Annotated in this window: 102 protein-coding genes and 2 pseudogenes (2 of these 104 cut by a window edge); 49 read left to right on the top strand and 55 right to left on the bottom strand. The window is 61.1% G+C overall.

The genetic code is table 11. From position 1 onward, the window contains the following. The 5 genes from CRN80_RS26545 to CRN80_RS26525 form a co-directional block, all read left to right on the top strand. Nucleotides 1–972, top strand: partial view of an ATP-binding protein gene (locus tag CRN80_RS26545; RefSeq protein WP_098951995.1) — the 3' portion only. It extends 1,371 nt beyond the left edge of the window; only the last 972 of its 2,343 coding nucleotides appear in the window; the start codon falls outside the window, past its left edge; the stop codon is at nt 970–972. A gap of 923 nt (nt 973–1,895) precedes the next feature. Further along, on the top strand, nt 1,896–2,444 hold the full coding sequence (locus CRN80_RS26540) for a fimbrial protein (protein WP_003190448.1): 549 nt from the start codon (nt 1,896–1,898) through the stop codon (nt 2,442–2,444). Between the two features lie 71 nt (nt 2,445–2,515). Continuing rightward, nucleotides 2,516–3,262, top strand: a complete 747-nt coding sequence (locus tag CRN80_RS26535) for a molecular chaperone (protein ID WP_032892349.1) — start codon at nt 2,516–2,518, stop codon at nt 3,260–3,262. Between the two features lie 87 nt (nt 3,263–3,349). Next, entirely contained in the window at nt 3,350–5,893 is a 2,544-nt protein-coding gene (locus CRN80_RS26530) for a fimbria/pilus outer membrane usher protein (RefSeq protein ID WP_371861783.1), read from the top strand. 2 nt (nt 5,894–5,895) lie between these two features. Continuing rightward, nucleotides 5,896–7,014: a fimbrial protein gene (locus tag CRN80_RS26525; protein ID WP_229999502.1), complete on the top strand. Its 1,119-nt coding sequence runs from the start codon at nt 5,896–5,898 to the stop codon at nt 7,012–7,014. Between the two features lie 68 nt (nt 7,015–7,082). Here CRN80_RS26525 and CRN80_RS26520 read toward each other — a convergent pair whose 3' ends face one another. Beyond that, nucleotides 7,083–7,265: a general stress protein gene (locus CRN80_RS26520; RefSeq protein WP_003190457.1), complete on the bottom strand. Its 183-nt coding sequence runs from the start codon at nt 7,263–7,265 to the stop codon at nt 7,083–7,085. Nucleotides 7,266–7,584: 319 nt separating this feature from the next. On the opposite strand from CRN80_RS26520, the gene CRN80_RS26515 reads away from it, so the two are divergent. The 3 genes from CRN80_RS26515 to CRN80_RS26505 all read left to right on the top strand — a co-directional run bounded on the left by CRN80_RS26515 (nt 7,585) and on the right by CRN80_RS26505 (nt 10,572). Then, nucleotides 7,585–7,815, top strand: a complete 231-nt coding sequence (locus CRN80_RS26515; RefSeq protein ID WP_032892347.1) for a hypothetical protein — start codon at nt 7,585–7,587, stop codon at nt 7,813–7,815. Nucleotides 7,816–7,980: 165 nt separating this feature from the next. Beyond that, complete coding sequence (locus CRN80_RS26510; RefSeq protein ID WP_098951993.1) at nt 7,981–8,865, top strand: manganese catalase family protein; 885 nt, start codon at nt 7,981–7,983, stop codon at nt 8,863–8,865. Between the two features lie 156 nt (nt 8,866–9,021). Continuing rightward, the gene (locus CRN80_RS26505) at nt 9,022–10,572 is read left to right on the top strand and encodes a histidine kinase famiy protein (RefSeq protein ID WP_238344586.1); all 1,551 of its coding nucleotides are present in this window, start codon (nt 9,022–9,024) and stop codon (nt 10,570–10,572) included. Nucleotides 10,573–10,702: 130 nt separating this feature from the next. On the opposite strand, the gene cyoE is transcribed toward CRN80_RS26505, so the two are convergent. The 5 genes from cyoE to cyoA are packed head-to-tail and all read right to left on the bottom strand — an operon-like array spanning nt 10,703 to nt 15,414. Then, nucleotides 10,703–11,542 (bottom strand): heme o synthase, encoded by an 840-nt coding sequence (gene cyoE / locus CRN80_RS26500; protein WP_256588573.1) that lies wholly within the window; start codon nt 11,540–11,542, stop codon nt 10,703–10,705. A gap of 14 nt (nt 11,543–11,556) precedes the next feature. Next, the gene (gene cyoD / locus CRN80_RS26495) at nt 11,557–11,895 is read right to left on the bottom strand and encodes a cytochrome o ubiquinol oxidase subunit IV (protein ID WP_098951989.1); all 339 of its coding nucleotides are present in this window, start codon (nt 11,893–11,895) and stop codon (nt 11,557–11,559) included. Nucleotide 11,896: 1 nt separating this feature from the next. Then, complete coding sequence (gene cyoC, locus CRN80_RS26490; RefSeq protein ID WP_020303216.1) at nt 11,897–12,511, bottom strand: cytochrome o ubiquinol oxidase subunit III; 615 nt, start codon at nt 12,509–12,511, stop codon at nt 11,897–11,899. Between the two features lie 3 nt (nt 12,512–12,514). After that, nucleotides 12,515–14,488, bottom strand: a complete 1,974-nt coding sequence (gene cyoB / locus CRN80_RS26485; protein WP_098951988.1) for a cytochrome o ubiquinol oxidase subunit I — start codon at nt 14,486–14,488, stop codon at nt 12,515–12,517. A gap of 2 nt (nt 14,489–14,490) precedes the next feature. Beyond that, nucleotides 14,491–15,414, bottom strand: coding sequence for a ubiquinol oxidase subunit II (cyoA, locus tag CRN80_RS26480; RefSeq protein ID WP_003190470.1), 924 nt, complete (start codon nt 15,412–15,414; stop codon nt 14,491–14,493). Between the two features lie 399 nt (nt 15,415–15,813). Between cyoA and CRN80_RS26475 the strand changes: the two genes are divergently transcribed. Beyond that, nucleotides 15,814–16,128, top strand: a complete 315-nt coding sequence (locus CRN80_RS26475) for a hypothetical protein (protein ID WP_098951986.1) — start codon at nt 15,814–15,816, stop codon at nt 16,126–16,128. Nucleotides 16,129–16,904: 776 nt separating this feature from the next. Then, nucleotides 16,905–17,174 (top strand): DUF6555 family protein, encoded by a 270-nt coding sequence (locus CRN80_RS26460; RefSeq protein WP_003190473.1) that lies wholly within the window; start codon nt 16,905–16,907, stop codon nt 17,172–17,174. 55 nt (nt 17,175–17,229) lie between these two features. Here CRN80_RS26460 and CRN80_RS31320 read toward each other — a convergent pair whose 3' ends face one another. The 4 genes from CRN80_RS31320 to CRN80_RS26440 all read right to left on the bottom strand — a co-directional run bounded on the left by CRN80_RS31320 (nt 17,230) and on the right by CRN80_RS26440 (nt 18,988). Next, a complete protein-coding gene (locus tag CRN80_RS31320; protein ID WP_169918618.1) occupies nt 17,230–17,619 on the bottom strand; it encodes a hypothetical protein in 390 nt (129 codons plus the stop codon). 40 nt (nt 17,620–17,659) lie between these two features. Continuing rightward, nucleotides 17,660–18,211, bottom strand: a complete 552-nt coding sequence (locus CRN80_RS26450; RefSeq protein ID WP_019821492.1) for an ATP-dependent Clp protease proteolytic subunit — start codon at nt 18,209–18,211, stop codon at nt 17,660–17,662. Nucleotides 18,212–18,264: 53 nt separating this feature from the next. After that, nucleotides 18,265–18,483 (bottom strand): general stress protein, encoded by a 219-nt coding sequence (locus CRN80_RS26445; RefSeq protein WP_098951982.1) that lies wholly within the window; start codon nt 18,481–18,483, stop codon nt 18,265–18,267. Between the two features lie 328 nt (nt 18,484–18,811). Next, nucleotides 18,812–18,988, bottom strand: coding sequence for a general stress protein (locus tag CRN80_RS26440; protein ID WP_003190478.1), 177 nt, complete (start codon nt 18,986–18,988; stop codon nt 18,812–18,814). Between the two features lie 418 nt (nt 18,989–19,406). Between CRN80_RS26440 and CRN80_RS26435 the strand changes: the two genes are divergently transcribed. Then, nucleotides 19,407–20,942, top strand: a complete 1,536-nt coding sequence (locus CRN80_RS26435; protein WP_098951981.1) for a sensor domain-containing diguanylate cyclase — start codon at nt 19,407–19,409, stop codon at nt 20,940–20,942. Here CRN80_RS26435 and CRN80_RS31050 read toward each other — a convergent pair. The 3 genes from CRN80_RS31050 to CRN80_RS26425 form a co-directional block, all read right to left on the bottom strand. Beyond that, nucleotides 20,917–21,117 carry a hypothetical protein gene (locus tag CRN80_RS31050; RefSeq protein ID WP_138183580.1) on the bottom strand — a complete coding sequence of 67 codons (201 nt, stop codon included), beginning with the start codon at nt 21,115–21,117 and terminating at the stop codon, nt 20,917–20,919. The two genes, CRN80_RS26435 and CRN80_RS31050, sit on opposite strands and share 26 nt — an antisense overlap. Before the next feature lie 156 nt (nt 21,118–21,273). Continuing rightward, nucleotides 21,274–21,729, bottom strand: coding sequence for a GNAT family N-acetyltransferase (locus tag CRN80_RS26430; protein ID WP_032892337.1), 456 nt, complete (start codon nt 21,727–21,729; stop codon nt 21,274–21,276). A 59-nt stretch (nt 21,730–21,788) separates the two neighbouring features. Continuing rightward, nucleotides 21,789–22,481 carry an alpha/beta hydrolase gene (locus tag CRN80_RS26425; protein WP_056784109.1) on the bottom strand — a complete coding sequence of 231 codons (693 nt, stop codon included), beginning with the start codon at nt 22,479–22,481 and terminating at the stop codon, nt 21,789–21,791. A gap of 232 nt (nt 22,482–22,713) precedes the next feature. On the opposite strand from CRN80_RS26425, the gene CRN80_RS26420 reads away from it, so the two are divergent. Further along, entirely contained in the window at nt 22,714–23,553 is an 840-nt protein-coding gene (locus CRN80_RS26420; RefSeq protein WP_098951979.1) for a DNA/RNA non-specific endonuclease, read from the top strand. A gap of 3 nt (nt 23,554–23,556) precedes the next feature. Here CRN80_RS26420 and CRN80_RS26415 read toward each other — a convergent pair whose 3' ends face one another. Further along, on the bottom strand, nt 23,557–23,775 hold the full coding sequence (locus tag CRN80_RS26415) for a hypothetical protein (protein ID WP_032892334.1): 219 nt from the start codon (nt 23,773–23,775) through the stop codon (nt 23,557–23,559). Between the two features lie 235 nt (nt 23,776–24,010). On the opposite strand from CRN80_RS26415, the gene CRN80_RS26410 reads away from it, so the two are divergent. After that, on the top strand, nt 24,011–24,454 hold the full coding sequence (locus CRN80_RS26410; protein WP_014718042.1) for a DUF421 domain-containing protein: 444 nt from the start codon (nt 24,011–24,013) through the stop codon (nt 24,452–24,454). 134 nt (nt 24,455–24,588) lie between these two features. Continuing rightward, complete coding sequence (locus tag CRN80_RS31315) at nt 24,589–24,738, top strand: hypothetical protein (RefSeq protein WP_003190489.1); 150 nt, start codon at nt 24,589–24,591, stop codon at nt 24,736–24,738. A 274-nt stretch (nt 24,739–25,012) separates the two neighbouring features. Here CRN80_RS31315 and CRN80_RS26405 read toward each other — a convergent pair whose 3' ends face one another. The 12 genes from CRN80_RS26405 to CRN80_RS26340 all read right to left on the bottom strand — a co-directional run bounded on the left by CRN80_RS26405 (nt 25,013) and on the right by CRN80_RS26340 (nt 40,792). Further along, nucleotides 25,013–26,884 carry a D-arabinono-1,4-lactone oxidase gene (locus CRN80_RS26405; protein ID WP_098951977.1) on the bottom strand — a complete coding sequence of 624 codons (1,872 nt, stop codon included), beginning with the start codon at nt 26,882–26,884 and terminating at the stop codon, nt 25,013–25,015. 125 nt (nt 26,885–27,009) lie between these two features. Further along, complete coding sequence (locus CRN80_RS26400) at nt 27,010–27,336, bottom strand: hypothetical protein (RefSeq protein ID WP_044272568.1); 327 nt, start codon at nt 27,334–27,336, stop codon at nt 27,010–27,012. 467 nt (nt 27,337–27,803) lie between these two features. Then, on the bottom strand, nt 27,804–29,144 hold the full coding sequence (locus CRN80_RS26395) for a cytochrome c (RefSeq protein WP_098951976.1): 1,341 nt from the start codon (nt 29,142–29,144) through the stop codon (nt 27,804–27,806). 16 nt (nt 29,145–29,160) lie between these two features. Then, entirely contained in the window at nt 29,161–31,398 is a 2,238-nt protein-coding gene (locus CRN80_RS26390; protein ID WP_098951974.1) for a molybdopterin cofactor-binding domain-containing protein, read from the bottom strand. Then, nucleotides 31,398–31,856, bottom strand: coding sequence for a (2Fe-2S)-binding protein (locus CRN80_RS26385; RefSeq protein WP_014718046.1), 459 nt, complete (start codon nt 31,854–31,856; stop codon nt 31,398–31,400). The genes CRN80_RS26390 and CRN80_RS26385 overlap by 1 nt, the downstream gene beginning before the upstream one ends. A gap of 838 nt (nt 31,857–32,694) precedes the next feature. Then, on the bottom strand, nt 32,695–33,450 hold the full coding sequence (locus CRN80_RS26370; RefSeq protein WP_098951970.1) for an ABC transporter ATP-binding protein: 756 nt from the start codon (nt 33,448–33,450) through the stop codon (nt 32,695–32,697). Then, complete coding sequence (locus tag CRN80_RS26365; protein ID WP_098951968.1) at nt 33,444–34,478, bottom strand: iron ABC transporter permease; 1,035 nt, start codon at nt 34,476–34,478, stop codon at nt 33,444–33,446. The genes CRN80_RS26370 and CRN80_RS26365 overlap by 7 nt, the downstream gene beginning before the upstream one ends. Further along, complete coding sequence (locus tag CRN80_RS26360) at nt 34,475–35,614, bottom strand: ABC transporter substrate-binding protein (RefSeq protein WP_098951967.1); 1,140 nt, start codon at nt 35,612–35,614, stop codon at nt 34,475–34,477. The genes CRN80_RS26365 and CRN80_RS26360 overlap by 4 nt, the downstream gene beginning before the upstream one ends. A 20-nt stretch (nt 35,615–35,634) precedes the next feature. Then, the gene (locus CRN80_RS26355) at nt 35,635–37,998 is read right to left on the bottom strand and encodes a TonB-dependent receptor (RefSeq protein WP_032892327.1); all 2,364 of its coding nucleotides are present in this window, start codon (nt 37,996–37,998) and stop codon (nt 35,635–35,637) included. A 100-nt stretch (nt 37,999–38,098) separates the two neighbouring features. Then, nucleotides 38,099–39,067, bottom strand: coding sequence for a FecR domain-containing protein (locus CRN80_RS26350; RefSeq protein ID WP_032892326.1), 969 nt, complete (start codon nt 39,065–39,067; stop codon nt 38,099–38,101). Then, entirely contained in the window at nt 39,068–39,583 is a 516-nt protein-coding gene (locus CRN80_RS26345; RefSeq protein ID WP_032892325.1) for a sigma-70 family RNA polymerase sigma factor, read from the bottom strand. A 36-nt stretch (nt 39,584–39,619) separates the two neighbouring features. Further along, a complete protein-coding gene (locus CRN80_RS26340; RefSeq protein ID WP_098951965.1) occupies nt 39,620–40,792 on the bottom strand; it encodes an MFS transporter in 1,173 nt (390 codons plus the stop codon). A 109-nt stretch (nt 40,793–40,901) separates the two neighbouring features. Between CRN80_RS26340 and CRN80_RS26335 the strand changes: the two genes are divergently transcribed. Continuing rightward, the gene (locus CRN80_RS26335) at nt 40,902–43,067 is read left to right on the top strand and encodes a TonB-dependent siderophore receptor (protein WP_098951963.1); all 2,166 of its coding nucleotides are present in this window, start codon (nt 40,902–40,904) and stop codon (nt 43,065–43,067) included. 9 nt (nt 43,068–43,076) lie between these two features. On the opposite strand, the gene CRN80_RS26330 is transcribed toward CRN80_RS26335, so the two are convergent. Continuing rightward, entirely contained in the window at nt 43,077–44,006 is a 930-nt protein-coding gene (locus CRN80_RS26330; RefSeq protein WP_098951962.1) for a LysR family transcriptional regulator, read from the bottom strand. A gap of 108 nt (nt 44,007–44,114) precedes the next feature. Between CRN80_RS26330 and CRN80_RS26325 the strand changes: the two genes are divergently transcribed. Continuing rightward, nucleotides 44,115–45,614 carry a CoA-acylating methylmalonate-semialdehyde dehydrogenase gene (locus CRN80_RS26325; RefSeq protein ID WP_098951960.1) on the top strand — a complete coding sequence of 500 codons (1,500 nt, stop codon included), beginning with the start codon at nt 44,115–44,117 and terminating at the stop codon, nt 45,612–45,614. A gap of 175 nt (nt 45,615–45,789) precedes the next feature. Continuing rightward, nucleotides 45,790–46,566 carry an ABC transporter substrate-binding protein gene (locus CRN80_RS26320; RefSeq protein ID WP_098951958.1) on the top strand — a complete coding sequence of 259 codons (777 nt, stop codon included), beginning with the start codon at nt 45,790–45,792 and terminating at the stop codon, nt 46,564–46,566. A gap of 124 nt (nt 46,567–46,690) precedes the next feature. Here the strand turns inward: CRN80_RS26320 and CRN80_RS26315 are convergent, their stop codons facing one another. From CRN80_RS26315 to xylA, 8 genes are all read right to left on the bottom strand, one after another. After that, nucleotides 46,691–47,317 carry a transcriptional regulator gene (locus tag CRN80_RS26315; protein WP_098951957.1) on the bottom strand — a complete coding sequence of 209 codons (627 nt, stop codon included), beginning with the start codon at nt 47,315–47,317 and terminating at the stop codon, nt 46,691–46,693. Continuing rightward, complete coding sequence (locus tag CRN80_RS26310) at nt 47,317–48,450, bottom strand: FAD-binding oxidoreductase (RefSeq protein WP_098951955.1); 1,134 nt, start codon at nt 48,448–48,450, stop codon at nt 47,317–47,319. Before CRN80_RS26310 ends, CRN80_RS26315 begins: the two co-directional genes overlap by 1 nt. A 117-nt stretch (nt 48,451–48,567) precedes the next feature. Continuing rightward, entirely contained in the window at nt 48,568–49,503 is a 936-nt protein-coding gene (locus tag CRN80_RS26305) for an ornithine cyclodeaminase family protein (protein ID WP_098951953.1), read from the bottom strand. Between the two features lie 132 nt (nt 49,504–49,635). Continuing rightward, a complete protein-coding gene (locus CRN80_RS26300; protein WP_098951952.1) occupies nt 49,636–49,944 on the bottom strand; it encodes a DUF6124 family protein in 309 nt (102 codons plus the stop codon). A gap of 844 nt (nt 49,945–50,788) precedes the next feature. Beyond that, nucleotides 50,789–51,925, bottom strand: coding sequence for a sugar ABC transporter permease (locus tag CRN80_RS26295; RefSeq protein WP_032892316.1), 1,137 nt, complete (start codon nt 51,923–51,925; stop codon nt 50,789–50,791). Further along, nucleotides 51,926–53,479, bottom strand: a complete 1,554-nt coding sequence (gene xylG / locus CRN80_RS26290; RefSeq protein ID WP_098951950.1) for a D-xylose ABC transporter ATP-binding protein — start codon at nt 53,477–53,479, stop codon at nt 51,926–51,928. Further along, nucleotides 53,476–54,477, bottom strand: coding sequence for a D-xylose ABC transporter substrate-binding protein (xylF, locus tag CRN80_RS26285; RefSeq protein WP_078802911.1), 1,002 nt, complete (start codon nt 54,475–54,477; stop codon nt 53,476–53,478). Before xylF ends, xylG begins: the two co-directional genes overlap by 4 nt. A gap of 101 nt (nt 54,478–54,578) precedes the next feature. Next, complete coding sequence (xylA, locus tag CRN80_RS26280) at nt 54,579–55,895, bottom strand: xylose isomerase (RefSeq protein ID WP_032892313.1); 1,317 nt, start codon at nt 55,893–55,895, stop codon at nt 54,579–54,581. 292 nt (nt 55,896–56,187) lie between these two features. Here xylA and CRN80_RS26275 point away from each other — a divergent pair, with 292 nt between their 5' ends. The 3 genes from CRN80_RS26275 (at nt 56,188) to CRN80_RS26265 (ending at nt 59,258) form a co-directional block, all read left to right on the top strand. Continuing rightward, entirely contained in the window at nt 56,188–57,606 is a 1,419-nt protein-coding gene (locus CRN80_RS26275) for a PAAR domain-containing protein (RefSeq protein WP_098951948.1), read from the top strand. Continuing rightward, complete coding sequence (locus tag CRN80_RS26270) at nt 57,603–57,992, top strand: hypothetical protein (RefSeq protein ID WP_034127135.1); 390 nt, start codon at nt 57,603–57,605, stop codon at nt 57,990–57,992. Before CRN80_RS26275 ends, CRN80_RS26270 begins: the two co-directional genes overlap by 4 nt. Before the next feature lie 90 nt (nt 57,993–58,082). Next, nucleotides 58,083–59,258, top strand: coding sequence for a XylR family transcriptional regulator (locus CRN80_RS26265; RefSeq protein ID WP_098951946.1), 1,176 nt, complete (start codon nt 58,083–58,085; stop codon nt 59,256–59,258). Here the strand turns inward: CRN80_RS26265 and CRN80_RS26260 are convergent. The 5 genes and pseudogenes from CRN80_RS26260 to CRN80_RS26245 form a co-directional block, all read right to left on the bottom strand. Then, on the bottom strand, nt 59,255–60,517 hold the full coding sequence (locus tag CRN80_RS26260) for a carbohydrate porin (RefSeq protein WP_098951944.1): 1,263 nt from the start codon (nt 60,515–60,517) through the stop codon (nt 59,255–59,257). The two genes, CRN80_RS26265 and CRN80_RS26260, sit on opposite strands and share 4 nt — an antisense overlap. Nucleotides 60,518–60,574: 57 nt before the next feature. Continuing rightward, on the bottom strand, nt 60,575–62,983 hold the full coding sequence (locus CRN80_RS26255; RefSeq protein ID WP_098951943.1) for a glucose/quinate/shikimate family membrane-bound PQQ-dependent dehydrogenase: 2,409 nt from the start codon (nt 62,981–62,983) through the stop codon (nt 60,575–60,577). Nucleotides 62,984–63,218: 235 nt separating this feature from the next. Then, nucleotides 63,219–63,755 (bottom strand): annotated as a pseudogene (locus CRN80_RS32205) (methyl-accepting chemotaxis protein); the annotation flags it as partial. A 375-nt stretch (nt 63,756–64,130) separates the two neighbouring features. Then, a pseudogene (locus CRN80_RS32200) lies at nt 64,131–65,006 on the bottom strand (cache domain-containing protein); the annotation flags it as partial. A gap of 294 nt (nt 65,007–65,300) precedes the next feature. After that, nucleotides 65,301–66,191, bottom strand: coding sequence for a bestrophin family protein (locus CRN80_RS26245; RefSeq protein WP_003190542.1), 891 nt, complete (start codon nt 66,189–66,191; stop codon nt 65,301–65,303). Between the two features lie 328 nt (nt 66,192–66,519). On the opposite strand from CRN80_RS26245, the gene CRN80_RS26240 reads away from it, so the two are divergent. Both CRN80_RS26240 and CRN80_RS26235 read left to right on the top strand, forming a co-directional pair. Continuing rightward, complete coding sequence (locus CRN80_RS26240) at nt 66,520–67,371, top strand: hypothetical protein (RefSeq protein WP_169918629.1); 852 nt, start codon at nt 66,520–66,522, stop codon at nt 67,369–67,371. Between the two features lie 2 nt (nt 67,372–67,373). Next, nucleotides 67,374–68,402, top strand: a complete 1,029-nt coding sequence (locus CRN80_RS26235) for a GGDEF domain-containing protein (protein ID WP_169918630.1) — start codon at nt 67,374–67,376, stop codon at nt 68,400–68,402. 647 nt (nt 68,403–69,049) lie between these two features. Here the strand turns inward: CRN80_RS26235 and CRN80_RS26225 are convergent. Continuing rightward, entirely contained in the window at nt 69,050–69,349 is a 300-nt protein-coding gene (locus tag CRN80_RS26225) for a helix-turn-helix transcriptional regulator (RefSeq protein WP_050516211.1), read from the bottom strand. A gap of 90 nt (nt 69,350–69,439) precedes the next feature. Between CRN80_RS26225 and CRN80_RS26220 the strand changes: the two genes are divergently transcribed. The 3 genes from CRN80_RS26220 to CRN80_RS26205 all read left to right on the top strand — a co-directional run bounded on the left by CRN80_RS26220 (nt 69,440) and on the right by CRN80_RS26205 (nt 74,121). Then, complete coding sequence (locus CRN80_RS26220) at nt 69,440–70,531, top strand: NADH:flavin oxidoreductase/NADH oxidase (RefSeq protein WP_032892303.1); 1,092 nt, start codon at nt 69,440–69,442, stop codon at nt 70,529–70,531. 189 nt (nt 70,532–70,720) lie between these two features. Beyond that, nucleotides 70,721–72,850, top strand: coding sequence for a TonB-dependent siderophore receptor (locus CRN80_RS26215; RefSeq protein ID WP_098951937.1), 2,130 nt, complete (start codon nt 70,721–70,723; stop codon nt 72,848–72,850). A 671-nt stretch (nt 72,851–73,521) separates the two neighbouring features. Next, nucleotides 73,522–74,121 carry a hypothetical protein gene (locus tag CRN80_RS26205; RefSeq protein WP_032892300.1) on the top strand — a complete coding sequence of 200 codons (600 nt, stop codon included), beginning with the start codon at nt 73,522–73,524 and terminating at the stop codon, nt 74,119–74,121. A 7-nt stretch (nt 74,122–74,128) separates the two neighbouring features. Here the strand turns inward: CRN80_RS26205 and CRN80_RS26200 are convergent, their stop codons facing one another. Beyond that, complete coding sequence (locus tag CRN80_RS26200) at nt 74,129–74,851, bottom strand: FadR/GntR family transcriptional regulator (protein WP_003190551.1); 723 nt, start codon at nt 74,849–74,851, stop codon at nt 74,129–74,131. 48 nt (nt 74,852–74,899) lie between these two features. Beyond that, nucleotides 74,900–76,636 (bottom strand): IlvD/Edd family dehydratase, encoded by a 1,737-nt coding sequence (locus tag CRN80_RS26195; RefSeq protein ID WP_019817288.1) that lies wholly within the window; start codon nt 76,634–76,636, stop codon nt 74,900–74,902. A gap of 192 nt (nt 76,637–76,828) precedes the next feature. On the opposite strand from CRN80_RS26195, the gene CRN80_RS26190 reads away from it, so the two are divergent. From CRN80_RS26190 to araH, 7 genes are all read left to right on the top strand, one after another. Next, nucleotides 76,829–78,151 carry an MFS transporter gene (locus CRN80_RS26190; protein WP_098951935.1) on the top strand — a complete coding sequence of 441 codons (1,323 nt, stop codon included), beginning with the start codon at nt 76,829–76,831 and terminating at the stop codon, nt 78,149–78,151. Nucleotides 78,152–78,167: 16 nt separating this feature from the next. Then, nucleotides 78,168–79,160 (top strand): AraD1 family protein, encoded by a 993-nt coding sequence (gene araD1 / locus CRN80_RS26185; RefSeq protein WP_098951934.1) that lies wholly within the window; start codon nt 78,168–78,170, stop codon nt 79,158–79,160. A 10-nt stretch (nt 79,161–79,170) separates the two neighbouring features. Continuing rightward, nucleotides 79,171–80,751, top strand: a complete 1,581-nt coding sequence (locus CRN80_RS26180; RefSeq protein WP_098951932.1) for an aldehyde dehydrogenase (NADP(+)) — start codon at nt 79,171–79,173, stop codon at nt 80,749–80,751. A gap of 16 nt (nt 80,752–80,767) precedes the next feature. Further along, nucleotides 80,768–81,631, top strand: a complete 864-nt coding sequence (locus tag CRN80_RS26175) for an SMP-30/gluconolactonase/LRE family protein (RefSeq protein ID WP_098951931.1) — start codon at nt 80,768–80,770, stop codon at nt 81,629–81,631. A 139-nt stretch (nt 81,632–81,770) separates the two neighbouring features. Further along, on the top strand, nt 81,771–82,775 hold the full coding sequence (locus CRN80_RS26170; protein WP_032892294.1) for a substrate-binding domain-containing protein: 1,005 nt from the start codon (nt 81,771–81,773) through the stop codon (nt 82,773–82,775). Beyond that, on the top strand, nt 82,772–84,274 hold the full coding sequence (araG, locus tag CRN80_RS26165) for an L-arabinose ABC transporter ATP-binding protein AraG (protein ID WP_098951929.1): 1,503 nt from the start codon (nt 82,772–82,774) through the stop codon (nt 84,272–84,274). The genes CRN80_RS26170 and araG overlap by 4 nt, the downstream gene beginning before the upstream one ends. Before the next feature lie 9 nt (nt 84,275–84,283). Beyond that, the gene (araH, locus tag CRN80_RS26160) at nt 84,284–85,252 is read left to right on the top strand and encodes an L-arabinose ABC transporter permease AraH (protein WP_098951927.1); all 969 of its coding nucleotides are present in this window, start codon (nt 84,284–84,286) and stop codon (nt 85,250–85,252) included. Between the two features lie 122 nt (nt 85,253–85,374). On the opposite strand, the gene CRN80_RS26155 is transcribed toward araH, so the two are convergent. Continuing rightward, complete coding sequence (locus tag CRN80_RS26155; protein ID WP_032892291.1) at nt 85,375–86,523, bottom strand: aldose epimerase family protein; 1,149 nt, start codon at nt 86,521–86,523, stop codon at nt 85,375–85,377. Nucleotides 86,524–86,661: 138 nt separating this feature from the next. Here CRN80_RS26155 and CRN80_RS26150 point away from each other — a divergent pair, with 138 nt between their 5' ends. Continuing rightward, the gene (locus CRN80_RS26150; protein WP_098951925.1) at nt 86,662–87,429 is read left to right on the top strand and encodes an SDR family NAD(P)-dependent oxidoreductase; all 768 of its coding nucleotides are present in this window, start codon (nt 86,662–86,664) and stop codon (nt 87,427–87,429) included. A gap of 134 nt (nt 87,430–87,563) precedes the next feature. Here CRN80_RS26150 and CRN80_RS26145 read toward each other — a convergent pair whose 3' ends face one another. Genes CRN80_RS26145 through CRN80_RS26135 form a run of 3 tightly spaced genes read right to left on the bottom strand, consistent with a single transcriptional unit; the run spans nt 87,564 to nt 89,587 of the window. Next, nucleotides 87,564–88,160, bottom strand: a complete 597-nt coding sequence (locus CRN80_RS26145) for a glutathione S-transferase family protein (protein WP_014718078.1) — start codon at nt 88,158–88,160, stop codon at nt 87,564–87,566. A 30-nt stretch (nt 88,161–88,190) separates the two neighbouring features. Beyond that, a complete protein-coding gene (gene mug, locus CRN80_RS26140) occupies nt 88,191–88,724 on the bottom strand; it encodes a G/U mismatch-specific DNA glycosylase (protein WP_098951923.1) in 534 nt (177 codons plus the stop codon). Next, nucleotides 88,721–89,587: a LysR substrate-binding domain-containing protein gene (locus CRN80_RS26135; protein WP_098951921.1), complete on the bottom strand. Its 867-nt coding sequence runs from the start codon at nt 89,585–89,587 to the stop codon at nt 88,721–88,723. Before CRN80_RS26135 ends, mug begins: the two co-directional genes overlap by 4 nt. Before the next feature lie 134 nt (nt 89,588–89,721). On the opposite strand from CRN80_RS26135, the gene CRN80_RS26130 reads away from it, so the two are divergent. From CRN80_RS26130 to yghU, 5 genes are read left to right on the top strand one after another with little or no spacing between them, the layout of a single operon-like run. Continuing rightward, nucleotides 89,722–90,774 carry an agmatine/peptidylarginine deiminase gene (locus tag CRN80_RS26130; RefSeq protein ID WP_098951920.1) on the top strand — a complete coding sequence of 351 codons (1,053 nt, stop codon included), beginning with the start codon at nt 89,722–89,724 and terminating at the stop codon, nt 90,772–90,774. Nucleotides 90,775–90,778: 4 nt separating this feature from the next. Beyond that, nucleotides 90,779–91,660 (top strand): N-carbamoylputrescine amidase, encoded by an 882-nt coding sequence (aguB, locus tag CRN80_RS26125; protein ID WP_098951918.1) that lies wholly within the window; start codon nt 90,779–90,781, stop codon nt 91,658–91,660. Further along, the gene (locus tag CRN80_RS26120; RefSeq protein WP_098951916.1) at nt 91,657–92,739 is read left to right on the top strand and encodes an extracellular solute-binding protein; all 1,083 of its coding nucleotides are present in this window, start codon (nt 91,657–91,659) and stop codon (nt 92,737–92,739) included. The genes aguB and CRN80_RS26120 overlap by 4 nt, the downstream gene beginning before the upstream one ends. An 8-nt stretch (nt 92,740–92,747) precedes the next feature. Continuing rightward, nucleotides 92,748–93,848: an agmatine/peptidylarginine deiminase gene (locus CRN80_RS26115; RefSeq protein ID WP_098951914.1), complete on the top strand. Its 1,101-nt coding sequence runs from the start codon at nt 92,748–92,750 to the stop codon at nt 93,846–93,848. A gap of 44 nt (nt 93,849–93,892) precedes the next feature. After that, on the top strand, nt 93,893–94,720 hold the full coding sequence (gene yghU, locus CRN80_RS26110; protein WP_032892288.1) for a glutathione-dependent disulfide-bond oxidoreductase: 828 nt from the start codon (nt 93,893–93,895) through the stop codon (nt 94,718–94,720). 119 nt (nt 94,721–94,839) lie between these two features. Here yghU and CRN80_RS26105 read toward each other — a convergent pair whose 3' ends face one another. The 3 genes from CRN80_RS26105 to CRN80_RS26095 are packed head-to-tail and all read right to left on the bottom strand — an operon-like array spanning nt 94,840 to nt 97,581. Continuing rightward, on the bottom strand, nt 94,840–95,766 hold the full coding sequence (locus CRN80_RS26105) for a sugar ABC transporter substrate-binding protein (RefSeq protein WP_098951912.1): 927 nt from the start codon (nt 95,764–95,766) through the stop codon (nt 94,840–94,842). 19 nt (nt 95,767–95,785) lie between these two features. Continuing rightward, nucleotides 95,786–96,565 (bottom strand): TIM barrel protein, encoded by a 780-nt coding sequence (locus tag CRN80_RS26100; protein WP_032892286.1) that lies wholly within the window; start codon nt 96,563–96,565, stop codon nt 95,786–95,788. Beyond that, a complete protein-coding gene (locus CRN80_RS26095) occupies nt 96,562–97,581 on the bottom strand; it encodes a Gfo/Idh/MocA family oxidoreductase (RefSeq protein WP_098951911.1) in 1,020 nt (339 codons plus the stop codon). Before CRN80_RS26095 ends, CRN80_RS26100 begins: the two co-directional genes overlap by 4 nt. 187 nt (nt 97,582–97,768) lie before the next feature. On the opposite strand from CRN80_RS26095, the gene CRN80_RS26090 reads away from it, so the two are divergent. Continuing rightward, complete coding sequence (locus tag CRN80_RS26090) at nt 97,769–99,730, top strand: sigma-54-dependent Fis family transcriptional regulator (RefSeq protein WP_098951909.1); 1,962 nt, start codon at nt 97,769–97,771, stop codon at nt 99,728–99,730. Nucleotides 99,731–99,748: 18 nt separating this feature from the next. Here the strand turns inward: CRN80_RS26090 and CRN80_RS26085 are convergent, their stop codons facing one another. Next, a complete protein-coding gene (locus CRN80_RS26085; RefSeq protein ID WP_098951907.1) occupies nt 99,749–100,798 on the bottom strand; it encodes a LacI family DNA-binding transcriptional regulator in 1,050 nt (349 codons plus the stop codon). Between the two features lie 161 nt (nt 100,799–100,959). Between CRN80_RS26085 and CRN80_RS26080 the strand changes: the two genes are divergently transcribed. Genes CRN80_RS26080 through CRN80_RS26060 form a run of 5 tightly spaced genes read left to right on the top strand, consistent with a single transcriptional unit; the run spans nt 100,960 to nt 105,398 of the window. Beyond that, nucleotides 100,960–102,054 (top strand): fatty acid desaturase family protein, encoded by a 1,095-nt coding sequence (locus CRN80_RS26080; protein WP_098951905.1) that lies wholly within the window; start codon nt 100,960–100,962, stop codon nt 102,052–102,054. After that, a complete protein-coding gene (locus CRN80_RS26075) occupies nt 102,051–102,377 on the top strand; it encodes a MocE family 2Fe-2S type ferredoxin (RefSeq protein ID WP_098951903.1) in 327 nt (108 codons plus the stop codon). Before CRN80_RS26080 ends, CRN80_RS26075 begins: the two co-directional genes overlap by 4 nt. Continuing rightward, complete coding sequence (locus tag CRN80_RS26070; RefSeq protein ID WP_098951901.1) at nt 102,374–103,573, top strand: NAD(P)/FAD-dependent oxidoreductase; 1,200 nt, start codon at nt 102,374–102,376, stop codon at nt 103,571–103,573. Before CRN80_RS26075 ends, CRN80_RS26070 begins: the two co-directional genes overlap by 4 nt. A 2-nt stretch (nt 103,574–103,575) precedes the next feature. Then, nucleotides 103,576–104,394, top strand: a complete 819-nt coding sequence (locus CRN80_RS26065; RefSeq protein ID WP_098951899.1) for a sugar phosphate isomerase/epimerase — start codon at nt 103,576–103,578, stop codon at nt 104,392–104,394. Between the two features lie 50 nt (nt 104,395–104,444). Further along, nucleotides 104,445–105,398, top strand: coding sequence for a Dyp-type peroxidase (locus CRN80_RS26060; protein WP_032892276.1), 954 nt, complete (start codon nt 104,445–104,447; stop codon nt 105,396–105,398). A gap of 106 nt (nt 105,399–105,504) precedes the next feature. On the opposite strand, the gene CRN80_RS26055 is transcribed toward CRN80_RS26060, so the two are convergent. Next, nucleotides 105,505–106,377: an undecaprenyl-diphosphate phosphatase gene (locus tag CRN80_RS26055; RefSeq protein ID WP_032892275.1), complete on the bottom strand. Its 873-nt coding sequence runs from the start codon at nt 106,375–106,377 to the stop codon at nt 105,505–105,507. Nucleotides 106,378–106,425: 48 nt separating this feature from the next. On the opposite strand from CRN80_RS26055, the gene CRN80_RS26050 reads away from it, so the two are divergent. Next, on the top strand, nt 106,426–107,064 hold the full coding sequence (locus tag CRN80_RS26050) for a GNAT family N-acetyltransferase (protein ID WP_098951898.1): 639 nt from the start codon (nt 106,426–106,428) through the stop codon (nt 107,062–107,064). Nucleotides 107,065–107,599: 535 nt separating this feature from the next. On the opposite strand, the gene CRN80_RS26040 is transcribed toward CRN80_RS26050, so the two are convergent. Then, nucleotides 107,600–108,538, bottom strand: a complete 939-nt coding sequence (locus CRN80_RS26040) for a GlxA family transcriptional regulator (protein ID WP_056784267.1) — start codon at nt 108,536–108,538, stop codon at nt 107,600–107,602. A 173-nt stretch (nt 108,539–108,711) separates the two neighbouring features. On the opposite strand from CRN80_RS26040, the gene CRN80_RS26035 reads away from it, so the two are divergent. From CRN80_RS26035 to CRN80_RS26025, 3 genes are all read left to right on the top strand, one after another. Next, on the top strand, nt 108,712–109,341 hold the full coding sequence (locus CRN80_RS26035) for a TetR/AcrR family transcriptional regulator (RefSeq protein ID WP_098951894.1): 630 nt from the start codon (nt 108,712–108,714) through the stop codon (nt 109,339–109,341). Further along, nucleotides 109,338–110,015, top strand: coding sequence for a type 1 glutamine amidotransferase domain-containing protein (locus CRN80_RS26030; protein ID WP_098951893.1), 678 nt, complete (start codon nt 109,338–109,340; stop codon nt 110,013–110,015). The genes CRN80_RS26035 and CRN80_RS26030 overlap by 4 nt, the downstream gene beginning before the upstream one ends. 78 nt (nt 110,016–110,093) lie before the next feature. Further along, nucleotides 110,094–111,221 (top strand): alkene reductase, encoded by a 1,128-nt coding sequence (locus tag CRN80_RS26025; RefSeq protein ID WP_098952696.1) that lies wholly within the window; start codon nt 110,094–110,096, stop codon nt 111,219–111,221. 124 nt (nt 111,222–111,345) lie between these two features. On the opposite strand, the gene CRN80_RS26020 is transcribed toward CRN80_RS26025, so the two are convergent. Further along, complete coding sequence (locus CRN80_RS26020; RefSeq protein ID WP_098951891.1) at nt 111,346–112,344, bottom strand: NAD(P)H-quinone oxidoreductase; 999 nt, start codon at nt 112,342–112,344, stop codon at nt 111,346–111,348. A gap of 183 nt (nt 112,345–112,527) precedes the next feature. Between CRN80_RS26020 and CRN80_RS26015 the strand changes: the two genes are divergently transcribed. After that, nucleotides 112,528–112,914: a DoxX family protein gene (locus tag CRN80_RS26015; protein WP_056784285.1), complete on the top strand. Its 387-nt coding sequence runs from the start codon at nt 112,528–112,530 to the stop codon at nt 112,912–112,914. Between the two features lie 147 nt (nt 112,915–113,061). Here CRN80_RS26015 and CRN80_RS26010 read toward each other — a convergent pair whose 3' ends face one another. Further along, nucleotides 113,062–113,708, bottom strand: partial view of an alpha/beta fold hydrolase gene (locus tag CRN80_RS26010; RefSeq protein ID WP_098951889.1) — the 3' portion only. It continues 172 nt past the right edge of the window; only the last 647 of its 819 coding nucleotides appear in the window; its start codon lies beyond the right edge, outside the window; the stop codon is at nt 113,062–113,064.

Here is a 113,708-nt window from a genome sequence, read left to right as displayed (position 1 = left end):
GTTGAATGGCCAGAGGTTCCTGTGCCGCACGTGCTGATCCGCATCATCGACAGCGGCATTGGCTTGTCACAGCAGGCGCAGGCCAGCCTGTTTCGACCCTACGCACGGGCCAAGCATTCTTACAAACGTACCGGTGGTAGCGGGCTTGGCCTGGTGATTTGCCGTCGCCTCGTGAGGCTGATGTCGGGTGAGCTGACCCTCAACAGCACCCAAGGCGTGGGTACTGAGGTTGAAGTCAAACTGTCCGTCGAGTGGGCCAAGACCCTGGATATACCCCAGGCTGAAGCGGCGCCGGCCCAAGTGGAGGGTAACGGTGCACACGTGTTGGTGGTGCAGGCGCCTGTGACCGGCCAACAGATACTGCCTGCACACCTGCAAGCGCTGGGTTGTAGGGTGTTGCTGGCGGTTGATGGCGCCCAAGGGTTGACGCTATTCAATGTGCGACGGGTCGATATGGTATTGATCGATTGCGACTTGCCAAACAGTGAAATCGAGCCGCTGGCGGGCGCCTTTCGTGAGTTGGAGCAGGTGCTGCAGCGTGCCCATTGTCCGCTTGTAGCTGTCGCGGGCTTCAGCGATAACGAGCACCTAGAGCGTTGTTTTGATGCGGGGCTCGACGGGGTGCTGGTCAAGCCGGTTACCCCGGCCAAGTTGCAGCAGATGATCGAGCTTTGGTGTGACATGCCGCAAGGTCCGCTGCCGGCTATGCCCAAGGAAGAGCCAGAGGAGGAGTCGCATATCCTGCGCACGGCCTTTAACGACTTGATCGAGGCACTGGCCTTGCGCGAGCGAAGCCAAGCGTTGCAGGCAGTTCAGCGTCTGCACGAGGCGGCGCTGGGGCTGGAGCGGGACGACCTGGTGGGCACTGTCGAAAGCCTGGAACGGCTATTGCGCGATGAGCGTGACTGGCCAGCGCAGCAGATAGCCGAGCGTCTCAGCGTGCTGCTTGGTCAAAGGCCTGCGCCAGCATAGCCTCGTTGCTGTACCCGCTCGTTCTCACAGGTGGGGCTTGCCTTAATGCCGTTCAGTTAAGCGTATATCGCCCTCTGTAGGAGCGAGCTTGCTCGCGAAAAACGTCAACGATAATGTGTGCTTCCTGAATGAACGCGGCGCCTGTGAGTTTTTCGCGAGCAAGCTCGCTCCTACAAAATGCCTTAACTGAACGGCATTAGAGCTTGCCTGCGATAGCCATGGGTATCTATACAACTCTGTAGCGCTCAATGGTAACCACGATGCGAAGCGAGCCGTTCAGGCGGCCCCCAAATCACTGGCGGATTACGGGCACACCGCGCCTGGGCGAGGTGCCGAGTGGTGGGGCAAGAGCGTTTTGCTTACTTTTGCGCTTTTCAAAAGTGAGCCGCCGTCAGGGCGGAACCCTAGGTGGCCGTTACCGCAGGAACGGATATGTACCCAATCCAACTGTGTTGACTGTCAGGTCGCCTTCGCGAGCAAGCCCGCTCCCACAGTTGGATCGCGGGGCGCCAGGTAAATAAGCGTCGGCTGTCAGGCCGCCACGGGTCCAGCCTAACCTCGAAGTTGTGTAGATGCTTAGGCTGCGATAACGGTGGGTCAATCAACATCTGATGATCAGAATAACGATGACCCATTATATAAGCTGGATTTAAATATACCGTTCAGGCGCGCTTTTAGGACCACTCCTATAGACGCTTTGTCTGTTGGCTTATTAAAGCCAGCCCACTATGGTGGGGGGCTTTGTTTGTTGCTTTTAATCGCCTGTTTATAAGGTAATTTGCCCGGGTTATTTGTTTTTCAGAGCACTCCTATTTTGAAAATTAAGTGCGCTGCTTACACTTCACTTCGCAACAACGCAGAAGTATTTCCCGTCCAGGGAACTTCAAAACTTAATCAAGTCTATCGTGCTCTCGGAGTTACTCATGAATTACAAAGCTCGCGCCCTCGCTGTACTGGTCGCTGCCACCGTCTCTTCTGCTGCCATGGCTTCGGACGGCAAAATTGATTTCAACGGTGAGCTGAAAGCCGAAACCTGCCAAGTGGCCGTCAATGGTGCAGCAGCTTCCGGCGCGACCACCGTCACCTTGCCAACCATCTCCACCGCTTCCTTGGCTTCCGCCGGGCAAGTAGCTGGCCAGACCGGTTTCAACATCGAACTGAGCAAGTGCTCTGCTGCGATCAAAACCGCGGCGGCGTTCTTTGAGTCGGGCGGTGGCGTGGATCCGGCCAGCGGTAATGTGAAGAACATCAGCGGTTCAGCCACCAAGGTCCAACTGCAGTTGGTGGATGCCACCAATGGCAACGCGATCAAGGCCGGCAACACGTCTCAGGTTACCTCCACCAGCCGCGTAACTGTTGACCCAACTGCCCTGACCGCTGTGCTGCCGTACGCCGTTCAGTACTACGCCCAGTCGGCTACCACGCCGGGCACCGTTGTGGGCTCCGTGACTTACTCCATCAATTATCAGTAAGTCGCAGGCTTTGGACACACGCCCTGCTCGGTATTGAAGGGCGTGCATCCAGACGGTAAAGGGATTGCTCTATGTCGTGCACACGTGCATTCAAACCACTGCTGCTGATCGGCCTGGCCACACTGATGTGTTCCCATGCATTCGCTGCAGTGGTGATTACCGGTACGCGCCTGGTCTATCCGGCGGACCAGAAAGAAATCACCGTAAAACTGAACAATAACGGCACGTTGCCCGCACTGGTCCAATCATGGATCGACACCGGCAGCGTCGAATCGACACCCACCAGCTCCAAGGCGCCGTTCCTGCTGTCGCCCCCGGTGGCGCGCATTGACCCGACCAAGGGCCAAAGCTTGCGAGTGCTCTTTACCGGCGCGCCTTTGGCGCAGGACAAAGAGTCGGTGTTCTGGCTCAACGTTCTCGAAATCCCGCCCAAACCCGAGGCGGGTGCAGACCTCAATACGCTGCAAATGGCTTTCCGTTCGCGCATCAAGCTGTTCTATCGCCCGGTTGGCTTGCCTGGAAATCCCAATGAGGCGGTTGAGCAGGTGCAGTGGCAATTGGTTACGGCACGCGATGGCCAAGGCCTGGCGCTGAAGGCGTACAACCCGTCGGCGTTCCACGTCTCGCTGATCGAGTTGGACCTGGTGGCGGGTAACCAACGCTATCGCAGTGAGGACGGCATGGTCGGCCCTGGAGAAACCCGGCAGTTCGCGCTGCCCACGCTCAAGGCCATGCCGTCGAGCCAGGCACAAGTGGAGTTCAGCGCCATCAACGATTACGGCGCGCTGGTCCCGACCCGCAACACGCTGCAGCCCTGATCCATTCCTGACGTTTTTACCCGCGAGTCATCTATGTCGACCTTTTCTTGCTCCAGGCTTTTTCTGCGGGCGCGGCCTCGCTTCGTCTTGAATCCGCTCACAGCCCTGATCCTCAAGGCATTGGCCATTGCTCCAGGCGCGTGGAGCATGCAAGGCGCGTTGGCGCAAGAAGTGCAGTTCAATGACGCCTTCCTGCCCGAAGACTCGCGCAATCTTGACCTGAGTGCCTACCAGGCCGGCAACCCGGTGATGCCCGGTCAATACCGAGCCGACATCATCCTCAACGGGCAACTGAACAACCGGCAGGATATTCGCATTGACGCCCAGGCCGACGGCAGCAAGCCGGTGGTGTGTATGAATCGTGGCTTGCTTGAGCGCCAGGGGGTGCAAATGGCCAGCCTTACGCCCGAGGCCAGCACGATGCTCGACAGTCAGGCGTGCCCGGCAGTGTGGCAGGTAATCCCTGGCGCTACCGCGAACTTCTCCCCAGAGAACCAGGCGCTGGACCTGAGCATTCCCCAGGTGGCGCTCAAGCGTAATGCGCGGGGTTACGTCAGCCCGCAGTTGTGGGACCGTGGCGTGACGGCCGCCATGCTCAGCTACAACTTCAACGCCAATCGTAACCGCACCCGCAGTGGCAACTCCGATTCGGCGTTCATGGGCCTCAACGCGGGCCTGAACCTGGGGGACTGGCGCCTGCGCCACAACGCGTCCATGAGCTGGCAGTCACGTTTGGGCAGCCGGTATCAGGCTCTGGACACATACGCTCAGCGTGATATCACCGCGTTGAAAAGCCAACTGACGGTGGGTGAGTCCAACACCACCGGCGAGATCTTCGACACCTTGTCCTACCGTGGCGTGCAACTGTCCACTGACGACCGCATGCTGCCTGATTCGATGCGCGGGTATGCGCCGGTCATCCGGGGTATTGCCCGCACCAATGCGCGGGTAACCATTCGCCAAGCCGGCAATATCTTGCTGGAAACCACCGTGGCGCCCGGCGCGTTTGTGATCGATGACCTGTACTCCACCGGCTATGGTGGCGACCTCAGCGTGAGCGTGGCCGAAGCCGACGGCACTGAGCAGAACTTTATCGTGCCCTACGCCTCGGTCAGCCAGTTGCTACGCCCCGGCACCTCGCGGTTCAGCCTCACCGCGGGTGAAACCCGCAACAACTTCGTCGACGATCAGGCGCGCCTGCTGCAAGGGACTGTGCAGTACGGCTTGAACAATACCTTCACCGGTTTTGCCGGTCTGCAATCGAGCGATGACTACACGGCGGTGCTCACCGGCCTGGCGTTCGGCACACCCATCGGTGCGATGGCCGTGGACATCACGCACGCCCAGACCGACCTGGCCGGCGGCGCTGCCAAGGGCCAGAGCATGCGGGTGTCGTACAGCAAGAATGTGCTCAGTACCGGCAGTAACTTCTCGCTGGCGGCCTATCGGTTTTCCACTCAGGACTACCTGGATTTCAGCAGCGCCATCCAACTGCTGGATGCCGAGAAAAATGGCTGGGATTCGAGCATGTTCGGTCGCCCGCGCAGTCGTTTTTCGGTGACCGCCGACCAGAACCTTGGGGCTTGGGGGCAAGTCTCTATCAGCGGTTACGCGCAAAACTACTGGAATCAGCCGGGCAGTGATGTGCAGTACCAGTTCAGCTACAGCAAGCAGTTCAACCGCGTCAGCTTCAGTGTGAATGCCAACCGCAGCCGCATGGGGCTGGGCGACATGGAGAACAGCTTTTTGCTGACCATGAGCATGCCCCTGGATTTCGGCGCGTCGGGTAACACTCCGCAAATAACCGCGCAGGTGGGCCGCGATACCCAAGGCAATTACAGTGAGCAGGCCGGTATCAGCGGCACCGCCGGCCAAGACCGTCAATATGGCTATAGCGCCAATTTCGGCCATGACGGCGCCAACCACAGCAAGAGCGCCGCGCTTAACGGTCAGTACACGGGTGGGCGAGCCATGCTCAGTGCGGCACTGGGGCGTGGCGATGGCTATACCAGCGCCTCGATGGGCGCCAGCGGCACCGTGGTGGCCCACGCCGAGGGTGTGACCATGACGCCGTACCGCGGCGAAACCATGGCGGTGGTCAGTGCGCCGGGTGCCGCGGGCGCCAAGGTTTCGGGATACCCCGGCCTCACGCTCGACAGTCGCGGCAATGCCGTGGTGCCGTACCTACGGCCTTATGAGCTGAACGAGGTGGCCATCGACCCGATTGGCAGTTCGCTGGATGTCGAACTCAACGAGACCAGCCAACAAGTCGCCCCACGCGCCGGTGCCGTGGTGCATCTTAAATACACCACTAATCAGGGCCGTGCGGTGCTGCTCAATGTGCGCCTGGACGATGGCAGCAGCTTGCCATTTGGCGCAGGCGTGACCGACGGCGAAGGCGCCTCGGTGGGGATGGTCGGGCAGGGCGGTCTGCTCTATGCCCGGATCAAGCCAGAAACTCGCCAGTTGTTGATCAACTGGGGCAGCAAGACCCATCAACAGTGTGCCCTGATGATTCCTCCCGGCCCCGGCGAGGGCCAGCAATTGCAGCAGGTGGACGCTATTTGCGCCGCCGGCAAACAGGTCGCGGGCAGCACGCCGCCCAACAACATGCAAAAGGTACCGTTATGAACATGGGCGCTTTGATCAAACCCAGCCTAGCGCTGGCGGCACTTTGGGCGATGGCCGATACGGCCATGGCAGTGACCTGTACATATAACAACGGTATCCAGGCCGCAGTGGGCAACATGCCATTGCAGGTCTCGGCGATTACCGTCGGACGTGATGTGCCGGTGGGCGCCGAAGTCTATCGACAGCGCTTCAGCATGGCCTTGGGCCAGGCACCCGAGCTGGACTGCCGGTTTGCTCCGTTTCAACAGTGGACCGAGTTGACGGTCGAGGCGACTTCTGGCTTAGCCAATTGGTCCAGCGGCCCCTATGCCAACAAGGTCTACAGAACCCGAATTCCAGGGCTGGGGGTGGTTATCAATAGTCTCGGCGGCGTGCTGCCCAGGCAAACCAACAAATCCTGGACTGCCTGCACATCGGGCTCTCGCTGCCTGATTCCGTTTGATGGACCTTCGAACTTCGAATTGATACTGATCAAACTAGGGGAAGTAACGCCAGGTGTATTGGCGGGCAGCTCATTGCCGGTCGTGAGCCTGTTTGGCAACTTCGGCGATGCCAGGATGCAGGGTTTCAGGATGGGCATCTCCGGCAGTATCCAGATTGTCTCGCGCACATGCAGTACGCCGGATGTTTCAGTGCCGATGGGGACGCACTTGACCAATAAGTTCACCGGGCTTAACAGCGCCACAGGGTGGACAGATTTTTCCATCAACTTGAATGATTGCCCGGCGTTCCATGGCACCTATTCCACCACCGGACCTGGCTGGCTTTCGCAAAGTGGTAATTCACCCACCGGCGTTGGCTCCGGCGGAACCCTAGCGGGTAACACCCTGCAATTTCGCATCGACTCCTCGCGCCCGGCGATCAATGCCAGTACGGGCGTGCTGAGCATTGATCCCACAGGCACAGGTAATTCGCCTGCCGCAAGCGGAGTCGGCATCCAAGTAGCGACACTAGACAGTACCCCGGTACCCCTGGGGATGAATCGGGCCAGCGGTATTAACCCACTGTCCTTCGAGTCCAGCTACAACATCCGCTTGCGTGCCCGTTATCTGCAAACCGCCAACCGAGTCACGCCAGGCCCGGCCAATGCGTCGGCGACGTTTACGATTATTTATCAGTGATGAATATGTCACTTATGTTCTGTGCGTTTGGTTTGAAGGGGCAGCCAGGCTGCCCCTCCCACCGTTACTCAAGAACCCGACTTCCGACCGCCGCCATGGCTGTGCTGCCCACCTTTACGGCCGGCTTCCGAGGCTTTTTCACGGTCGTTGGCGAAGTTGCCGCCCGACGCCTGGCCGCCTTTTTTACCGGCTTCGGAGGCTTTTTCGCGATCATTGGCAAAGTTGCCCGGGTTTTTATTACCTGTAGTCATGATAGTTCTCCAATCGCTAATTTAGCGTTTCGTTAGTTGGCCGTTTCGCAACGGACACTTATTCCGATATTGGCTGTTTGGGAAATGTTTTGCCGATTTTTCTAACCGGCGACGAACGGTAATTTCGCTGAAAAAGTTATACAGGAATTTGGTTGATACGCCGCTTCGTATAACTTTTATTGCCGGTCAGCGCTTCGGTATTAATAAGATCGAAACTGCCGGCTTAGTTTAGGGTCCTGCCATTCGTCTTTTTCGTCGCACTCCAAAAAAAGGCGTCGTTCCAACGAGTTCCTAACCTGTGAACGGGAGCATTTCAGCCATGAAGCCCAACCCATCCAACCCACAGTACCGGCCGCTTGAGCAACCAGACGCACCCAATGAAGACGGTTGCGTGATTGGCACTGCCGGGCGCGACGAAGACCCCAACGCGACCACCGATTGGGACCATCCCGACAGCGCCGCGACACCCGCTGACGCCAGCATCAAACCCGCCAGCGGTACGCCCGGCATCGACGTCGTGCCCGAGTCGGAAAACCACGGTGCCGATTGAGAGAGCTGCGCTACAAGCGCCGTTTCGCTTGGCCTGCAGCGTATTACCGCTGGTCGTGAGGCGCCGGTTTATTTTGAAATTTTCCATGCGCAGGCCACTTCCCATGCAAGGTAGGCGCGCATTCCAGCAGGGCGCCTTTTTCCGTAAGCCTGAGGAGATTTGTTCATGTTTCTACATAACAAGCGACTTCAATACACCGTCCGTGTCGCCGAGCCCAACCCGGGCCTGGCCAACCTTTTGCTCGAGCAGTTTGGCGGCGCTCAAGGTGAGTTGGCCGCCGCGTCCCGTTACTTCACCCAAGCCTTGGCGGAAGACGACCCGGGGCGCAAAGATTTGCTGATGGACATCGCCACCGAAGAACTCAGCCATCTGGAGATCGTCGGCTCCATCATCGTGATGCTCAACAAGGGCGCCAAGGGGCGGATGGCCGAAGGCGTGGAAGAGGAGGGCGAGTTGTATCGTGCCCTCAATGGCGCCGGCAATGACTCGCACATCACCAGCCTGCTGTACGGGGCGGGCTCGCCGCTGACCAACTCTGCCGGTGTGCCGTGGACTGCCGCCTACATTGACACCATCGGTGAACCCACCGCAGACATGCGTTCGAACATCGCCGCCGAAGCCCGGGCCAAAATCGTCTATGAGCGGCTGATGAACGTCACCGATGACCCGGGAGTAAAAGATGCGCTGGGGTTTTTGATGACGCGGGAAATCGCTCACCAGATATCCTTCGAAAAAGCGCTGCATGCCATTCAACCGAATTTCCCCCAAGGCAAGTTGCCGGGCAAGCCGGAGTTCACGCAGGTGTACTTCAACATGTCCCAAGGTGCGGAAAACCTGCGCGGGCCCTGGAACCAGGGTGATGGTTGGGAGTTCGTGGAAAACCCACAACCGGCAGTCGATGGCGGTGACGGCACCGCCAGCGTGCAGTTGGACGCCGACGAGGAAGCGGCGCTGAGCGCGATGAAGATCCGCACGCTCTCGGACCCCACCAGCGACCCCACCACCGGCGCTGACCTGGGCAGGGGGCTGCAGCCAAAACCTGAGCCATGACCCAGGCTGTACGGTCGCGCGGCGCCCAATCACGGGCGCCGCGCCCTTTGATGGCACTGCGCAGCATTTTCACGGTCCATGGAACACATACCACGTATCTGGAGGTGAACCTTGGCGACAAAGAAGAAGCCTGTGGTCGAGGGTATGGAATTGGCGATGCTGTCTGCCAGCCGCAAAGACCTGTTCTTTGCGGCCATGCAAGCCAGCCACAGCGCAATGATCGTGACCGACCCCGCCGAGCCGGATAACCCGATCATCTTTGCCAACCAGGCGTTCCTGACCCTGACAGGCTTTGAACTGGACGAAGTGATCGGACGCAATTGCCGGTTCCTGCAGGGGCCCCAAACCGACAAAAACGCGCTGCACCAGGTGCAACGCGCAGTTGAGCGGCACCATGAGGCCTGTGTCGAGGTGCTCAATTACCGCAAGGACGGCTCGACCTTCTGGAACGAGCTGTTCATTTCGCCGTTGTTCAACGAACGTGGGCAACTGGTGTATTTTTTCGCCTCGCAGCTGGACGTGAGCCGGCGCCACGACGCTGAGCAGCGCGTGCGTCGCGCACAAGATTTGGAAGCGCTGGGGCAACTGACCGGTGGCATCGCCCATGACTTCAATAACCTGCTGCAAGTGATGATGGGCTATCTCGACTTGATCCAGCAGAGCGCCAAGCGCCCCGGCAGCGATCCGCAGCGCATCGTCAGCAGCGCCAGCCGTGCCAGGGCGGCGGCGGAAAAAGCGCAAACCCTGACTCAGCAGTTGCTGGCGTTTTCGCGCAAGCAACGGCTCGACAGCCGGGTGATCAACTTGAACAGCTTGCTCGGCCGCCCGGACTTCATGGCCCCTGCGCTGCGGGGCGTCGCGTTGCAGGTGGAGCTTGCCGACGAGCTGTGGAATTGCCGCATCGACCCGGTCCAGGCGGAGCTGGCGGTGCAGCATCTGTTGTCGAACGCCCAAGATGCTTTGCACGGGCGTGCTGATCCGTCGGTCACCGTCAAGACCTGCAACGTCCAAGTGCCCGGCGATATCGATGCCGAGCGTGAGGGGTTGGCCGAGGGCTGTTACGTGAGCATTTCGGTCTCGGATAACGGCAACGGCATCGACGCAGGTATTCAGGACAAAGTCATGCAACCGTTCTTCACCACCAAGGAAGAAGGCCAGGGCTCGGGCCTGGGGTTGTCGATGGTGTACGGCTTCGTCAAGCAATCGGGCGGCACGGCGCGGATTCATTCCGACCCGGGTATCGGTACGACGATACGCTTGTACTTTCCGGCCGATGACAGCCAGCTGTGGGTTGAGCAGACACCCACGGCCACCTCACCGCAAGGTAGCGAGCGCATCCTGATCGTGGAGGACCGGCCCGAGGTGGCTGAGTTGGCGCAAGTGATCCTGTCTGACTACGGTTACCACACGGCCATCGCCCACAACGCCGCCGAGGCTTTGGGCATGCTCAAGCAGGCGACGTATGACCTGGTGTTCAGTGACTTGATCATGCCCGGTGCGATGAATGGCGCAGCGTTGGCGCGGGAGGTGTCGCGCTTGTATCCGCACATCAGGATCTTGCTGACCACTGGCTATGCGAAAGATTCGCTGGCCCGCGCGGATATACAGGTGCATGAGTTCGAGTTGATTCCCAAGCCGTATCAGCCTGCTGACCTGCCCCGGAAAATCCGTGCGGTACTGGATGCCAGACATCCAGCGACTATATGACCCTCTCTCTGTAGGAGCGAGCTTGCTCGCGAAAAACTCACAGGCGCCACGTTTATTCAGGCAACCCGCGTTATCGTTGACGTTTTTCGCGAGCAAGCTCGCTCCTACAGGGAGGGCGCAGCCTGCCGAGCTACCTCAGCACTGCCAACGCCAGGTTAAGCGCCAGCACCAGCACTATCGAAAACCCGAATAGCCTGCGCGCCCAGCCGGTCGGATCAGTCAGCCGTGTACTGTTGGCCGCGAGGGCGAGCCAATATCCCCCAAGCCCTAGCATCACCACAAAATACAACGCCGCCATCTGCGCCACCGCGCCCAGCATCAGGGCGCTGGCGAGGAAGGCCAGCATGTACGCCTGTATCTGCCGATGGGCTTGGGCCAGGCTCAGCAGCGGCAGGCCTGCGGCGCGGAAATCCTCGCGGCGCATCACGGTGATGGCGTGTGAGTGCGGCATCTGCCAACAGCAGAACACCATAATCAGCAGCAACGCCGTGAGGTCAAACCGCCCGGTGACCGCGCAATAGCCGATCACCGGCGGCATCGCCCCGGAAAGGCTGCCGATCAAGGTGGCCCAGTGGGAGCGCCGCTTGAGCCAGTAGGTGTAGACCCCCGCATAGATCACCAGCCCGACCATCGCCAGCATGCACGCCAGCGCATTGCTGCCGGCCCACAACAAGCCAAAACCGCAGGCGCCCAGGACGATCCCATAGCCTGCGGCAGTGGACACCTTGATGGTGCGCAGTGCCAGTGGACGGTGACAGGTGCGCACCATGCGCCGGTCGATGTCGCGGTCAATGCAGTTGTTGATGACACACCCGCACCCGATCACCAGGGCCGTGCCGAGCAGGGTGGCCAGCCCGTGCGTCACCGAGGCCACATGCCCGCTGGCGGCGAGCAGGTAACCGCCCAGCACCGAGGCCAGGTTGCCGACAATAATGCCCGGCTTGGTGAGCTCGATAGCGGTATTGAACAACCCCCGCCAGTGTTTCAGTGCGCCAGCATGTTGTGATGAATACTGTCCATGATCCATAACGAAAGCCCCACCAACAGAAGAATGATGACCACCGAGAAAATCAGCGCAATCAGGTTCCAGCGTTGTTCTTCGGCCGTGTCCAAGTGCAGGAAGAACTTGAGGTGGACCACGATTTGTATCGCGCCCAGCGCCACCACCAGCCAGGCGGTGAAGGTGCGCGGCAGTGACGGGAACATCACCAGGCCGAACGGGATCAGGGTGAGCAGGACCGACACCAGGAACCCCACTAGGTAGGAGCGACTGCTGCCATGGCTCGTACCGGCACTGCTGTGAAGCGAGCTTTGCTTGTACATGTCACACCACCCCCAACAGATAGACCACGGTAAAGACGCAGATCCACACCACGTCCAAAAAGTGCCAGAACAGGCTCAGGCAGCTGAGCCGGGTGGCGTTGGTGCTGGTCAGGCCGCGTTGCTTGACCTGGACCATCAGTACCGCCATCCAGATCAGCCCGGTTAACACGTGCGCGCCGTGGGTGCCGACGAGGGTGAAGAAAGCGGTCAGGAAGGCACTGCGGTCCGGCCCGTAGCCCTCTGCGATCAAGTGGTGGAATTCGTTGATCTCCATGGCGATAAAGCCCGCGCCCAGTACGAACGTGAGCCCCAGCCAGCGCAACACATCGCGTTGCTTGCCGTGGTTCATGGCGAGCATGGCGTAGCCGTAGGTGATACTGCTCAACAGCAGCAGCATGGTTTCGGCCAGCACATAGGGCAGTTCGAAAATATCCATGCTCGACGGCCCGCCCGCCACGCTGTCGCGCAATACGGCGTAGCCGGCGAACAAGGTCGCGAACAGGATGCAGTCGGTCATCAGGTAGATCCAGAACCCGAACAGGCTCAGGGAACCGGCGTCTTCATGCCCTTGTTCGTGGGTGTGAGCGATGTCTTTTTCCATAACGATATTGGACATGGGTCAAGCCTCTGCCAGGTCTTTGAGACGTGCCGTTTCGATGCGCGCGACTTCCTGCGCGGGCACGAAGTAATCGGTGTCTTCGTCGTAGCTGCGCACCACGAACGCCACCACCGAGGCCACCAGGCCGAACGCCGCCATCCACCAGATGTGCCACACGAGCGCAAAGCTGCAGACCAGCGCGAACAGGCTGATGACCAGGCCCGACGCGGTATTGCGCGGCATGTGGATGCTGCGATAGTCGGTGTGGCTGAGGGTGCTGACGCCGCGCTCCTTCATGCCCCAGTACGCGTCCAGGTCATTGACCTTGGGCTGCTCGGCGAAGTTGTATAGCGGCGGCGGGGACGCGGTGGCCCATTCCAGGGTGCGCCCGTCCCATGGGTCGCCGGTGAGGTCGCGGTATTGATGACGGTTGCGGATGCTCACCAACAGTTGCAGGGCCTGCGTCGCCACACCGCAGAGGATGATTGCCACCCCCACCAACTCCAGCAGCAGCCAGGGCCGCCACTCCGGGTTGTCGAAATGATTGAGGCGACGCGTCATGCCCATGAAGCCCAGCACGTAAGAGGGCATGAACGCGAAATAAAAGCCCACCAGCCAGCACCAGAAGGCGATGCGCCCCAGCTTGTCGTTCAAGCGGAAACCGAACGCCTTGGGGAACCAATACGTCAGGCCGGCCATGTAGCCGAACACCGCGCCGCCGATGATCACGTTGTGAAAGTGCGCGATCAGGAACAGGCTGTTGTGCAGCAGGAAGTCGGCCCCCGGCACCGCCAGCAGCACCCCGGTCATGCCGCCGATGCTGAAGGTCACGATAAAGCCCAGGGTCCATAGCATGGGCGTTTCGAAACGCACGCGGCCGCGGTACATGGTGAACAACCAGGTGAAGATTTTCACCCCGGTGGGCACTGCGATGATCATCGTCATGATGCCGAAAAACGCATTGACGTTGCCGCCGGCCCCCATGGTGAAAAAGTGATGCAGCCACACGATGAACGACAACACGGTGATCGCAATGGTCGCCCACACCAGTGACACGTAGCCGAACAACCGCTTGCTGCTGAAGGTGGCTGCGATTTCGGAAAACACCCCGAACGCCGGCAGGATCAAGATGTACACCTCCGGATGCCCCCAGGCCCAGATGAGGTTCACATACATCATTGGGTTGCCGCCGGCCTCGTTGGTGAAGAAATGCATGCCCAGGTAACGGTCCAGGGTCAGCATCAGCAGGGTGGCGGTGAGGATCGGGAAGGCCGCCAGAATCAGCACCGAGGTGCACAGCGCGTTCCAGGTGAACACCGGCATCTTGAACAGCGTCATGCCTTCGGTGCGCATCTTCAGGATGGTGACGAAGAAATTCACCCCCGTGAGCAGCGTGCCGATGCCGGATATCTGCAATGACCAGATGTAGTAATCCACGCCGACGCCGGGGCTGTACCCCAGCTCGGATAACGGCGGATAAGCCACCCAACCGGTGCGCGCGAACTCACCCACCCCCAGCGAAATGTTCACCAGCGCCGCACCCACCACGAACAGCCAGAAACTCAGGGCGTTGAGAAACGGATAGGCCACATCGCGAGCGCCGATCTGCAACGGCACGACGATGTTCATCAAGCCGACCACGAAGGGCATGGCCATGAAGAAGATCATGATCACACCGTGGGCGGTGAAGATCTGGTCGTAATGTTCCGGCGGCAGGTAACCCGGCCCGCCGCTGGCGGCCATGGCTTGCTGGGTGCGCATCATGATCGCATCGGAGAACCCGCGCAGCAGCATCACCAGGGCGACGATGATGTACATGCAACCGATCTTCTTGTGGTCCACCGAGGTGAACCACTCGCGCCATAAATAGCCCCACTTGCGTTTCCAGGTGATCGAGCCCACCAGCGCCACCCCGATCAGGCCGAGGACGGCCAGGGTGTACATCACAATGGGTTCAGTGGTTGGGATCGCATCCCACGACAGTTTTCCGAACATGGTTACCGCTCCTCAGCCAGCAGACTTGGGTGTTGATCGGTGCGTTGTGCAGCGTCGCTCAATGGCGAGCGCCGGGGTTTATTGGCCTTGTTCATGCCTTCGTATTTATCGACGATGTCCAGGAACAGGCGCTCCTGTACCGCCGAGTAATAGGTCACGGGGTGCTTGAGGGTGGGCTTGGCCAATTGCGCGTAGGTGCTGTGGTCCAGAGGCGTGGCCGCGCCCTTGACCTTTGTCACCCAGCTTTGGAAGTCGGCAGCGCTCAGGGACAGCGTGGTGAAATGCATGTCGGAAAAACCGGGGCCGTTGTAGTTGGCGGCAATCCCTCTGAATTCACCGGTCTCGTTGGCGATCAGGTGCAGCTTGGTCTGCATGCCGGCCATGGCGTAGATCTGCCCGCCGAGTGCCGGAATAAAAAACGAGGTCATGGCCGCGTCGGAGGTGACGGTGAAACTCACCGGCGTGTGCACCGGCAGGGCCAGCTCGTTGACGCTGGCGATGCCCAGGTCAGGGTAGATAAACAGCCACTTCCAGTCGGTGGCCACCACCTGCACATTGATGGGCGGGGTGTCTGATTCCAGCGGGCGATAGGGATCGAGTGCGTGGGTGGTCTCCCAGGTCACCCATCCCAGGACGATGATGATCAGCAGGGGAACGCCCCACACCACCGCCTCGATTTTGTGCGAGCTGGCCCAGCGGGGGGAGTAGCGGGCTTTTTTATTGGTGGCGCGGTAGCGGTAGGCGAAGACGAACATCATCACGATCACCGGGACGACCACCAGCAGCATCAGGCCGGTGGCGAGAATGATCAGGTCGCGCTCATCGGTTGCTACTTGCCCCTTGGGGTTGAAGACCACCAGGTTGCAACTGGTGAGTAAGAAGAGGCTGGTGATAGTGACCAGGCAATAACCCATCGCTCGTTTCATGCCGTGCTCCTGTGTTGGAAACTTGCGTTTTGCTGTGCCGAATCTGGGCTCGGGCGTTAACTAAGCGAAGCGCTTATTAACACCAGGAACCATCAGGTGATAAACATTCGGCAATAAGATGCCGTCAGTAGATAAAGTGCTTCTACTGTTAGGTTCTACTGGCTTTTGCTGCCGCTCTACAGGGCGTATTTCGCCGCGCTCCCGAACATTTTGAATAGAGCCCCGTGGGTTGGTTTAACAATTTGTTTCCTCGCCTGACGAACGGTTTAACAGGCGAAGCGGTAAAGGGTTTTTATCGGTGCATGATGGAGGTGGCCTTGGAAAAAAAGTCTGAATTCTGGTGAACAAGTTCAGTCGTTAGTTGATGGCCAACCCCACTAATGGTTTTGGAGAAGAGCTATGTTTATCCGTGGCAAAATCTATGAAGCCTGGGCCGCCAAGGCACTCGACGAAGAGTGCTTTACCCAGGAGGTTGAAAACGGCTGCCATATCGAAGTCAGGGCCCGGGAGCGGGAAGATGGCGATATTGAAGTGCTGCTGTGCGTCTACACCGCGACGGGGCAATGCGTGGTTGAACGTACCAGGCAATTGCCGGGTGCCGAATGGACGGTGCGCGATGCGCTCAAACGCGGTATTGATCAGGCGGAACGGATTGCTGGGGGGGAGTCCGGCCGACTGCCCTGTGCTGATGCTCACTTGCACGACGACGATTGAAGGGCGCGGCCGATAGTCGAGACCTACCTGAGGCCCCGCGCTGCAAATGTGGGGGCTGGCTTGCCTGCGATGGCGGCCTGCCAGCCGACGCCTCTGCACCTGGCACCCCGCGATCCAAATGTGGGAGCTGGCTTGCCTGCGATGGCGGCCTAACAGTCAACACAGTTGGTTTGTGTACATATCCATTGCTGCGGTAACGGCCACTTAGGGGGCCGCCCTGACGGCGGGTCACTTTGGAAAAGCCCCAAAGTAACCAAAGGGCTCTTGCCCCACCACTCGGCACCTCGCCTAGGCTCGGTGTGCCCGAACGCAGGCTTGAATCCGTGGGCCGCCGCCACGCGCCATCCATGGCGCGGGGCGGCTAACCCGGCGTCCTGCCGGGTTACCCACGAATTCAAGCCTGCGTTCGGCCAGCGTGGTTTAACGGGGCGCCTGAGATCAAGATCACAAGCAGATCAAGATCAAGAGCGACTCGCTTCGCATCGTGGTTACCGTCGGTCGCTACGTCGCGGGAGCAAGCTCCCTCGCCACAGGGTGTAGCGCCGCCGCAAATAAAAAAGCCCGCACGGAGTGCGGGCAAGACAGGAGTTTTTACCAAGAGCCTGGAGTGAGCAGACTCACTATTAAGAAACAAAAGAAGCATGAACCGTTTTATTTTTTTAATGCGAGGCCGACGAGCGGTAGTGCAACGGCAAGTGCATGTTTGTCGTCACTCAAACATTAAAAATTCTGAACCTTCGTTCTGAGCAAATAACAAAAAATCAGAAGGAGAGGTTATGAAAAATTCTTTATATGTCATCGAATACGAATACCACCACGAGCCTAAGTCTTTCATTATAAGAGCGGAGGTAATGAATAATGCAGAGGCCTGGCATTGGGCCTGTTGCGATGCAGGTATAGGCATTATTCCTAGATCGCGTAATGAAAAGATCAAGCGCATCAGTAAGCCGCTGGCCGAACGCTACGGTCTTGAGAATGTAAGGTGGCGTCCGTCTGGGAGTATTCCCTTTATTGCGAAACCTTATGTGCCACCGCCACCCGAATGAATGTGTTTTTGATAGATGATGTGCATTCGGGTAGCGTTAGGAGCGAGGCAAGTGCCTACTGTTTTTTGCGTCGCTCCTGCAACATGCACAATTTTTGCACGCTGCGTTGCAGCGCCTCTTTCATGATGTCGGCTGCATACTGTTGCTTGCACGCCGGGCACAGCATGTCTGACGCTGGCGACATCAGGTAGTCCGGGTCATCCAGCGTTGACTCGAAAGGTTGTTTGCAGTGCAGGCAACGTCGGTTCGCTTGTAGATGCGTCACATCGATTCCTCCCTGAATGAAGCGGCCACTCTCAATTAAGAAGTGGACGTTTTCAACTGCTAAAAAGGAAGAATTCAAACAAGCGCTTAGTTGATGTTTTATTGCCAGTATTTTGTGGTGATAGCTGGGTAGTTGCGGGCGCGTGCGCCCGCTCGGTTCGGGGGTTGAGGTTTTTGCCATTCTGCTGCGTACTTTTTGTGCAGTTTTTGCCTGATACGCCCTAGGAATGAATGAAGCTGCTCACGAATTCCGCCTTGATTACCGGAAGTTCGATCCCATGGATCAAGCCGGCGGTGAGCGCTTGTTGCGGGTCGAGAATGCGTGGCGCGGCGATCAAGTATTTTTCGGTCTCCAGTTTTTCGACGGCATCGGCGGTGCGCTCGGCCACGATGCGTGCATACAACTGCAAGTCGTAATCCAGACTCATCGCGTATTCAGACATGCGCGAGTGGTCAACCGCGCCTTGCACATGCCAATGAAAGGGGTGGAACAGAAATTTACTGTGCTTGCAGGCGGTCCTGCGCTCGCCGGCCAGGAAGATGATATTGCCCATGGATTCCACGGTGCCGAGGTTATGGGTATGCACCGGAATCGGCAGGGACAATAAAAAGTTGTACATCGTAAAGCCGTAGCTGCATTCACCGCCCATGGTGGCGATATTCAGTACCAGGCCCTGGGCATCTTGTTGTACGGCCAACGAGGCTTTTTCGATCAGTTGGCTGCACGTGGAGGCGGTGACCGGTGCGGTGAAGTTGATAATGTGTAAAGGCATGGTGTCCCTCATCAATGAAAGCAGGGGAGCATTGCTCCCCTGCATCAAGCACATCAGCTTTTGCGCCCGCCGCCGTGGCTGTGTTCGCCACCTTTACGCCCGGCTTCGGAAGCTTTTTCGCGGTCGTTGGCGAAATTGCCGCCACTGTTCTGGCCGCCTTTGCTGCCGATCTCCTGGTAGAACTCTTTGTCATGGGACGCAGAAGTGGCTTCGCCGCCTTTTTTACCGGCTTCGCTGACGCTCATTTGGCCTTGCTTGTCTTGAGTAGTCATGTTCAGTTACCTCGTCGTTATGTCGGGAATGTAACGTTCACTTTGATTGTGCTGGAACCTTGCACTTAGTTGCGTCCGTTAAGCTGCACGGTTATAAGTGCCTTTCACACAAGGGTGGCGTTTTAGATGCGCTTATCGTTGCTTCGGCTTGTTCGGCAAGTTGCTGATGTTCGTAACACGCAGACGTATTGGAACGCAGGCCAGTCCTTGCTTGAGTTTGCACTTCTACAATCGGCCTGCGAGCTGGCTCGCCGCGCTGATTATCAATTGACGCACGCATGATGAATGCCCTTTGTTAACTAACGGAACAGCGGTACTGCCCGCGTCGTCAGGATTTACGCCCACCACCATGGCTGTTCTGGCCGCCTTTACGCCCTGCTTCCGAGGCTTTTTCGCGGTCGTTGGCGAAGTTGCCGCCAGAGGCCTGCCCACCTTTCTTACCCGCCTGCGATGCTTTTTCGCGATCATTGGCAAAGTTTCCAGGGTTTTTATTGCTCGTCGTCATAACAATACTCCCAGTTTTGAAATGTCGTTTCGCTAGTTGCCCATTTATGCAACGGACATCTTTTCTGATAAGGGCAGGTGCGCAGATGTTTTGAAATTTTTTTAAAAGGGCGATGAACGGTAGAGGGGCAGGCGAAACTTGTACAAGTAGGCCCCCATAGTGCCGCTTCGTATAAGTTTTGCTGCCTCGATTGATATTGAATTAGTGGCGACCTTAACGGTTCGTTTAGCATTCAATACGCTGCTTGATAGTGGTCATTAAAGCCGCTTGCTCCTCTGGCCGGCGCTCAGCCGCACACTCTGTTGCTGCAGCCTGCACGGACTGCTTGTATGCTGGCACTCTGGAACCGGTTTCCCCTGTGAGTACCGACGTTCGAATGATGGCTGGAATGGAAACCGGACTTCCTTAAGGTGCTGACGTGAAGCGTGATACCCGTCTTGTGATGCTGTTGCTGTTGGTGATCGGCTGTTCCCTGACTTCGTTGACGATTTGGAAAGTCCTGTCTTCCCGCGACCGTGCGCTGGCGGAAGTGGATGTGCATGGCTTGAACCTGACGCAGGCGCTTACCACCTATACCGAAGGCATCGTGCGGCAAAGCTCGTTGTTGTTGCTGGGGCTGGTTGAGCGTTTGGAAACCGAAGGCAGTGGCCCGGTGCAAATCCAGCGAATCAGTACGCTGATCAACCGCCAGCAGCCGCTGATGCCGCAGCTCAGCGGCATCACCATTTATGATCATCAGGGCCGGTGGTTGCTGTCTTCCAATCGCGCGATCCCAGAGGGCGCCAATAGCAGTGATCGGGCCTATTTCATCCACCATCGCGACGATCCGAGTGCTGAACCTTTTATTGGCCCGCCGATTCAGAGCCGTGCCAACCATGAATGGGTGGTGACCATCAGCCGCCGTTTCAACGACGCGGCGGGCAACTTCGCTGGCGTGGTCGCTGTGACCCTGGGGGTGGAAAACTTTCTGCGGGTATTCGGCAAACTCGATGTAGGCCAGGAGGGTGCCATCGGCCTGTCCTACGCCGACGGCACGTTGCTGGTGCGCTACCCCTTCCGCGAGCAGGACATGGGCCGCAACTTTTCCTCCTCGCCTATTTATTCCAAGTACCTGGTCGACCAACCGGTGGGCACTGCGGCCTATACCTCCAGCCTGGACGGGGTAGAGCGGCTCTATGCCTTTCGCAAAAGCGAAACCCTGCCGCTGATCACCACCGTCGCGTTGGGCAAGCACGAAGCCCTCGCGGCGTGGCGCATCGAGGCGGCGCTGTCAGCGGTCGTGGTGGCGGGGCTGTTGGGGCTGACAGGTCTGATCGGCTGGTTCCTGATCTTGGATATTCGCAGGCGTACGGCGGCGGAAGAGGCGTTACGCGTCGCCCAGCAGCAGTTGCTCGACTCCAATCGGCAGTTGGCACTCTTGGCGAAGAAGGACGCGCTGACCGGCCTGGCCAACCGCCGCTGTTTTGATGAAACGCTGGCCGTGGAAGCGCGTCGGGCGCAGCGCGAAGGTACGTCGCTGGCATTGCTGATGCTCGATATCGACCATTTCAAACGCTTTAACGATGCCTTTGGTCACGTCGCGGGAGATGCGTGCTTGCAGGCGGTCAGCACGTTGTTGGAAACGTGCGTGCGGCGACCGTCGGACCTGGTGGCGCGCTATGGCGGAGAAGAAATGGCGATTATCCTGCCCGCGACTGACAACGCAGGGGCTGCGGTGGTCGCGCAACGCATTCTTTCGCGTCTGCAGCAGGAGAACATCACACACCCAGGCAGCCCCTTCGGGCACGTGAGTGTGAGTATCGGTATCGCGACGAGCGTGGGCTCACGGCTGGAGCCGGTGTTGGGTCTGGTGGAGGCTGCGGATACAGCGCTTTACGGCGCGAAGGCGGCTGGGCGCAATGGGTTCAACGTGCATCCCGCGGACCGACTCACATCCCCAGCGTCGGGATCATGAGTTCCCCGCACTCCATTAATTGGCCAGCGGTGACTTGCAGCTGCGGGGTGGGTTTTGCCGCATAGCCTGCGATAAAGCCCGCACTTAGCAGTGCAAGGCAGAGGACGGCTTTTTTCACAAGCATGCGCAGGGTCTCATTCGGTTCAAAAGGGTGAACCACAGATTGCCCATTCAAGAAAAGGTTCCTGCCCGCGCAGAAGGCTTTCTGCTTTCTGTAGGAGCGAGCTTGCTCGCGAAAAACCTCAACGATAACGCGTGCTCCCTGAAGAAGTGCAGTGCCTGGGAGTTTTTCGCGAGCAAGCTCGCTCCTACAAAAGGCATTGCCTGAGGGTCAGCGAATGAACTTGACGTACACACGTTCAGGGTCGTTATCGTCCAGATTCTCGATCTGTCCGCTGGGAATAAAGCCGGCTTTCGTCAGCAGGGCCTGCGCCGCGCCGTTGGAGGCATTGGTCGACGCGAACAGCTTGGGCGTTTTGCAGGCCGCTTCGGCCGCTGCCAGAAGACGAAGGCCGACGCCCTGGCGCTGGTACAGCGGTGAAACCACCACCAGGGCAATAAACCCATGGTTGAAAAAATCGTGGGTGAGCACCAGGTAGCCGGCGCACACGTTAGCGTCAGCGGCTACCAGGCATTGCTGGCGAACCACGGCGTCATAGATAAACACACGACGGCTGGCATGCTCGGTTGCGTAGGCATCCAGTGCGACCAAAGCATGCACATCGTCGGGGGTGGCTTGGCGGATCAGCCAGTGTGGGGCAGCGGGGGGCAGAAGGTATTCAGTCATGGTCGTTGAGCATCCTCTGTTTAAACACTTCATTACCCCCCCCGAGCTTGATTACATCATCACGACAGCGAACACGCCGCCTTATCGATAAACGCAGCGACTTCTGCCGGTCTGGACGCCAGGGAGGCGTGGCTGGCATCCAGTGTGAGGGTTTCCCGAGTGCCCAGGCGTTTGGCCATGCGTGCCTGGTTGTCGGGATGGATCATGCGGTCCTGGCTCGAAATCTGATACCACGACGGTTTGTTCTTCCACGCCGGGTTGCTGACCACATCGCCAAAGGTGCTGGCCAGCGGGGCCTTTTGGGTAACCCCCATGACTTGGCCTTCTTGCCGGGGCAGGTCCTGGCAGAAGCTGTCGTGGAACCGTTCAGGCTTGACCCACAGATAACCGTCGCTATCAGGCGCCAGGTTAGGGGCGGCTTCGGGCAGATGTTCCTGGGTGATGCCGCCAGGGCTTTCGCCGTCATCCGGGGCGAATGCCGCGATGTACACCAGGCCTGCGACATTTGGTTCGTTGCCCGCTTGAGTGATGACGGCGCCGCCATAGGAATGCCCCACCAACAACACCGGGCCCTTGATTTGCGCAACCATCTTGCGGGTACGTTCTGCATCGTCGGCCAGCGAGGTCAGCGGCATCTCCACCGCATGCAAATCGGTATAGCCCTTGTTGTGCAGTTCGATAATCACCCGATTCCAGTGCGCCGCACCGCCCCAAAAACCATGGACCAAGACAATTGCCGGTTTCTCACTCATGTGTAAGTTCCTTGTGCATTGATAAGGTGGTGCTATCGCTCGCCTAAGGGCGGCGTTATGGATAGCACAGTTATGGCTGCGATGGCGCGCGCGGGAGTTACGTTCGTCGGCCTGATTGCTGTCGTTGTTTAGAAATGTTTATGTGATTCAATGGTCATCTCGGCTTGCGCAGGACGCGCATCGGCCGAGGCCATTTTGATCTTTCAAGAGATTCATCCCAAGGAGTAACACCATGCAAGGAAGCACATCGTTCAAGTACCTGGCGTTTTCGTTGATCCCGTTGATGGCCGCCTGTACCACACCCACACGCCAGTCCGTCGTCGTCCCGGCGCCACCCTTGTCGTTCGATAACTGCGCGGTTGGTTGCCCCACAGGCGGCAGCCCAGTGACGTTGAACCGCCTGGCCTACACCTTGAACAACAACGGCTCGACCAAGTTTGCCAATTGGGTCTCCTACAAAATCACCAAAGCCACGGCGGCCAGCGGGCGTTCCCGTGACTGGCGCACCGACCCGGATATTCCAGCCGGGGAAACCCTGGACCCGGTGGATTACAACGGCGCCAACGTCGCGCTCAAAATCGACCGTGGGCATCAGGCCAACCTGGCGTCAATGGCTGGGGTGGCCGACTGGCAAACGCTTAACTACCTGTCGAACATCACCCCGCAAAAAGCCGAACTCAACCAGGGGCCGTGGGCGCGCCTGGAAGACCAGGAGCGCAACCTCAGCAAGGAGCCAGGCGTCGATCAGGTGTATGTGGCTACCGGGCCGCTGTATGAGCATTTTGTCGGCTCGTTGCCGGGCACGAACAAAGTGCACACCATCCCCAGTGGCTACTGGAAAATCATCGTGGTCGGCAGCTCGCCGCAAACGGGCCTGTACGCCTCGTTCGTGATGAACCAGGAAACCCCCAAGGGCGCAGACTTCTGTGATTACCAGGTCACCGTGGATCACGTCGAAGAGCGCTCGGGGCTGACGTTCTGGAGCACCTTGCCGCAAGCGATGCAAGCCGCGCTGAAGGCCAGGCAGGGCCAGTTGCCGAGTCGGATCGGCTGTAACCGCACCCAAGCCTGACGCCTAGTCGGCACACACCAATGAGGGCCTGCGGCTGCTGTTCTTGCCCAGGCGCTCATGTGTGGCGGCGTCTGTGGCCTGTTCACGCAGTGCTTCTTCCAGTGCTTGCAAATGCTTGGACAGGATCTTCACCGACCCGCTCGGGTTGGCGGGGTCAAAGGGGATCCGGCCATTGGCAATCAGCACCATGGCCAATTCCCAGGCGCGTTGTGAGTCGTTCATGACAGGGGTTTCCTTCTTCAGCGTGATCGATATAGAGGTGTGACCCGCTTCAAACACCTCTATATCAACTGGGTTGCTGTCGAAATTTCGATCACTTCAACGCTTCAGTTGCGCCGAAACCATCATCTTTTTAGATGGTGGCCGGGGCGCGTCGAAAGAATGAACCTGAGCGGTGGGGTGGTCACCTAATCCGTATGAATCGGTCGTTTCCCATTCACTGTTGCGAGGGTCAACCATGGACTCTGTACTGCGGGCTGTGGCGATTTACCTGGTGCTGCTGGTGCTGTTCAAGGTCGCCGGCAGGCGCACACTGGCCGAGCTCACCACCTTTGACCTGGTGCTGTTGATGGTCATCGGCGAAGCCACCCAACAGGCGTTGCTGGGCGAGGATTTCTCGATGACCAACGCCGTGCTGGTCATCGCCACCCTGATTGCCATCGACATCGGCTTCTCGCTGGCCAAGCAGCGTTCAGCCTGGTTCGCACGGGTGCTTGATGGGGGGCCGACCGTGCTGGTCGAGCAAGGCCAGGTGCTGCATAAACGCCTCAAGCATGCGCGGCTGGACGAGGGCGATATCCTCGAGGCGGCCCGGTCCACCCAAGGGCTTGTCGAGCTCAAGCAGATCCGCTTCGCGATTCTTGAGCGCAACGGCAAGATCTCGGTGATCCCGTTTGAATAACACGCGGCCCCATTCGTCAGCCAAGGGGCTTTTTTTTGAACGCCAGCGCTTCTGTTCCAGACAGATAGGGTATGGGCGGACGGGTCGTGCTTTCGTCACGCCGATATCACTCACTCGCCAATAGGTGAACGATCATGAAGAAGCTCTATATGTGCCTGGGCCTGTGCAGCGCGTTCATGCTGCACGGCTGTTTTGACAACGCCGATAACGCCACCAAAGACAACAACAGTGGCACCCAGTCGTCAGTGCAGATGCAGGAGGGCAAGGCGGACGAGAGCAAATAGAGCGGCCTGCCAGCCGCCGCCTATATCATTGATGCTCATTGCTGAATGTGGGAGCTGGCTTGCCTGCGATAGCGGTGGTTCAGTTAACGATGCAGTGACTGACACACCAACTTCGCGGGCAAGCCCGCTCCCACAGGGGCCCTGTGCCAGGCGTTGATCCTGTGGGCGCCACATAACCAATGTGGGGCTTGCCTGCGATGCAAACACCTCGGTACATCAGACAAACCGAGTCGATGCGTTCACAGGCAAGCGCGGGGCATCTTATAGATCCCTGCTACGGAGCGTCTCCCAGCAGCGTCGCGACAAAGTGGTTGTGGAACACTCCCTCTGGGTCACAGGCCTTGCGAAAGGCGTTGAAGGCCGCAGTTCTCTCGCTGCGGCGCTGTGCGAGGTCCTTCAGGAAGTCCGGGTTGAACGGCTCAGAGTAAGTTCCCGAGGGTTGAGCCGGGTTGTAAAAACCGAACATTTTGCCGGTGTGCGGCATGCCACCCAGGGCAACCCAGTCTCGTTCGATATCCGCAAAAAAGTGCAGGAGGCGATCCGGGTAGTCAGACGCCGCCACAGCGGGTACGTAACCGATAAGATCCAGGTTCACGAAGGTAGCGTCTGGGGTCTGCGTGTACGTCCCGGCCAATGCTGTGTCCCCGCCACGCACGAAGCGAAACTCCAGCGGGGCAACCACCAGGAAGTCGCTGGTACTCTTGATCCGTGCCTTTACGGCGTCGAGCCCTTGCCAGGCTTTACTGAGGCCTTCGTCATCCAGAGCCGGCAGCTCGATAAAGTACGACATGAAAATAACGCGTGAGGCCTTGGTCAGCCACAAGTCTGAATAAACCGCCGCGGCTTGATCAAAGAGCGTTTCGATCGTCAGGAACCCTGCGTCAATGATCGCACTCGTCGTTGTCGTGTTATTGCCATACTGGGCGGCGATGAGGGGCGGCTCGATGATGGGCTCAAACGGTATCAGGTAGGGCGCCCCGAATACATTCTCTCCCGCCAGGGCACAGGCATTCGGTACGCTTGTCTTCAGGTTGGGAACCTGGGTGGCAGGGGAAGCAACCACGTCCCACCACAAGATCAGGAAATTGTCGGTGTAGGGATTGAGGAAGGATTCGACGCGGTCATGGTCCGTAAGCAGCGCCTTGAACCGGGCGATGAAGGTTGACTCGTCAGCGCAGACAACGTTGGTGTCTTTACCTGGGTTCAAGGTGGTGGCCCATGGGCGGGGCAATACATCCAGGGTCACTGACGTGACGATGCCCAACGCACCGAGGGAGACGCGTGCAAATTGCAAAGGCGACCATCCGTCGACTGCAGGCGTCTGTGCGTCAATGGTCCGCACCTGGCCGTCCGGCCCCATGAGGGTGAACGCCGAAGCGGTTTCGGCAAAAATCGGTGCGCGGATGGTTGCGCCATGGACATCGACAGCGGTCATGCCCCCCAGGCTGAAGAAGCCACCGGCGGTCGCGGTCTTGAGCATCAAGTCATGGGCGGTCAGGAAGGCATCCAACTCATCCTCGCGCACACCCGTGTTTACGGTGATCGTATTCGGGGTGCTGCCCAGCACAATAGAGTCATCCCCGTTCGGGCCCAAGTCTGCGTAACAGGCGAGGTCGATGAGCCAGCGGTGGGGGTTTGGGGCGATGCGATTGTCTTCGGCAACCAAGGCCGGTTGCGCATGTCGTTGGCCCGATACGCGTACTGTCGCGCCTGCCGCGCCGGTTTGGCGAACGATGTCTTGAAGCTCTGCGAGATGGGTTGGGGAGAAGTAGTATTGACCGTCGATTTCCAGGGTGTCGACGATGTTCTGAGCCCAGTTTTTCCATGGGAGTGGCTGGACCTTGAAATTCAAGGTTGTTCCCGTGACTTCATAGGCGGCCAGCCTGCCATTATTCGCTGACTTGACTAAAGGTTCTCCTTGATTCTGGATGCCTGCGACGGCGGACACATAAGGCGCGACGCCAATTGCATCCGCGGGAATACCGAGCAATGCAAGTGAAGGGCTGACCTTGTACAAACCATTTTCGAAGTTGCCACTGTTCCAATCGGAGGTATGCCATTGGCCGGCCGAATCAAGCCATTGGATCGAAAAATTCATGACAAAAATGCCGCTGTTAAGGCAACCAATGCGTTCGACTTTTTTCATGTTGGTTTCCTGTTACGTGGTTTTTAACGTCAGGTGAGTTGAGAGTAAAAAAGAAAGCCGGCGCCAACTTCCAACGGCAAGTAACGAAAAGTGGGGGCCGGATACCCCGTGGTAAAGAACTTGATTTATTCGATCAAGTTAATCGCAAAGCCGATGAGGGTTGTTCCTACCGCATCGTAGGTCGCGATCTGGCCGTTTGCGGCAAACCCCACAAACGGCGTGCCTTGGCCTGATGACCCGGCCAGTGCATGCCCATACACCGTGACGGCCAGCGCGTCTGAAGGCACGCCGATGGTTTCCAGATTCGGCGTGGTCCGAGATTGCGCCACCGGATAGTCACCGCTACTCCATTGGGACGTGTACCACTTGCCGTCACTATTGAGCCATTGAACCTTGAAGTTAAACACGTAACCGCCTTTGTTATTGACGGTGATTTTTTGAACTTGTCTCATGGTTATCTCCTGCTGAAGCAATAATTTTATATGAGCACGCCTGCGCCTTTTTGCGTGGCGATAAGACGTGTTTATTAAGGGCGCGAATTGCACTGCTTAGAGGCAATGGGAGACGCAGAAATCAAATAGGTCGCCTCGCGCCCTATTTACTGATTACTGTCAAGTGAGTGAGCCTGTTTTCGCGCACTGACCTACAACAACGAGTAGATTGGATAATCCATTTATAACGTTCGATAACGTGGGCAGTTGGATCATATTTAGCGGGGGTTAGCCTCCGTGGCTGCTGGGTGATTCCTTTCTGATACTGAGGGGGAGGTTAGTCGCGGTACCGATTGCTCGCCAGTGGGGCAGAAAACTATTTGGCTATATGCTCCATTTCGGAAATACCAGTCGTTTCGCTGCCTGTGCTCAGAGGCAGTGCAACCCTTGGGCCTATCAACGGCCACAAGCGCTGCACTGCCTGGTCCTCAACGCATATGCAAAATAATCGGGCTGCTGCTCGCCGGGTCCGTATGCCCGCGCAACTTGCTTACGGCCTTCGCATCGACCGCGCCGCCGTGGTTACCCCAGGTACCGCGCACGTAGCTCAGCACGTCGGCGATTTCCTGGTCGGACAATTGCTCGCGAAACGCTGGCATGCGGTAGGCGTCCGGCAGGCCGGCGGTGACCACGCGTTGCGAGCCGTTAAGGGTGATGTTGATTGCGGACGCATTTTCCTTGGCCAAGGCCGAGGTGGCGCCGGCCAGGGGCGGCATCCAGTCGGGTTGGCCTTTGCCGTCGAGGCCGTGGCAGGAGGCACAGCGGGTGGCGTACGTGTGGGCGCCGGGGGCCTCCGAGCGCGCCGTGACTGCTTGATACTGCCAGGGGCTGCCGTCACGCTGCGGGTCGCCGGGCAGTGACTTGAGATAGCGAGCGATCGCGGCCAGGTCATCGTCCTGCATGAACTGCGTGGAGTTGTTGAAGGCTTCGGTCATCGAGCCATAGACCACGGCATGCTGGTTGCGACCGGTCTTGAGGAACTGCACGATCTGTTCCTCACTCCAGCGGCCCAGGCCGGTGTTGTGGTCCTGACGCAGGCTGGGGGCGTACCAGCCGTCGAGCAGGGCACCGGCCAGGAATGGCGCGCCGGATTCGTCCAGGGCTTTCTCGTTGAACGCTAGCCCGCGTGGCGTGTGGCAACTGCCGCAGTGGCCGGGGCCTTGCACGATATACGCGCCACGGTTCCACAGCGCATCCTGGCCTGGCTTGGCAGCATAGGTCGCGGTCGGTGCGAACACGCCGTTCCACAGGGCGATGGGCCAACGCAGGTTGAGCGGCCAGGGAATGCCGCTGGGCAGGTTGGGCTCATTGGCCGGTTGCACGCCTTTCATGAAAAATGCGTACAGGGCCTGGATGTCGTCATCGCTGAGTTTGACGTAAGACGGGTAGGGCATGGCCGGGTAGAGCCGTCGCCCACCCGGCGCCACGCCGTGGCGCACCGCGCGGTCGAAGTCGGCCAGGCTATAGGTGCCGATGCCATGCTCGCGGTCGGGGGTGATGTTGGTGGCGTGGATCGCTCCCAGCGGCGTGGCCATTTCCAGGCCGCCGGCGAAGGGCGTCTTGCCTGGCAGGCTGTGGCAGGCCACGCAGTCACTCACGCGGGCGACGTATTCGCCGCGGCTGACCAAGGCGGGGTCGAAACTCGTGGCCTGTTGCTGTTCAAAAGGCGAGGCAGGCTCGCGGGTGACATACCAGGCCAGCAGGCCGGCGGCGACCACGCAGGGCAGCACCAGCCACCCTGCGGTTCTTGCGAATCGGCGGTTATTCATGGGCATTCCCTGTCGGTTAGCTGAAGGTGTAGCGGCTCAAAGGCAGACTGCGGATGCGCTGGCCGGTCAACTGCGCCACGGCATTCGCCACGGCAGGGGCCACGGCCGGCAACGGCGGTTCGCCGATGCCACCCATCTTTTCGCCGCTCTCTACGATCTTCACGTGGACCTGCGCCATACGCGAAGGCGGCAGCACCGGATAAAGGTCGTAGTTGCGCGCCCGTGGCTTGCCATCCACGTACACCGCTTCCTCCAACAGGGTTTGCGACAGGCCCAAGGCCACGGCACCGTTGACCTGCGCCTCCACAATCGCCGGGTTGACGATACTGCCCGGGTCAATCGCTTGCCAGATGTGATGAACCTTGACCTGGCCGTTCTCGATCGACACCTCGGCCACCACCGCTGCATGGGAGCCAAATGGCGAAGCCATGGCTACGCCGCGTGCACGGCGGGTGCCGTCTTCGGCGGTGTAAGGCCCACGCTTCCAGCCGCCAGACAGCTCGGCGGCCGCCTGCAGCAGGGTGGTCAGGCGCGGGTTGTCGCGCAGCAGGTGCAGGCGCAGTTCATAGGGGTCATGGCCGCCTTTGTCGGCCAGTTCGTCCAGGAACGCTTCGTAGAAAAAGTCATTGAGCGAGTTGCCCACCGAACGCCAGTAACCGAGCATGGCCGGGCCTTTGACATAGATCTGCGCGATGCGTTTGTTGGGGATCGCGTAGCTCTTGCCCGACAAGCCTTCCAGGGCGGTAGGGTCGATGGCGTCGCCCTGTTTGCCAGCGATGGCTTCGGTGGGGCCTTCGGTGGCGCTTACCGCTTCGATGGCCACAGGCAGGCCTTTGTCATCCAGCGCGGCGCGGAACTTAACCACGGCGACCGGGCGCAACACATCGCGCACGAACTCTTCTTCACGGCTCCAGATCAGTTTGATCGGCCTGCCCACTGCCTTGGCCAGCGCAATGGCCTGCGGGTACGGATTGGCGGAGTCATACAGGAAATGCCGACCAAAGAAGCCGCCCAGCAGCGGTGAGTGCAGGGTGATTTGCTCAGTGCTCAGGCCGGTGCGTTTGGCGATGTCGGCACGGAACATATCCGGCGCCTGGTTAGGCAGCCACACCTCCAGCGTGCCGTCCGGGTTAAAGCGTGCCAGGGCTGAAGGCGGCTCCAGCTGGGCATGGTTGAGGTACTGGTTGTGGTAGGTGGCTTCGACACGGGTCTTGGCGCTGGCCAGTGCGCCGGGCACATCGCCTTCGTTTTCGTCATCGCGGGCCGGGCCTTGCTGGGCGGCCAGGAAGTCGCGGTACTTGTCGCTGGAAAAATCCGCCGGCATCGCCCGCACAGTGGAGTCGGCGGCGGCTTCAAGCCATTCCACCTGGATGGCTTCGACGGCCCGCTTGGCATGCCACCAACGTTCGGCTACCACCGCCACGGCGCCGGGCAGGGTGTGAACCGAGTGCACGCCTTGCATGGCTTGCACCTGCGCCTGGTTGCGCAGGCTGCCCACGGTCATGCCCAAACGCGGCGCGTGTTGGACCGCCGCGTGGAGCATGCCGTCGATTTTCAGGTCGATGGTGTACAGCGCCTTGCCGGTGGATTTGTCATAGGCATCCAGGCGCTTGACCGGCTTGCCGATCCAGCGGAACTGGCTCGGGTCGCGCAGGGTAATGCTGGCCGGGTCGGGTACCGGCATATCCAGGGCGCGTCCGGCCAATTCGCCGTAGCCCAGGGACCGGCCGGAAGCGGCGTGCACCACGCGTCCGGGCTGGGTGGTCAGCTCGCTGAGCGGTACACGCAGTTGCTCTGCGGCGGCTTGCATCAGCATCGCACGGGCGAGGGCGCCGAGGCGGCGCATGGTCGGGTAGCTCATGCGCACCGACATACTGCCGCCGGTGATGCGCATGCCATTTTCCATCACCACGTAGGCTTCGCCGGGCGGGGCCGCTTCGACGATGAACGTGGCCGGGTCGGCATCCAATTCTTCACCGACGATCTGCGCCATGGCGGTGTGGGTGCCTTGGCCGCCTTCCATGAACGGGCTGAGCAAGCGCACGCTGCCGTCGGGACGAATCTCCAGGAAGGCGGGCACTTGAGTGCCGCGTTCAGCGGCGGCGCCGGTCGCGGCTTGCACGCGGGAGGTGCCCAGCGGCAAGCCGAAGCCGATCACCAGCGCGCCCACGGCGGTGCTGGCCAGGAAGCGGCGACGGGACAGGTTGATCGGTTCGCCCAGGGTAACGCCCGGAATGATCTCGTTAGTATTCATCAGGCGGTTTCCTTCCCGGCGGCCAAGGCATCCATGGCGGCATGGATGGCGTTGTAAGTGCCGCAACGGCAGAGGTTGACCATCGCCGCGTCGATCTGCGCCTTGGTCGGCGCGGGGGTGTGCTTGAGCAGCGCGGTGGCGGCCATCACCTGCCCGGACTGGCAGTAACCGCATTGCGCCACTTGGTGTTCGACCCAGGCCGCCACCACACGCTTGCCCACGTCATCGGCCTCCACGGCCTCGATGGTGGTGATCTCGCGACCGACCACGCCAGCCACGGGCGTCACGCAGGCGCGCACCACATTGCCGTCCACCAGCACCGAACAGGCGCCGCACTGGGCCAGGCCGCAGCCGTATTTGGTGCCGGTCATGCCCAGGTTATCGCGGATCACCCACAACAACGGGGTGTCGGCTTCGGCATCGACCTGATAGGCCTTTTGGTTGATACGTAATTCCATGCGGGCTCACCTGCTGATCATCGGTTGGTGGTGCTTTTTCTTATCAGGGACGTGCGCGGTGGCATGCCCTGGTGTCGCTCATGGGCGACGGGTTATGGCGGCGGGGTTGAGAACCGGTTTCATCTTGGCCACGCGCGCATGGTTGGACTCTAGACCACGGCGCAAGGGGTATCTATCCCGGTGGGCGATAAGTCGGAGGATCAGGCAAGTATTCGCGAGGATTGAGCGATAGAAGCGGTGGCTGATCCGAGATTTTGGCTGATGTGCCGTGATCTTCTGTGGGAGCTGGCTTGCCTGCGATGACGGCCTGCCAGCCGACACCAATCTACCTGACACCCCGCGATCCCTCTGTGGGAGCTGGCTTGCCTGCGATGACGCCCTGACAGTCGACACCTATCTACCTGACACCCCACGATCCAACTGTGGGAGCGGGCTTGCTCGCGAAGGCGGCCTGACAGGCAACACTGTTATACCGAGTACATATCCATTCCTGCGGTAACGGCCACTTAGGGTTCCGCCTGACGGCGGGTCACTTTGGAAAAGAGCCGGAATGCCGGCCCAGCCCAAAGTAACCAAAGGGCTCTTGCCCCACCACTCGGCACCTCGCTTAGGCTCGGTGTGCCCGAACGCAGGCTTGAATCCGTGGGCCGCCGCCACGCGCCATCCATGGCGCGGGGCGGCTAACCCGGCGTCCTGCCGGGTTACCCACGAATTCAAGCCTGCGTTCGGCCAGCGTGGTTTAACGGGGCGCTTGAGATCAAGATCAAAAGCAGGTCAAGAGCAAGATCAACAGCGGCTCGCTTCGCATCGTGGATACCCATGCTTTCGCAGGGCCTATTCACACCACCCCATCAATCAAAATATGCGCCTGCCCCCGGCTGCAGCGCTCGATGCGTGCCTGTACCTGGTAAACCTCGCGCAGCATCGCTTCGTTGATCACCGCATGGCTCGGCCCGCTGCCCTGGGCTGTGCCGTCGGCGATGACCAGCACCTGGTCGGCGAAGCGCAGTGCCTGGTTCAGGTCATGCAGTGCGATAAACACAATCACCTCGCGTTTGCGCGCCAGTGTGCGCATGAAGTCCAGTACTTGTACTTGGCGATGCATATCGAGGGCGCTGGTGGGTTCGTCCATCAGCAGCACGTCGGGTTCGCGCACCAGCGTCTGGGCGATGGACACCAGCTGTTGTTGGCCGCCGCTGAGTTCACCGAGGTTGCGAAAGGCCAGGCCGGTGATGCCCAGGGCACTGAGTATTTCGTCGACCAACTTCAGTTCGTCGTCTTGCACCACCCACCCCGGCGTCAGTTGTTTGCGCGCCAGCAGCACCGACTCGTACACCGTCAACCGGGCGCTGGCGTTCAGTCCTTGGGGCATGTAGCTGATGGCTTGTGCACCTTTTTGCGAGCCTTGCAGCAGCACCTCGCCTGGCCCGTCAATCAGCCCGGCCATGCGCTTGAACAGGGTGGATTTACCGGCAGCGTTGGGCCCGACCACCGCCACCACCTGGCCGCCGACGAAGGCTGCGGTGTTCACTTCGCGGATGATGGTGCGCTGGCCGTAGCGGGCGCCGAGGTCTTTCAACTGGAGACTTACCATGAGTTTTTCTTGCCGCCCAGGATCAGGGATATAAAGAACGGCACGCCGATCAGTGACGTAACCACGCCTATGGGGAAAATCGCCCCCGGAATCAGGGTTTTGCTGACCACCGAGCTGACCGACAGAATCAGCGCACCGGTCAGCAGCGAGGCGGGCAGGAAGAAGCGCTGGTCCTCGCCGATCAACATGCGCGCGATGTGCGGGCCCACCAGGCCGATAAAGCCGATGGTGCCGACAAAGGCGACCGGGAACGAGGCGAGCAGGCTGACCATGATCAGCGTTTGAAAGCGCAGGCTGCGCACGTTGATGCCGAAGCTGGCGGCCTTGTCGTCACCCAGGCGCAGGGCGGTGAGGGCCCAGGCGCGCTTGGCGAAAATCGGCAGGGTGATCAGGATGATCAGGCAGATCACCCCAAGCTTGGGCCAGGTGGCTTTGGTCAGGCTGCCCATGGTCCAGAACACCACGGCTGCCACGGCTTGTTCGGTGGCGAAAAACTGCACCAGCGCCAGCAGCGCGTTGAAGGTAAAGACCAGGGCTATGCCCAGCAGCACAATGGTTTCGGCCGTCACCCCACGGCGCAGGCTCAGGAAGTGGATCAGCAGCGCCGAGAGCATCGCCATGATGAACGCGTTGACCGGCACCATGTACTGCGCCGCCAGCGGAAACAACGCCACTCCAAACGCCAGGCCCATGGCCGCGCCAAAACTGGCGGCGGCAGAAATGCCCAGGGTAAAGGGGCTGGCCAGCGGGTTATTGAGGATGGTCTGCATCTGAGCGCCGGCCAGGGACAACGCCGCGCCGACAGCGACGGCCATCAGTGCGACGGGCAGGCGGATATCCCACATCACCACACGCACTTGCGGCGCGGCGTTGTTTGGCGAGAGCAGCGCGCCGAGCACTTCGCTCAGGCTATAGCGCGCCGGGCCCAGCGCCAGGTCGAGCAGCACGCTGCACAGCAACAGCAACGCCAGGGCAACCAGAATCAGGCGTTTGCGCATGACAAGGCTGCGGTAGGTCGGGGCGCTCATGGCTTGAGGCTCACGAAATAACCTGGTTCGTAAGGCACCGGCAGGAAGCGTTCGTGTAATTCACGAAACGCGGCGTCCGGGTCCAGGTCGGCAAACAGGTCGGGATGAAACCACTTGGCCAGTTGCTGGATCGCCACGAACTGATACGGGCTGTTGTAGAACTGATGCCAGATGGCGTGGAAGGCTTGCGGGCCCTGGGCCTTGATGCCGGCATAGGCGGGGCGTCGGGTGTACCACTCCAGCTTGGCTCGGGCCTGGGCCATGTCGGCACCCGGCCCCACGCCGACCCAGTGCCCACCCGGGGCAAACGCCTCCCAGTTGGCGCTGGTGACAACGACCTGGTCGGGGTTGGCCACGATCACCTGTTCGGGGTTCAACTGGCCAAAGGTGGTGGGAATAATGCCTTTGGCGATGTTGTCGCCGCCGGCCATCTGCACGAACAGGCCGAAGTTTTCATTGCCAAAACTCAGGCAGCAGTCATCGGTGTAGCCACCGATCCGCTCGATAAACACGGACGGGCGCGCCGGTTGCTGCGCGGCAATCACGTCGGTCACGCGGCGGATCTGCTGGTTGCGAAACGCAATGAAATCCTCGGCCCGCTGTTCTTTGCCGAACAACCGGCCGAACAGGCGCATGGTCGGCTCGGTGTTGGTCATCGGCTGGTTGCGAAAGTCCACGTACACCACCGGGATGCCCAAGGCATCGAGCTTCTCGATATAGCGCGCATCCTCGGTGGCATGTTGCGCCTCGATATTGAGGATGATCACGTCGGGGCGTTGCGAGATGGCCTGCTCGATATCGAAGGTGCCGTCTTCAAAACCGCCGAAGGTGGGGATCTTGGCGATGGCGGGAAACTTGCGCAGGTAAGCGTTATAGGTGTCTGGGTCGGACTGGATCAGGTCCTTGCGCCAGCCAACGATCCGTTCAATCGGGTTTTGCGTGTCCAGCGCCGCCACCAGGTACAGCTGGCGGCCCTCGCCAAGAATCACCCGCTGCACCGGCAGCTTGACCTTGACCTGGCGCCCAAGCAGATCGGTGACGGTGGTCAGCGCCGCCATGCTCGGCAGGCTAGCCCCCAACAACCCGGTGAACAGCAGCGCCGCTAGAAGGTGGCAACGTCGAACAATGCAGATCATGAATCAAGCCCTTGCAGATGTCAGAAATCGACCGTGGCCGAGAGGAGGAGGGTGCGCGGCGAGCCTTGGGAAAACGCGCCGTAGGAGGCGACGCCTGACCAGTACTCGCGGTCGAACAGGTTCTGCACCGTGGCGCGCAGGGTGGTCGGGTGCTCGCCGATACGCGTGCTGTAGCGTGCGCCGATGTCGAAGCGGGTCCACGCATCGAGCTGTTGGGTGTTGGCCTGGTTGACGTACTGGCTGCCGGTATAGATCGCGCCTGTGGTGAGTGTCAGGCCCTCGACCCATGAGGTGTCCCATTCGGCCCACAGGTTGGCTTGCACGTCGGGCACGCCCACCGGTGTGTTGCCGCTGTTGGTGGCAATCGCGGTTTTGGTCAGTTGGGCATCCAGCAGGGTCACGCCACCGAGCAGGCGCGTGCCGTGGGCGACTTCGCCCAACACATTGAACTCCAGGCCACGGTTGCGCTGTTCGCCCTGTACCGAGAAGCGCCCGGCGGCCAGTTCGCCGCTGGGCTTGTGGATCTGGAACAGCGCCAGGGTCGCCATGAAGGTTCCGTAGTCGACCTTGACCCCGAGTTCATGCTGTTTGGACACGTAAGGTGCAAACACCTCACCGGCGTTCGCCGCGTTGGAAGGCGCCACGTCACCCTTGCTCAGGCCTTCGAGGTAGTTGTAATAGAACGCCACATGCTCCCAGGGCTTGAGCACCGCGCCGAACAGCGGCGTGACCTTGGCGTCGTCGTAGGTGCTGGTGGCCACGCCGGCGCTGTTGTAGTTGCTGGACTGGATACGCTGTTGGCGCAGGCCGACGGTGACTTGCACGCGCTGGTCGAGCACCGACAACGTATCGGCGATGGCCACGCCGGACAGTTCACTGGTCGATACTGTCGGCGTGGCGGGCTTGGCAATCACAGGCTTTGGCCGGTCGACCGGGTGGTAGAGATTGGACAGCACCGGGACCCCGGAAATAATCCCCCGCGACAGCTCATCGCGATAACGGCTGACCTGCACGGTGCTGCTGTGGCTGATGGGCCCGGTCTCAAAGCGCAACCGCGCACCGGCGTCGACCGTGTAGCGCTGCACCTTGAAACGGTAATAACCGGGGATTGACGAGGTGTCACCGGCGGCGTTGATGAGGGTCGGCGTCTGGTCGGACATGCGCGCCACTGCCGACCTGCCGCCCCCGGCATGGGCGAACAGTGTGACGGCGTCGGTGAGGTCGTATTCGCCGCTGAGCAGCGCGGACTTATCTCGCGTGCGCGACCAGCCCCAGTCCTGGCTGACGTTGGTGCGGCCGTTGGCGGCGGAGGGGACGTCGACGCCGGCAGCAATCAGGAAGGGGCGCGAGGCGGCGTCGAGTTTCTCCTGTTGGGAGATCAGGTCGAGGCTGGTGCGCAGGCGTTCGCCCTGGTAGTCCAGGGACAGCGCGCCAATGCCGACATCGCGCGACTGCTGGTCGACCACCGTGTCACCGTTCTGCAGGCTAGCGTTGAGGCGTACGCCGAAGCGGCGCTCGTCGCCAAAGCGCCGGCTGATATCGAGGTGGTTGCCGACCTGCGCGTCCTGGGTGTAGCTGGCGGTGTAGCGGGTCAGGTCTTCATCCAGCGAGCGCTTGGGCACCACGTTGATCACGCCGCCTACCGCGCTGTTGGGTGACATGCCGTACAGCAGCGCACCGGGGCCTTTGACCACTTCGATACGCTCGGCGTAGTCGGTAAACACCCGGTAGTTGGAGGCCACGCCGTACACGCCATCGAACGCCAGTTCTCCCAGGTTGCCTTCACCCACCGGGAAACCGCGGATGAAGAACGAGTCGACAATCCCGCCCGTCTGCCCGGTGGAGCGCACCGAGGAATCACGCTCCAGCACATTGCCCACGGTGGCTGCCTGTTGGTCCTGGATCAGCGCGGCGGTGTAGGCGCTGACACTGAACGGGGCATCCATCACGTCGGTATTGCCCAGCATGCCCAGGCGCGCGCCGGTGGCTGCCTGGCCGCCGGCATACAGCGGGGGCAGGTCGCTGGCGCGTGGCTCGGGGGCGCTGACGGTGATGTCCGAAAGCGTGACTTGGCCCGGCACCAGGGTGTAACTGCCGTCGCTGCGTTGCACCATGTCCAGGCCGCTGCCGGCCAACAGGTGCGTGACCGCTTCCTGGGGCGAGTAACGGCCGGATAAGCCTGGGCTGGTCAGGCCCTCGGTGAGTGCCGGGAGAAATGACAGCGCAATACCGGCGTCCACGGCAAAGCTCGACAACGTGGCGCCGAGCGGGCCGGGGTCGATGTGGTAGGCGCGCACCGTCACCCTGTCCCATTGCGCCGGCACGTCCGCCAGGGCGGCACCGGCCAGGGCCAGGCTGAGCAGCGCGCTGCGAATCACAAGCATGGAGGGCAGCCCTATGGACGAAAGGGAAAAGGGGTTTGAGTGTTTGCCAGCCGAGCGCGAAAAAAGTATCAGCCGCACCGCGTTTTATTTTTGCGCCGCCTCAAGCTGGCGACAGGCTGACCCAATAGCCATTCAAATGGCCGCTGGCGCGCACCGGGTAGGTTTGCACCAGCATGTTCAAGGTGCGCTGGGTATCGGCGATGGGGAAGGCCCCGGAAATACGCAGGTTGGCAATGGCCGGGTCGTAGCGCACGAAGCCACGCCGATAGCGGGTCAGTTCCGCGACGAAGTCTGCCAGGCGCATGTTGTCGGCCATCAGCATGCCTTGGGTCCAGGCACTCACATTGCGGTCGGCGGGGGTGAGCGCGCCGAACTGTTGCGCGGAAAAGTCCGTACGTTGCCCGGCGTTGACGATCAATGGCGCGCTCTGGCTATTGTCGGCCAGCATCACTTTGACCGCGCCCTCAAGCACCGCCAGATGCGTGCGCGGGCCCAGTTCGCGCACGGTAAAGCGCGTGCCCAGCGCCTGCAGATGGCCCTGGCGGGTGCTGACCAGAAACGGGCGGGATGCGTCTTGTGCGGTCTGCACCAGGAGTTCGCCTTCGCGCAGGCTCACCAGGCGCTGCTGGGTGTCGAACCGCACGTCGATGGCGGTCTCGGTGTTGAGGGTCAGATGCGAGCCGTCGGCCAGGGTCAGTTCGCGACGCTCGCCGATGCGGGTGCTGTAGTCGGCGCTCCATTGCTGGGACTGCGCCAGCTTCCAACTGCCCCAGCCCACCGGCATTACCGCCAGCAACAAGGCCAGTTTGCCAAGGGCTTCGCGGCGCTGCGGGTTGCTGGGGCGGTCCAGCGCCGACATCGCCAGGGACGGCGGCAGGCCACCGAGCTTGCTTTGCAGCAATTGCGCGCGCGCCCAGGCACGGCCACGCTCGGGGCTGCTGACCTTCCAGCGCTCCCACTCGGCGCGTTCGCTGGCGCTCAATTCGTTCTCGCTCAGGCGCATCAGCCACTCGGCGGCTTCTTCCAGGGCGTCGGTGGGCAGCGGCGGTTCCTTGCCCAGGCTGAGCACTTATTCCACCCGCATCAGGCACTGAACGAGTGCCTGTTTCATGTAGCGCTTGATGGTGATCAGCGACACGCCCAACTGCTCGGCGATGTCCTGGTATTTGAGGCCGTTGAGCTGCGACAGCAGGAACGCACGCTTGACCAGCGGCGGCAGCGCGTCGAGCATCGCGTCGATTTCGTGCAGGGTCTCCAGCACCAGGAAGTGCGCTTCCGGCGACGGCACCTCGTGGGCCGGCACGCTGGCAAGCGCTTCCAGGTAGGCACGTTCCAGGGCCTTGCGCTGGTACCAGTTGACCAGAATGCCCTTGGCTACGCAGCTCAAGTAGGCGCGTGGCTGGTCGATCACGGTAACCTGTGAGGCCAGGATACGGGTGAAGGTGTCCTGGGCCAGGTCCGCCGCATCCATGGCATTGCCGAGTTTGCGTTTGAGCGTGGCGTACAGCCAGCTGTGATGGCCGCTGTATAGCGCCTCGATTGCGCGCAGGTGAGGGGTGTTATCGGCGGGAAGGCTTTCGCTCATGGCGCGCAACCGTGCAATTGAGAAGTATTCCCAATGCTAAGTGCAAACCCGTCGGTTGCGCAACGCGAGAATCGCAATCAGCGCCGCGGCATAGGCCACACACACAAACAGGTAGGTGTACGCCAAGCCATAGGCCTGGCTGAGCAGGCCGCCGGCGCAGATGCCCACAATCGAGGCAAATTGCGCGGTGCCTTGGGCGATCCCCAGCACATGGCCTTGCTGCGCGCTGTCGGCGGTTTTTGAAACCAGCGCCATCAGTACCGGTGTGGTCGCGCCCAGCAATACGCCCCAGACAAAATAGGCGACCACAAACACCAGCGGGTTGCGGGTGAGGCCGGCGAGGGCGGTGAGCGCGATGCAGCCGGCCACCACCCAGGTGAGGCGGCGCAAGCTGTCTGCCTGGCTGCGACCTTCGAAGTGGCGCGCCCAGGCGGTGGCCGACAGGATAAAACCCAGGGCCAGCAAGCCGTAGCACAGGCCGACCAGGGCGTTGCTGACGGTGAACGTTGTACTCACATACAGCGCGAACGAGGTCTGCGGCAGCATCCGCGCCAGCAGCAGAATGCCCATCACCGTCAGCAGCGGCAGCAAGGCCGAGGCCTGCCAGGTGCCGCCCGTTGACGGGGCTGTGGTTTTCTTCACCGGTGGCACGTTCGGCAAGGTCAGCGCTGCAATCACTGTGCACACCGCACAGAGCGCGGCGGCGCTGAGGTTGATCCAGAAGAACGTCGCATGGTCGAGGATCAAGCCGCCAACCACGGCGCCGAGCAACGAGCCGACGTTGGTGGAAATCTGCAGCAGTGCGAACAGCCGTGCACGCCGTGACGGCACCTCGATACTCACGCCATACGCCTGGGCCGGGGCGATGTAGCCGGCACAGGCGCCTTGCAGAAAACGCAGCACCAGGATCGCCCAGAGGTCGCTGAACAGGGCCAGCCCCAGTTGCGTCAGGGTCAGGCCTGCCAGTGCGCGAATCATCATCAGCTTGTGGCCGTAGCGATCGCCGATACGGCCCCAGAACGCACTGGTCAACAGGATGCCGAGCATCGGCCCCACGTACACGGCGATGCTGGCGAAGCTGAACAGCGTGTCGGAGTCGGTCAGTTGGCGCAAATGCACCGGCCAGAACGGCCCGCTCATTTCCATGGCGCCCATGGACACAAGCTGGATCGTGAACAGCAGGGCAATCAGGACGCGGGTGGGTGGCATGGAGCAGTCTCGCTATACAAAAAAAGTCGCGGCAAGGGTGATACTTTTTCACGCGTCGACTGGCATCAAGCGTAATTCTTACTTCACTTGATCAAAGGGCCCTGACGTCATGCCTGTTGCCAGCCGGTTAACCCTCGCTATTCGTACCGCCCTGTTGCTGGCTGCTGCCAGCGGCAACGCCTGGGCCGCCACCGCCGAGTCAGCCGACGACAGCGCGCAGAGCCTGACCCTTGACGCGACGAACGTCAACGCCCGCTATCTGGGCCCCACCGACCTGCCCGAGGTGCTCGCTGGCGGCCAGGTGGCCCGTGGCGCGCGCCTGGGCATGCTGGGCAACAAGGACGTGATGGACACGCCGTTCAGCGTGACCAGCTACACCGCCAAGACCCTCGCCGACCTGCAGACGGTGACGGTGGCCGATGCGCTGGAGCGCGACCCTTCAGTGCGTTCTACCGGGCAGACCGGCGGTATTGTCGACTCGTTTTTCGTGCGGGGCTTTGCGATTGGCGAGGGCAACCTGGGTGAGTTGGCCTATGACGGCGTGTATGGCGTGGCGCCCAACTACCGCGCCTTCACCGAGTACGCCGAGCGTGTTGAAGTGCTCAAGGGGCCGGGGGCGCTGATGTACGGCATCTCGCCCAACAGCGGTGTGGGCGGGGTGATCAACATCGTGCCCAAGCGCCCGCTGGACCAGGACCTCACCCGCTTTACCGGCAGTTACGCCTCCGACACCCAGGTCGGCGGCCACCTGGATATCAGCCGCCGTTTCGGTGAGGAGAACCAGTTTGGCGTGCGCTTCAACGGCAGCCTGCAAGGGGGCGACACCGCCGTGGACGATCAGCATCGCGACGTGGGGGTGGGCGCCATTGCCCTGGATTATCGCGGCGAGCGCCTGCGCCTGAACCTGGACTACATCAGCCAGAAAGAAAGTTTCGAAGGCGCCTCGCGCCCGTTCACCCTGGCGCCGGGCGTGCAGGTGCCTTCGGCCCCCAATGGCCGCACCAGCCTGCCGCAGAAGTGGGGCTGGTCGGACACCAAGGAGCAATCGGCCTTGCTCGGCGGTGAATATGACCTCAGCGATTCGCTCACCGTGTTCGCCCATGCCGGCGGCGGGCGGTCGGATGTCAAGCGCCTGTCGGACCAGGTGCCGCGCATCCTCAATGATGCTGGCGACACCAGTAACATTCCGGGCTACTACAAGTTCAACGTCGACCGTTCCACCGCCGATGTGGGCCTGCGGGCGCAGTTCGCCACCGGCCCGATCACCCACACCACCACGCTGATGGCGACCCGTTACCAGGACGAGCTGTCTCGCGGCATCAACAACGGCACCGAGATCCGCTCCAACATCTATCACCCGGTAGACACGCCCAAGCAAAACCTGCGGGCGCCGAAAGTGCTGCGCATCTCCGAATCGGAGCTGTCCGGCGTGGCGCTCACCGACACCCTGGGCTTTCTGGATGAGCGCATCCAGTTGACCCTGGGCGTGCGTCGCCAGGACATCGAGTCGCGTAACTACAGCGCCGCGGGTGTGGTGAGTTCCCGCTACAAAGACGCTGCGACCACGCCTTTGGTGGGCGTGGTGGTCAAGCCCTGGGATGACGTGTCGCTCTACTACAACTATGTCGAGGGGCTGAGCAAAGGCGATATCGCGCCGGGCACGGCCAGCAATGCCGGTGAAACCTTCGCGCCTTATGAATCCAAGCAGCACGAACTGGGCGTGAAGTATGAACACGGCACCTTCATGACCACCCTGGCGTTGTTCCAGATCGAAAAGCCCAGCGGCGAACTGGGTGCCGACGGTGTGTATTCAGTGCAGGCCGAGCAGCGCAACCGCGGCGTCGAGCTGAGCGTATACGGCGAAGTGGCGCCTGGCACGCGCTTGATGGGCGGCGTGACCTTGCTCGATGGCGAGCTGACCCAGTCGGCGACCGCCGCCAACCGAGGCAACAAGCCGGTCGGCGTGCCCGACATCCAGGCCAACCTGTGGGCCGAGTACGACACCCCGTGGCTGGAAGGTTTTACCCTCACCGGCGGGGCGATCTATACCGACAGCCAATACATCAACCAGGCCAACACTCAGGAGCTGGATGCCTGGACGCGCATTGATGCCGGCGTACGCTACGCGACCAAGATTGAAGGGCGGCCCACCACCTTGCGCGCCACCGTGCAGAACGTATTTGACCGCGAGTACTGGTCGGGCGTCGCGTCTTACGGCGCCTTCTCGCCGGGCTATCCACGTACTTTGCAGCTGTCGGCGACGGTGGACTTTTAACCCTTAAGCCTAGCGGAACCCGCCCGAGAGTTTGTCCTTCAGGTAGTTGACCAACGCACTCACCGACTTGGGCACATGGGGCGAGTAGGGCCGTATCAGATAGATCTCATCGGCAAACGCGCCTTTGAGTGTCCAGTCCTTCAATACCTGTACCACTTTGCCCGCGTCCAGCGCCGCCTGGGCGCTGAAGTCCGGGAGCAGGGCGATGCCCAGGTGGTTGAGTGCGGCGTCGCGCAAGGCTTCGCTGTTGTTGGTAGCAAAGCTGCCGGCGATGGGCACGGTGAGGCGCTCGAGGGGTTGGCTGCCGCGTTCGAAGGTCCAGGCGGGTTGGTCGGTGCCGCGTGGGTAAAACAGGCAGTTGTGGGCCGACAGATCGCCCGGCTCGCGAGGTTCGCCGTGGCGTTGCAGGTAATCATGGGTGGCGACCAGCACCGAGGTGGTGTCGCACAGCTTCCAGGCCACATGGGTTTCTGGCACTTGGAAGCCGTGACGCACCGCCAGGTCGTAACCCTCGGCGGCCAGTGAGCTCAAGGCATCGGAGACGTCCAGTTGGATACGCACCTGGGGGTACTGCTGCAAAAAGCCAGACAGGTGCGGCACCAGTTGTTGCCGGGCGAAGGCCACGGGAGCGGTCAGGCGCACCAGCCCGCGTATTTCCCCGACCGAGTCGCGCACCGAGGAAAAACTGCGGGCGATCTGCGCGTAGGCGCTGCGCACTTCGCGAGTCAGTGACAGCCCCGCATCGGTCAGCCGCACGCTGCGGGTGGTGCGCGTCACCAGGCGCGTGCCGGTGGCCTTTTCCAGGTCGGAAATGCGCTGGCTCACCGCCGATTTACTCACCCCCAGGCGCGCGGCGGCGGCGGTGTAGGTGCCTTGTTCCTCCAGCACCGACAGCCAGTGAATGTGGGTCCACAGCCCTTCGATCTCAGCCTTTTCCATGGGTGCATTGTTCGCCTATAAGGACAATAAGTTCTGGATTCTGCTCTGGTTCGGAACAAAGCGAAAGCCTATCGTGTGGCCCAACGCTACCCACCTGGATCGACTGCCATGACTGCAACCATCGAGCACTACATCAACGACCAGCGCGTCAGCCGCGATGACCGTTATCAGGACGTCTACAACCCGGCCACCGGTGAAGTCACCGCGCGCGTGGCCCTGGCCAGCCGCCAGACGGTGGCCGAAGCCGTCGCCGCTGCCCAGGCCGCGTTTGCCGGCTGGGCCGACACCCCGCCGATCCGTCGCGCCCGCGTGTTGTTCCAATACCTGCACCTGTTGCGCGAACGCAAGGACGACCTGGCGCGCATCATCGTCGCCGAGCACGGCAAGGTGTTCACCGATGCCCAGGGCGAAGTCGACCGTGGCATCGACATTCTCGAATTCGCCTGTGGCATTCCCAACCTGCTCAAGGGCGAACACTCCGACCAGGTCTCCCGTGGCATGGACAACTGGACGATGCGCCAGCCGCTGGGCGTGGTCGCCGGCGTGACCCCGTTCAACTTCCCGGTGATGGTCCCGATGTGGATGTACCCCATTGCCATTGCGGCGGGTAACACCTTTATTCTCAAGCCCAGCCCCACTGACCCGAGCGCTTCGCTGTTCATGGCCGAGTTGCTGCGTGAAGCTGGCCTGCCCAAGGGCGTGTTCAACGTGGTGCAGGGTGATAAAGAGTCGGTGGACGCGCTGATCGAACACCCGGACGTCAAGGCCCTGAGCTTCGTGGGTTCCACGCCAATTGCCCAATACATCTACGAGAGCGGCGCCCGCAACGGCAAGCGCGTGCAAGGCCTGGGCGGGGCGAAAAACCATATGGTGGTGATGCCCGACGCCGATATCGAACGCACCGTGGACGCGCTGATGGGCGCCGCCTACGGCAGTGCCGGCGAGCGCTGCATGGCGATCTCGGTGGCGGTGCTGGTGGGTGATGTGGGTGACAAAGTCATCGCCGCCTTGACCGAGCGCGCCAAGACGTTGCGCATCACCGATGGCCGCGATTTGAAAGCCGAGATGGGCCCGATCGTGTCGCGGGCTGCGCTGGAACGCATCAGTGGCTATATCGAACAGGGTATACACGCCGGCGCGCAGTTGCTGCTCGATGGCCGTGACTACGTGCCTACCGAGCCGGGCTTAGAAAATGGCTTCTGGTTGGGCGCGACCTTGTTCGACCACGTGACCCAGGACATGAGCATCTACCGCGAAGAAATCTTCGGCCCGGTGCTGGCCTGTGTACGGGTGAACGATTTTGCCGAGGCGGTGAAGCTGGTCAACGACCACGAGTTCGGCAACGGCGTCAGTTGCTTCACCCGCGATGGCAACATTGCCCGTGAGTTTGCGCGGCGCATCGAAGTGGGCATGGTCGGTATCAACGTGCCGATTCCGGTGCCCATGGCCTGGCACGGTTTTGGTGGCTGGAAGAAGAGCCTGTTCGGCGACATGCATGCCTATGGCACCGAGGGCGTGCGCTTCTACACCAAGCAGAAGTCGATCATGCAGCGCTGGTCGGAGAGCATCGAGCAAGGTGCGGAGTTTGCGATGCCGGTGTCCAAGTAAGGTTTAAGCTGTGCTGCAGGATCTGATGTGGGAAGGGCTCAAGCCCTCCCACATTTTTTTTGCCTGTTGACGGCTAAACACATAAAAGTCCAGTATGGAATTATAAGTACAAAAAAGCCGCTGCACGTTTTTCTTCACTCTTGCCAAACCAACAACAACTTGCGAGAACCCCCTCATGAAGAAACGCCACCTCCTTCCCGCCCTGGCCCTGAGCCTGTTCGCCTCCAGCCACTTGCTGGCCGCCGAGAAAACCCTGCGTATTGGTATCGAGGCGGCTTACCCACCGTTCGCCTCCAAGACCGGCGACGGCAAGATCGTCGGTTTCGACTACGACATCGGCAACGCCCTGTGCGCGCAAATGAAGGTCAAGTGCGTGTGGATCGAAGGTGAGTTCGACGGGCTGATTCCGTCCCTCAAGGTCAAGAAGATCGACATGGCGTTGTCGTCCATGACCATCAACGAAGACCGCAAGAAGTCGGTGGATTTCACCCACAAGTACTACTTCACCTCGTCGCGCCTGGTGATGAAGGACGGCGCCGTAGTGGATGACCAGTACGCCAGCCTCAAGGGCAAGAACGTCGGGGTGCAGCGCGCCACCACCACCGACCGGTATGCCACCGAGGTGTTCGAGCCCAAGGGCATCAACGTCAAGCGCTACAGCAATAACGAAGAAGTCTACATGGACCTGGCAGCGGGGCGTCTGGATGCGATCTTTGCCGACACCATCCCCCTGAGCGACTTCCTGTCGATGCCGCGCGGGCAGGGTTATGCCTTTGTCGGCCCAGAGCTCAAGGACCCGAAATACGTGGGCGAGGGCGCCGGTATTGCAGTGCGCAAGGGCAATGGCGAATTGGTCAGCGAATTGAACGCGGCCATCGACGGCATTCGCGCCAGCGGCGAATACCAGAAGATTTCACAGCAGTACTTCAAGGCCGATATCTACGGCGACTGATCCCCTCGGATCGAACTCTTGTAGGAGCGAGCTTGCTCGCGAAGAACTCTCAGGCACCGCGTTTACCCAGAATGCACGCGTTATCGTTAAAGTTCTTCGCGAGCAAGCTCGCTCCTACAACGGATCATGCCTTCAATTCTTTCAAATGCTTGTAGACCGTCGCCCGCCCCATGCCCAGCACATTGGCCACATAGTTGGAGGCGCTCTTGCCCTTGAATGCCCCCTCGGCATGCAGCGCCAGCACCAGTTCGCGTTTATGGTCGCGGGTCAACAGGTTCAGGCTCAACTGACGCTCGCGCAGCCAGGCATGCAGGAAGGTGTTGATACGCTCCTGCCAGTCATCACGAAACAGCGCGTCCGGCTGTGCAATCAGCTTGCTTGGCGACAGGAATAAATCCAGCGCTGCCTTGGCCGTTTCGAACAGTGAAATATTCAGGTTGATGCACAGCACAGCCAGCCGGCGGCCTTTGTGGTCGTGCAGCACGGTGCTCAGGCTGCGGATTTTTTGCCCGTCCCAATTGAGCTTTTCGTAAGGGCCGATATTCACCTCGCTGACGTCGCCGTCGAGCATTTCCTCCAGCGCCGAGTCGTCACCCAGGCTGCGCTTGGACAGGTTATTGGCGATGTAATCCACGGTTTGCGTGCGCAGGTCGTGCAGCACCACTTCTGCATGGGGAAAGAACAGCGTGGCGATTGCATCGGCAATCGCGCGGAAGTTCTGCATGACCTTGTCTTGTTCAGCAGTGTTCATCAATGGGGCTCCAGGCGGACCGGGGAGAGCATACCAGCGTCCAGGCCGAACCGGGTCAGTGCCTCGGGCAGCGGTTCGCCGCGCACCAGGGCCGCGCTTGCCTGGCCCATGGCGGGTGAGGTCTGGATGCCGTAGCCACCTTGCGCCGCCACCCAGAACAGCCCCGGTACTTGCGGGTCAAAGCCCGACAGCAAATCACCGTCCTGCACAAAACTGCGCAAGCCCGCCCAGGTGCGCGTCGGGCGGCGGATGGTCAGGGTGGTGGCTTCCTCGATCTGGTAGATGCCCATGGCAATATCCAGCTCTTCGGGTTGTACATCCTGGGGTTCTACCGGGTCGGCGTTGGCCGGTGAGCCGAGGAACATGCCGGCATCGGGTTTCATGTAGAACGCTTCGTCGAGGGCCACCAGCATCGGCCAGTCGTGGCTGTCCATGCCCTCGGGGCCGGCGAAAACAAAGGCCGAGCGGCGCTTGGGCTGCAGGCCGATGGATGCCGCGCCTGCCAGCCCGCCGATATGGTCGGCCCAGGCGCCGGCGGCGTTGATAATGACCGGCGCAGTGAAGCTCGCGTCCTGGGTGCGCACCTGCCACAGGCCGTCGGCGTTGCGGCTCAAGCCCAGCACATGGCTGTCGGTGCGCACGTCGCCCTGGTTGCGGCGGATACCGCGCAAGTAGCCTTGGTGCAGGGCGTCGGTGTCAATGTCGCAAGCGGTGGGGTCGTAGATAGCCCCGTGGACTTTTTCACGGCGCAGGATCGGCAAGCGTGCACAGGCTTCATCGGCCGTCAAGCGCTGCACCTGCTCTACGGTGGCCTTGGCACTCAGGTACTGGCTGTCGAGTTCGGCCGGGTCGCCGTTGAAATCCACGGTCATTTCGCCCCGTGGTGTCAGCAATGGGTGTTCGCAGAAGCCTGCGGGTGGCTGGTCGAAGAAGGCCCGGCTGGCCAAGGTCAGCGCGCGCACTTGCGGGGTGCCGTATGCGGCGGTGTAGAGCGCCGCCGAACGCCCGGTGGAGTGATACGCCGGGTGGTTTTCACGTTCCAGCACCAACACCTTGCCGTGCTGCGACAACCAGAACCCGGTGGACGCACCGGCAATGCCGCCGCCGATAATGATGAAGTCTGCGTGGCTCATGAAGGTCTCCTGAAATAAGCATTGTAGGAGCGAGCTTGCTCGCGAAAAACGTTAACGATAAAGCGCCTATCCTGTGTGACCGCAGTGCCTGTGAGGTCTTCGCGAGCAAGCTCGCTCCTACAATTTGTAGAGGGCATTGGCCAGGGCGATGTCTTCCAGGCCCAGGCCGATGGAGCGGAAAAAGACGTGACGATCGTAGGCCGGGCGTTGGGCCATGTCGCTGAACAATTCGGGCAGGTCGCCGACAATCGTGCGTTTGTCCCAGCCGTGCTGTTCGCTGGCGATCAGCATCTCACCGGCTGAATCCGGGGTGGTCTGGCGATAGTCGCAGAACACGTGCATTTGGTTAAGGCATTGCGGCGGCACTTCATGGGCACGCGGTGCGTTGGTGCTGATGGAGGTGATCAACGCGGGTTTGCTCAAGCGTGACGGGTCGATGACCGGGCCGGCGGACGAGGTGCACAGCAGGATCACATCCGCGTCTTCCAGGGCGGCCTCGCAGGTGGCGGCGAGGGTCAGGCGCGGGTCCAGGCAGGCCCACTGCGCTCGCGTTTCGGCGCTGCTCAGGTTGGGCGAATACAGGCGGATCTGCTGCCAGTCGCGCAGGTTCTGCACATAACGCAGGTGCGCCTGGGCGACCTTGCCGCTGCCGATGATCGCCAAGCGTTGCGCCGCCGCCGGGGCCAGCGCATCCACCGCCAAGGCCGTGGTGGCGGCGGTGCGGGCGGTGGTCAATTCAGCGGCATCGCACAACAGCAACGGCTGGCCGCTGTGCATCGACATCAACAGTGTCCACGCCGTCACCAACGGGCCTTGCTCGCGCACGATGTAGGGCGAAGTCTTGACCCCGTACACCCCGTCTTCGGCCAATACGCCCAAGTAGTTGATGAAATCCCCGGCACCCTGGGGAAACTCCACCAATTGTTGCGCCGGCTGCACCGCTTGCCCGGCGGCGAGGTCGCAAAACAATTTGCGCAGGATCAACGGCACGTCGACTTGAGCCAGCAAGGTACGGGCCTGGGCCTGGTCGATAACGAGGGGCGTCGTGGGCATGGGATTCTCCGGATAAACTAATTTGTCCATTATGGACTTTTAGTTTTTATCCGCAATAACCCGAGGGAAAAATGAGGCTTACGGGGGCTGTTCCCCCACCCATTGTAGGAGCGAGCAAGCTCGCTCCTACAGTCAAGCAGAGGCTTTGGTGCCGGTCAGGCACTCGATGGAGCGATCTACCGTGGTTTTTGCAATTTCCAGCAGATGCCACACCGCCAGGATCTTCGCCCGTTCAGGGCTTTGCAGCAGCTCACCGCAATCGAGTGCCGTGGCAGAAGCACTGTCGAGCAGGCTGGCGGTGTAGAGCAGGGCGTCTTCGAAACTCAGGTCTTCGTTGACGCAATGGAAGCCTTGGGTAGGCAGGTAGTGGTCGATGGCGCGGTTGAAAGCGGCGCGGTCTTTTGCGGGATCGATGGGTGGGTCGGGTAGTACTTTATTCATGGTGTAGTTCCTGTCTGATATCAAGGAGCTGACACTTTTCGCGACTAAACGAAGGTGGCGGCTGTACGCAGGTTAGTCGACCGGACAGAACAGGAACCCGGCGCGCCAGAAGGCGCCCTGCGCACAGCCACCATAAAGCTTCATGGGAGCATGCGCCTGTTCTTAAACCGGGCGACTAAACCCGATCACTGATTTGGCAGTGACGGACCGCAGACTAGCCACCGATTCCAGCAGGCACAAGGCGGCAAGGATTGTCTAGGAAACGTCCTGCAATTTAAAGGGACACGCCTTGCTGGCCTTTTACAAACCATGACCAGATGCCACTAACCCAAGCGTGCAATACGATCAATGTGGCTTGCCTGCGACCGCCGGTAACCACGATGCGAAGCGAGCCGCTCTTGCTCTTGATCTGCTTTTGATCTTAAGCGCCCCGTTAAACCACGCTGGCCGGAATTCGACAGGGATTTGGGGGGTAAACCGGCAGGGATGCCGGTTTAGCCGCCCCGCGCCATGGATGGCGCGTGGCGGCGGCCCCCCAAATCACTGGCGGATTACGGGCACACCGAGCTCAAGCGAGGTGCCGAGTGGTGGGGCAAGAGCCCTTTGGTTACTTTGGGGCTCTTTTCCAAAGTGACCCGCCGTCAGGCGGAACCCTAAGCGGCCGTGACCGCAGCAATGGATATGTACACAATCCAACTGTGTTGACTGCCAGGCCGCCTTCGCGAGCAAGCCCGCTCCCACAGTGGGATCATTGGGGTGTCAGATAGATAGGCGTCGACTGTTAGGCCGCCATCGCAGGCAAGCCAGCTCCCACAGGGTGATCAGTGGTGCTCTGGCGGATAACTTATCGCCTGCCCGAGCGCGTACTCACATCCACCCACACCGCCAGCACCAAAATGCTGCCCTTGACGATCATCTGCCAGTAGCTGTCCACATCCAGCATCGACATCCCATTGTCCAAACTGGTAATCACCAACGCCCCCAGCAACGCGCCATACACCGTGCCCGACCCACCGCGCATCGAAGTGCCGCCAATAAAGCACGCCGCGATGGCATCGAGTTCACCCATGTTGCCCGCCGACGGCGAACCCGCCGCCAGCCTTGCGGTATTGACCAGGCCAGCCAGCGCGCACATCACCCCCATGATGCCGAAAATCCACAGTTTCACCGCTTGCACATTGATGCCCGACAGCCGCGTGGCCTCCATATTGCTGCCCACCGCATACACCCGGCGGCCGAACACGGTCTGGTGCGTGACATAGCTGAACACCCCCAGCAACGCCAGCAACAGCAGCACCGGCACCGGGATGCCGTCGTAGCGGTTGAGGGTGGTGACAAAGCCTGCGAGCACCGCGCCAATCAGCACCACCCGCAGCGCATCGCGCAGCAATGAGTGCGCGGCCAGGCCATGCAGCGCACGGTTGCGCCGTTGTTTCCAGGTGAGGAACAGCGTCAGCGCAAACAGCAACACCCCAAGCCCGATGCCGACGTTGTGGGGCAAATACCCCTGGCCCACATACACCAGCGACGGCGACACCGGCGCAATGGTGGTGCCGCCGGTAATCCCGAGCAGAATCCCGCGAAACGCCAACATTCCGCCCAGGCCGACGATGAACGAGGGAATGCGCAGGTAAGCGGTCATATAGCCGTTGGCCAAGCCGATCATCAAGCCGCACAGCGCCACCAGGCTCAGGTTGGCCAATAGCGGTACGTGATAAACCACATCCAGAATCGCCGCCAGCCCACCCAGTAATCCGAGCAGCGAGCCCACCGACAAGTCGATCTCGCCGCTGATGATCACCAGCACCATGCCGCACGCCAATATCCCGGTGATCGACATCTGCCGCAGCAGGTTGGAGAGGTTGCGCGGGGTGAGAAAACCACCCTCGGTCTGCCAACTGAAAAACAGCCAGATGAACGCCACTGCGATCACCAGCGCGAGCATTTTGTAGCGGGTAAAAAGGTGTTTGACCTGGTTCATCTACGCGGTCTTCCGATTGTTATTGTTTTGGCTGAGCGCGGCGGCGAGCACCTGTTCCTGGGTGAGCCCGTCATTGATGAAGTCCCCGCGCAACTGGCCGTCGCCAATCACCAGCACGCGGTTGGACACGCCGAGCACTTCGGCCAATTCCGAGGACACCATGATGATCGACACGCCTTCGGCCGCCAGCGCGCCCATCAGTTTGTAGATCTCGTACTTGGCGCCCACGTCCACGCCGCGTGTGGGTTCGTCGAGGATCAGCACCTTGGGCTTGGCCATCAGCATTTTCGCCAGCACGGCCTTTTGCTGGTTGCCGCCTGAGAGGCTGGTGATCGGCAGCGATGGGCTGGCGGTCTTGAGGTGCATGCGGCTGATCTGCTGGTCGATGCTGCCCAGTTCGGCCTCGGCGTTGATGCGGGTCATATGCGCGTAGGTGTCGAGCACCGCCAGGGTGATGTTCTGGCCCACACCCAGGTCGGGGATAATGCCTTGGCGCTTGCGGTCTTCGGGCACCATGCACAGCCCCGCGCGGATCGACTTGAGCGGCGTGCGCGTGTCGATTACCTGGCCGTGCAGCCACACCTCGGCGCTGTAGCGGCCGGGGTACGCGCCGAACAAAGCCGACACCAACTCCGTGCGCCCGGCCCCCACCAAGCCGGCGATGCCGAGGATTTCGCCGCGCCTGAGCACGAAGGAAATGTCGTCGACGCGCTTGCGCTTGGGGTTGTCGACGTCGTAGCAGGTGACGTTACGCGCCTCGAAGATCACCTCGCCCACGTCATGGGGCTCGGTGGGGTAGAGGTTGCTCATTTCGCGGCCGACCATCTGCGTGATGATCTGCGGGATGTCCATGTCTGCCATGGCAGTGGTCGCGATGTGCTTGCCGTCGCGAATCACGGCGATGGTGTCGCACACCGCCGCCACTTCATCGAGTTTGTGCGAGATGTACACGCAGGCCACGCCCTTGGCCTTGAGGCCCCGGATGATGTCCAGCAGCACCTCGATTTCGCCACGGGTCAGGGCCGAGGAAGGCTCGTCGAGGATCAACAGGCGCGCCTGTTTGTTCAGCGCCTTGGCGATCTCCACCAGTTGCTGGTAGCCGCCGCCATACTGCGATACCGGCAGCGCCACGTTCATGTCCGGCACCTTGAGTTCGCGCATCAAGGCTTCGGCGCGGTGCAGCATCGCCGGGTAGTTCATGCGCCCACCGGGCAGGGTCAGTTCGTGGCCCATGAAGATGTTCTCGGCCACCGACAGGTCGGGCACCAGGGTCAGCTCCTGGTGAATGATGACAATCCCGGCCGCCTCGGTTTCGCGGATGGACTGGGCCTTGAGCGGCTGCCCCTCCCAGAGAATTTCCCCCTCCCAGGTGCCGTGCGGGTACACCGCCGACAGCACCTTCATCAAGGTGGATTTACCCGCACCGTTTTCACCGCACAGGCCCACGCATTCCCCAGGCTTGACCTTGATGTCTATGCCGTTGAGAGCGTTGACACCGCCAAAGCTTTTGACGATGCCGTTCATTTGCAGCAGATAATCGGCGGCCACGGTCATTGCCCGGCGATCTGCTCTTTGGTGTAGAAACCGTCCTTTTCCAACAGGTCGATGTTGGCTTTGGTCAACGGCGTCGGCGTAAGCAGGATGGTGTCCACCTTCTTGCTGCCATTGTCATATTGCGAGCTGTAGGTAGGCTTTTCGCTGCGCGCCAGTTGTACCGAAAGCTTGGCCGCTTCGGTGGCGATCAGCTTGAGTGGCTTGTACACGGTCATGGTCTGGGTGCCATCGATCACGCGCTTGATCGCCGCCAGGTCAGCGTCCTGGCCGGAGATCGGCACCTTGCCCGCCAGCTTCTGCGCAGCCAGGGCCTGGATCGCACCGCCGGCGGTGGCGTCGTTGGAGGCGACAATAGCGTCGATCTTGTTGTCGTTACGGGTCAGGGCGTTTTCGACGATGCTCAAGGCTTCGGTAGGGTTCCATTCCTTGACCCATTGCTGGCCGACGATCTTGATATCACCTTTGTCGATGGCCGGTTGCAGCACCTTCATCTGACCTTCGCGTAGCACTTTGGCGTTGTTGTCCGTCGGCGCACCGCCCAGCAGGAAGTAATTGCCCTTGGGCGCCGCTTGCAACACGCCGCTGGCCTGCATCTCGCCGACTTTTTCGTTATCGAAGGAAATGTAGGCGTCGATATCGGCATTGAGGATCAGGCGATCATAGGACACTACCTTGATCCCGGCCTTCTTGGCTTCGGCCACCGCGTTGGTCAACACCGTGGCGTTGAACGGCACAATCACGATCACATCCACGCCTCGGGAGATGAGGTTTTCGATCTGGGCAATCTGCTTCTGTTCGTTGGCATCGGCAGACTGCACGAACACCTTGGCGTCGAGCTTTTCTGCGGCGGCAACAAAGTAATCACGGTCGCGGGACCAGCGCTCCAGGCGCAGGTCGTCGATGGAAAAACCGATTTTCGGGTGTGCAGGATCGGCCATTACCGGCAGGGCGAGCAGCGCCAGGGCTGCGGCGAGCAGGGCAGGTTTGAATGACTTCATGGTGGTGCGTCCTTTTATTGTTGTTGGAAAGACACAGCGTGGTGCGGGTTGAACTGTAGAGCGTCACTCGACGCTCTGTGCAGAGATTTGTCGTGCAAATGTCACCGATAGATAAACCGATTCACAACGCCCTCAAGCATCTCCTGGCGCCCACTCACCGCCTGCGGGTCCAGCGCGTTGGCAAAGGCATGTTCAGCCAATGACTCCAGGCTGAACTCACCGGCCAACACCGCCTGGCCCAATGGCTGCTGCCAGCCGGCATAGCGCTGGTCCTTGAATTGCTGCAAGCGGTCGTCCTGCACCATCGCCGCCGCACGCTCCAACGCCAGGGCCAGCACATCCATGGCGGCGACGTGGCCGTGGAACAGGTCTACCTCGTCGAGGCTCTGGCGGCGCACCTTGGAGTCGAAGTTATAGCCGCCGTTCTTGAACCCGCCGGCCTTGAGGATTTCATAGGTGGCCAGGGTCATTTCCTCGACGCTGTTGGGGAACTGGTCGGTGTCCCAACCATTCTGCGGGTCGCCGCGGTTGGCGTCGATGCTGCCGAAGATCCCCAACGACACGGCGGTGGCGATCTCATGATGAAAACTGTGCCCGGCCAGCGTCGCATGGTTGGCCTCGATGTTCACTTTGATCTCGTGCTCCAGCCCGTACTCATGCAGGAAGCCGAACACGGTGGCGCTGTCGTAATCGTATTGGTGTTTGGTCGGCTCCTGAGGCTTTGGCTCGATCAACAGGTCACCCGTGAAGCCGATCTTGTGCTTGTGCTCGACCACCATGCGCATAAAACGCCCGAGCTGTTCGCGCTCGCGCTTGAGGTCGGTGTTGAGCAAGGTCTCATAGCCTTCACGGCCACCCCACAGCACATAGTTGGCGCCCTTGAGGCGCAGCGTGGCATTCATCGCGCTGAACACCTGGGCGGCGGCGAAGGCGAATACCTCCGGGTCTGGGTTGCTCGCGGCCCCGGCGGCAAAACGCGGGTTGCTGAAGCAATTGGCAGTGCCCCACAACAGCTTGATGCCGGTCTGTTCCTGATGGCGCTCCAGGTGGTCGACCATTTGCGCAAAGTGGTTGCGGTACTCCTTGAGCGAGCTGCCTTCGGGCGCCACATCGGTGTCATGAAAACTGTAGTAGTCGATGCCCAGCTTGGAAAAAAACTCAAACGCCGCCTCGGCCTTGCCGATGGCCACCTCCATCGGATCGCCACTGCGCTGCCACGGACGTTTGAACGTGCCCATCCCAAACATATCCGCCCCCGGCCACACAAAGGTATGCCAATAACAGGCCGCCATACGCAGGTGCTCACGCATGGGCTTGCCGAGGATCAGCTTGTTGGCGTCGTAGTGACGAAACGCGAGGGCAGAGGTGCTGGCAGGGCCTTCGAAGCGCACCTTCTCGACACCGGGGAAGTACGGCATGGGGTTTTCCTTATTGTTCTGGGCGGTGTCTGGATACTAGCAATGGCGCCTGGGCGGCTGATTATGAAAATCACCAAAGGGGAGTGCGATTTTGAGTGAAGGGCTGAGAACGGCTCAGGGAGTACAGGATTTAGGGAAACGTCTGACTTTACGGTGGGGATATGCCTCTTCAAGGTTTGGACTGCCACTGACTTGCTCTTGCTCGTTTACCTCGGAAGGCGTTACGCGTCAGTTTTCTTATCGAGACGAGCAGGAAAGCACGGCTAAAAAAACATGGATAAGAGGCGAAAAAATGAGCGTAGGTCATTTCATCTGTCAAGGTGACAAAACCAGTTGCGGCGGGGAAGTGCTGGGCGTAGATCAAACAACCCACATGAATGGCCGTCTTCGTGCCTGCGAAGGTGACCCAGTTACCTGCGGCAAGGATGGGCAAACGTACAAGATCATCGGCGGCATTTCCTTCATGGAGAGCAATGGCCGGCTTGTTGCCGGTACGGTGGATAGTTACAGCGGCTGTCCCTGTAAAGCCGAGCTGATTCCTTTGGCGTTATTCGGCGAGTACCACGGCAGAGGTGGCTCGGTCGTAAGCGCCAACAGACTGGCCGCTGAGCCGGTCCAGCCAGTAACCCACTGGGCAGCGTCCTCTCAACGCACCTCCACCTCGCCAAGTGAGTCGCCCCAATCCGCATTTGCCGCATTTAAAGCGCTAATAGGCGAAGAACCAGGTTTTTACATCGTGCCCAAAAGCATGAGCCGCGATGCGCTGGAAGCCACACTTTTTCCGACGCTCGACCCGGCTGTAATGCGCAAGTTTCAATCGCTGAATCCCAACACAGGCCACGTCAAAGCTGGTTCGATGATCGTGCTCAGCGATCCGAAAAACACCTCCTGCACGTATGAAGAAGCTCAGTTGATGCAGGCCGCACAACACGTCAGCGCATCACTGGACGAACTGACGCCGGACGAGGCTGACTTTCTGTATCGCCACGGTGCAGAGATCGCCGGTTTCATCGGCCAAACCTCAACCTGGCTCGGCGTCAGTGCGGTGGTGATGGAAAAGCACTTGAGCAACCTGCGCGACACGCTGCAGGCGATGGAGCGCCTGCATCAAGACAGCTATCGGCAGCACGGGCATCTTAGGTCAGCGCAGTTCTTTGCTGATCGCCAACGGTTGATGAATCAGTTGGATGCTCATCTGCTCAACTCCACCCGCCTGCGCGGGCAGACCACCTTGGGCGATCATCCCAAGTTGAAAACGGCCCTGGGTATATCCAGCCGCAGCTTGGTGCATCACTGGGACAAGGCGGGTGGGCCGGGGCAGATTCCGGGGTATGCCGCTCATGTGGAGGCGGTCAGTCGTGCTACGAAGTATATGAAGGCAGGTGGTTACATCGGAATTGGCCTTGGCGGTGTGTCTTCGTTGCTGGCTATTGAGCAGGTATGTAACGGGGATTCTGGAGCTGCATGTGAGAGGGTTAAGTTCACTGAAGGCGGGAAGTTCGCAGGCGCTACATTTTTTGGTGTGGGAGCAGGAGCGTTAGCCGGTGCGACAGGCGGCTCAGTCTGCTTGGCACTGGGTGTTACGACGGGAATAGGGGGAGTGGTCTGCGTCGCGGCTTTAGTAGGAGCTGGCGCATGGGCAGGTACCACCTACGGTGGTCAAGGTGGTGAATACGTGGGTGAAAAGATCTACGAGGCCATACAACCATGACTAATATCGATACTTGGCCACCTTGGGTTGCGATTATCTTTGCCGGAGGCCCTATTCTGCTTGCAGCTGCTGGCCTTGCTTTTAGCCTTTACCTTACTCACTGTCATCTGGAAGCCATGAAGGAGGCTCTAAAAAATAGTCGTTATATGTACATATGGGGGACAAGTTTGGGGAGGCGCGGTTTGATTTGGTCTCTCTTGGAAATGTCGAAAATCGCCGGAATGGTGGTTTGGCCAAGGGCCTCTATCATTATGGGAGAGGTTGATCCAGTCGACATCGAGAAGTTCCCACCGTACCTGAAGCGACTTTTAGTTATCGATTTGGCAATGATGATAGTTGCCTGTATTTGGATGGGTGTCGTGGTTGTGCTGCTTAGATTTAGGTGACCTCAAAGCGGGCCTCCTCCGAGGCCCGCTATCCTGATCAGTCAAACCTCTGCGTACTCATCTGCACCGACCGGCCCCAGGACAAAAACAATGAAAACCCTACCGCCCGTTCACCGCATCGCCTTGCTGTTCAACGGCAGCAAAATCTACGACCGCGGCATCATCGCCGGCATTGGCAACTACCTGAGCAGCACCCGTGCATCCTGGGACCTGTTCTTGGAAGAAGACTTCCTCTGTCGCCTGCGCGGTATCGAGCGTTGGCAGGGCGATGGGATCATTGCTGACTTCGATGACCCGCTGATTGGCGAGGCGCTGGCTGGGAGTCGGATACCGGTGGTGGCGGTGGGGGGCTCTTATGAGGATGTGGGCAAGTACCCCAAGGGCATTCCCTATGTGGCCACCGATAACCATGCCCTGATGAAGCTGGCCTACGAGCATCTGGTGGAGGCGGGGTTGACGCGGTTTGCCTGTTTCAGCCTGCCCGAAGCCCAGGCCAATCGGTGGGCTCAGGAGCGTGAGAAAGCTTTTCGCCGCTTGATGCAGCGCGATGGCTTGCAGGTGGAGGTGTATCGCGGGCTGGGCACCAGTGCGCCGTTGTGGGACAGCGCGGTGGAGCAGCAGATTGCCTGGCTGCACAGCTTGCCCAAGCCTATCGGCATCATCGCGGTGACCGATGCCCGCGCCCGGCAATTGCTGCAAGCCTGCCTGACCGCAGGTATTGCGGTGCCGGAGGAGGTGGCGTTGATCGGCATCGACAACGACCCGCTGACCCGCACGCTCACGCGGGTGCCGCTCAGTTCGGTGATCCAGGGCACGGAGACCATGGGCCGCACCGCTGCGGCGCTGTTGCATCAGATGTTGCACGGCAAACCCTGCACGGGCGCCCAGGTGCTGGTGCCGCCGGACGCCATTAACGTGCAGGCCTCGAGTTTGCATCAACCCCTGGGCAACCCTTACGTGATGCAGGCGTTGTTGTTTATCCGCCAGTACGCCTGCCAGGGTATCAAGACCGATCAGGTCGCCGCTTATGTCGGTGTTTCCCGCTCGTCCCTGGAAGCGCATTTTCGCAAGGCCCGCGGCTGCAGCGTGCATGATGAGATTTTGCGCTTCAAACTCGCCGCCGCCGCCAAGGGCCTGGAAAACCACAACCTTGCTATCGCCGACATTGCCGCACGCTGCGGCTTCACCTCTGCGCAGTACCTGCATACGGTGTTTCGCCGCGAATTTGGCTGTACGCCGCGTCAGTATCAGCAGGGCGCGACCTAGAACACCGCTTTGACTTGCAAGCCCAGCACCAGCGCATTGTCGATGCTCTCACCGGAAAACGCCCCCGGCTCGATGATGTATTGCACATCCGGGCGCAAGGTCAGCCAAGGCGTGGCCTGGTAGCCATAACTGAGTTCGATCAACTGTTCGGCGGTGTCCAGGTCTGGGTAGGCCGTGCCGGCGTTGAACGCTGCCAGCTCCTGTACATCACGGCTGCGCGGGTTGGGCACCGCGCGGCCATAGCCCAGGGCGACGGTATCGCGCGGGCGACCTTCGAACGGTTTGTACAGCACCACGCCCGCGCCATACCACTTGGTGAACGGCGAGGCCGCTTGGCTGGCGGCAGAGTACTGGCCGAAGGCGTGCAGGCTGCGGCCTTGGGAGGATGGGAAGGCCCACACCGCCTGGTCGATCAAGAGGTAGTGACCGCCACGCCCGCTGACGTCCTTGTTGCTGCCAATGCGTTTTACATCGGAACTGTCGTAGTAATACCCGAGCTTGTATTCACCGGGCAGTGCGCCCGCATGCTTGTAGATAAGCTCGATGGGCACCACGGTGCCGGTGGTGTGCTTGGGCCCCAGGTGCCAGGCACGGCTGGCGTTGCCGTTGCTGGACGGGTCGACATTGAACGCCGCCACGCGCAGTTGCCAGTTGGGCGAAAAGTCGTATTTCATCCGGGCACCGAGGTGCGCGTTCGGGTAGTTGGCCCAGCCGCTGCCACCGGACATGTTCAGCGGATGCCCGCAAAACCCGGCGTTCATGAAGTTGCACAGGATGCCGCTGTCCAGGCCGCCGAGGTCATTGCCCATGGCCATATAGCCGAGCTTGACGTTCAGCGCTGGCGTGAACAGGGTGCGCTCGTAACTCAGCTCGGTGAGGCGCGTGTAGAGGCCGCCGTAGTTTTCCTGGATCGGCAGGCGGTTGCCCACCAGGTCCTCGGAGGCGCTGTTGCCGCGTCGGTCGTTGATGGTCAGCTGAATGCGGTCACCGTTGTTGAAGCCGTAGAGCTTGCCCAGGTCGAACTGCACGCCGAGCTTGGCGTTTTGCGAGTAGCGCGCCGAACGATGTTGGCCGCCGTGGGCGTTGTAGGCTGTCTCGCCGCTGTAGTCACCGGTAAAGCGCACACCTTGCGCGTCGAGTTCGCGGCGCAGGCCGCCCCAGTCGCCGGTCAGGGTGGTGTCGTCGGCTTGAACGGGCAGGGCGGCCGCAAAGGCCAGGCCCAGCGCCAGGCGCCAGGCGGTATGAGGAGTAGGGGTCATGGGGGATCTTTCCAAACACAAAGCGCGGTGCCTGGGCACCGCGCGCACAGAGGGTGGTTACGGCAGGGCGTAGGCGATCACGTAGTCGCCGCGGTCGGTGGACTGGCGTGCGCCGCCGGCGGTGACGACGATGTATTGCTTGCCGGTTTTGGGCGACACGTAGGTCATCGGCCCGCCCTGGCTGCCGACGGGCAGGTGGGCTTTCCAGATTTCATCGCCATTGCCGCTGTTGAAGGCGCGCAGGTAGAAGTCCTGGGTGCCTGCAATAAAGATCAGGCCGCCTTGGGTGGACAGCGTACCGCCCAGTGTCGGCAGGCCTACCTTGATCGGCAGGTGCATGCGGATACCCAGGGGGCCGGTGTCTTCAACGGTGCCCACCGGTACTTGCCAGGCGACCTTTTGCGTCTTCATGTCGATGGCGGTCAAGGTGCCGAACGGCGGCGCCTGGCACGGAATGCCGGCCACCGACAGGAAGCGGTTTTTGTTCACCGCATACGGCGTGCCCTTGAGCGGCACGGCGCCCATGCCGGTGTTCAGCGCTTCACCACCGGAAGAGGCCTGGGCCTTGTTCTGCGACGGCACCATCTGGATCCACAGGCCCAGGCGCATGTCGTTGACGAAGATAAAACCGTGCACCGGGTCGGTGGAAATGCTGCCCCAGTTCATGCCGCCCAGGGAACCCGGGAAGCTCAGGGATTTATCGGTGCCCGGCGCGGTGTACAGGCCGTCGTAGCGCATGCCCTTGAAGTCGATGCGGCACAGCAACTGGTCATACGGCGTGGCGCCCCACATGTCCGATTCGGTCAGGGTTTGCGCGCCGATTTGCGGCATGCCCACGGATTTCGGCTGGGTCAGGGAATACGGCTCGTTGGGAATGTTCGCGGCTTTGACCGGGACTTCCTGCACGTCCGTCAGCGGCTTGCCGGTGGCGCGGTCGAGCACATAGATCTGCCCGGCCTTGGTGCCGATGACCACGGCCGGTACGGCCTTGTCGCTGCCTGGCGGGGTGAAGTCGATCAGGCTTGGCTGCATTGGCAGGTCGAAGTCCCAGAGGTCGTTGTGGACTGTCTGGTAGACCCACTTCTCGGCACCAGTGGAGGCGTCGAGTGCCAGCACCGAAGCGCCGTATTTGTGGTTGAGCTGTGTGCGCTCCACACCGTAGATATCGGTGGACGAGCTGCCCATCGGCAGGAAGACCGTGTTCATCAGCGGGTCGTAAGACATCGGCGCCCAGCTGTTCGGGGTGCTGCGCACGTAGGTGGCATCGCCCGTCGGCGCCTGCTTGTCTTCGGGGTTGCCTGGGTCGAACGCCCAGCGCATTTGGCCGGTGATCACGTCAAAACCACGGATCACGCCACCGGGCATATCGGTCTGCACGTTGTCTGCCACGCGGCCGCCGACCACCACGGTGGTGCCGGCCATCAGCGGCGCTGAAGAGAGTTGGTAGTAGCTGTCCGGTACATTGCCCAGGCCAGCTTTGAGGTCTACCTGGCCATGGGTGCCGAAGTCTTCGCAGAACTTGCCGGTGTCGGCGTCTACGGCGATCAGGCGCGCATCAATGGTGTTGGTCAACAGGCGACGCTGGCACTGCGCACCGGCAGGTACGCTGGCGGCCAGGATCGGCGAGCTGTTGGGCTGGGTCGGTTGGGCAATCGGCGCGCTGGCGTCGAAATACGCCATGCCGCGGCAACGCTGCCACACTGCCGATTTGGCGTTGACTTCGTTCTTCCACAATTCTTTGCCGGTGTCGGCATCCAACGCGATCAGGTTGTTGTGTGGGGTGCAGATAAACACTTTGTTGCCGATCTGCAGGGGCGTCAGTTGGTCTTCGGCACCGTTGCCGTCGCTGATGGCCACGTCGCCGGTGTGGTAGGTCCAGGCGACTTTGAGCTTGTCGATGTTGTCGCGGTTGATCTGGTCCAGTGCAGCGAAACGGCTGCCACCTTCGGTATTACCGTAGTGCGCCCAATCTTTCTGCGCATCGGCCGCAGCCACGGGTGTGACGCCCGGGCCTGCACCGGTGGGTGCAACGCTTGGGTGCGCGACAAACATATTGCCCGCTGCCACCGCCACGCCCAGCGCCAACACGGCGGCGACGCCATAGGCACCCCGCGCCGGTTTGCCGGCCAGCAACGGATACACCAGCGCGACAACCACGCCGATCACCGCAAACATGAACAGTCGCGAGAACAGCGGCCAGTATTCCAGGCCCACGTCGGCCACTGCCCACACGGCGGTAGCCAGCAGAAACGCGGCGAACAACCAGGCGCCGGCAGGCTTGCAGCGGGCAATCAGCAGCCCGGAAATGGCCATGACCACGCCGCCGAGCAGGAAGTACCAAGAGCCTCCCAGACTGACCAGTTTGGCGCCGCCGACGGCCAGCGCAAGGCCGAGCAGGGCGATGACGACGCCCAGGCCCAGGAGTAAGAATCTAGAGACGCCAGCGGCGCGCGATGCTCGTTTCATGTCGAATGGACTCGAGTGAGAGAGGGCAAAGACGCGATTTTAGCAAGATAAGTAACCGGTTAGTACATTTGAGTCCTGCAATAGACTGTTGCAGGTACTGCGATGATGGGCAGTGCCGCTGCTACCCTGTGGCGAGGGAGCTTGCTCCCGCTGGGGCGCGAAGCGGCCCCGCTCTTAGTTTAAAAGACTGGGCCTGCTGCGCAGTCCAGCGGGAGCAAGCTCCCTCGCCACAGCATCAGAACTTGAAACGCCCCACCAGCCCATTGAGCTGACCGGAAATATCGGTCAACCGTCCGGACCCGGTCTGCGCCGAATGCGCAAAGCCTTCCACCAACTGCGCGTCGGCGTGGATCTGCGCGATATGCCGGTTGATCTCTTCAGCCACCTGGTGCTGTTCTTCAGCGGCAGTGGCGATCTGGGTGTTCTGGTCGCGAATCGAGTCCACCGAGCCGCGAATCTTGTCAAAGCTGTCACGGGCCTGCTGGATGCGCGCAACGCTGGTGTTGGACACCAGCAAGCTGCCTTGCATCTGCTGGGTGACTTCCTGGGTGCGGCGGGCGAGGTTGCCCAGCAGGCTGTCGATTTCGCCGGTGGAGTCGGCGGTGCGACGCGCCAGGGCGCGCACTTCGTCGGCCACCACCGCAAAGCCTCGGCCCTGGTCGCCAGCGCGGGCGGCTTCGATTGCGGCGTTGAGCGCCAGCAGGTTGGTCTGTTCGGCAATCGAACGGATGGTGTCGAGGATGGTGTTGATGTTCTGGCTGTCTTGCTCGAGCAACTGCATGGTCTGTGTGGATTTTTGCAGGTCTTCGCTGAGCTTGAGCACGCTGCCGGTGGCTTCACCGATGTGCTGCTGACCGGTGTGCACGTCGCGATAGCCCTCATCGGCACTCGTGGCGGCGGCGCTGCATGAACGCGCGACTTCGTTGGCGGTGGCGACCATCTCGTTGAACGCGGTGCTCACCAGTTCCACGGCTTCGCGCTGGCGGCCGGCGGCCTGGTTCATATTGTTGGCCACGGCGCTGGTGTCGGCGGCGGCGGTTTGCAGGTCTGAGGAGGCGTTGCCGATGCGCTGCACCAGTTGCGCGATCATGCTCAGGAACTGGTTGAACCAGCCGGCGAGGCTCGCGGTTTCGTCCTTGCCTTGCACCTTGAGCTGGCGCGTGAGGTCGCCTTCACCTTCGGCGATTTCCTGCAGGCCGTCGGCCACGCCGCGAATCGGGCGCACGATCACCCGGGCGAAACTGGCGCCGACGATGGCGAACACCACGGCCAGTACGGCGGCAATCGCCGCGATCAACCACGTCAGGCGGGTGGCACCGGCCATCACTTCGTCACGCTTGATCAGGCCGATAAAGCGCCAGCCCAGGTCTTTGGAGCTGACCACGTTAGCCATATAGGCCACACCGTCGATGCTCACCTCGGTCACGCCATCGCCGTGCTTGGCCAGTTCGGCGTAGTTCGCGCCCAGGCCCGCCAGGGGCTTGAAGTTGTGCGTGGCATCGCTGGGGTCCACCAGCACATTGCCGTCGGCTTCCACCAGCATCAGGTAGCCGCTGTCGCCCAGCTTGATGGTGCGCACCAGCTCGGTGAGTTGCTTGAGCGACACGTCCAGGCCGACTACTCCAAGGATATTGCCCGTGGCATTCGCGACGGTGCGTACGGTGCCGATCAGCACCACATCGTCCGGGGCCCAGTAGTAGGCGCCTGTGCGCACGGTCTTGCCTGGCGCTGCGATGGCGGCCTGGTACCAGGGGCGGGTGCGCGGGTCATATTGCGTCAGTTTGGCGTCGTCCGGCCAACTGGCGTAGCCGCCATCGCTCAGGCCCAGGGACAGGTAGGCGGTGCTGGGGTGGCTTTTGGCGAACTGATCGAAAATCGCCAGCAGTTCTGTATTGGTCGGCGTCAGCGGGATTTGCGCGGCATCGGCACCGGCATAGCTTTTGAGGTTCTTGGCCGCGATCACGCGCGGGTCCTTGGCGACGAAGTCGACATTCTGGCTGATGCCGTCGAAAAACTGCTGCATGCCATTGTCGATCTGGCGGATCTCGCGGCCGCTGCTGTCGAGGAAGTTGGCCAGCGCACCCTCGCGCAGATTAAGCACCACGATAATGGCGACCAGGATGACCGGCACGCACGCGATGGCCGCAAACGCCCATGTCAGCTTCTGCTTGATATTCATGACTTCACCCGCGGGTATTTATAGTTTTGGCAAGGGGAGAAAAATTAGTGCTGCGTGTCGCAGGCGTTTTTGTGAGAGGCGAGGCCATGCGTACCCTCGGTATATCGGCCGAGGGCGCAGGCACTTGAGCAAGGGTAATCAGGCGATCGGGTCACCGACCAGGGCATCGCGGCGCATCGACTGCAGGTTCTTCTCGATGGTCTCGCAGATGCTTTCCATCTGGATCTGGTGTTCGCTGGAATTGAACGGGCTTTGCAGGTCGGTGCCGATGCGTTCGATGGCCAGCAGCATGAAGCCCACAACGGTGGAGGCCAGCGGCGTGAACCAGCCAAGGGATTCCACCAGGCCCACCGGCACGATCAGGCAGAACAGCGAAATGAACAGCCGTGGGAAATACACGTAAGGGTAGGGCAGTGGCGTGTTGGCAATCCGCTCCATGCCGCCCTGGGCGTTAGAGAGGTCCACCAGGGTCGACTCCAACCGCGCCAGGCGAATGCTGTCCAGGCGCCCGGCCTGGTATTCGCGCGCCAGCAACGAGGCCGAGCCGGTGAGGATGTCATTGGCGAAGTTATTGGTGGCGCCGTTGCGTGCAAATTCTTCGGCGGGGATAAAGGCGCGCACTTCCTCGGGGCACGGCTGGCCCTTGAGGTGCGCAGCCAGGCAATTGACGTAAGCCACGTGACGGCGCAACAGCGTCGACTTCACGGGGTTCACCTCACCGGGTGCGTCATCGAGCAGGGTCAACACTTGCCGGGCAAAACTGCGCGAGTTGTTGACCATCGCGCCCCACAGCGTGCGTGCTTCCCACCAGCGGTTGTAGGCGCTGCTGTTGCGAAAACTGATCAGCACCACCAGGGCCGAGCCGAGCAGGGTCAGGGGCATCAGCGGCAAATTGATCTTGGCCGTGAGAAACAGCATGAAGTCCACCGTCACTGCCACATCCCACAACAACAGCCAGAACAACGCCCAGCCCACATAGCCCATGGTCTTGATGATCAGGCGGTATTTCTTCAGAAGGGCAGCTTTCAAACGAGAACCTCGCGGCGGGCGGTTGGCAACAATTCCCTGTTACGACGTCGCTGAGAGGGGAAGGTTCGCAGCGTGCTGAATCGATTAGTCCTCTAACCGCCAGGCGGAGGGAATGTAACCAAAGGTTGCGTGCAACTGTGTGCCACGGGCATTTGACTGTGGAACAACTTTGGTACTGATGACGTCTTGTCCGGCAATCGCTGTACATTGCGTTCGAGGCGAAAAGCCATTAATGGCAGGATTATTGAAGTGATTTGTTTTGGAGCCGGGCTGCAGGGATTTCGTAGCTGAGATCAGTGGCATCAAGTTGGATGATCAGGGCTCTTTCATGCGTGTCAGTTCGTTGAAGTTGGCTATGTGTAATACCGCGCAAGCGCTCGAACGTCATAAGGATTTTGAATCGTGCATGAGAGCGCATTACCACGTGCTGCTCGTGCCCTATTCGAGACGACCGTTTTTCTACAAGAGTGCCCTTAAATACAGCCGCTTGATGGTGTCGTTTGCATTATTGAGCCAATACTTTTCCACACCGCTGCCGTTGTTGGCAGAAGTTAAAGCCTTGTGCGTAACGCGCAAGTATTGTTCGAAAAACAGCCTGGAATCGATCTTTTTGCTGTTCCAGGCCCTGGGCTTCATGGAGGTTGCGCCGCACCCCGAAGACAGTCGCTTCAGGGTGTATGCACCCTCGGATGAAGCCTGCCGCGAAGCGCGGCTGATGCTCACCGCCCTCACTGAGTCGTTGGCGTTGCTCTACCCCGAGAGGGAAGTGTTCCGGCAGATGCGCGACCTGGATGACCGCGAGTTCCTGGCGCTCTACTTCAAGGGTTTTGCCATGATCCTCGCGGCCGAGTTGACGGTGGATGTCTTGCTGCCCGAATGTTATTGGCTGGTCAAGCGCGACGCCGGCCATCTGTTGATGCTGGCGATCTACAACGACGCTTTTGCCCCAGAGAACGGCCGCGCCACCTTCCGGTCGTCTTCCTACCTGGCCTTGGCCAAGCAACTTTCCGTGTCCAAGACCCACATTATCCGTATGGTGCAGGAGGGGGTTGAAAAGGGTTATTTCAAAGCCCACTCCAAAACCCGGCTGGAAGTTCTGCCACCCTTTGCCAGCCTGGTAAAGCGGTTCATGGCCTTTTCATTTGCGATGGGCCTGCATGCTATTGAGATGGGAGCGTAAGGATGCCTGCTAACTTGAAGTTGCGGCCCAGAATGCGCAGTTTGTTGTCACCTGCTGTGGCCCAGGCCGAATGGGTAGGAATTATTGCCTGGTTCGGCATGCTCCTGATTCCTCCGGCCTTGAAGTTGGACCTTTATATGTTGGCCATCACGGTCGGCCTGCTGATTGTTTGCCGGGTACATGCCACCACCGCGAACTTCCTGCTCTGGCGAGTGCTGGGGGTCATTTATATGGTGTTGTTGTCCGTCGGCTTCGCGTATCTGATTCATTTGAACGAAGAGTTGCGTATCTACGGCTTGCCGTTGGCCGTGACTCTGGTGGTGGGAAGCGCCATCTTGTTTATCAGTGTCCAGGATTATCTGGTCGATGCGCTGTTGATCTGGCTGATCCTATGGCCGCCCATGCAGACGGATATAGAGGCTGGCAATGAGGTGTATTTGCTGCTGTTCTGCGCGGCGTCGGTGTCCATCGGGTTTATCTTGAGTTACTCCTACTTGAAGAACCTGCGTTCGGTATTGCTGGTGGAAAGCGAGTTTCGCGCCTTGGCCGAGACCGACTACCTGACCTCCATTCTCAATCGGCGGGCCTTTATGCAGAGCTTCGAGAAGTTGCTGGCCGGGGAGCAGGGCGGCTACTTCATCATGTTGGATATCGACAGTTTCAAGGAAAAAAACGACCTGTATGGCCACGACGTCGGGGACAAAATCCTGCGCGCCATGGCCCTGTGCCTGAAAAACGCCAAAGGCAGCCACAGCTTCGGGCGGATCGGCGGGGAAGAGTTCGGCGTGTTATTGCAGGGCGACGATGTGGAGGTGGCCTGTGATTATGCCCTGGACCTGTTGCAGGCGATCCGCAGCAGTGTGCCCGCGCCCCACCATTACACCTGCAGTGCGGGGATGGCGCGTTTTTCGCCGGGCGACGAGTTGTCGGCCGTGCTCAAGATGGCCGACAAGAACCTGTACGGCGCCAAGCGCAATGGCAAAGACTGTGTGCACCTGGACGGCGCGCTGTTAAAGGCGATCTTGTCCTGAGGCTTGCCGTCTAGAGGTATCTACACAACTTCGAGGCGACGCTGGATCTGTGGCGAGGGCGCTTGCTCCCGTGACGGCCTGACAGCCGATGCCAATCTACCCTGACACCCCGCGATCAACCTGTGGGAGCGGGCTTGCTCGCGAAGGCGGGCTGGCAGTCAACACAGTTGTATTGTGTACATATCCATTCCTGCGGTAACGGCCACTTAGGGTTCCGCCCTGACGGCGGCTCACTTTTGACAAGCGCAAAAGTAAGCAAAACGCTCTTGCCCCACCACTCGGCACCTCGCCTAGGCTCGGTGTGCCCGTAATCCGCCAGTGATTTGGGGGGCCGCCGCCACGCGCCATCCATGGCGCGGGGCGGCTAAACCGGCATCCCTGCCGGTTTACCCCCCAAATCACTGGCGAATTCCGGCCAGCGTGGTTTAACGGGGCGCCTAAGATCAAAAGCAGATCAAGAGCGGCTCGCTTCGCATCGTGGTTACCGTCTGCTGTTACAACCCACAAAGTTGTGTAGATACCTATGGCCATCGCAGGCAAGCCAGCTCCCACAGTTTGGACCGCGGGGTGTCAGGTAGATCAGCGCCGGCTGGCAGGCCGTCACGGGAGCAAGCTCCCTCGCCACAGGCCAGCGTCGGGTTATGCGTCTAGCGCTGTGACAACACACTGGCCAGCAACCCCGGGAAGCGGCTCTCCAGCTCGTCACGGCGCAACGAGTTCATATGGGTGGTGCCCACATTGCGCGTGTGCACCAAGCCCGCATCGCGCAATACCCGGAAATGATGGGACATGCTGGACTTGGGCCGCCCCCCGTCCAGTTCGCCACAGGTCGCCTCTGGCACGTTGGCCAGGTAGCGCACGATGTCCAGGCGTACGGGGTCGCTCAAGGCGTACAGCACACGCTCAAGCGTCAATTCCAGCGGGGTAGGGTGTTTGAAGGCTCGCATGGGGCGGATCATAACAGGGGGGTAGCGTTCAATACCATAGTTCGATTACCATCGAACTATCGAATCAATCACCCCTTCCTGGAGCTCCCAATGTCGGCCTTGTTCGAACCGTTCAAACTTAAAGACGTGACCTTGCGCAATCGCATTGCTATTCCACCGATGTGCCAATACATGGCCGACGACGGCATGGTCAACGACTGGCACCACGTGCACCTGGCCGGCATGGCCCGTGGCGGTGCCGGCCTGCTGGTGGTCGAAGCTACTGCGGTCGCCCCAGAAGGGCGCATCACCCCAGGCTGCGCCGGCATCTGGAGCGACGCCCACGCCGAGGCATTCGTGCCGATGGTCAAGGCCATCAAGGCCGCAGGTTCGGTGCCGGGTATCCAGATCGCCCACGCCGGCCGCAAAGCCAGCGCCAATCGCCCCTGGGAAGGTGATGACCACATCCCGGCCTCTGATGCCCGTGGCTGGGAAACCATCGCCCCGTCTGCTATCGCGTTCGGTGCCAACCTGCCCAACGTACCCCGTGCCATGACCCTGGAAGACATCGCCCGCGTACAGCAAGACTTCGTCGACGCGGCTCGTCGTGCTCGCGATGCCGGCTTTGAATGGATCGAGCTGCACTTCGCCCACGGCTACCTGGGCCAGAGCTTTTTCTCCGAACATTCCAACCAGCGTACCGATGCCTACGGTGGCAGCTTCGACAACCGCAGCCGCTTCCTCCTCGAAACCCTGGCTGCGGTGCGTGAAGTCTGGCCAGAAAACCTGCCGCTCACCGCTCGGTTCGGCGTGATCGAATACGACGGCCGTGATGAGCAGACCCTCACCGAGTCGATCGAACTGGCCCGCCGTTTCAAGGACGGTGGTCTGGACCTGCTGAGCGTCAGCGTCGGCTTTACCATTCCTGACACCAACATTCCGTGGGGCCCAGCTTTCATGGGCCCAATCGCCGAGCGTGTACGTCGTGAAGCCGGTATCCCGGTGACGTCAGCCTGGGGCTTCGGCACACCGCAACTGGCCCAAGGCGCGTTGCAGGCCGGGCACCTGGACCTGGTTTCGGTGGGGCGCGCACATTTGGCCGACCCGCATTGGGCCTACTTTGCTGCCAAGGAGCTGGGCGTGGACAAGTCCTCCTGGACTTTGCCGGCACCTTACGCGCATTGGTTGGAACGCTATCGCTGAGGTAAGCCTGCGCGTTGCATGAGCCACTCGATTGAGTGGCTTTTTTTCGCCTATTGTTTTTCGCGACCTGCGCGGCGAAAAATAACAAATGAGAACCGATATCAAACGAGAATGCCCTGATATATGATGCGCGGCGAATTCTTGGCAGGTTTGCCGCCCCATCTGGCTCATTCACTAGGTTCTACACCCATGCGTCGTACCCTGATTTCCATCTGTGTGCTCCAGGCGTTTTCCCCCTTCGCGTGGGCAGAGCAGGTGCCTGCCGAGAACGCCAGCATCGAACTGCAAGCCACCAATGTCACCGCCACCGCGGACCTTGAGTCGGCCCAAGGCCCCGTGCAGGGCTACCACGCCACACGCTCAGCCAGTGCGACGCGCACCGACACCTCTATTCATGAAACCCCGCAGTCCATCAGCGTGGTGTCCAAGGACGTGGTCGAAGACCTCGGTGCAACGCGTCTGCAGGATGCCCTCGATTACGCCGGCGGCGTGGGCCGTGCCAACAATTTCGGCGGGCAGGGCCTGACCACCTTTACCGTACGCGGCTTCACCTCCGGTGAGTTCTACCGCAATGGGTTCCCGATCAACCGCGGTTACCCGAACATGCCGGACGCCAACACCATTGAGCGTCTTGAAGTGCTGCGCGGCCCCGCGACCATGCTCTACGGCCGTGGCGACCCGGGCGGCACCTTCAACGTGGTGTCCAAGCAGCCGCTGGCCGAACGCACCGTCACCCTGGGCAGTCAGCTCAATGACCAGGGCATGAAGCGCGGCACCCTGGATGCCTCCGGCCCGCTGGACGAGGAGGGCCGCCTGGCCTATCGCCTGAACGTAGTGGGCGAGGGCGGCGACACCTTCCGCGATCACGTCGAGACGGAACGCTACGGCGTGACGCCGGTGATCACCTGGCAGGCCACCGATGACACCAAGGTGACCTTCGAAGGCGATTTCATGCGCAACAACCACCCGCTGGACCGCGGCCTCACGCGTTTCCCCAACCAGCGCGGCACGCCATCCCGTGACACTTTCTGGGGCGACAAGGACGCGGGCAAGCTGCACAACGACAACAACATGGCGCAGTTGCGTTTCGAGCATGCACTGAGTGATAACTGGACCCTGGGCGGCGGTTTTCAGTGGTTGGACGGTAGCTTGAAAGGCAATGCCATCGAAGCCAACGGGCCGGGCAGCCTGGGCGCCGATGGCCGCACCCTGCAACGCAACTTCAACTACCGCAAGTTGGAATGGACCGACAAGGACTACCAGCTCAACTTGACCGGGCACTTCTCCACTGGCGGCTTCGATCACACTTTGCTCACCGGTATCGAGTACGAGGACTACGACTACAAGTCAATTATCCAGCGTTCCAGCGCCGCAGCGGGCACCTATCCAATTGACATCTTTGACCCGGTGTACGGTCAACCCCGTCCGGCACTGACCCGTACGCCGACCCACGACAAAGAAAACCTCAAGACCTACGCCGCTTTTGTACAGGACCAGGTTGCTCTCACTGAACGTCTGAAAGTGCTGGCCGGTGCCCGATTCGAGCGTTTCGAGCATGATTACCAGAACTATGTAGGTAAAAGCTGGCAGGCCGCCGACAACGCCGTCACCCCGCGTGTGGGTGTGATCTACGACCTCACCGACACCGTCGCGGTGTATGCCGATGCCGCGCGTTCGTTCAAGCCCAACACTGGCGCCAGCCGCGAAGGCGGTGGTTTTGCGCCGGAGAAGGGCAAGTCTTACGAGATGGGCATCAAGTGGGAGGCGCTGGATCGGCAGTTGAGCGTTGATGCGGCGATCTATCAGATCGAGAAGAAGAACGTGCTGACCACTGATCCCGTGGACAATACCTTCAGTGTCGCGGCTGGCCAGGTGCGCAGTCGGGGCTTCGACCTCAATGTGGCAGGCAACCTCACGCCCGAATGGCGCGTGATCGGCGGCTACGCTTACGTAGATGCGGAAGTTACCCGTGATAACACGTTGCGCTCCGGCACACGCTTGATGAACATCCCGCGCAACAGCTTCAGCCTGCTCAACGTCTACGAGTTTCAGGACGGCGCGCTCAAAGGCCTGGGCTTGGGCGCCGGCGGCAAGTACGTCGACCAGCGCGCCGGCCAGACTGCCAACACGGCATTCTCGATGGACGCTTATACCGTGGTCGACTTGCTCGGCTACTACAAGGTCAATGAGCAGGTGCGCTTGAACCTGGATGTGAAAAACCTGTTCAACCGCGAGTATGAAGAAGGCGCGTTCGGCAATATCTACGCCTACCCCGGTGCACCGCGCACCGTGCAGGTGGGCATCGCCTATACCCTATGATGAACAGCGTCGATATGTGTGAGCTGGCTTGCCTGCGATGACGGCCTGCCAGCCAACGCCTACTACCTGACATCCCACGGTCCAACTGTGGGAGCGGGCTTGCTCGCGAAGGCGGCCTGATAGTCAACACAGTTGGATTGTGTACATATCCATTCCCACGGTAACGGCCACTTAGGGTTCCGCCCTGACGGCGGGTCACTTTGGAAAAGCCCCAAAGTAACCAAAGGGCTCTTGCCCCACCACTCGGCACCTCGCTTAGGCTCGGTGTGCCCGTAATCCGCCAGTGATTTGGGGGGCCGCCGCCACGCGCCATCCATGGCGCGGGGCGGCTAAACCGGCATCCCTGCCGGTTTACCCCCCAAATCCCTGTCGAATTCCGGCCAGCGTGGTTTAACGGGGCGCCTAAGATCACAAGCAGATCAAGATCAAGATCAAGAGCGGCTCGCTTCGCATCGTGGTTACCGGTGGCTGCGGCGAACTGCACAGTTGTGTAGATACCTAGGGCTATCGCAGGCGAGCCAGCTCCCTCGCCACAGTGCCCTGCCTCCTATTCACCTGTCAGGTTTGACAGTAGACACTGGCCCTTGATCGAGGGATGTTTGCCCTAACGTGCCAGCGCAGCAGTCGGCGCTCATTGCTTTTCGAAGCCACGTTTAATAGGGATATTAAAAATGGAACGGGAACTGATCGACGAAGTTGAAGAGCTGATCAAAAAGACTAACGATGCCGAGCGTCTGTTCACCCGATACGCCACCAAGTGCTACACATCAGCCTTGCAAAAATATGCCAAGGACATCAGCGAAACCTCCTATACCTACCTGCTGGCCGAGCTGGCCGAGGGTTCGTTGAGTTCGGAAATTCTCGGCCGTCCAGGCGCCAATATCAGCCTGGTCAGGATCGAGATAGAGGAGATCATGCTTGAAGCCGATGTGATCAAGAAACTCAAGCGGGCCGAAACCCATTACCTGGAAACCCTGGAATCGGTGCGCAAGTTCGAAGACCTAAAACGCTTCGAAAAAATGCAGGACACGTCCGATATCGTCCGCTCGATAAAACTCGGCGTGTCACGTTTCAATATCCTGTTTGTCATCCTGCTGATCGGCGGGTTGACCTGGGCGGCGATCAATCTGCCTAAAGAGGCGTTGGCGTTGATTTCCGCGGCGATCGGCGGCGCCATCACCCACTTGCTGTCCGAGCGCCAGGCCGTCCTGGCGCTGAAAAAAGAGGGCGATAACACCTGCCCCAGGGCCAACAATAACAATCAGGAATGACGCGGGTTTACAGCGGCGTCAACACATTCATCACCGTGTCCAGCGCCACTCGCGTGTCATCCAGTTGCACCAGCGACGCATGCCGCGCGCCCAGGGCATCGCGGTTCTGAATCGCCGTGAGGATCGCCTTGTGTCGCGGCAGACTCAGGCCCTGAATGTCCGGGCGGCGGTTGGTGATGTTGATCGACTCGCGCAACGGCAGCGAGAGCATGTTGCACATATAGGCCAGCAGGTCGTTGCGGGTGGCGTCGGCAATCGCGCGGTGAAAGTCCAAGTCGGCCTGCAACAGCTCCTCGTGGGTCTTGGCGGTTTCCATGCCCTGGTAGGCGTGTTCGATGGTGGCGATGTCTTCATCGGTGGCGGTGGTCGCGGCCATGGCGGCGATTTCCGGTTCGAGGATGCGGCGCACCCCGGCCAGGGTGTTGAAGAACTCGCTGTGGGGCGTGGACTGCATCAACCAGGACAGCACGTCCGGGTCGAGCAGGTGCCATTTCAAGCGTGGCCGTACCACCGCGCCCACCCGTGGTTTGGAATACACCAGGCCCTTGGCGCTGAGCACCCGCGTGGCTTCGCGCAATACCGAGCGGCTGACCTGGTATTCCTCGCACAGCGTGGCTTCCATGGGCAACCGTTCCTCGGGCTTGAAGCGACCGGAAACGATGTGCATGCCCAAGTCCTGAACGATCTGGGCATGCTGGCTCTTGCGCGGCTTGGGCGGCTGGTGATCCATAACGACGGGGAGGCTCTGGCTTAGATTCGCCGCATCATAGCATCCCAATTAGTGGGAATGCCGTGGGACTTCTGCCCCGCGACAGCCCACCAGGAAGTCGAAGTCACAGCCTTGGTCGGCCTGCAGCACATGGTCGATGTACAGCTGGCGATAGCCGCCGACGATGAGGTTCTGCGCGGGCGGCAGGTCGGCCATGCGCGCTGCCAGCTCGGCGTCGGGAATGTCCAGGTGCAGGCGGCCATTGGCGCAATCGAGTTCGATCCAGTCACCTTCCTTCACAGTCGCCAACGGCCCGCCAGCAGCGGCTTCCGGTGCCACGTGCAACACCACGGTGCCGTAGGCGGTGCCGCTCATGCGCGCATCGGAAATACGCACCATGTCCGTCACGCCCTGGGCCAGCAGCTTGGCGGGCAAGCCCATGTTGCCGACTTCGGCCATGCCGGGGTAACCCTTGGGGCCGCAGTTTTTCATGACCAGGATCGAGTTGGCATCCACGTCCAGCTCCGGGTCGTTGATGCGTGCCTTGTACATGTCGAAGTTCTCGAACACCACGGCGCGGCCACGGTGCTGCATCAGTTCGGGGCTCGCGGCCGAAGGCTTGAGCACCGCGCCCAGGGGCGCGAGGTTGCCACGCAGCACGCAGATGCCGCCGTCGGCGCGGATCGGGTTGTCCAGGGTGCGGATCACTTCGTCCTGGCCGTAGATCGGTGAATCCTGGGTGTTCTCGCCCAGAGACTTGCCGTTGACGGTCAAGGCGTTGGGGTGCGGGATCAGGTTGGCTTCACCCAGGCGGCGCAGCACAGCGGGCAGGCCACCGGCGTAGTAAAACTCCTCCATCAGAAAGCGCCCGGAGGGTTGCAGGTCGACGATGGTCGGCATGCCGCGGCCGATGCGGGTCCAGTCATCCAGGTCGAGTTCGACGCCGATGCGCCCGGCGATGGCTTTCAAGTGAATCACCGCGTTGGTCGAGCCGCCGATGGCCGCGTTCACGCGGATAGCGTTTTCAAACGCTTCCTTGGTGAGGATTTTCGACAGCTTCAAGTCTTCACGTACCATCTCCACGGCGCGCATGCCCGACATGTGCGCCAGTACATAGCGACGCGCATCCACGGCCGGAATCGCCGCGTTGTGGGGCAGGGAAGTACCCAGTGCTTCGGCCATGCACGCCATGGTAGAAGCCGTGCCCATGGTGTTGCAGGTGCCCGCCGAACGCGACATGCCGCCCTCGGCCGCGAGGAAGTCATCCAGGGTGATGGTACCGGCCTTGACCTGTTCGCTGAGCTGCCACACCACCGTTCCCGAGCCGATGTCCTGGCCCTTGTGCTTGCCGTTGAGCATCGGCCCGCCGGTGACCACGATGGCCGGCACATCACAACTGGCCGCGCCCATCAGCAGCGCCGGGGTGGTTTTGTCACAGCCGGTGAGCAGGACCACGCCATCAATCGGATTACCGCGAATGGCTTCTTCCACATCCATGCTCGCCAGGTTGCGAGTGAGCATGGCGGTAGGGCGCAGGTTGGATTCGCCGTTGGAAAACACCGGGAACTCCACCGGGAAGCCACCGGCCTCGATCACGCCACGCTTGACGTGCTCGGCGATCTGGCGGAAGTGCGCGTTGCACGGCGTCAGCTCCGACCAAGTGTTGCAGATGCCGATGATCGGTTTGCCATGGAACTGATGGTCGGCAATGCCTTGGTTCTTCATCCAGCTGCGGTACATGAAACCGTTCTTGTCGGCGGTACCGAACCACTGGGCAGAGCGTAGGCCGGGCTTTTTGTCAGGCATGATCGATTCTCTTATTGTATGACTATATGTTCTATGCGTGCTTAAACATAAGCGCAAAATCGCTGCTTTGGAAGTGTTGTTTTGTAAATAGTCCTACTATATAGTCTTTCTCAACTGAGGTATGACCCTGGCGGATTTTCGCGAGAGGCGTCCCCCGAGCTTCTATAAAAACAACAATCGGAGATCGACCCCATGAGCCAGGAACTGCGGCTTATTCGGCGCATCACGCTGAAACTGATTCCCTTCCTGATCCTGCTGTACCTGATCGCCTACGTGGACCGTTCCGCCGTGGGCTTCGCCAAGCTGCACATGGGCGCTGACGTGGGCATCGGCGACGCCGCCTATGGCCTCGGTGCCGGGTTGTTCTTCATTGGCTATTTCCTGTTCGAGATTCCCAGCAATCTGATGCTCGACCGCTTCGGCGCACGGCGCTGGTTTGCGCGAATCATGATCACCTGGGGCGCCATCACCATCGGCATGGCGTTCGTGCAGGGGCCACACAGCTTCTATGTGATGCGTTTTCTGTTGGGCGCGGCGGAGGCGGGGTTCTTTCCCGGCGTGCTGTACTACATTACCCAATGGTTTCCCGTGCGCCATCGCGGCAAGATCCTCGGGCTGTTCATCCTCTCCCAACCGATTGCAATGATGATCACCGGCCCTGTGTCCGGCGGTTTGCTCGGCATGGACGGCATCCTCGGCCTGCATGGCTGGCAGTGGCTGTTCATCGTGATCGGCACCCCGGCGATCCTGCTCACCTGGCCGGTGCTGCGTTACCTGCCGGACGGCCCCCAACAGGTCAACTGGATGAGCGAGGAAGAAAAAGCCTGGCTCACCGGCGAGCTGCACAAAGACCTGCAAGCCTACGGCCAGACTCGCCACGGCAACCCGTTGCATGCGCTCAAGGACAAGCGCGTATTGCTGCTGGCGCTGTTCTACCTGCCGGTAACCCTGAGCATCTACGGCCTCGGCCTGTGGCTGCCCACCCTGATCAAGCAGTTTGGCGGCAGCGACCTCACCACCGGCTTCATCTCCGCGGTGCCCTATATCTTCGGCATCATCGGCCTGTTGATCATCCCGCGCAGCTCCGACCGCTTGAACGACCGGTACGGCCATCTCGCCGTGCTCTATGTATTGGGCGCCATCGGCCTGTTCTGCAGCGCCTGGCTCACCGTGCCGGTGCTGCAAATGGCCGCGCTGTGCCTGGCGGCATTTGCAATGTTTTCCTGCACCGCCGTGTTCTGGACCCTGCCGGGGCGCTTCTTTGCCGGCGCCAGCGCGGCGGCCGGTATTGCCTTGATCAACTCGGTGGGCAACCTCGGCGGCTATATCGGCCCGTTCGTGATCGGTGCGCTCAAGGAGTACACCGGCAACCTGGCCTCAGGCTTGTATTTCTTATCCGGTGTAATGGTGTTCGGCTTGCTGCTGACCCTCGTGGTCTACCGCGTGTTGGAGCGCAAGCACGTGCTGCCCGTCGACCAATTCGCCGCCAGCGCCCGTGGCGCCACACGCACTTAAATCCAGGAGAAGCTGCATGCGTTTAGTTCAGTTCGAGTTGAGCAACGGTGAGCGCCGCGTCGGCGTGGTAGAAGGCAACCAGGTACGCGAAGTGCGCGGCGCCCACAGCGTGCGTGAACTGGCGCTGGCCGCCATCGAAGCCGGCGGCAAGTTGCAGCAACAGGTGGAGGCCCTCGGCCTGGGCGCCAGCCATGACTACGCCGCCTTGTTGGCGGACCATAAAATTTTGCCGCCGCTGGACCACCCGGACCCGGCCCACATGCTGATCAGCGGCACCGGCCTTACCCACCTGGGCAGTGCCTCGGCCCGCGACAAGATGCACCAGCAGGCCGGCGACGACAGCGCGATGACCGACACCATGCGCATCTTCAAGTGGGGTGTGGAGGGCGGCAAACCCGCTGCTGGCCAGGCCGGTGTGCAACCGGAGTGGTTCTACAAAGGCGATGGCAGCATCGTCGTGCGCCCGGGCCAGGCCTTCCCGGTGCCGCCGTTCGCCGAAGACGCCGGCGAAGAACCGGAAATCGGCGGCCTCTATGTGATCGGGCATGACCGTAAACCCTATCGCCTGGGCTTTGCGGTGGGCAACGAGTTCTCCGACCATGTGATGGAGCGCAAGAACTACCTGTACCTGGCCCATTCCAAGCTGCGCAGTTGCAGCTATGGCCCGGAGCTGCGCGTGGGCGAACTGCCCCAGCACTTGGCGGGCACCAGCCGCATCCTGCGCAACGGCGAAGTCATCTGGCAGAACGAATTTCTCAGCGGCGAGGCCAACATGTGCCACAGCCTGGAAAACCTCGAATACCACCACTTCAAATACAGCCAGTTCCTCAAGCCGGGCGACGTGCACATTCACTTCTTTGGCACCGCCACCTTGTCATTCGCCGACGGTATACGTACCCAGCCGGGCGACGTGTTCGAGATCAGCCAGGCTGAATTCGGCGCGCCGTTGATCAACGGTATCGGCAGCAGCGATGCGGCATTCGAACCCGGCCAAGTCACCCCCCTTTAAGGAGATCAACATGACCCAGTTCCTCGGCCACAACTACATCGGCGGCCAACGCAGCGCCAACGGCAGCATCAAGCTGCAAAGCATCGACGCCGCCACCGGCGAAGCCTTGCCCCAGGATTTCTACCAGGCCACCGCCCAGGAAGTGGACGCCGCCGCCCAGGCCGCGGCTCAGGCTTACCCGGCCTATCGCGCCTTGAGCGCCGCACGCCGTGCGCAGTTCCTGGATGCAGTGGCCGATGAGCTGGACGCCTTGGGCGATGATTTCGTCGAACTGGTCTGCCGCGAAACCGCCTTGCCGGCCGCACGCATCAAAGGCGAGCGCGGGCGCACCAGCGGCCAGATGCGTTTGTTCGCCACCGTGCTGCGCCGCGGTGACTTCTACGGCGCGCGTATCGACAAGGCCCTGCCAGAGCGCCAGCCGCTGCCGCGCCCAGACCTGCGCCAATACCGCATCGGCCTCGGCCCGGTGGCAGTGTTCGGCGCCAGCAACTTCCCCCTGGCATTTTCCACCGCTGGCGGCGACACCGCTGCCGCGCTGGCTGCCGGTTGCCCGGTGGTGTTCAAGGCCCACAGCGGGCACATGGCGACCGCCGAGCGCGTGGCCGATGCGATCATCCGCGCCGCTGAGGCCACCGAGATGCCGGCTGGCGTGTTCAATATGATCTTTGGCGGCGGCGTCGGTGAGGCGCTGGTCAAGCACCCGGCGATCCAGGCGGTAGGCTTTACCGGCTCGCTCAAAGGCGGCCGCGCCCTGTGCGACATGGCCGCGGCGCGCCCGCAGCCGATCCCGGTGTTTGCCGAGATGTCGAGCATCAACCCCGTGATCGTGCTGCCCCAGGCGCTGCAAGCCCGCGCTGAAAGCATTGCCCGTGACCTGACCGCGTCGGTGGTACAAGGCTGCGGCCAGTTCTGCACCAACCCAGGTCTGGTGATCGGTATCGCCTCGCCTGCGTTCACCGCGTTCACTCAGCAGGTCGCGCAATTGATCGGCGAGCAACCGGCGCAAACCATGCTGAATGCCGGCACCCTGGGCAGCTACGGCAAGGGCCTGGAAAAACTCCGGTCTCACCCGGGCATCCAGCATCTGGCGGGCAGCGCGCAATCGGGCAACCAGGCGCAACCGCAACTGTTCAAGGCGGATGTACGTCTGTTGATTGACGGCGATGAAGTGCTCCAGGAAGAAGTCTTCGGCCCCACCACGGTGTTCGTCGAAGTGGCCGACCAGGCGCAACTCAGCGCCGCCCTGCAAGGGCTGCACGGGCAGTTGACCGCCACGCTCATCGGCGAACCGGCCGACCTGCAACAGTTCGCTGAACTCACGCCGCTGCTGGAACAGAAAGTCGGGCGCATCCTGCTCAACGGTTACCCCACTGGCGTGGAGGTGTGCGATTCCATGGTTCACGGCGGGCCGTACCCGGCAACTTCCGATGCGCGTGGCACCTCGGTCGGCACCTTGGCCATCGACCGTTTCCTGCGCCCGGTGTGCTTCCAGAACTACCCTGATAGCCTGCTGCCCGACGCGTTGAAAAACGCCAACCCCTTGCGTATTCAGCGCCTGGTAAATGGCACGCCATCGCGCGAATCGCTGTAACTGATCAGGAGGCTTCATGTCGTTGAGCGCAGTCACCTCGCACCGTGCCCGGTTGGGCGAAGGGCCGTTCTGGGATGTACCAACCCAGGCCTTGTATTGGGTGGATATCGCCGCCCGCCAGGCGCTGCGCCTGATGGGCGGGGAGTTGCAGGTGTGGCAGTTGCCCGAGCATGTCTCGGCGTTCATCCCCTGTGAACGCGGCGATGCGCTGGTGACCTTGAGCAGCGGCGTGTATCGCCTGGACCTGGCCACCGAAGCCTTGACCTTGCTGTGCGTAGCCGACCCGCAAGCGGGCAACCGTGGCAATGAAGCACGCTGCGATGCCCAGGGCCGCCTGTGGTTGGGCACCATGCAGAACAACATTGGCGAGCAGGGTGAAGACCTGCCGATTACCCGGCGCTCCGGTGGCTTGTTTCGTATTGATGCTGATGCAACGGTCACGCGGTTGCTCAACGGCCTGGGCATTCCCAACACCTTGCTCTGGAGCGAGGAGGGCAGCCAGGTGCATTTCGGCGACAGCATGGACGGCACGCTCTATCAGCATTCGATCCAGGTTGACGGCCAACTTGGCGCCGCCCAGGCCTGGTTCGGGCCGCACACACGCGGCGGGCCGGATGGTTCGTCCATGGACGCTGAGGGCTATATCTGGAACGCGCGTTGGGACGGCAGTTGTCTGCTGCGGCTGACGCCCTCGGGTGCGGTGGATCGCATCATCGAACTGCCGGTCAGCCGGCCCACCAGTTGCGTGTTCGGTGGGCCCGAGCTCACCACGTTGTATATCACCAGTGCTGCGAGTCCCTTGAATCATCCCCTTGACGGTGCGGTATTGGCCATTGAGGTGGACGTGCCAGGCAAGCCCTGTCACCGCTTCGCCGGATAACCTGTAGGAGCGGGCTTGCCCGCAAAAAACGTCAACGATAACGCGTTCATGCTGGATGAACGCGTCGCCCTCGGGGTTTTCGAGAGCAAGCTCGCTCCTACAAAGTTCTACCTAAAAACAACAACAAGGAGTCACCCGTATGAATCGTCGTCGTGGTTTGCGTTCCCTGTGCTGCGCCGCTGTGGCGGTCTCGGCCATGAGCTTGAGCGGCCTGTTGCTGGCCGCTGAAGAAGTGAAAATCGGCTTTTTGGTCAAGCAGGCCGAAGAGCCCTGGTTCCAGACTGAATGGGCGTTTGCGGAAAAAGCCGCCCAGGACAAAGGCTTCAAACTCATCAAGATCGCGGTGCCCGACGGCGAGAAAACCCTCTCGGCCATCGACAGCCTGGCCGCCAACGGCGCCAAGGGTTTTGTGATCTGCCCGCCAGACGTGTCCCTGGGCCCGGCGATTGTCGCCAAGGCCAAGGCCAACGGCTTGAAAGTGATGGCCGTGGATGATCGCTTTGTCGATGCCAAGGGCAACTTCATGGAAGACGTGCCGTACCTGGGCATGGCCGCATTTGAAGTGGGCCAGAAGCAGGGCGCCGCCATGGCCGCCGAAGCGAAAAAACGCGGTTGGGACTGGAAGGACACCTACGCGGTGATCAACACCTTCAACGAACTCGACACCGGCAAGAAACGCACCGATGGCTCGATCAAGTCGCTGGAAGAGGCTGGCATTCCTAAAGATCACATCCTCACCGCCCCACTGAAAACCCTCGACGTCCCAGGCAGCATGGACGCCACCAACTCAGCGCTGGTCAAACTACCGGGCAGCGCGAAAAACCTGATCATCGGCGGTATGAACGACAACACCGTGCTCGGCGGCGTGCGCGCCACCGAAAGTGCCGGTTTCGCCGCAGCCAACGTGATCGGTATCGGCATCAATGGCACCGACGCCATCGGCGAATTGAAGAAAGCCAACAGCGGCTTCTTTGGTTCGATGCTGCCCAGCCCGCACATTGAAGGCTACAAAACCGCCGAGATGATGTACGAGTGGGTCACCAAGGGCACCGAGCCGCCGAAATACACGGCCATGGACGAAGTGACGCTGATCACCCGTGAAAACTTCCAGGCGGAACTGACCAAGATCGGGCTGTGGAAATGACCGCTGCGGCCCTGCGGTTTGACGGCATCGGCAAGACCTTTCCCGGGGTCAAGGCGTTGGATGGTATCTGCTTCACCGCCCACCCGGGGCAGGTGCACGCGCTGATGGGCGAGAACGGCGCAGGCAAGTCGACCCTGCTGAAAATCCTCGGCGGCGCCTACATTCCGTCCAGCGGTACGGTGCAGATCGGCGCGCAAACCATGGCCTTCAAATGCGCCGCCGACAGCATCGCCAGCGGCGTGGCGGTGATTCACCAAGAGCTGCACCTGGTGCCGGAAATGAGCGTGGCCGAGAACCTGTTCCTCGGGCATTTGCCCACGCGCTTTGGCGTGGTCAACCGGGGCCTGCTGCGCAAGCAGGCCCTGGCCTGCCTCAAGGGCCTGGCCGATGAAATCGATCCCGACGAGAAACTCGGGCGCCTGTCCCTGGGCCAGCGTCAGCTGGTGGAAATCGCCAAGGCGCTGTCTCGTGGCGCCAACGTGATTGCCTTTGATGAACCCACCAGCAGTTTGTCGGCGCGGGAAATCGACCGCTTGATGGCGATCATCGCGCGCCTGCGCGACGAGGGCAAAGTGGTGCTGTACGTGTCGCACCGTATGGAAGAGGTGTTCCGTATTTGCGATGCGGTGACGGTGTTCAAGGACGGCCGCTATGTGCGCACGTTCGAGGACATGAGCACGCTGACCCACGATCAACTGGTGACCTGCATGGTCGGTCGCGATATCCAGGATATCTACGATTACCGAGCGCGTGAGCAAGGCGAGGTGGCGCTCAAGGTGGACGGCTTGCTCGGCCCGGGCCTGCGTGAACCCATCAGTTTCCAGGTGCGCAAGGGCGAGATCCTGGGCCTGTTCGGGCTGGTGGGGGCGGGGCGTACCGAGCTGTTTCGCCTGCTCAGCGGGTTAGAGCGCGCCAGTGCCGGCAGCCTGGAACTCTGTGGTGAGCCGTTGCAGTTGCGCTCACCCCGCGACGCCATCGCCGCCGGCGTATTGCTGTGTCCGGAGGACCGCAAGAAAGAGGGCATCATCCCGCTGGGCAGCGTCGCTGAAAACATCAACATCAGCGCCCGTGGCGCCCATTCCACCTTTGGCTGGCTGTTGCGCGAAGGCTGGGAGAAAGGTAACGCCGACCGACAGATCCAGGCGATGCGGGTCAAAACGCCGAACGCGGCGCAGAAGATCATGTACCTGTCCGGCGGCAACCAACAGAAAGCCATCCTTGGCCGCTGGCTGTCGATGCCGATGAAGGTGTTGCTGCTCGACGAACCCACTCGCGGTATCGACATCGGCGCCAAGTCGGAGATCTACCAGATCATCCATAACCTGGCGGCCAGTGGCATTGCAGTAATCGTGGTGTCCAGCGACCTGATGGAGGTGATGGGCATTTCTGACCGCATCCTGGTGCTGTGCGAAGGCGCCCTGCGCGGCGAACAACGGCGCGAACAGGCGACTGAATCCAACCTGCTGCAGCTGGCCTTGCCACGCGGCCTGGCGAACTGAGAGACGACCATGACCATTCAAAACAACGCGCTGCCCTCGGCACGCAAACCCCTCGATATACGCGCATTGCTCGATAACTGGGCGATGCTCTTGGCGGCAGTGGGCATCTTCGTACTGTGCGCGCTGCTGATCGATAACTTCCTCTCGCCGCTCAACATGCGCGGTCTGGGCCTGGCTATTTCCACTGTGGGCATCGCCGCGTGCACCATGCTGTTCTGCCTGGCTTCAGGGCACTTCGACCTGTCGGTAGGCTCGGTGATCGCCTGCGCCGGGGTGGTCGCGGCGATTGTGATGCGCGATACCGACAGCGTGATGCTGGGCATTGGCGCAGCGCTGCTGATGGGCCTGATGGTGGGGCTGATCAACGGCATCGTGATCGCCAAGCTGCGGGTCAACGCCTTGATCACCACGCTGGCGACCATGCAGATCGTGCGCGGCCTGGCTTATATCTTTGCCGACGGCAAAGCGGTGGGTGTGTCCCAGGAGCAATTCTTTGTGTTCGGCAACGGCCAATTGTTTGGTGTGCCGGTGCCGATCCTGATCACCATCGTGTGCTTCCTGTTCTTCGGCTGGCTGCTCAACTACACCACCTTTGGGCGCAACACCATGGCCATCGGCGGTAACCCGGAGGCGGCGCTGCTGGCGGGCGTGAACGTTGACCGCACCAAGATCCTGATCTTTGCCGTGCACGGCCTGATTGGCGCGCTGGCGGGAGTAATCCTGGCTTCACGCATGACCTCCGGCCAGCCGATGATCGGCCAGGGTTTCGAGCTCACGGTGATCTCGGCCTGCGTGCTGGGTGGGGTATCGCTGAGCGGTGGTATCGGCATGATCCGGCATGTGATTGCCGGGGTGTTGATTCTGGCGATCATCGAGAATGCGATGAACCTCAAGAACATCGATACCTTCTACCAGTATGTGATCCGCGGCTCGATCCTGCTGTTGGCCGTGGTCATCGACCGCATGAAACAACGCTGAACCCAGGCCATCAGATCAATGTAGGAGCGAGCTTGCTCGCGAAAAACGTCAACGGTAACGCGTGTTTCCTGAACAAACGCGGTGCCTTTGAGTTTTTCGCGAGCAAGCTCGCTCCTACAGTTTTAATCAGCGGTGAATTTGAAGAGCGTGCTCTGGGTGTAAGTCTGCCCCGGATTCAAGCGGGTTGAGGCGAAGCCTGGTTGGTTAGGCGCATCCGGAAAATGCTGGGTCTCCAAGGTAAACCCACTCCAATGCTGATACGTCTTGCCGCCTTTGCCCTTCACCGAACCGTCCAGGAAGTTGCTGGTATAGAACTGTACGCCAGGCTCTGTGGTGTAGAGCTGCAAACGCCGCCCTGATTCAGGATCATGCACCTCGGCGGCCAGTTGCTTGACGTCCCCTTTGGTATCCAGCGCCCAGTTGAAGTCGAAGCCACCTTGCTTGGGCTCGGCGAATTTGAGCTGCGGATGGTCGTCTTTGATGTGCTGGCCGATAGGTGTGGGCTTCAGGAAGTCCATCGGCGTGCCCTTGACCGGCGCCAATTCACCGGTGGGAATCAAGGTGGCATTCACTGGTGTGTAGTGGCTGGCGTGCAAGGTGGCGACCTGCTTGAGAATGTCGCCGTTGCCCGCGCCGGCCAGGTTGAAATAGCTGTGGTTGGTGAGGTTGAGCACCGTCGGTTTATCGGTGGTGGCGGTGTAGTCGATGTGCAGTTCGTTGTTGTCGTTGAGGCGGTAGGTGACCTCGGTTTTCAAGTTGCCCGGAAAGCCCATTTCTCCATCTTTGGACAGGTAGGTGAGGGTGACGCCCACCGAGTCTTTGTCCTTGACCGATTTGGCTTGCCACACCTGCTTGTCGAAGCCCTGGGCGCCGCCATGCAGCGAATTGGGGCCATCGTTGAGCGGCACCTGGTAGCGTTTGCCGTCGAGTTCGAAGGCGCCGCCGGCCAGGCGATTGCCGAAGCGGCCAATGGTCGCGCCGAAAAACGCGGTACCGCCTTGATAACCTTGCACGTCATCAAAGCCCAGCACCACGTCGTCGAGCTTGCCGTGTTTGTCTGGCACTTTTAGCGACTGCAGCACGCCGCCGTAGGTGATCACCGTGGCTTGCATGCCATGGCTGTTGCGCAACACGTACTGTTCGACGGCGGTGCCATCGTTGGTTTTGCCGAAGGGTTTGTGTTCGCTGCTAAGGCCGGCAGCGTGCGCGCCGCCGCTGGCGATAAGCATGGACAGCGCGAGGCCGGACAGCAGGTATCGAGGGTGCTTCATGGTCGAACTTCCTTTTGTTGTTTTGCTGGAATAGTTCTACTAATTTGAGATATTTTGTCGATATGACAGCAGATTTATAGCCTTTAACGCCGTTCTTGCAAAATAAAATAAGACTAATTAAGCGGAGCACTGATTGTTATGACTACCCAGCAAGCGATTTATCCCGACCTCAAGGACAAAACCGTGCTGGTTTCCGGCGGGGCTTCGGGGATTGGCGAGTTCATGGTGCGGGCCTTCGCCGCGCAGGGCGCCAACGTGGCGTTTGTGGACCGTGCACAGAGCCAGGGTGAACGCTTGGCGGCGCTGCTGAACTCCAAAGGGCAGCGTGTCGAGTTCGAGTGCTGCGATATCACCGACGAGATCGGTTACCGCGCGGCGATCGGGCGCTTCGAGCATTCCCTGGGGCCGATTACGGTACTGGTCAACAATGCAGCGAACGATGTGCGCCACAGCCTGGAAGAAATCGACTCGCACATGTTCGACCAGCTGATTGCGGTCAACCTCAAGCACGCCTTCTTTGCCGCCAAGGCGGTGGTGCCCACGATGAAACAGGCCGGTGGCGGCTCGATCATCAACCTGGGCTCGGTGGGCTGGATGATGGCCTCGGCCGGCTACCCCGTATACGCCGCCAGCAAGGCCGCCGCCCACGGCATGACCCGAGCCCTGGCGCGGGAACTGGGGCCCAACCATATCCGCGTTAACACCTTGGTGCCGGGTTGGGTGATGACCGAAAAACAACTGGCCATGTGGGTCGACGACGCCGCCAAGGACCTCATCGCCCGCAGCCAGTGCCTGCCCGGCAGCGTGATGCCGGAACACATCGCCAACATGGCGCTGTTTTTGGCCTCGGATGCCTCGGCGATGTGCTCGGCGCAGAACTTTATCGTTGACGGCGGCTGGGTATAAAACGCGATGTTCAGAATGATGCACATCGAGTGTGGGAGCGGGCTTGCTCGCGAAGGCGGTGTGCCAGTGAACTTATTAGGTTCTGACACACCGCCTTCGCGAGCAAGCCCGCTCCCACAGTTAAATTGTGGTGCTTACTCGATGGGGTAACGCTTGAACGCCGGGTGCTGCTCCAGGCGTTCAGCATGGCGCTTGAGGTTGGGGAACGCATCGGCCTTCACCACCGAGGCCACGGTGAACTGGCTGAACGACCAGGCGACCGCTGCGGTAATCGACGCCTGGGTCAGCGCTTCATTGCCTGCCAGCTGCTTGTCCAGCAGCGCATAAGCCGCCAGCAGTTGCCCGGTAACGCGCTCAAGCCACGGCGCATGCAATTTTTCAGCGGGGCGAAGGTTGTGTTCATAGACGATCTGCACGCTTTTCTCGCATGCCGCCAGCGCGAGCCCAAGCAATTGCAGGTCACGGGCACGTGCCGCCGGTTGTTGGGGCAGCAGCTTCTTGTCAGCCGGCGCCAGCGTTTCCAGGTAATCGAGGATCAGGCTCGAATCCATCAGCACCGTGCCATCGTCCAGCACCAGGGTAGGGGCCTTGACTACGGGGTTGATCTGGGCAAATTCAGCGTAAGTGCTGAACACCGACAGCGGTTCATGCACAAAGTCCACCCCGTATAACTCCAGGGAAACAGCCACGCGGCGTACGTAGGGCGAGTCCAGCATTCCGACCAGTTTCATGCAGCCTCCATTGCTTACAGGGTGTTGGGCTCAAGAGATTACGGGCGCGGGCCGGGCGTGCGCAACGGCGTTGTGCAGCAGCCGATACGCTTGCACCAATTGATCGAGGCTGAACGCCAGGTTGCGCCCGCTGGGGTTGGGCAGCACCCAGACCGAGGCGTCGCCCAGTGGCTGCGCTTGCAAACCCCAGGCGACCTCGCGCTGGCCGCTCAGCGCGCTATAGCCGGGCTTGCCGAGGAACGCGACGAAGCGCGGGGCATGGCGGCGGATCTTGTGTTCGAACGCCGCCGCCGCGTCCTGGAATTCATGCCGCGCCAACTCGCCTGCACTGGCCGTTGGCCGTGCCACCAAAGTGGTTAATCCGCAACCGTAGTGCAGCAAGGTGGCGCCGTCTTGCGGGCGAATCTCATGGGGCGTGAAACCGGCCAGATGCACCGTACGCCAGAAGCGATTGCTGCGATTGGCAAAATGCAGGCCGAGGGCGGCGGAGCCCTTGCCAGGGTTGATGCCGCAGAACAGTACGTGCAAATGGTCCGCGAGGAGGTCGTCGAGTCGGTCATTCATGTCGCATCTCCCTGCAAACGGCTCGATAGCCACTCGATAAAACACCGCGCCAGGGGGTCGTTCTCGCTGTCGCGATGGGTCAGTAGCGCCCAGCTGGGGCCGCGAATGGTGGCGTCTACCAACGGCGTCAGCAAACCTTTGGCTTGCCCCTGGCGGCTGAGCAACTGGCTTACCAGGCCAATCCCCAACCCGGTGCACACCGCATCCAGCAATAAACCGGGGTCGGAAAAATTCAGGCCCTGGTCCTGTTGCCCCACATCAATCCCGGCTTCCACCGCCCAGTGACTCCAGTCCATTTCCCGCTCACCGTGCAAGGTGGTGCGTTGCTCAAGAGGCACCTCCAGCACCTGGGGGTGGCATGCCGGAAACAGCCGGTCGATATGCAGCACCTTGAAGCTGCATTCGGCCTGGGAGCTGATGTCGTCGCGCACCGCCAAATCGATGGTCTGGCTGGCCATGTCTGGCACTTCGTCGGTGCTGAAAATCCATAGATCGACCTGCGGGTGTTGGCGGCGAAAGTCGGCTAGGCGAGGCAACAGCCAATGCCGGGCAAAGGCCGGCGTGGTGTTGAGCACCAGTTGATTAGGTTTGCGGTATTGCCCAAGGCGTCGTACGCCGACGGCCAGTTGTTGCAGTAAGGCCTGGGTGGTGCTGAGGAAATCCTGGCCGGCGTCGGTCAAGCTGACGCTGCGCCCGCTGCGAAAAAACAGCGGCTGTTCAAGGTACGCTTCCAGGCTGCGAATCTGCTGGCTGATAGCCGATTGAGTCAAGTGCAGCTCTTCGGCCGCCTTGTGAAAATTGCCCAGCCGAGCGGCGGCTTCAAAGCCGCGAAGGGTGCCGAGGGGCGGCCATTGGTTGAGCATGCTGATAAGTTCCTCTAATCAGTTTTCTGCAAAATTCATCGTTTGTTTACGCTTTTTCTCCAACGTAGCATGCCTGGCAATACCCCTTGGGTAGTTTTCGCTGAACACAATGACTTAATTCAAAGGTACTTGTCATGCAGATGGATGAAGTTGAAAACCTGGGGTGGCGGATGCCCGCCGAGTGGTCCCAGCATGCGGCGACCTGGATGGTCTGGCCTCATAACCAGGCGTTGTGGGAGAACACTTGGGGCGTGACGCTGGCGCAGGTGCAGCAGGACTTCGCGCGGGTAGCCAATGCCATTGCGCGGTTTGAGCCGGTGAAGATGGTTGTCGACCCTTCGGCGCTTGCCAGTGCCATCGCCTTGTGCGGCCCGCGCATTGAACTGATCCCCCAGGCGGTCAACGACAGCTGGTGCCGCGACTCCGGCCCGTCCTTTATCTATCACCCGCAACATGGGCTGGCCGGTGTGAGCTGGCGCTTCAATGCCTGGGGTGAAAAGTCGGCCCATGAATGGGATGAAAGCCTGGCCCGTCGGGTGCTCAATCACCTCGGGCTTGTCTGTTTCGGCACACCGTTGAGCAACGAGGGCGGCGCCTTTCATGTGGACGGCGAGGGCACCTTGATCACCACCGAATCGGTGCTGCTCAATCCCAACCGCAACCCTGGCGTGACCAAGGCTGACATCGAGAAAGTGTTTGCGCGCTGGCTGGGCATCAAGAAGACGATCTGGTTGCCCGGCGACCCGAACTACGTCACCGGTGACATGACCGATGGGCATGTCGACGGCATCTGCGCCTTTGCTCGCCCCGGCGTGTTGCTGGTAGACGCGACCCTCGACCACTGCTCGGTCTACGCCCAAGTAGCAAGGGAAAACCGCCGCGTCCTGGAGTTGGCCACCGATGCCCGGGGCCGTCGCTTTGAGCTGATCGAGCTGTATGAGGCCTCCGAGGCCGTAGACACTGGCGCCGAGGCCTTCTGCGCTTCCTACTCCAACTTCTATATCGCCAATGGCGCAATCATCATGCCGGCCTATGGGATCGCCGCAGATCAGGTCGCGGCCAATGTCCTGGGCCAGGCTTTTCCGGACCGCGAGATCGTACCGGTGCGAATCAACCACCTGGCCCATGGCGGCGGCGGTGTGCATTGCATCACCCAACAACAGCCCGCCTGGCCAGTGAAGGGGTAATGCCATGCGTCTATTGACGATTGCCACTACCCAGATGCCTTGCACCTGGGATTTACCGAGTAACCTCGACCGCGCCGAGCAACTGGTGCGCAACGCAGCCGCCAAGGGCGCCCAGGTAATCCTGTTGCAGGAGCTATTCGCTACGCCGTATTTCTGCATCGAACAACGGCATCAGCACCTGGCCTTGGCCGAGGAGTATCAGCACAGCCAAGTGCTCAAACGCTTTGCTGCATTGGCCAAGGAGTTAGGAGTCGTGCTGCCACTGAGCTGGTTCGAAAAAGCCGGCAATGCGTTCTTTAATTCCCTGAGTGTGGCGGATGCTGACGGGCGATTGCTTGGGGTGTACCGCAAGAGCCATATTCCCAACGCCATCGGCTACCAGGAGAAGGAATATTTCAGCCCCGGTGACACCGGTTTTCGCGTGTGGGACAGCGCCTTCGGGCGCCTGGGCATCGGTATCTGCTGGGACCAGTGGTTTCCGGAAACCGCGCGCTGCCTGGCATTACATGGCGCCGAGGTACTGCTGTTTCCCACCGCCATCGGTTCGGAACCCGGCTGTGCCAGCCTCGATTCCCGCGACCATTGGCAGATGACCATGCGCGGGCACGCGGCGGCCAACCTGCTGCCGGTGGTGGCGGCCAACCGCGTCGGGCGCGAAGTGGCGAACAGTAATGCGAGCCTGCAAATGGATTTTTATGGTTCATCGTTTATCTGCGATCACAAAGGCAAGCTGTTGGCCGAAGCCGACCGCGACAGCACGGGCGTACTCGTGCACAGCCTGGACCTGGCCACCATGGGCGAAGAGCGCCTGACCTGGGGCATATACCGTGACCGTCGCCCGGACTTGTATGGTGCACTGCTGACCCTGGATGGGCGCCTATCATGAAACGCCTGTTGAGCTGTGCCCTCATCCTCACCAGCGCCTGTGTCGTGGCTGATGACAAGACCCTGAAGCTGTATAACTGGGCCGATTATTTTGCCCCTGACACCTTGTCCAGGTTCACCGCCGAAACCGGTATCCATTTGATCTACGATGTGATGGACAGCAGTGAAACCCTGGAAGCCAAGCTGATGGCCGGTGGCAGTGGCTATGACTTGATCTTCCCAGGCGACACAGTGGCCGAGCGCCTGATGCGCGCCGGCAGCTTGCAGGCCCTGGACCCTGCCAGGCTCACGGCCCTGGGGGACATTGAACCGGGCCTGCAGGCGTTGCGTGCGCATTACGTCAATTCGAACAAGGCCACGGTGCCCTATACCTGGGGCACCATCGGCCTGACCTACAACACCGAGCAGATCCGCCAGCGCCTGCCGAATGCGCCGGTCAACAGCCTCGACCTACTGTTCAAGCCCGAGTTTGCCGCCCAATTTGCCGATTGCGGCATCTCCCTGATCGACTCGCCGGATGAAGTGCTCGCGGTGGTGCTTAACTACCTGGGCCGCGCCCCGCGCAGTGCCAAGCCCGAAGATCTGGCTGCGGCCAGTGCACTGTTGCTCAAGCTGCGCCCCTTTATTCGCAAGTTCCAGTCGCAACCGGTGACCGATCTGGTCAACGGCAACCTGTGCCTGTCCCTAGGCTACAGCGGCGACATGACCCAGGCCCAGCGCGCCGCCGATGCGGCTGGCAAGGCGGTGACCTTCGGCTATCACATCCCCCGCGAGGGCACGACAGTCTGGATGGACACCATGGCGATTCCCGTCGATGCCCGGCACCCGGAATACGCCTACGCTTTTATCAACTTTGTGATGCGCCCGCAGAACATGGCCGCTATCACCAACCTGACCGGCTATCCCACCGCCAATGCCAAGGCGCGACCGCAGGTGGAGGCCAGCCTGCGCGACAACCCGGATATTTACCCAGATGCCGCCACCTTTGAACGGTTGATCGCTGGCAAAGATATCCCCCAGGCCGATATGCGTGCACGTATGCGCGTATGGACTAAATTCAAGACCGCCCTTCTTCAGTAGAGACCCCCATGCCAACCCGTCGAACCTTCCTCAAACACACCAGCGTGGTCGCCGCCATGAGCCTGATTGCTCCTTACGTACGTGCCGCTGTCAGTGGCCGCTTCTATATGCCCGACGAGGGTGAAAAACACCGCCAGGCGTTTATTGCCTTTGGTGCCCAGGAGGCCATCTGGGAGGACTTTACCGCCGATGTTCAAGCAGCGCTGGGCCGTATCGCCCGGGCGATTGCCGAGTATGAGCCGGTGACCGTGTTTTGCCGTGGAGACGAACGGGTGCTGGCGGAAAAACACTGTGGCACGCGCAACATCACCTTTGTCGAGACCGAGCTGGACGACATCTGGATACGCGACACCGGCGCCAACTTCGTGATTGATGGCACCGGAGCGCTGGGGGCGGTGGATTTCAACTTCAACGGGTGGGGCAACAAACAGCAGCACGCCGAGGATGCGCAACTGGCTGCCCAGATTGCCGAACATACTGGGGCCCGTTACTGGCGCAGCGAACTGGTGGGCGAGGGCGGTGGCATTGAAGTGGATGGCCTGGGCACCGGCATCATGACGCAAAGCAGTTGGATTAATCGCAATCGCAACCCCGACTGGAGCCAGGCTGAGGTGGAGGCCGAACTCAAGGAGCGCCTGGGCTTGCGTAAAATCATTTGGCTGCCGGGTATCAAGGGCAAGGACATCACCGACGCCCACGTGGATTTCTACGCACGCTTTGTGTCCCCCGGCGTGGTGCTGGCCAATCTCGACACCGACCCGCAGTCCTATGACTACAAGGTCACCCTGGCACACCTGGAAATGCTCAAGAACGCCACCGACGCCGATGGTCGCCCGTTGCAGGTGCATACCGTATCGCCGCCGCTCAAGCCGCGTAAAAGCAAGTTCAGCCAAGGCAACCCGGATTTCGCCGCGGGCTATATCAATTACTTCGTGATCAACGATGCGGTAATTGCGCCTGAGTTCGGCGACCCACTGGCGGACCGCAAGGCGCTGGAGCTGCTGTCGCGGCTGTATCCGAGCCGCAAGGTGGTGCAGATCAATATTGACGCTATCGCAGCGGGTGGTGGTGGCATTCACTGTGTGACGAGTCATCAACCTTTGGTTTAGTCTGGAACGCTTAGTGGATCACAAGCGCCTCTGGAGCATTGATTATGACCGAGTACGTACCTGCCAAAGTCTGGACCTGGGACGCCGAAAGCGGCGGCACCTTCGCCAGCATCAACCGGCCCATCGCCGGCGCCACCCACGAAAAGCCGCTGCCGGTGGGCAAGCACCCGCTGCAGTTATACTCCCTGGCCACGCCCAATGGGCAGAAGGTCACGATCCTGCTGGAAGAACTGCTGGCCCTGGGGCACAGCGGCGCCGAATACGATGCCTGGCTGATCAAGATCGGCGACGGCGACCAGTTCGGCAGTGGCTTTGTGGCGGTGAACCCGAACTCGAAGATTCCGGCGCTGATGGACCACAGCGGCGCCACGCCGATTCGCGTGTTCGAATCAGGCGCGATTTTGCAGTACCTGGCCGAGAAGTTCGGTGCGTTCCTGCCCACGGAGCCCGCCGCACGGGCTGAATGCCTGTCTTGGTTGTTCTGGCAGATGGGCAGCGCGCCTTACCTGGGCGGCGGCTTCGGGCATTTCTATGCCTATGCGCCGAGCAAGATGGAATACCCGATCAACCGCTTTGCCATGGAGACCAAGCGCCAACTGGATGTGCTGGATAAGCGCCTGGCGGTCAGCCAATACATTGCCGGGGATGACTACACCATTGCCGATATCGCGATATGGCCTTGGTACGGTGGGTTGGTCAAAGGCCGTTTGTATGGCGCGGCGGAGTTTTTGTCGGTGCATGAATACAAGCATGTGCAGCGCTGGGCGGATGCGATTGACGCACGGCCGGCGGTGCAGCGTGGGCGGCGGGTGAACCGGGTGTCGGGGGATGATCAGTTGCCCGAGCGACATGATGCAAGTGACCTTGATTGATACGATAACCAGGTAGGAGCGAGCTTGCTCGCGAAAAACGTCAACGATAACGCGTGCTTCCTGAATGAGCGCGGCGTCTGGGCGTTCTTCGCGAGCAAGCTCGCTCCTACAAAGCTGCGTTATTTGTAGCGCTGCTCAAACACCGCCACCTGTTCAGGTGTGATCAGTTCAAATGGCACCCACACCTGTGCTTCAACTTGCTCGCCCTTGATCATCCGCACCGCCGCTTGCACGGCCTGGGCAGCCTGGGCCTTGGGGTCCTGGAACACTGAGCCCGCCAGCAGCCCGCGCTTGATCGCCGCCAAGCCATCGGGCAAACCGTCGATGCCGACAATCGCAATCTCGCCCTTGGCCTTGCCTGCTTGCTGCAAGGCCATGGCCGCGCCAATCGCCATTTCATCGTTGTTGGCGACAATGGCATTGAACGCGGTGCCGGCCAGCAACCAGTTGCTGGTCAGGTCCATGCCTTTGCTGCGCTGCCATTCGGCGCTTTGCTGCTCGACGATCTTGATTCCGGGGAAGTCCTTGAGCACCTGTTTGACCCCTTCGGTGCGGGCATGGGTGGCGTTCTGTGTAAGGTCGCCCATGATGATCGCCACATTGCCCTTGCCGCCCAGTTTTTGGGCGAGGTAGCGCATCTGCAATTGCCCCGCTTCGATGTCGTTGGAGGCCACCGTGACCACGCCCTCAGGCAGCGTACGCTCATCCGGGTGGCGGTTGACGTACACCAGCGGCGTCTTCGCCGCCACGGCGGCGCGGGTGATGTTGGCGGTGGCGGCGGTGTCGACCGGCAGCACGATCACCGCATCGACCTTCTGGTTGAGAAAGCCTTCGACCTGATTGAGCTGGCGCACCACATCGCCCTGGGCGTCTTCGAATTGGATCTGCACGTCCTGGTGTTTGGCTGCCGCCTCCAGGCCGGTGCGCACGTAGGTCATGAAGTTATCGTCCACCCGGGCAATGCTCACGCCGATGCGATAGGCGGCGAAGGACCACTGGCTGAACATCAATAACAGCGCGGCCACTAGTAATGAATAACGGTGCATGAGGCTGTTCCTTTTATTGTTATAGGGTGAATGCCTGGCGGAAACGCTCCAGGGCCGTCTCGCTGTCGCCGCTGGCCCAGCCCTCCAGGCCGACCACACCGGTGTAACCCATGGCGTGCAAGGCCCGGGCAATGGCTGGGTAGTGGATTTCGCCCGTGCCGGGCTCCTTGCGCCCAGGCACATCAGCCACCTGGATTTCGCCGATGGCGCTGCCAGCGCGCTGGATCAGTTCGATCAGGTTACCTTCGCCAATCTGCGCGTGGTACAGGTCCAGGTTCATCTTCAGATGCGGGCTGCCGACGGCTTCGATCAGGGCCAGGGTGTCGTCGGCACGCGCAAACGGTGTACCTGGGTGGTCGACGGCGGTGTTGAGGTTTTCCAGCAGGAACACGCGGCCGGCGTCTTCCCCCAGGCGCGCGATTTTCTCCAGGCTTTTGCATGCGCTCAGCCACATGCGCCCGGTGGTGTGGCTGACGGGCTGCACGGGCAGGCCGCCTTCACCCAGGCCCGTGCCATGCAGGTTGAGGCTGGGGCAATTGAGGCGCTCGGCAATGCCCAGGGACTCACGGGCGCTGTCGAGCAATTGGCGGATGCCGTCGGGGTCGGTGAGGGTGCCGCTGAGGTAGCCGGTCATCGAGGTGAAGTCCGCACCGGTCGCCGCCAAGGCCTGAATGTCCTTATCGGCCCAACCCCAGATTTCGGCGCTGAAGCCCAGGGCATGAATACGTTTGACCCGCTCGATGAAGGGCAGGTCGAGGAACACCATTTCGGCGCTGACGGCCAATTTGAACGGCATCATTGGCGGGCTCCTTGAACGGCCACGGCCATGCCGGTTTGATACGACTCAATGCAGGCACGGGCAATTGCCAGGGCTGCACGCGCATCTTCACCGCTGGCCAGGGGCTTGGCGCCGCTGCGCAGGCAGTCGACAAAGTGGTTGAGCTCGGCGATGTAGGCGTCGCGCAGCAGGTCGGTGTCCATCCGCTGGGTGTCTGCCTGGATGCCCTCGGCCAGGTAGCGCACCAGGTCGCAGTCGTTAAGGCTGCCCATGCTCAGCATGCCCTTGCTGCCGAACACTTCGCCGCGCACATCGTAGCCATACACGGCCTGGAAGCTGGCTTCGGCGGTGGCAATGGCGCCGTTGTCAAAGCGCAGGGTGACCACGGCGGTGTCGAGCAAGCCTTGGCTTTTGAATTGCGGGGCAATCAGCGCGTCGGCCATCACCTGCACCTGGACCACTTCGGCCCCAGGGTTGAGGTAGCGCAGGGTGTCGAAGTCGTGGATCAGGGTTTCGAGGAAGATCACCCATTGCGGTGAGTTGGCCGGGTTGTTCAGCGCCGGGTCGCGCGTCAGCGAGCGTAGCAGCTGTGGCGTGCCAATACGTCCGGCGACCACGTCGAGGTGCGCCGTGCGAAAGCTTCTGGCGAAGCGCCGATTGAAGCCGACCTGCAGGGGCACCCGTGCATCGGCAGCGGCGGCGATAGCGCGGTCGGCTTCGTCCAGGGTAATCGCCATGGGTTTTTCGCAGAAGATGCCCTTGCCGGCGCGTGCGGCCTTGATCACCAGCTCCGCGTGGCTACGGGCAGGGGCGGCGATGAGCACGCCGTCGATGTCCGGGTCGTCCAGCAGCTGTTGCGGGTCGGTGTAGGCCTTGTCCACCCCCAGTTCTGCTGCCAGGCGAGCGGCCTGGCCCGGCACGGGATCGGCGATGGCGGCGAGGCAGGCACCGGGAATATGGCGTGCAGCGGTAAGGCCATGGAAGCTGCCCATGCGGCCGGCACCGATCAAGCCCAGGCGGATGTTCTGTGTACTCATGAAACGACCCCTTTTGTTGTTATGGGCCCCCAGGACCGTCCTGGGTGACACAGGGGCAAAAGCAAGGCCTGTGCCAGTTTATAACTAGCTGATTTATAAGTATTTAATATTTTAATTAAACAAAAAGTGTTCATATTCATGACATGTCTATACTGACATGTCGAAAATATGAACATGGATAACCGCAATGACCCAGGCGTTCAGTGTGCAAGACCTCGAATACCTCACGAACCTGGGGCCTGCCGCGCTGAACGACGGGCCCATCGCCGCCTTGGAGCAGGCGTGGCGAGAGTGCCTGGCTGGCCAAGTCGTGCGTCCGGACGGGGTGCGCCAGGTTATCTGGGATTCCTGGCGACGCAGTGTCGAGGCGGGTATCGAGCCCGGTCACAGCGACTATCGCTTTGTCGCGCCGCAAGCGTTGGCGGCGACCCTGGCCCACCATCGCGCCCTGATCGCCGCTGCCGCGCAAGTCATGCATGGATTGCTGGCTTACAACCCGCGCGGGCATATCAACCTCACGGATGCCGAGGGCACGACGCTGTATTTTTGCGGGCTGGACATCACCCCGGTGGGCAGTCGCTTGCTCGAAGCGGTGCAAGGCACCAACTGCACCGGCCTGGCCCTGGCCGAAGATCGCCTGGTGTATGTGCTGGCTGAAGAAAATTTCGCCAGCGGCCTGCGCCAGCGCCACATGCACTGCGCCGCCGCGCCGATCAAGGATGCCCAAGGCCAGACCTTGGCCATGCTCACCCTGACCGCCGAGCCTGGCTGGTTTCATTTCCACACCCTGGGCACCGTTCAAGCGGCGGCCGAAGCGGTGTCGCGGCAGATGGCGCTGCAGGTGTTGCTGGAAGAACAACAGGCCGTGCTCGAAGTGCTCAACGAAGGCTTGGTGGTGCTCGATGAGCGTGGCTGCATCAAGGCACTCAACCGTTATGCGCGGCAACTGTTCGGGGTGGGGCGCGAGTTGATCGGCAGTCCTTTCCAGCGCCTGGGCCGCAGTGAACTGAGCGACGCGCTGGGTGAGCCGGTGCGCGACCGCGATTGCACCTTCCACTTGCACGACGGCAGCCAACTCGCCTGCCTGGTTTCGGTATGCCCACTGGAGCAGGGTGGGGTGATTGTGTCGGTGCGCGAAAACCGCCGTATCCGCGAGATTACCCGGCGCATTATCGGCACCCAGGCCCGCTATACCTTCGAGACCATCCTGGGCACCTCGCGGGCCATACAAGATGCACTGCACCTGGGGCGCATTGCCAGTCGCAGCGAGTCCACCACCTTGATCCTCGGCGAAAGCGGCACCGGCAAGGAGCTGTTTGCCCAGGCCATTCATAACGGCAGCGAGCGTTGCAACGGCCCGTTTGTGGCGGTCAACTGCGGCGCGATCCCACGGGACCTAGTGCAGAGCGAACTGTTCGGCCACGTCGAAGGTGCGTTCACCGGCTCGGCGCGGGGTGGGGCGGCAGGCAAGTTCGAACTGGCGGATGGCGGCACCATCTTCCTGGATGAAATTGGCGACATGTCCTTCGATGCCCAGGTCAGTCTGCTACGGGTTTTGCAGGAGGGTGAGATCACCCGCGTCGGGGCCAAGCAATCGCGGCAAGTCGACGTGCGCATCATCGCCGCCACCCATCGCAACCTGAGCCAGGCGGTGGCCGAGGGCGCGTTTCGTGAAGACCTTTACTACCGACTCAACGTGCTGAACCTGAGCGTGCCGCCACTGCGTATGCGCCGTGACGATATCCCATTGCTGGCGCGGCATTTCCTGCAGCGCTGCGCCCGCTCGCTACGTAAAACGGTGCAAGGTTTCGCGCCGGATGCGTTGGCGTTGCTGTCAGCCCATGGCTGGCCGGGCAACGTGCGGGAGCTGGAAAACGTCATTGAGCGGGCGACCAACCTGGCGATGGGCGAGCTGATTCAATCGGCCGACTTGCCGTTAGAAACCCAGCAACGCCCGACGTTGCGCGCCTACCAGCCCCAGCCCGCACAGGATTTGAGCAGCCATGAAATGCACGCCATCGTTGCCGCGCTCACCAGCACCCGCGGCAACATTCGCCTGGCCGCACAGCAACTGGATGTGTCGCGGGGCGGGCTGTACAACAAGATGAGTCGGTTTGGCTTGAGCGCCGCCGATTTCCGGGAGCGCTGAAACCTCAAGCCAACCCGATCAGTTGCACAGGTTTTCCGGGGTCACTATCTGCGGCGGTATATGCACGCGGTGCCTCAATGGGTCAAACCCCTCATCACTCTGCAAGCGCACCAGCAACTCCACCAATGCCACGGCCGTCTGCCGTGGCTGCGAGTCCATCACCACATCAATCAGCCCGTTGCTCAATGCCTGGCGCGACAACGGCGTGGACTCTTGCAGGATGCAGCACAGCGCCGGGCGCTTGGGCAGTTGCGCCAGGGCGTTGATCACACCGTCGCCACCACCGCCCACCACGCATAACCCACGCAAATCGGTATGGCGGCTGAGCAGGTCGAGGGTGGCTTCTTCGGTGATGTCGCAGTTGTCCAGGTTGATCAGCGGCTCCAACGGCTTGAGCCCCGGCGCGTGTTCGGCCAGGTAGCTGTGCAAGCCCTCGACCCGTGCCTGATGGCCGAGAAAACGGTGGCCACCCAACAGGATGCCCACGCTGCCTTTGCGTGCGCCGCAAGTGCGCGCCAGCAGCCAGCCCATGGTGCGCCCGACCACGTGGTTGTCCTGGCCCACATAGGGTTCGGCGGCGTGTTCATGGATGTCCGAGAGCAGGGCCACCACCGGCACGCCCGCTGTGCGGATCTGCGCCAGGCAGGCGTTGATCAATGGGTGGGCGAAGCTGACCACCGCGAGGGCGTCACACTGCACGGCCAGCTGTTCGATTTGCGCGACGATGGCGCCGGGCGTGCGGTCTTTGATGTAGTCGAACTGGCAGCTCAGGTTGGCGGTGGCGTGATGCTGCGCTGCCTCGCTGATGGCGTGGGCCAACTGCGCATAGAACGCTTGGGCGGTCCCCAGCAACAGCACGCCGAAACGGTAGGTGGGCCGACGTTCGCGAATGCGCTGGCCGATCAGCCGTGCGGCGAAATAGCCCACCGCTTCGGCAGCCTGGAACACCTGTTCGGCGGTGCCGGGGTTGACCGGCGCGCGGGCGTTCAACACGCGGTCGACGGTGGCTACGCTGAGCCCCGCATGGGCGGCAACGGTGGCGATGGTTGGGCGTTTGTTGGTGTGCATGGCAGGCCCCTTGAGCGTCTTGATAGAAAACTATCAAGCCCCGCTGGGCCTGGATGATAGCTTGATAGGGAATGGATTCAAGGCCTTGAGGGTGATTTAGCCGCGCTCTATGGTTGGTTTCGCAAAGCCCCTGAAACCCACGCTTGCGGAGAACAAGAACAATGCCTGGACACACCGCTCACCGCGCTCGGCGCGACTACAGCCTCACCGGCCCCGAAGCGGCCCGCGCCGCCGACAAGGGCCTGGTCTCGGCCCGTTGGTACCAGTCGCCCATCCCGCGCAATCGCATGAAAGCCCTGATGCAACGCCGCGACGCTCCGGCGTTGCTCGACACCGCCCTGTGGTTCTCGGCGTTGTTGGCCACCGGTGTCGGCGGCTACTGGTTCTGGGGCAGTTGGGCCTGCGTGCCATTCTTCATCGCCTACGGTGTGCTCTACGGCACGGCCTCCAACCCGCGCTGGCACGAAACCGGCCACGGCACGGCGTTCAAGACCCGCTGGATGAACGATGCGCTGTACCAGGTGGCGAGCTTCATGTGCCTCTTCGAACCCCACGTGTGGCGCTGGAGCCATGCCCGCCATCACACCGACACCATCGTCGTCGGCCGCGACCCGGAGATCGTCGAACCGCGCCCGCCCAGCTTATGGATGATGGCGCTCAGCCTGTTCAACCTGCCCCTGGCCTGGAAGACTTTCAGCGGCGTGGCCCGCCATGCGCTCGGGCGGATGAGTGCCCAGGAGCGCGACTTCATCCCCGAATCCGAATGGCCCAAGGTGTACCGAGATGCGCGTATCTGGGTCGGTCTTTACGCTGTGATCATTGGCACTGCGCTGTACCTGCACAGCTGGTTGCCGCTGATGCTGGTGGGCCTGCCCAGCCTCTATGGCGCGTGGCTCGGCTACCTGTTTGGCCTCAGCCAGCACGTGGGCCTGGCCGAAGATGTGCTCGACCACCGCAGCAATTGCCGCACCATCTACATGAACCGCGTGCTGCGCTTTATCTACATGAACATGAACTACCACCTCGAACACCACATGTACCCGATGGTGCCGTACCACGCGCTCAGCCAACTGCACGAAGAGATCCGCAGCGACTGCCCGCCGCCGTATGCCAACCTGTGGCAGGCCTACCAGGAAATCATTCCGACGATCTGGCGCCAGCGCAGCGACCCCAGCTACTTCGTCCAACGCCCCACCCGTGGCGAGCAAGCTCGCTCGCCACAGAGTGAAAGCCAGTCATTGGAGATAAATGCATGAACGATCAATGGATCGACGTCTGCGCCGTGGGCGAAATAGAAGCAGAAGACGTGCTGCGCTTCGACCACGGCGCGCAGACCTACGCGGTATTCCGTTCTGCCGATAACCAATTCTTCGCCACCGCCGGCCTGTGCACCCACGAGAAAATCCACCTGGCCGACGGCCTGGTGATGGACCATGTGATCGAGTGCCCCAAGCACAACGGGCGCTTTGATTACCGCTCTGGCAAGGCCTTGGGCGCGCCGGTGTGCGTTAATCTGAAGACCTACCCGGTGCGGGTAGATGCGGGGCGGGTGCAGCTCGCCGTCACGGCCGAAGGATGAACGCGCCCCTGATCATCGTCGGCGCCGGCCATGCTGGTGGCCGTGCGGCACTGACTTTGCGTGAAGAAGGCTACAGCGGCCGCCTGATCCTGATCGGCGATGAAGCGCACTTGCCCTACGAGCGGCCACCGCTGTCCAAGGGCTTGCTGCAAGGCTCGACCGACCTGGCGCAATGCAGCCTGTGCGACAGCCAGCAGTTGGCGACACTCGGGGTGGAGCATATCGCTGCCAACCCGGTCAGCCGCCTGGAGCCCCAGCACCACCGGCTGCAACTGGCCGACGGCCAGTGGTTGAGCTATGCCGGCCTGCTGCTGGCCACCGGAGGCCGGGCGCGGCGTTTGCCCCAGGCGCAGGCGAATGTCTTTTACCTGCGCACCCACGATGAAGCCTTGGCCCTGCGCGATAGGCTGCGCCCTGGCGCTCGGCTGGTAGTGGTTGGCGGTGGTTTTATCGGCTTGGAGGTGGCGGCGACCGCGCGGGGCCTGGGCTGCGAGGTGACGCTGCTGGAAGCCGGGCCACGGCTGGCAGGGCGGGTGCTGCCGCCGGTGATCAGTGACGCGCTGCTGGCATTGCACCGTGAGCAGGGTGTGGACGTGCGTTTGAACGTGGCCTTGGAGTGCATCCACGCCGACGCCGTGCAACTGGTCGACGGGCAGCAGCTGCCCTGCGACCTGGTGGTGGTCGGCATTGGCATGCAACCCAACATCGAGTTGGCCACGGCGGCGGGCTTGGACGTCGGGCAGGGCATTCGCGTCGACGCGCACCTGCGCACCAGTGCGGCGGATATCTACGCGGCGGGGGATGTGTGCGAGTTTCGCCTGGCGGGCCTTTATCAACGGCAAGAAACCTGGCGCAACGCCGAAGCCCAGGGCCGTCTCGCGGCGTTGAACCTGCTGGGACGGGCGTTGGCGTTCGAGACGATCCCGGGTTTCTGGTCCGATCAATACGCGTGGGGCTTGCACACCGTCGGGGTGATGACTGCACTGATAGTTCGCCGGTCATTGCCCGACGGCGGCCTGCTGCTGTTCTACCTTGACGACCATCACCGTTTGCAAGGCGCCTGCGGTTGGGCCATAGGTAACCGCGCAGCCAAGGACATCAAGCTGTGCGAGCGCTTGATCACTGCCCGCATCCCGCTCGACCCGGCCAGCCTGGCCGACCCTGAATTATCCCTGAAGCTGTTATTGCGAGGCTGACCATGCGCCAGTTCTTAGTATTCCAATCGATGTGGGCCATGCAAACCGAGCCTGGCAGCCTCGAAGCGCAACTGGACCGCATCGCCGCCGCCGGTTTTGACGGCATCACCGACCATTACTGGGCGCCGGCATCGGTGCAGCGCCTGCACGCGGCGGCCACGGCCAGGGGTTTGCAGATCGAAGGGCAACTGTTCCCGCAATCGGTGGATGATCTGGCCAGGGCATTGGAGGTGATCAGTCGTTACGGCTGTCACCACCTCACCTTGCAAGCCGACGTGCGCCCGCGTACCCAGGCCGAGGCGGCCAGGCTGATCGACGGCTGGCAACGCCTGGCCGAACAGGTGGACTTCCAGATTTTGCTGGAAACCCATCGCTATCGGCTCACTAACGACCTGCTGTTCACCCTCGACCTGCTGGCACAGATGCCCGATCTGAAACTGCTCGCTGACCTGTCCCACTACGTGGTTGGCCGCGAGTTGCCCGAGCCCGGCAGTGTGGAAGACGACGAACAGATACGCACCATCCTGCGTCACAGTTGGGGCTTTCATGGCCGCATCGCCAGCAGCGAACAGGTACAGGTGAGCCTGGAGTTTCCCCAGCATCAGCCGTGGGTCGAGCGCTTTACCGGTTGGTGGCGCTACGGGATCGAAGACTGGCTGGCCCGCGCCGAGACACCCCAGAGCCTGTCCTTCACCTGCGAACTGGGCCCGCCACCCTATGCGATCACCGACGCGGATGGCCGCGAGCTCACCGATCGCTGGGCCGAGGCTTTGAAGCTCAAAGCGCTGATTCGCCAGGTGTGGGCCAGTTGTCAGGGATGATCTGCTAACCTGCCGGGGTTCAAACCGACCTTAGCCAGTGGATCGCCTTCATGAAAACCTGCCCCGTCCGCCCCCCGCTCGAACCGCAATCGGTGTGCCATCCGATCACCAGCAGCGCGATCTTCATGGTCGCCACCCTGGCGCCCGATGCGGTTGAAAACGTGCGGGCCTGGTGCGCCGACATCGCAGGCCTGGTGCGCTCGGTAGGCAAGCGCGTGCCCTCGGGCAACCTGACCTGCGTTTGCGGGTTTGGCTCGGACGCCTGGGACCGCCTGTTCGGCGCGCCGCGCCCGGCGGCCTTGCATCCGTTTCGCGAGTTCGGCGTGGAAGGGCGCATGGCGGTGTCGACCCCAGGCGACATCCTGCTGCATATCCGTGCCGAGCAGATGGACCTGTGTTTCGAGCTGGCGACCCAGCTGATGACGGCCCTGGGTGATAGCGTGAAAGTGGTGGATGAGGTCCAGGGCTTTCGGTACTTCGATATGCGCAGCATCATCGGTTTCGTCGACGGCACCGAGAACCCGGTGGGGCGCAAGGCCGAGGCTTTTACCCTGGTGGGCGATGAAGACCCAGAGTTCGAAGGCGGCAGCTATGTGCTGGTGCAGAAATACCTGCACAACATGACCGCGTGGAATGGCTTGACGGTGGAGGCTCAAGAGAAGGTGATCGGGCGCACCAAATTGTCGGACATCGAACTGGATGAAGACGCCAAGCCGAGCAACTCCCACAGCGCGCTGACCGTTATCACCGACGAGAGCGGTGAGGAAGTGAAGATCCTGCGCGACAACATGCCCTTTGGCCGCCCAGGCGCGGGCGAATTCGGCACTTATTTCATCGGCTACGCACGCTCGCCTCAGCCCCTGGAACAGATGCTGGAAAACATGTTCGTCGGCCGCCCGGTCGGCAATTACGACCGCTTGCTCGACTTCAGCACGGCCGTGACCGGCGGCCTGTTCTTCGTGCCCTCGGCCGACTTGCTCGAAGCGCTGGCCGACCGCCAATAACCTGTAGGAGCGAGCTTGCTCGCGAAAAACGTCAACGATAACGCGGTCTTTCTGGATGAGCGCGGCGCCTGGGCGTTTTTCGCGAGCGAGCTCGCTCCTACAAGCGTCAGGTAAGCAGGCCGGTGCTGACGGCCACGATCAAAAACACTCCCAGCAGCGCGCGGTAGATCACGAACGGCCAGGTGGAGAAACGCTCCAGGAACTTCATCAGGCCCCAGATGGCAAAGAATGCCGAGACGCTGGCCACCACCAACCCGAACATCAAGTGCGGCCAGGCGTGGGCGGGCAGGTCGGCGCGCAGCAGCACCCACAACTCTTTCAAACCGGCCAGGGCGATGGCCGGCAGGCCCAACAGGAAGGAAAACCGCGCCGCTTCTTCGCGTTTGAAATTCAGGAACAGCGCCGCGGTCAACGTGGAGCCCGAACGCGATACGCCGGGAATCAACGCGCCAATCTGTGCAACCCCCACGATCAGCGCATCTCGCAAACGCATCTGGCTTACGTCGCGGGTATGGCGGGCGCGCACTTCAGCCAGGGCCAGCAATACCGCCATCACCAGGCAGGAAATGCCGATCACCATCAGCCCGCGCAAGGGTGAGTTGCAGGCATTCAAGGTCGACGACAACGCCAGCCCCGCAATGCCAATCGGTACGGTTGCCAGCACAATCGCCACGGCGAGCTTGAACCAGCGGTCATTGTAGTCGCCTCGACGCACCGCACTGATGCTGCCCGTGGTCACCTGGCGCACATCGCGCCAGAAATAACTGACCACCGCCGCCAACGCCGCCAATTGCATGGCCGCAGAAAACGCCGAGCCGGGATCTTGCCAGCCGAGCAGGGCGGGCACCACGCGCATATGGGCGGTGGACGACACCGGCAGCAATTCAGTAATGCCCTGGATCACGCCCAGGATGAATATCTGCAGGTAATCCAGGGAGGCAAAGCCCACATCCAGGCCGGCGGTACAGACGTTGGTCAAAATACGTGTCCTTGAGCAATAGGGAGAAACCGGCGAAGTTTATTCTAAATGTTTCAGGATTTCGGCCAGGGCAACCGCTATTTGCAATCGGTTCAGCCAATAGAAAGGATTCGCCAGGCCATTGGCGTGGGCAGCACTTTTGTGAACAATGGCGCCCTGCGTTTTTCCACCGAGAGCCCCATGCCTGAAACCACCGTCGAATTGATCCAGACCGGCCCCGAAGAAGCCGAACTGATCCGCAATCTTTACCAGTACTACGCCTATGAGTCTTCGGACTGGGAACAGGAAGATGTCGAGGCCGATGGGCGTTTCTACATCCACGACGAACACCTGGCCCGCTACTGGAGCGACCCGCAATGGAGCGCCAACCTGTTGCTGGTAGACGGCTACATCGCCGGTTTCCTGTTGATCGAAGGCAGCGAACTACCGGGCATCGACGCCCTGGAACTGGCCGACCTGTTCATCCTCAAGCGCTACCGCCGCAAAGGTATCGGCCGCGCCATCGCCAGCCAGGTGCTGTGCAGCGGCGAGCGCAATTGGCTGGTGCGTTTCTATGATCAGGACGAAGTGTCCCAGGCATTCTGGCGCACCGTGCTGGACAACCTGCCGCGCCCGGTGCAGAGCATTGAACTGGACGATGAGCCACAGTTGGTGAACTACCTGATTACCCGGGCATCGTTGCATTGACGGGGGGGGCTTTCTCCCGATGAGCATAGATATCCTACGGTAACCACGATGCGAAGCGAGCCGCTCTTGATCTGCTTTTGATCTTGATCTTAAGCGCCCCGTTAAACCACGCTGGCCGGAATTCGACAGGGATTTGGGGGGTAAACCGGCAGGGATGCCGGTTTAGCCGCCCCGCGCCATGGATGGCGCGTGGCGGCGCCCCCCCAAATCACTGGCGGATTACGGGCACACCGAGCCTAGGCGAGGTGCCGAGTGGTGGGGCAAGAGCGTTTTGCTTACTTTTGCGCTTTTCAAAAGTGAGCCGCCGTCAGGGCGGAACCCTAGGTGGCCGTTACCGCAGCAATGGATATGTACCCAATCCAACTGCGTCGCCTGCCAGGCCGCCTTCGCGAGCAAGCCCGCTCCCACATTTGGATTGCGGGGTGTCAGGTAGATAGGCGTCGCCTGTCAGGCCGCCATCGCAGGCAAGCCAGCTCCCACAGTTGGATCATGGCACTTCAGGTAGATAGGCACCGGCTGTCAGGCCGTCACGGGCCTAGCCCGGGTTGAACAGCACCTGCTGCATCGCCTGAGGCGGCTGCCCGAACGCCCTGAGAAACGCCTGGCGCATGCGTTCGCGATCACCAAACCCGGTTTCGCGCGCCACCACCTCCACCGGGTGCCGGCTGATTTCCATCATCGCCCGCGCAGCTTCCACCCGCAGAGCTTCGATAGCTTTGGCCGGGGTCTGCCCGGTTTCTTCGCGAAACACCCGGCTGAACTGGCGCGGGCTTAACCGGGCAACGTCGGCCAGGGCCTCCACGGATAAATCCTGAGTGAGATTCTCGCGAGCGTAAGCCAGGGCCAGCTGCACGCGGTCGGACTTGGGGTCCAGTTCCAGCAAGGCCGACAATTGCGACTGCTCGCTGCCACGGCGCTGGGCAATCACCAGCTTGCGCGCAATACGCCGGGCCAGGTCGCTGCCCAGGTCGTCCTCCACCATCGCCAGCGCCAGGTCGACCCCGGCGCTCATGCCCGCACCGGTCCACACCTGGCCGTCGACAATGAACAACTTGTCTTCTTCCAGGCGGATATCCGGGTAACGCTTGCGAAATGCCGGCGCATGGATCCAGTGGGTGGTGGTGCGCTTGCCAGCCAGCAGCCCAGCCTCGGCCAGCACAAAAATGCCCATGCATAACGACGCCACCCGGCGCGACTGCGCGGACGCCGCTTTGACCATCTCCAGCAGGTTGGCCTCCGGCAGGCGAAACTCCAGGTAGCCACTGACAATCAACGTGTCATAGCCCTCTGGCCGCAGCGCACTGGTGTTCACCGAAAAGCCCTGGGAGGTCATCACCGCGCCGCCGCTTTCCGACACCAGGTGAAACTCATAGGCCGGCTCGCCGCGCAGCAGGTTGGCGCACTCGAACACCGAGCCCAGGCTGAGGCTCAACGACTGGAAATTCGGGTAAACCATCAGCGCAACGCTGTGCATTGCATCTCTCCAAGGGGCGGGGGAGAGGCGATTGTCGGCGTGTGCCGGGCAAACGGCAACCGGCTTTCGTGCATGTCCGAAATCCTTGCGGATATGACATTGTGAGCCAATGCCGCGCTGCCTAACATGAGCCCAACGCACTAGACGACTGGTCTAATCGCAGAGGGGCAAGCATGAGCAACGCAAGCAGCAGTGCGCGGCAAGCGATTCTTGAACGGGCGCAATCCATTGTCGGCGCCAAGGGGTTTTCGGCGGTGGGCTTGAACGAAATCCTGCAAGCCGCGCAAGTGCCCAAGGGCTCGTTTTATCACTACTTCAACTCCAAAGATGCCTTTGGCGTGGTGTTACTCGATACCTATTTCGACCACTACGTCGAGGGCATGCAGCAGTTGTTCGATCAGCCGGGCTCCACCCACCACGCCAAGCTGATGCGCTATTGGCAAGGCTGGATCGACAATCACACCGGCTGCACCGACACCGGCAAATGCCTGGCCGTGAAGCTTGGGGCGGAAGTCTCCGACCTTTCAGAGCCCATGCGGCTGGCGCTGCAGCGCGGCACTTCGCGCACCATCGACTTGCTTGCCGTGGCCTTGCAACGCGGCGTCGAAGACGGCTCGCTCGGGTTCGAGCAGGCCCCCGAAAGCCTGGCCAGGCGCTTGTATGCGCTATGGTTGGGAACCAGCGTCATGGGCAAGATCACCCGTACCACCGCGCCGTTCGCTGAGGCGCTGCTGCTGACTCAACAGCTGTTGGGCGGCCCTGAAAACCCTGTTATTCACACCGATCGAGGCACTGGAAAATGAAAGTATTAATGGTACTGACCTCTCACGACCAGCTTGGCGATACCGGGCGCAAGACCGGCTTCTGGCTCGAAGAATTCGCCGCACCTTATTACGCGTTCAAGGACGCTGGTGCCGAGGTGGTGTTGGCTTCCCCGGCCGGCGGCCAGCCGCCGCTGGACCCTAAAAGCGATGAACCGGATGCGCAAACCGAGCAGACCGAACGCTTCGCCAAAGACCCGGCCGCGCAGCAAGCCTTGGCGACCACCGTGAAGCTGGACTCGGTCAACGCCGCCGACTTCGACACGGTGTTCTACCCAGGCGGCCACGGCCCGCTGTGGGATCTGGCGGAGTCGCCGGTGTCCATCGCGCTGATCGAAGCCTTCGAGCGGGCCGGCAAGCCCATCGGCTTTGTGTGCCATGCACCGGGTGCCTTGCGTCACGTCAAGGCGGTCAACGGTGAGCCGTTGATCAAAGGCCGCCGCGTCACCGGGTTCTCCAACTCGGAAGAGGCCGCCGTGCAGTTGACTGAGGTCGTGCCGTTCCTGATTGAAGACGAATTCAAAAAATTGGGCGGCCGGTATGAGAAGGGCGCTGACTGGCAATCCTTCGTCCTCGTCGATGGCTTGCTGGTGACTGGGCAAAACCCAGGCAGCTCCAGCGAAGTGGCCAAGGCCCTGCTGACACTCTGCGCTTAAGTTAATCAACCGATCTACACGGTGGCGACTCCCTGGAGTCGCCACGGTTTTCGTTCGTCCTGAATGTGGAATATCGCCGTGCCTGACTGCATCCTGAACACCCCGATCAAGCTGGGGCATCACCGCTTGAACAACCGTGTCGTACTGCCGCCGCTGACCCGCCAGCGCAGCGCCCAGCCGGGTAATATCGCCACCGACCTGATGGCCGAGTATTACCGTCAGCGGGCCAGTGCCGGGTTCATGGTCAGCGAGGGTACGCAGATCGAACCCCGTGGCCAGGGCTACGCGTGGACGCCGGGCATCCATACACCGGCGCAAGTCCAGGGTTGGCGCAAAGTCACCGCAGCGGTGCATGCCGAGGGCGGTGTGATCTTCGCCCAGTTATGGCACGTGGGGCGGGTGTCCCATAACGCTCTGCAACCTGACGGTGGTGCGCCGGTGGGGCCGTCTGCGCTGGCGGCGGTGCAAGCCAAGGCCTTCATTGAAACCGGGCCGGGTGTGGGTGAACTGGTAGAGCCACCGGTACCCCGTGCCTTGACCACGCTGGAAATCGAAGAACTGGTAGGGCACTACGCCCAGGCTGCACGCAATGCCCTGGACGCCGGGTTCGACGGTGTGGAAATTCACGCGGCCAACGGCTACCTGGTCAACCAGTTCATCTCGGCCCATTCCAACACTCGTGAAGATGAGTACGGCGGTTCGCTGGACAATCGCCTGCGCTTGCTGCGCGAGATCGTCGAAGCCGTGTGCAAGGTGGTGGGGCCGGAGCGCCTGGGCGTGCGCTTTTCGCCGCTGTTCAGTGGCACCGACCAGGACCGGGTCTACATCGGCCTGGTGGAAGAGGACCCGCACACGACCTATATCGAAGCGATCAAGGTGCTGGAGGCGTCGGGCATCGCCTATGTATCCATTGCCGAGGCCGATTGGGATAACGCGCCCGACCTGCCCGAGACTTTCCGCCAGGCCGTACGCCGCACCTTCAGCGGCAGGATCATCTATGCCGGCCGCTATACCGCCGAGCGCGGTGCACGCTTGGTAGAGGCCGGGTTGGCGGACCTGATTGCCTTTGGGCGGCCCTTCATCGCCAACCCGGACTTGCCCCAGCGGCTGTTCAATGGCTGGCCATTGAATGCGTTGAAGGCCGAAGGTTTGTATGGCGGCACTCAGGCGGGGTATGTGGATTATCCGGTGTATGCCCAACACTAATGTGGGAGCGGGCTTGCTCGCGAAGGCGTCGGCTCAGCAAACACTTATGTTGACTGACCCACCGCTTTCGCGAGCAAGCCCGCTCCCACAGGGATCTGCAACCCCTCTCCACATCAAAAATGCCTCACTCCACCCGCAACACAATCTTGCCGATATGGTCCCCACCTTCCATCCGCGCATGGGCCTGGGCGGCGTCGGTGTAGGCGAAGACCTGGTCGATCATCGGCAGGCAACGCCCGGCACTGAGTACCGGCCACACGTGTTCGCGCAGTTGCTCGGCAATCTCGGCTTTTTCTTCGCGGGTGCGGGCGCGCAGCAGTGAGCCGGTGATCACCGCGCGTTTGCCGAGGATGGTCAGCAGGTCGACGTCGTTGGCCTTGGCGCCACCGAGGAAACCGAGGATCACCAGGTGGCCGTCCATGCCCAGGGCCTTGAGGTTATTGTTCAGGTACGAGGCACCCATGATGTCGAGGATCACGTTGACGCCTTTGCCATCGGTCTGTTTGGCGATGACCTCGGCAAAGTCCTGTTCGCGGTAGTTGATCGGCTCGGCGCCGAGCTTGGCAATCGCTGCGCATTTGTCAGCACTGCCGGCCGTGGCGAACGCCTGGATGCCGAACTCCTGGCAGAGCATCAACGCGGTGGTGCCGATACCGCTGGTGCCGCCGTGGATCAAGACGCGCTGGCCTTTATGGGCACCGCCGAGGCCGAACAGGTTGGCCCACACCGTAAAGAAGGTTTCCGGCACGGCAGCGGCCTGAATCCAGTCCATGCCCGCCGGGATCGGCAGCGCCTGGCTGGCCGGCACCGCGCAATACTGCGCATAGCCGCCACCATTGGTCAGGGCGCAAACCTTGTCGCCCACGCTGTATTCGTTCACGCCAGTGCCCAGCGCCACCACTTCACCGGCCACTTCCAACCCCGGAATCGGGCTCATGCCGGGCTTCATCGGGTATTTGCCCGCGCGTTGCAAGGCGTCTGGGCGGTTGACCCCGGCGGCGTGTACGCGAATCAGAATCTCGCCCGGCCCGGCCACCGGTACGTCGGCGCTGCGTGGCTGCAAGACCTCGGGCCCGCCAGGGGTGGTGATTTCGATCAGGGTCATTTCTTGGGGGAGCGTCATGGAAAAGTTCCTGTGGCGATGAGCGTATGGGTTGGGACCGTAGCGCGGGGTCGGCAGTTCAGCAAGATCATGCCGGGTTCTTTAGGCAATGCAAACGCAGGATTTCAGCACAAGCCTGCAAGTGCAGAGCCGCGGCGTTGGACACACTGGCTGCCGGTCATTTTCGACGCAAATAGGTGGCATATGAACCAAGCAAGAAATCAGGATATCGGGCTGTTGTTTCTGCGGGTCAGCGGGGCATTGTTCTTGCTGTGGGTGCATGGGTTGCCCAAGTTGCTGCACTACAGCGAACAACTGAAGCTGATCGAAGACCCGTTTCACCTGGGCGCGTCTATCACCTTGCTGCTGGCGATTTTCGCCGAGGTGCTGTGTCCATTGCTGATCATCGCGGGCGTGCTGGTGCGCCTGGCGTGTCTGCCGATCCTGGCGGTGCTGGTGATTGCGTTGCTGGTGGTGCACCCGGAGTGGACGCTGTTCGAAGGGCAGTTCGGTTGGCTGCTGCTGATCATCTTCACCAGCGTGCTGATCGCAGGGCCGGGGCGGCTGGTGTTGAGCCAGCGCTTTGCCTGAAAAAAGGCCGGGTGAACCCGGCCTTTTGCCTTCTGTAGGAGCGAGCTTGCTCGCGAAAAACTCACAGGCGCCGCGTGCATACAGAATGCCCGCGTTATCGTTGAGGTTCTTCGCGAGCAAGCTCGCTCCTACAAGTGCATCGAGGTATCAGCGGTTCAGGAACGCCAACAGGTCTTCGTTGAGCTGTTGAGCGTGGGTCACGGCAAACCCGTGCGGCGCATCCTTGTACACCTTCAATTGCGCGCCCTCGATCATCTGCGCCGCGACTTTGCCGGTGGTGTCGAACGGCACGATCTGGTCGCCGTCGCCATGGATCACCAGGGTCGGCACGTCGATCTTGGCCATGTCCGGGCGGAAGTCGGTTTGCGAGAACGCGGTGACGCAATCCACGGTGGATTTGAGCGACGCGAGCATGGCGATCTGCAGGGTTTGGCTGAGCACACCCTCCGAGACGTGCTGGCCTTTATTCAGACCGAAGAACGGCGTGTTGAAGTCGCTGATGAATTGCGCACGATCCTTCAACAGACCGGCCTTGATACCATCGAACACCTCGCCAGGCACGCCTTGGGAATAATCGGCTTGCTGGCCGAAGATCGGCGTGACCGCGCCCAGCAACACCAGGCCGGCGACACGGGCACTGCCGTGGCGGGCGATGTAGCGCGCCACGTCACCGCCACCCATGGAGAAGCCCACCAGGGTCACGTCCTGCAGATCCAGGTGTTCGATCAACTGGGCGATATCGTCAGCGAAGGTGTCGTAGTCGTTACCGGTCCATGGTTGGTCCGAGCGGCCAA

The sequence above is a fragment of the Pseudomonas sp. FDAARGOS_380 genome (assembly GCF_002591235.1).
Lineage (GTDB): Bacteria > Pseudomonadota > Gammaproteobacteria > Pseudomonadales > Pseudomonadaceae > Aquipseudomonas > Aquipseudomonas salmasensis.
The sequence above is the reverse complement of the archived record's forward strand: the minus strand, read 5'-3'. Positions and strand labels throughout refer to the sequence as shown.

What these genes read in the sequence shown, in the direction of transcription:
- CRN80_RS26540 (WP_003190448.1), top strand. Translation starts at nt 1,896, where the DNA reads ATGAATTACAAAGCTCGCGCCCTCGCTGTACTGGTCGCTGCCACCGTC.
- CRN80_RS26535 (WP_032892349.1), top strand. Translation starts at nt 2,516, where the DNA reads ATGTCGTGCACACGTGCATTCAAACCACTGCTGCTGATCGGCCTGGCC.
- CRN80_RS26525 (WP_229999502.1), top strand. Translation starts at nt 5,896, where the DNA reads ATGGGCGCTTTGATCAAACCCAGCCTAGCGCTGGCGGCACTTTGGGCG.
- CRN80_RS26520 (WP_003190457.1), bottom strand. Translation starts at nt 7,265, where the DNA reads ATGACTACAGGTAATAAAAACCCGGGCAACTTTGCCAATGATCGCGAA.
- CRN80_RS26515 (WP_032892347.1), top strand. Translation starts at nt 7,585, where the DNA reads ATGAAGCCCAACCCATCCAACCCACAGTACCGGCCGCTTGAGCAACCA.
- CRN80_RS26510 (WP_098951993.1), top strand. Translation starts at nt 7,981, where the DNA reads ATGTTTCTACATAACAAGCGACTTCAATACACCGTCCGTGTCGCCGAG.
- CRN80_RS26505 (WP_238344586.1), top strand. Translation starts at nt 9,022, where the DNA reads ATGCTGTCTGCCAGCCGCAAAGACCTGTTCTTTGCGGCCATGCAAGCC.
- cyoD (WP_098951989.1), bottom strand. Translation starts at nt 11,895, where the DNA reads ATGTACAAGCAAAGCTCGCTTCACAGCAGTGCCGGTACGAGCCATGGC.
- cyoC (WP_020303216.1), bottom strand. Translation starts at nt 12,511, where the DNA reads ATGTCCAATATCGTTATGGAAAAAGACATCGCTCACACCCACGAACAA.
- cyoB (WP_098951988.1), bottom strand. Translation starts at nt 14,488, where the DNA reads ATGTTCGGAAAACTGTCGTGGGATGCGATCCCAACCACTGAACCCATT.
- cyoA (WP_003190470.1), bottom strand. Translation starts at nt 15,414, where the DNA reads ATGAAACGAGCGATGGGTTATTGCCTGGTCACTATCACCAGCCTCTTC.
- CRN80_RS26475 (WP_098951986.1), top strand. Translation starts at nt 15,814, where the DNA reads ATGTTTATCCGTGGCAAAATCTATGAAGCCTGGGCCGCCAAGGCACTC.
- CRN80_RS26460 (WP_003190473.1), top strand. Translation starts at nt 16,905, where the DNA reads ATGAAAAATTCTTTATATGTCATCGAATACGAATACCACCACGAGCCT.
- CRN80_RS31320 (WP_169918618.1), bottom strand. Translation starts at nt 17,619, where the DNA reads ATGGCAAAAACCTCAACCCCCGAACCGAGCGGGCGCACGCGCCCGCAA.
- CRN80_RS26450 (WP_019821492.1), bottom strand. Translation starts at nt 18,211, where the DNA reads ATGCCTTTACACATTATCAACTTCACCGCACCGGTCACCGCCTCCACG.
- CRN80_RS26445 (WP_098951982.1), bottom strand. Translation starts at nt 18,483, where the DNA reads ATGACTACTCAAGACAAGCAAGGCCAAATGAGCGTCAGCGAAGCCGGT.
- CRN80_RS26440 (WP_003190478.1), bottom strand. Translation starts at nt 18,988, where the DNA reads ATGACGACGAGCAATAAAAACCCTGGAAACTTTGCCAATGATCGCGAA.
- CRN80_RS26430 (WP_032892337.1), bottom strand. Translation starts at nt 21,729, where the DNA reads ATGACTGAATACCTTCTGCCCCCCGCTGCCCCACACTGGCTGATCCGC.
- CRN80_RS26425 (WP_056784109.1), bottom strand. Translation starts at nt 22,481, where the DNA reads ATGAGTGAGAAACCGGCAATTGTCTTGGTCCATGGTTTTTGGGGCGGT.
- CRN80_RS26420 (WP_098951979.1), top strand. Translation starts at nt 22,714, where the DNA reads ATGCAAGGAAGCACATCGTTCAAGTACCTGGCGTTTTCGTTGATCCCG.
- CRN80_RS26415 (WP_032892334.1), bottom strand. Translation starts at nt 23,775, where the DNA reads ATGAACGACTCACAACGCGCCTGGGAATTGGCCATGGTGCTGATTGCC.
- CRN80_RS26410 (WP_014718042.1), top strand. Translation starts at nt 24,011, where the DNA reads ATGGACTCTGTACTGCGGGCTGTGGCGATTTACCTGGTGCTGCTGGTG.
- CRN80_RS31315 (WP_003190489.1), top strand. Translation starts at nt 24,589, where the DNA reads ATGAAGAAGCTCTATATGTGCCTGGGCCTGTGCAGCGCGTTCATGCTG.
- CRN80_RS26405 (WP_098951977.1), bottom strand. Translation starts at nt 26,884, where the DNA reads ATGAAAAAAGTCGAACGCATTGGTTGCCTTAACAGCGGCATTTTTGTC.
- CRN80_RS26400 (WP_044272568.1), bottom strand. Translation starts at nt 27,336, where the DNA reads ATGAGACAAGTTCAAAAAATCACCGTCAATAACAAAGGCGGTTACGTG.
- CRN80_RS26395 (WP_098951976.1), bottom strand. Translation starts at nt 29,144, where the DNA reads ATGAATAACCGCCGATTCGCAAGAACCGCAGGGTGGCTGGTGCTGCCC.
- CRN80_RS26390 (WP_098951974.1), bottom strand. Translation starts at nt 31,398, where the DNA reads ATGAATACTAACGAGATCATTCCGGGCGTTACCCTGGGCGAACCGATC.
- CRN80_RS26385 (WP_014718046.1), bottom strand. Translation starts at nt 31,856, where the DNA reads ATGGAATTACGTATCAACCAAAAGGCCTATCAGGTCGATGCCGAAGCC.
- CRN80_RS26370 (WP_098951970.1), bottom strand. Translation starts at nt 33,450, where the DNA reads ATGGTAAGTCTCCAGTTGAAAGACCTCGGCGCCCGCTACGGCCAGCGC.
- CRN80_RS26365 (WP_098951968.1), bottom strand. Translation starts at nt 34,478, where the DNA reads ATGAGCGCCCCGACCTACCGCAGCCTTGTCATGCGCAAACGCCTGATT.
- CRN80_RS26360 (WP_098951967.1), bottom strand. Translation starts at nt 35,614, where the DNA reads ATGATCTGCATTGTTCGACGTTGCCACCTTCTAGCGGCGCTGCTGTTC.
- CRN80_RS26355 (WP_032892327.1), bottom strand. Translation starts at nt 37,998, where the DNA reads ATGCTTGTGATTCGCAGCGCGCTGCTCAGCCTGGCCCTGGCCGGTGCC.
- CRN80_RS26345 (WP_032892325.1), bottom strand. Translation starts at nt 39,583, where the DNA reads ATGAGCGAAAGCCTTCCCGCCGATAACACCCCTCACCTGCGCGCAATC.
- CRN80_RS26340 (WP_098951965.1), bottom strand. Translation starts at nt 40,792, where the DNA reads ATGCCACCCACCCGCGTCCTGATTGCCCTGCTGTTCACGATCCAGCTT.
- CRN80_RS26335 (WP_098951963.1), top strand. Translation starts at nt 40,902, where the DNA reads ATGCCTGTTGCCAGCCGGTTAACCCTCGCTATTCGTACCGCCCTGTTG.
- CRN80_RS26330 (WP_098951962.1), bottom strand. Translation starts at nt 44,006, where the DNA reads ATGGAAAAGGCTGAGATCGAAGGGCTGTGGACCCACATTCACTGGCTG.
- CRN80_RS26325 (WP_098951960.1), top strand. Translation starts at nt 44,115, where the DNA reads ATGACTGCAACCATCGAGCACTACATCAACGACCAGCGCGTCAGCCGC.
- CRN80_RS26320 (WP_098951958.1), top strand. Translation starts at nt 45,790, where the DNA reads ATGAAGAAACGCCACCTCCTTCCCGCCCTGGCCCTGAGCCTGTTCGCC.
- CRN80_RS26315 (WP_098951957.1), bottom strand. Translation starts at nt 47,317, where the DNA reads ATGAACACTGCTGAACAAGACAAGGTCATGCAGAACTTCCGCGCGATT.
- CRN80_RS26310 (WP_098951955.1), bottom strand. Translation starts at nt 48,450, where the DNA reads ATGAGCCACGCAGACTTCATCATTATCGGCGGCGGCATTGCCGGTGCG.
- CRN80_RS26305 (WP_098951953.1), bottom strand. Translation starts at nt 49,503, where the DNA reads ATGCCCACGACGCCCCTCGTTATCGACCAGGCCCAGGCCCGTACCTTG.
- CRN80_RS26300 (WP_098951952.1), bottom strand. Translation starts at nt 49,944, where the DNA reads ATGAATAAAGTACTACCCGACCCACCCATCGATCCCGCAAAAGACCGC.
- CRN80_RS26295 (WP_032892316.1), bottom strand. Translation starts at nt 51,925, where the DNA reads ATGAACCAGGTCAAACACCTTTTTACCCGCTACAAAATGCTCGCGCTG.
- xylG (WP_098951950.1), bottom strand. Translation starts at nt 53,479, where the DNA reads ATGACCGTGGCCGCCGATTATCTGCTGCAAATGAACGGCATCGTCAAA.
- xylF (WP_078802911.1), bottom strand. Translation starts at nt 54,477, where the DNA reads ATGAAGTCATTCAAACCTGCCCTGCTCGCCGCAGCCCTGGCGCTGCTC.
- xylA (WP_032892313.1), bottom strand. Translation starts at nt 55,895, where the DNA reads ATGCCGTACTTCCCCGGTGTCGAGAAGGTGCGCTTCGAAGGCCCTGCC.
- CRN80_RS26275 (WP_098951948.1), top strand. Translation starts at nt 56,188, where the DNA reads ATGAGCGTAGGTCATTTCATCTGTCAAGGTGACAAAACCAGTTGCGGC.
- CRN80_RS26270 (WP_034127135.1), top strand. Translation starts at nt 57,603, where the DNA reads ATGACTAATATCGATACTTGGCCACCTTGGGTTGCGATTATCTTTGCC.
- CRN80_RS26265 (WP_098951946.1), top strand. Translation starts at nt 58,083, where the DNA reads ATGAAAACCCTACCGCCCGTTCACCGCATCGCCTTGCTGTTCAACGGC.
- CRN80_RS26260 (WP_098951944.1), bottom strand. Translation starts at nt 60,517, where the DNA reads ATGACCCCTACTCCTCATACCGCCTGGCGCCTGGCGCTGGGCCTGGCC.
- CRN80_RS26255 (WP_098951943.1), bottom strand. Translation starts at nt 62,983, where the DNA reads ATGAAACGAGCATCGCGCGCCGCTGGCGTCTCTAGATTCTTACTCCTG.
- CRN80_RS26240 (WP_169918629.1), top strand. Translation starts at nt 66,520, where the DNA reads ATGCGTGTCAGTTCGTTGAAGTTGGCTATGTGTAATACCGCGCAAGCG.
- CRN80_RS26235 (WP_169918630.1), top strand. Translation starts at nt 67,374, where the DNA reads ATGCCTGCTAACTTGAAGTTGCGGCCCAGAATGCGCAGTTTGTTGTCA.
- CRN80_RS26225 (WP_050516211.1), bottom strand. Translation starts at nt 69,349, where the DNA reads ATGCGAGCCTTCAAACACCCTACCCCGCTGGAATTGACGCTTGAGCGT.
- CRN80_RS26220 (WP_032892303.1), top strand. Translation starts at nt 69,440, where the DNA reads ATGTCGGCCTTGTTCGAACCGTTCAAACTTAAAGACGTGACCTTGCGC.
- CRN80_RS26215 (WP_098951937.1), top strand. Translation starts at nt 70,721, where the DNA reads ATGCGTCGTACCCTGATTTCCATCTGTGTGCTCCAGGCGTTTTCCCCC.
- CRN80_RS26205 (WP_032892300.1), top strand. Translation starts at nt 73,522, where the DNA reads ATGGAACGGGAACTGATCGACGAAGTTGAAGAGCTGATCAAAAAGACT.
- CRN80_RS26200 (WP_003190551.1), bottom strand. Translation starts at nt 74,851, where the DNA reads ATGGATCACCAGCCGCCCAAGCCGCGCAAGAGCCAGCATGCCCAGATC.
- CRN80_RS26195 (WP_019817288.1), bottom strand. Translation starts at nt 76,636, where the DNA reads ATGCCTGACAAAAAGCCCGGCCTACGCTCTGCCCAGTGGTTCGGTACC.
- CRN80_RS26190 (WP_098951935.1), top strand. Translation starts at nt 76,829, where the DNA reads ATGAGCCAGGAACTGCGGCTTATTCGGCGCATCACGCTGAAACTGATT.
- araD1 (WP_098951934.1), top strand. Translation starts at nt 78,168, where the DNA reads ATGCGTTTAGTTCAGTTCGAGTTGAGCAACGGTGAGCGCCGCGTCGGC.
- CRN80_RS26180 (WP_098951932.1), top strand. Translation starts at nt 79,171, where the DNA reads ATGACCCAGTTCCTCGGCCACAACTACATCGGCGGCCAACGCAGCGCC.
- CRN80_RS26175 (WP_098951931.1), top strand. Translation starts at nt 80,768, where the DNA reads ATGTCGTTGAGCGCAGTCACCTCGCACCGTGCCCGGTTGGGCGAAGGG.
- CRN80_RS26170 (WP_032892294.1), top strand. Translation starts at nt 81,771, where the DNA reads ATGAATCGTCGTCGTGGTTTGCGTTCCCTGTGCTGCGCCGCTGTGGCG.
- araG (WP_098951929.1), top strand. Translation starts at nt 82,772, where the DNA reads ATGACCGCTGCGGCCCTGCGGTTTGACGGCATCGGCAAGACCTTTCCC.
- araH (WP_098951927.1), top strand. Translation starts at nt 84,284, where the DNA reads ATGACCATTCAAAACAACGCGCTGCCCTCGGCACGCAAACCCCTCGAT.
- CRN80_RS26155 (WP_032892291.1), bottom strand. Translation starts at nt 86,523, where the DNA reads ATGAAGCACCCTCGATACCTGCTGTCCGGCCTCGCGCTGTCCATGCTT.
- CRN80_RS26150 (WP_098951925.1), top strand. Translation starts at nt 86,662, where the DNA reads ATGACTACCCAGCAAGCGATTTATCCCGACCTCAAGGACAAAACCGTG.
- CRN80_RS26145 (WP_014718078.1), bottom strand. Translation starts at nt 88,160, where the DNA reads ATGAAACTGGTCGGAATGCTGGACTCGCCCTACGTACGCCGCGTGGCT.
- mug (WP_098951923.1), bottom strand. Translation starts at nt 88,724, where the DNA reads ATGAATGACCGACTCGACGACCTCCTCGCGGACCATTTGCACGTACTG.
- CRN80_RS26135 (WP_098951921.1), bottom strand. Translation starts at nt 89,587, where the DNA reads ATGCTCAACCAATGGCCGCCCCTCGGCACCCTTCGCGGCTTTGAAGCC.
- CRN80_RS26130 (WP_098951920.1), top strand. Translation starts at nt 89,722, where the DNA reads ATGCAGATGGATGAAGTTGAAAACCTGGGGTGGCGGATGCCCGCCGAG.
- aguB (WP_098951918.1), top strand. Translation starts at nt 90,779, where the DNA reads ATGCGTCTATTGACGATTGCCACTACCCAGATGCCTTGCACCTGGGAT.
- CRN80_RS26120 (WP_098951916.1), top strand. Translation starts at nt 91,657, where the DNA reads ATGAAACGCCTGTTGAGCTGTGCCCTCATCCTCACCAGCGCCTGTGTC.
- CRN80_RS26115 (WP_098951914.1), top strand. Translation starts at nt 92,748, where the DNA reads ATGCCAACCCGTCGAACCTTCCTCAAACACACCAGCGTGGTCGCCGCC.
- yghU (WP_032892288.1), top strand. Translation starts at nt 93,893, where the DNA reads ATGACCGAGTACGTACCTGCCAAAGTCTGGACCTGGGACGCCGAAAGC.
- CRN80_RS26105 (WP_098951912.1), bottom strand. Translation starts at nt 95,766, where the DNA reads ATGCACCGTTATTCATTACTAGTGGCCGCGCTGTTATTGATGTTCAGC.
- CRN80_RS26100 (WP_032892286.1), bottom strand. Translation starts at nt 96,565, where the DNA reads ATGATGCCGTTCAAATTGGCCGTCAGCGCCGAAATGGTGTTCCTCGAC.
- CRN80_RS26095 (WP_098951911.1), bottom strand. Translation starts at nt 97,581, where the DNA reads ATGAGTACACAGAACATCCGCCTGGGCTTGATCGGTGCCGGCCGCATG.
- CRN80_RS26090 (WP_098951909.1), top strand. Translation starts at nt 97,769, where the DNA reads ATGACCCAGGCGTTCAGTGTGCAAGACCTCGAATACCTCACGAACCTG.
- CRN80_RS26085 (WP_098951907.1), bottom strand. Translation starts at nt 100,798, where the DNA reads ATGCACACCAACAAACGCCCAACCATCGCCACCGTTGCCGCCCATGCG.
- CRN80_RS26080 (WP_098951905.1), top strand. Translation starts at nt 100,960, where the DNA reads ATGCCTGGACACACCGCTCACCGCGCTCGGCGCGACTACAGCCTCACC.
- CRN80_RS26075 (WP_098951903.1), top strand. Translation starts at nt 102,051, where the DNA reads ATGAACGATCAATGGATCGACGTCTGCGCCGTGGGCGAAATAGAAGCA.
- CRN80_RS26070 (WP_098951901.1), top strand. Translation starts at nt 102,374, where the DNA reads ATGAACGCGCCCCTGATCATCGTCGGCGCCGGCCATGCTGGTGGCCGT.
- CRN80_RS26065 (WP_098951899.1), top strand. Translation starts at nt 103,576, where the DNA reads ATGCGCCAGTTCTTAGTATTCCAATCGATGTGGGCCATGCAAACCGAG.
- CRN80_RS26060 (WP_032892276.1), top strand. Translation starts at nt 104,445, where the DNA reads ATGAAAACCTGCCCCGTCCGCCCCCCGCTCGAACCGCAATCGGTGTGC.
- CRN80_RS26050 (WP_098951898.1), top strand. Translation starts at nt 106,426, where the DNA reads ATGTTTCAGGATTTCGGCCAGGGCAACCGCTATTTGCAATCGGTTCAG.
- CRN80_RS26040 (WP_056784267.1), bottom strand. Translation starts at nt 108,538, where the DNA reads ATGCACAGCGTTGCGCTGATGGTTTACCCGAATTTCCAGTCGTTGAGC.
- CRN80_RS26035 (WP_098951894.1), top strand. Translation starts at nt 108,712, where the DNA reads ATGAGCAACGCAAGCAGCAGTGCGCGGCAAGCGATTCTTGAACGGGCG.
- CRN80_RS26030 (WP_098951893.1), top strand. Translation starts at nt 109,338, where the DNA reads ATGAAAGTATTAATGGTACTGACCTCTCACGACCAGCTTGGCGATACC.
- CRN80_RS26020 (WP_098951891.1), bottom strand. Translation starts at nt 112,344, where the DNA reads ATGACGCTCCCCCAAGAAATGACCCTGATCGAAATCACCACCCCTGGC.
- CRN80_RS26015 (WP_056784285.1), top strand. Translation starts at nt 112,528, where the DNA reads ATGAACCAAGCAAGAAATCAGGATATCGGGCTGTTGTTTCTGCGGGTC.